The organism is Variovorax trehalosi (genome assembly GCF_051216415.1).
Taxonomy (GTDB): domain Bacteria; phylum Pseudomonadota; class Gammaproteobacteria; order Burkholderiales; family Burkholderiaceae_C; genus Variovorax.
The window spans coordinates 168,310-277,576 of record NZ_JBPJZG010000007.1; the positions used below are offsets into that span (position 1 = coordinate 168,310).

Annotated in this window: 114 protein-coding genes and 1 tRNA gene (2 of these 115 running past the window's edge); 62 read left to right on the forward strand and 53 right to left on the reverse strand. The window is 66.6% G+C overall.

Features of this window, described 5'->3' with window-relative positions:
- From ACSFA7_RS25490 to ACSFA7_RS25515, 6 genes are all read left to right on the forward strand, one after another.
- Positions 1-74, forward strand: the 3' end of a protein-coding gene (locus ACSFA7_RS25490) for a segregation and condensation protein A (protein ID WP_042580524.1). Its footprint begins 763 nt before the window's first position; only the last 74 of its 837 coding nucleotides appear in the window; the start codon falls outside the window, past its left edge; its stop codon occupies positions 72-74.
- Positions 75-96: 22 nt separating this feature from the next.
- Positions 97-1,668 (forward strand): L-aspartate oxidase, encoded by a 1,572-nt coding sequence (gene nadB / locus ACSFA7_RS25495; RefSeq protein WP_435501943.1) that lies wholly within the window; start codon positions 97-99, stop codon positions 1,666-1,668.
- Positions 1,669-1,741: 73 nt separating this feature from the next.
- Positions 1,742-2,632: a 3-methyl-2-oxobutanoate hydroxymethyltransferase gene (panB, locus tag ACSFA7_RS25500; protein ID WP_435501944.1), complete on the forward strand. Its 891-nt coding sequence runs from the start codon at positions 1,742-1,744 to the stop codon at positions 2,630-2,632.
- Positions 2,633-2,641: 9 nt separating this feature from the next.
- The gene (gene panC / locus ACSFA7_RS25505; RefSeq protein ID WP_435501945.1) at positions 2,642-3,490 is read left to right on the forward strand and encodes a pantoate--beta-alanine ligase; all 849 of its coding nucleotides are present in this window, start codon (positions 2,642-2,644) and stop codon (positions 3,488-3,490) included.
- Positions 3,487-4,125, forward strand: coding sequence for a 7-carboxy-7-deazaguanine synthase (queE, locus tag ACSFA7_RS25510; protein ID WP_093438129.1), 639 nt, complete (start codon positions 3,487-3,489; stop codon positions 4,123-4,125). The genes panC and queE overlap by 4 nt, the downstream gene beginning before the upstream one ends.
- A 13-nt stretch (positions 4,126-4,138) precedes the next feature.
- Positions 4,139-4,501: a 6-carboxytetrahydropterin synthase gene (locus ACSFA7_RS25515; protein WP_435501946.1), complete on the forward strand. Its 363-nt coding sequence runs from the start codon at positions 4,139-4,141 to the stop codon at positions 4,499-4,501.
- A 38-nt stretch (positions 4,502-4,539) separates the two neighbouring features.
- Here the strand turns inward: ACSFA7_RS25515 and nadA are convergent, their stop codons facing one another.
- The 6 genes from nadA to ACSFA7_RS25545 form a co-directional block, all read right to left on the reverse strand.
- On the reverse strand, positions 4,540-5,658 hold the full coding sequence (gene nadA / locus ACSFA7_RS25520) for a quinolinate synthase NadA (RefSeq protein ID WP_435501947.1): 1,119 nt from the start codon (positions 5,656-5,658) through the stop codon (positions 4,540-4,542).
- Positions 5,659-5,665: 7 nt separating this feature from the next.
- Positions 5,666-6,544: a carboxylating nicotinate-nucleotide diphosphorylase gene (gene nadC / locus ACSFA7_RS25525; RefSeq protein WP_435501948.1), complete on the reverse strand. Its 879-nt coding sequence runs from the start codon at positions 6,542-6,544 to the stop codon at positions 5,666-5,668.
- Between the two features lie 21 nt (positions 6,545-6,565).
- A complete protein-coding gene (locus tag ACSFA7_RS25530) occupies positions 6,566-7,600 on the reverse strand; it encodes an NAD(P)H-dependent glycerol-3-phosphate dehydrogenase (RefSeq protein ID WP_435501949.1) in 1,035 nt (344 codons plus the stop codon).
- A gap of 24 nt (positions 7,601-7,624) precedes the next feature.
- Entirely contained in the window at positions 7,625-8,089 is a 465-nt protein-coding gene (secB, locus tag ACSFA7_RS25535; RefSeq protein WP_206175156.1) for a protein-export chaperone SecB, read from the reverse strand.
- 118 nt (positions 8,090-8,207) lie between these two features.
- A complete protein-coding gene (grxC, locus tag ACSFA7_RS25540; protein ID WP_206175157.1) occupies positions 8,208-8,468 on the reverse strand; it encodes a glutaredoxin 3 in 261 nt (86 codons plus the stop codon).
- A gap of 21 nt (positions 8,469-8,489) precedes the next feature.
- Positions 8,490-8,873: a rhodanese-like domain-containing protein gene (locus ACSFA7_RS25545; RefSeq protein WP_218104659.1), complete on the reverse strand. Its 384-nt coding sequence runs from the start codon at positions 8,871-8,873 to the stop codon at positions 8,490-8,492.
- A gap of 105 nt (positions 8,874-8,978) precedes the next feature.
- Here ACSFA7_RS25545 and gpmA point away from each other — a divergent pair, with 105 nt between their 5' ends.
- The 3 genes from gpmA (at position 8,979) to ACSFA7_RS25560 (ending at position 12,103) form a co-directional block, all read left to right on the forward strand.
- Complete coding sequence (gene gpmA / locus ACSFA7_RS25550; protein ID WP_435501950.1) at positions 8,979-9,722, forward strand: 2,3-diphosphoglycerate-dependent phosphoglycerate mutase; 744 nt, start codon at positions 8,979-8,981, stop codon at positions 9,720-9,722.
- A gap of 106 nt (positions 9,723-9,828) precedes the next feature.
- Positions 9,829-11,271, forward strand: a complete 1,443-nt coding sequence (locus ACSFA7_RS25555; protein WP_435502121.1) for a S41 family peptidase — start codon at positions 9,829-9,831, stop codon at positions 11,269-11,271.
- Positions 11,272-11,338: 67 nt separating this feature from the next.
- Positions 11,339-12,103 carry a HesA/MoeB/ThiF family protein gene (locus tag ACSFA7_RS25560; RefSeq protein WP_435501951.1) on the forward strand — a complete coding sequence of 255 codons (765 nt, stop codon included), beginning with the start codon at positions 11,339-11,341 and terminating at the stop codon, positions 12,101-12,103.
- On the opposite strand, the gene ACSFA7_RS25565 is transcribed toward ACSFA7_RS25560, so the two are convergent.
- The gene (locus ACSFA7_RS25565; RefSeq protein ID WP_435501952.1) at positions 12,100-14,112 is read right to left on the reverse strand and encodes an AsmA family protein; all 2,013 of its coding nucleotides are present in this window, start codon (positions 14,110-14,112) and stop codon (positions 12,100-12,102) included. The two genes, ACSFA7_RS25560 and ACSFA7_RS25565, sit on opposite strands and share 4 nt — an antisense overlap.
- A 237-nt stretch (positions 14,113-14,349) precedes the next feature.
- Between ACSFA7_RS25565 and ACSFA7_RS25570 the strand changes: the two genes are divergently transcribed.
- Entirely contained in the window at positions 14,350-14,751 is a 402-nt protein-coding gene (locus tag ACSFA7_RS25570; protein WP_435501953.1) for a response regulator, read from the forward strand.
- 16 nt (positions 14,752-14,767) lie between these two features.
- Here the strand turns inward: ACSFA7_RS25570 and ACSFA7_RS25575 are convergent, their stop codons facing one another.
- On the reverse strand, positions 14,768-15,400 hold the full coding sequence (locus tag ACSFA7_RS25575) for a response regulator (protein WP_007837167.1): 633 nt from the start codon (positions 15,398-15,400) through the stop codon (positions 14,768-14,770).
- 131 nt (positions 15,401-15,531) lie between these two features.
- Here ACSFA7_RS25575 and ACSFA7_RS25580 point away from each other — a divergent pair, with 131 nt between their 5' ends.
- The 6 genes from ACSFA7_RS25580 (at position 15,532) to ACSFA7_RS25605 (ending at position 19,109) form a co-directional block, all read left to right on the forward strand.
- Complete coding sequence (locus ACSFA7_RS25580; protein WP_435501954.1) at positions 15,532-16,851, forward strand: CHASE3 domain-containing protein; 1,320 nt, start codon at positions 15,532-15,534, stop codon at positions 16,849-16,851.
- A gap of 192 nt (positions 16,852-17,043) precedes the next feature.
- Positions 17,044-17,208: a DUF1328 domain-containing protein gene (locus ACSFA7_RS25585; RefSeq protein ID WP_013543146.1), complete on the forward strand. Its 165-nt coding sequence runs from the start codon at positions 17,044-17,046 to the stop codon at positions 17,206-17,208.
- Between the two features lie 54 nt (positions 17,209-17,262).
- Positions 17,263-17,640 carry a hypothetical protein gene (locus ACSFA7_RS25590; protein WP_093438163.1) on the forward strand — a complete coding sequence of 126 codons (378 nt, stop codon included), beginning with the start codon at positions 17,263-17,265 and terminating at the stop codon, positions 17,638-17,640.
- A 38-nt stretch (positions 17,641-17,678) separates the two neighbouring features.
- Complete coding sequence (locus tag ACSFA7_RS25595; RefSeq protein WP_435501955.1) at positions 17,679-18,062, forward strand: phage holin family protein; 384 nt, start codon at positions 17,679-17,681, stop codon at positions 18,060-18,062.
- Positions 18,049-18,549 (forward strand): hypothetical protein, encoded by a 501-nt coding sequence (locus ACSFA7_RS25600; RefSeq protein ID WP_435501956.1) that lies wholly within the window; start codon positions 18,049-18,051, stop codon positions 18,547-18,549. Before ACSFA7_RS25595 ends, ACSFA7_RS25600 begins: the two co-directional genes overlap by 14 nt.
- Positions 18,546-19,109, forward strand: coding sequence for a ferritin-like domain-containing protein (locus tag ACSFA7_RS25605; RefSeq protein ID WP_435501957.1), 564 nt, complete (start codon positions 18,546-18,548; stop codon positions 19,107-19,109). The genes ACSFA7_RS25600 and ACSFA7_RS25605 overlap by 4 nt, the downstream gene beginning before the upstream one ends.
- An 85-nt stretch (positions 19,110-19,194) precedes the next feature.
- On the opposite strand, the gene ACSFA7_RS25610 is transcribed toward ACSFA7_RS25605, so the two are convergent.
- The 17 genes from ACSFA7_RS25610 to ACSFA7_RS25690 all read right to left on the reverse strand — a co-directional run bounded on the left by ACSFA7_RS25610 (position 19,195) and on the right by ACSFA7_RS25690 (position 33,213).
- Positions 19,195-19,713 (reverse strand): BON domain-containing protein, encoded by a 519-nt coding sequence (locus tag ACSFA7_RS25610; RefSeq protein WP_435501958.1) that lies wholly within the window; start codon positions 19,711-19,713, stop codon positions 19,195-19,197.
- A gap of 77 nt (positions 19,714-19,790) precedes the next feature.
- Positions 19,791-19,988 (reverse strand): CsbD family protein, encoded by a 198-nt coding sequence (locus ACSFA7_RS25615; RefSeq protein WP_093057487.1) that lies wholly within the window; start codon positions 19,986-19,988, stop codon positions 19,791-19,793.
- 121 nt (positions 19,989-20,109) lie between these two features.
- Positions 20,110-20,931 carry a DUF429 domain-containing protein gene (locus tag ACSFA7_RS25620; RefSeq protein WP_435501959.1) on the reverse strand — a complete coding sequence of 274 codons (822 nt, stop codon included), beginning with the start codon at positions 20,929-20,931 and terminating at the stop codon, positions 20,110-20,112.
- 13 nt (positions 20,932-20,944) lie between these two features.
- Positions 20,945-21,826: a DMT family transporter gene (locus ACSFA7_RS25625; protein WP_435501960.1), complete on the reverse strand. Its 882-nt coding sequence runs from the start codon at positions 21,824-21,826 to the stop codon at positions 20,945-20,947.
- Between the two features lie 9 nt (positions 21,827-21,835).
- Positions 21,836-22,258 (reverse strand): BLUF domain-containing protein, encoded by a 423-nt coding sequence (locus tag ACSFA7_RS25630; protein WP_013543155.1) that lies wholly within the window; start codon positions 22,256-22,258, stop codon positions 21,836-21,838.
- Between the two features lie 2 nt (positions 22,259-22,260).
- The gene (folE, locus tag ACSFA7_RS25635) at positions 22,261-22,992 is read right to left on the reverse strand and encodes a GTP cyclohydrolase I (protein ID WP_435501961.1); all 732 of its coding nucleotides are present in this window, start codon (positions 22,990-22,992) and stop codon (positions 22,261-22,263) included.
- 73 nt (positions 22,993-23,065) lie between these two features.
- The gene (locus tag ACSFA7_RS25640; RefSeq protein ID WP_435501962.1) at positions 23,066-23,833 is read right to left on the reverse strand and encodes an endonuclease/exonuclease/phosphatase family protein; all 768 of its coding nucleotides are present in this window, start codon (positions 23,831-23,833) and stop codon (positions 23,066-23,068) included.
- On the reverse strand, positions 23,830-24,303 hold the full coding sequence (nudB, locus tag ACSFA7_RS25645; RefSeq protein ID WP_435501963.1) for a dihydroneopterin triphosphate diphosphatase: 474 nt from the start codon (positions 24,301-24,303) through the stop codon (positions 23,830-23,832). Before nudB ends, ACSFA7_RS25640 begins: the two co-directional genes overlap by 4 nt.
- Positions 24,304-24,310: 7 nt before the next feature.
- A complete protein-coding gene (gene aspS, locus ACSFA7_RS25650) occupies positions 24,311-26,116 on the reverse strand; it encodes an aspartate--tRNA ligase (RefSeq protein ID WP_435501964.1) in 1,806 nt (601 codons plus the stop codon).
- A 37-nt stretch (positions 26,117-26,153) separates the two neighbouring features.
- Complete coding sequence (locus ACSFA7_RS25655; RefSeq protein WP_435501965.1) at positions 26,154-26,786, reverse strand: DUF502 domain-containing protein; 633 nt, start codon at positions 26,784-26,786, stop codon at positions 26,154-26,156.
- A gap of 7 nt (positions 26,787-26,793) precedes the next feature.
- Entirely contained in the window at positions 26,794-27,129 is a 336-nt protein-coding gene (locus ACSFA7_RS25660) for an FmdB family zinc ribbon protein (protein WP_435501966.1), read from the reverse strand.
- 84 nt (positions 27,130-27,213) lie between these two features.
- Positions 27,214-28,662, reverse strand: coding sequence for a high affinity choline transporter 1 (locus ACSFA7_RS25665; protein ID WP_435501967.1), 1,449 nt, complete (start codon positions 28,660-28,662; stop codon positions 27,214-27,216).
- A 12-nt stretch (positions 28,663-28,674) separates the two neighbouring features.
- Positions 28,675-30,240, reverse strand: a complete 1,566-nt coding sequence (ubiB, locus tag ACSFA7_RS25670; RefSeq protein ID WP_435501968.1) for a ubiquinone biosynthesis regulatory protein kinase UbiB — start codon at positions 30,238-30,240, stop codon at positions 28,675-28,677.
- A complete protein-coding gene (locus ACSFA7_RS25675) occupies positions 30,237-30,794 on the reverse strand; it encodes a ubiquinone biosynthesis accessory factor UbiJ (protein ID WP_435501969.1) in 558 nt (185 codons plus the stop codon). Before ACSFA7_RS25675 ends, ubiB begins: the two co-directional genes overlap by 4 nt.
- Positions 30,795-30,845: 51 nt before the next feature.
- On the reverse strand, positions 30,846-31,877 hold the full coding sequence (locus tag ACSFA7_RS25680; protein ID WP_435501970.1) for a Tim44 domain-containing protein: 1,032 nt from the start codon (positions 31,875-31,877) through the stop codon (positions 30,846-30,848).
- 33 nt (positions 31,878-31,910) lie between these two features.
- The gene (ubiE, locus tag ACSFA7_RS25685; protein ID WP_435501971.1) at positions 31,911-32,642 is read right to left on the reverse strand and encodes a bifunctional demethylmenaquinone methyltransferase/2-methoxy-6-polyprenyl-1,4-benzoquinol methylase UbiE; all 732 of its coding nucleotides are present in this window, start codon (positions 32,640-32,642) and stop codon (positions 31,911-31,913) included.
- A gap of 157 nt (positions 32,643-32,799) precedes the next feature.
- On the reverse strand, positions 32,800-33,213 hold the full coding sequence (locus tag ACSFA7_RS25690; RefSeq protein WP_435501972.1) for a gamma-butyrobetaine hydroxylase family protein: 414 nt from the start codon (positions 33,211-33,213) through the stop codon (positions 32,800-32,802).
- A gap of 99 nt (positions 33,214-33,312) precedes the next feature.
- Here ACSFA7_RS25690 and ACSFA7_RS25695 point away from each other — a divergent pair, with 99 nt between their 5' ends.
- The gene (locus ACSFA7_RS25695) at positions 33,313-34,095 is read left to right on the forward strand and encodes a hypothetical protein (RefSeq protein ID WP_435501973.1); all 783 of its coding nucleotides are present in this window, start codon (positions 33,313-33,315) and stop codon (positions 34,093-34,095) included.
- An 18-nt stretch (positions 34,096-34,113) separates the two neighbouring features.
- On the opposite strand, the gene ACSFA7_RS25700 is transcribed toward ACSFA7_RS25695, so the two are convergent.
- The 3 genes from ACSFA7_RS25700 to serA all read right to left on the reverse strand — a co-directional run bounded on the left by ACSFA7_RS25700 (position 34,114) and on the right by serA (position 39,841).
- Positions 34,114-34,554, reverse strand: a complete 441-nt coding sequence (locus ACSFA7_RS25700) for an HIT family protein (RefSeq protein WP_435501974.1) — start codon at positions 34,552-34,554, stop codon at positions 34,114-34,116.
- Entirely contained in the window at positions 34,551-38,429 is a 3,879-nt protein-coding gene (locus ACSFA7_RS25705) for a DUF3683 domain-containing protein (protein ID WP_435501975.1), read from the reverse strand. The genes ACSFA7_RS25700 and ACSFA7_RS25705 overlap by 4 nt, the downstream gene beginning before the upstream one ends.
- 179 nt (positions 38,430-38,608) lie before the next feature.
- Complete coding sequence (gene serA, locus ACSFA7_RS25710) at positions 38,609-39,841, reverse strand: phosphoglycerate dehydrogenase (protein WP_435501976.1); 1,233 nt, start codon at positions 39,839-39,841, stop codon at positions 38,609-38,611.
- Positions 39,842-40,067: 226 nt separating this feature from the next.
- Between serA and ugpB the strand changes: the two genes are divergently transcribed.
- From ugpB to ACSFA7_RS25740, 6 genes are all read left to right on the forward strand, one after another.
- The gene (gene ugpB / locus ACSFA7_RS25715) at positions 40,068-41,378 is read left to right on the forward strand and encodes a sn-glycerol-3-phosphate ABC transporter substrate-binding protein UgpB (RefSeq protein WP_435501977.1); all 1,311 of its coding nucleotides are present in this window, start codon (positions 40,068-40,070) and stop codon (positions 41,376-41,378) included.
- Positions 41,379-41,476: 98 nt separating this feature from the next.
- Complete coding sequence (gene ugpA, locus ACSFA7_RS25720) at positions 41,477-42,358, forward strand: sn-glycerol-3-phosphate ABC transporter permease UgpA (protein ID WP_435501978.1); 882 nt, start codon at positions 41,477-41,479, stop codon at positions 42,356-42,358.
- Positions 42,359-42,397: 39 nt separating this feature from the next.
- On the forward strand, positions 42,398-43,249 hold the full coding sequence (gene ugpE / locus ACSFA7_RS25725) for a sn-glycerol-3-phosphate ABC transporter permease UgpE (protein WP_435501979.1): 852 nt from the start codon (positions 42,398-42,400) through the stop codon (positions 43,247-43,249).
- 3 nt (positions 43,250-43,252) lie between these two features.
- Positions 43,253-44,260, forward strand: coding sequence for a sn-glycerol-3-phosphate ABC transporter ATP-binding protein UgpC (ugpC, locus tag ACSFA7_RS25730; RefSeq protein ID WP_435501980.1), 1,008 nt, complete (start codon positions 43,253-43,255; stop codon positions 44,258-44,260).
- 3 nt (positions 44,261-44,263) lie between these two features.
- Positions 44,264-45,010, forward strand: coding sequence for a glycerophosphodiester phosphodiesterase (ugpQ, locus tag ACSFA7_RS25735; protein ID WP_435501981.1), 747 nt, complete (start codon positions 44,264-44,266; stop codon positions 45,008-45,010).
- A 52-nt stretch (positions 45,011-45,062) separates the two neighbouring features.
- Positions 45,063-47,480 carry a DUF3772 domain-containing protein gene (locus ACSFA7_RS25740; protein ID WP_435501982.1) on the forward strand — a complete coding sequence of 806 codons (2,418 nt, stop codon included), beginning with the start codon at positions 45,063-45,065 and terminating at the stop codon, positions 47,478-47,480.
- 3 nt (positions 47,481-47,483) lie between these two features.
- Here ACSFA7_RS25740 and ACSFA7_RS25745 read toward each other — a convergent pair whose 3' ends face one another.
- Entirely contained in the window at positions 47,484-47,954 is a 471-nt protein-coding gene (locus ACSFA7_RS25745; RefSeq protein ID WP_144299149.1) for an Lrp/AsnC family transcriptional regulator, read from the reverse strand.
- 211 nt (positions 47,955-48,165) lie between these two features.
- Between ACSFA7_RS25745 and ACSFA7_RS25750 the strand changes: the two genes are divergently transcribed.
- Genes ACSFA7_RS25750 through ACSFA7_RS25765 form a run of 4 tightly spaced genes read left to right on the forward strand, consistent with a single transcriptional unit; the run spans position 48,166 to position 51,364 of the window.
- Positions 48,166-49,146, forward strand: coding sequence for an ABC transporter substrate-binding protein (locus tag ACSFA7_RS25750; protein ID WP_435501983.1), 981 nt, complete (start codon positions 48,166-48,168; stop codon positions 49,144-49,146).
- Between the two features lie 15 nt (positions 49,147-49,161).
- A complete protein-coding gene (locus ACSFA7_RS25755) occupies positions 49,162-50,058 on the forward strand; it encodes an ABC transporter permease (protein WP_435501984.1) in 897 nt (298 codons plus the stop codon).
- Positions 50,058-50,852, forward strand: coding sequence for an ABC transporter ATP-binding protein (locus ACSFA7_RS25760; protein WP_206175191.1), 795 nt, complete (start codon positions 50,058-50,060; stop codon positions 50,850-50,852). Before ACSFA7_RS25755 ends, ACSFA7_RS25760 begins: the two co-directional genes overlap by 1 nt.
- Complete coding sequence (locus ACSFA7_RS25765) at positions 50,852-51,364, forward strand: GNAT family N-acetyltransferase (RefSeq protein ID WP_435502122.1); 513 nt, start codon at positions 50,852-50,854, stop codon at positions 51,362-51,364. Before ACSFA7_RS25760 ends, ACSFA7_RS25765 begins: the two co-directional genes overlap by 1 nt.
- A gap of 25 nt (positions 51,365-51,389) precedes the next feature.
- Here the strand turns inward: ACSFA7_RS25765 and ACSFA7_RS25770 are convergent, their stop codons facing one another.
- The gene (locus tag ACSFA7_RS25770) at positions 51,390-51,668 is read right to left on the reverse strand and encodes a hypothetical protein (protein WP_435502123.1); all 279 of its coding nucleotides are present in this window, start codon (positions 51,666-51,668) and stop codon (positions 51,390-51,392) included.
- Between the two features lie 101 nt (positions 51,669-51,769).
- Here ACSFA7_RS25770 and hemA point away from each other — a divergent pair, with 101 nt between their 5' ends.
- The 6 genes from hemA (at position 51,770) to paeA (ending at position 57,310) form a co-directional block, all read left to right on the forward strand.
- A complete protein-coding gene (gene hemA / locus ACSFA7_RS25775; RefSeq protein WP_435501985.1) occupies positions 51,770-53,041 on the forward strand; it encodes a glutamyl-tRNA reductase in 1,272 nt (423 codons plus the stop codon).
- A 97-nt stretch (positions 53,042-53,138) separates the two neighbouring features.
- The gene (gene prfA / locus ACSFA7_RS25780) at positions 53,139-54,227 is read left to right on the forward strand and encodes a peptide chain release factor 1 (RefSeq protein ID WP_435501986.1); all 1,089 of its coding nucleotides are present in this window, start codon (positions 53,139-53,141) and stop codon (positions 54,225-54,227) included.
- Positions 54,227-55,075 (forward strand): peptide chain release factor N(5)-glutamine methyltransferase, encoded by an 849-nt coding sequence (gene prmC, locus ACSFA7_RS25785; protein WP_435501987.1) that lies wholly within the window; start codon positions 54,227-54,229, stop codon positions 55,073-55,075. Before prfA ends, prmC begins: the two co-directional genes overlap by 1 nt.
- A gap of 31 nt (positions 55,076-55,106) precedes the next feature.
- Entirely contained in the window at positions 55,107-55,433 is a 327-nt protein-coding gene (grxD, locus tag ACSFA7_RS25790; RefSeq protein WP_013543189.1) for a Grx4 family monothiol glutaredoxin, read from the forward strand.
- Positions 55,434-55,449: 16 nt separating this feature from the next.
- Positions 55,450-55,974, forward strand: a complete 525-nt coding sequence (locus ACSFA7_RS25795; protein WP_435501988.1) for a cupin domain-containing protein — start codon at positions 55,450-55,452, stop codon at positions 55,972-55,974.
- A 52-nt stretch (positions 55,975-56,026) separates the two neighbouring features.
- Positions 56,027-57,310, forward strand: coding sequence for a polyamine export protein PaeA (paeA, locus tag ACSFA7_RS25800; protein WP_435501989.1), 1,284 nt, complete (start codon positions 56,027-56,029; stop codon positions 57,308-57,310).
- A gap of 60 nt (positions 57,311-57,370) precedes the next feature.
- Here the strand turns inward: paeA and ACSFA7_RS25805 are convergent, their stop codons facing one another.
- Positions 57,371-58,051, reverse strand: coding sequence for a lytic transglycosylase domain-containing protein (locus ACSFA7_RS25805; protein ID WP_435502124.1), 681 nt, complete (start codon positions 58,049-58,051; stop codon positions 57,371-57,373).
- A gap of 53 nt (positions 58,052-58,104) precedes the next feature.
- Positions 58,105-59,850, reverse strand: a complete 1,746-nt coding sequence (locus tag ACSFA7_RS25810) for a proline--tRNA ligase (RefSeq protein ID WP_435501990.1) — start codon at positions 59,848-59,850, stop codon at positions 58,105-58,107.
- Positions 59,851-59,995: 145 nt separating this feature from the next.
- Here ACSFA7_RS25810 and ACSFA7_RS25815 point away from each other — a divergent pair, with 145 nt between their 5' ends.
- Positions 59,996-60,664: an RNA pyrophosphohydrolase gene (locus ACSFA7_RS25815; protein ID WP_435502125.1), complete on the forward strand. Its 669-nt coding sequence runs from the start codon at positions 59,996-59,998 to the stop codon at positions 60,662-60,664.
- Positions 60,612-61,205, forward strand: coding sequence for a CNP1-like family protein (locus tag ACSFA7_RS25820; RefSeq protein ID WP_435501991.1), 594 nt, complete (start codon positions 60,612-60,614; stop codon positions 61,203-61,205). The genes ACSFA7_RS25815 and ACSFA7_RS25820 overlap by 53 nt, the downstream gene beginning before the upstream one ends.
- 57 nt (positions 61,206-61,262) lie before the next feature.
- On the opposite strand, the gene proB is transcribed toward ACSFA7_RS25820, so the two are convergent.
- The 4 genes from proB to rplU all read right to left on the reverse strand — a co-directional run bounded on the left by proB (position 61,263) and on the right by rplU (position 64,211).
- A complete protein-coding gene (gene proB, locus ACSFA7_RS25825; protein WP_435501992.1) occupies positions 61,263-62,402 on the reverse strand; it encodes a glutamate 5-kinase in 1,140 nt (379 codons plus the stop codon).
- A 76-nt stretch (positions 62,403-62,478) separates the two neighbouring features.
- On the reverse strand, positions 62,479-63,555 hold the full coding sequence (cgtA, locus tag ACSFA7_RS25830; protein WP_435501993.1) for an Obg family GTPase CgtA: 1,077 nt from the start codon (positions 63,553-63,555) through the stop codon (positions 62,479-62,481).
- 71 nt (positions 63,556-63,626) lie between these two features.
- Positions 63,627-63,887 carry a 50S ribosomal protein L27 gene (gene rpmA / locus ACSFA7_RS25835; protein ID WP_013543198.1) on the reverse strand — a complete coding sequence of 87 codons (261 nt, stop codon included), beginning with the start codon at positions 63,885-63,887 and terminating at the stop codon, positions 63,627-63,629.
- Between the two features lie 12 nt (positions 63,888-63,899).
- The gene (gene rplU, locus ACSFA7_RS25840; protein ID WP_042578903.1) at positions 63,900-64,211 is read right to left on the reverse strand and encodes a 50S ribosomal protein L21; all 312 of its coding nucleotides are present in this window, start codon (positions 64,209-64,211) and stop codon (positions 63,900-63,902) included.
- A 183-nt stretch (positions 64,212-64,394) separates the two neighbouring features.
- On the opposite strand from rplU, the gene ACSFA7_RS25845 reads away from it, so the two are divergent.
- The 10 genes from ACSFA7_RS25845 to ACSFA7_RS25890 all read left to right on the forward strand — a co-directional run bounded on the left by ACSFA7_RS25845 (position 64,395) and on the right by ACSFA7_RS25890 (position 73,797).
- Positions 64,395-65,387, forward strand: coding sequence for a polyprenyl synthetase family protein (locus ACSFA7_RS25845; protein WP_435501994.1), 993 nt, complete (start codon positions 64,395-64,397; stop codon positions 65,385-65,387).
- A 52-nt stretch (positions 65,388-65,439) separates the two neighbouring features.
- Positions 65,440-65,516: transfer RNA gene (locus tag ACSFA7_RS25850), tRNA-Pro, on the forward strand.
- Positions 65,517-65,628: 112 nt separating this feature from the next.
- Positions 65,629-67,362 carry a type IV-A pilus assembly ATPase PilB gene (gene pilB, locus ACSFA7_RS25855; protein ID WP_435501995.1) on the forward strand — a complete coding sequence of 578 codons (1,734 nt, stop codon included), beginning with the start codon at positions 65,629-65,631 and terminating at the stop codon, positions 67,360-67,362.
- Between the two features lie 24 nt (positions 67,363-67,386).
- Positions 67,387-68,619 (forward strand): type II secretion system F family protein, encoded by a 1,233-nt coding sequence (locus ACSFA7_RS25860; RefSeq protein ID WP_435501996.1) that lies wholly within the window; start codon positions 67,387-67,389, stop codon positions 68,617-68,619.
- Positions 68,619-69,584: a prepilin peptidase gene (locus ACSFA7_RS25865; protein ID WP_435501997.1), complete on the forward strand. Its 966-nt coding sequence runs from the start codon at positions 68,619-68,621 to the stop codon at positions 69,582-69,584. Before ACSFA7_RS25860 ends, ACSFA7_RS25865 begins: the two co-directional genes overlap by 1 nt.
- 10 nt (positions 69,585-69,594) lie before the next feature.
- Complete coding sequence (coaE, locus tag ACSFA7_RS25870; protein WP_435501998.1) at positions 69,595-70,203, forward strand: dephospho-CoA kinase; 609 nt, start codon at positions 69,595-69,597, stop codon at positions 70,201-70,203.
- A 73-nt stretch (positions 70,204-70,276) separates the two neighbouring features.
- A complete protein-coding gene (locus tag ACSFA7_RS25875; protein WP_435501999.1) occupies positions 70,277-71,770 on the forward strand; it encodes an MBOAT family O-acyltransferase in 1,494 nt (497 codons plus the stop codon).
- Positions 71,771-71,782: 12 nt separating this feature from the next.
- Positions 71,783-72,796: an alginate O-acetyltransferase AlgX-related protein gene (locus ACSFA7_RS25880; protein WP_435502000.1), complete on the forward strand. Its 1,014-nt coding sequence runs from the start codon at positions 71,783-71,785 to the stop codon at positions 72,794-72,796.
- A 36-nt stretch (positions 72,797-72,832) separates the two neighbouring features.
- The gene (gene zapD / locus ACSFA7_RS25885; protein ID WP_435502001.1) at positions 72,833-73,588 is read left to right on the forward strand and encodes a cell division protein ZapD; all 756 of its coding nucleotides are present in this window, start codon (positions 72,833-72,835) and stop codon (positions 73,586-73,588) included.
- Complete coding sequence (locus tag ACSFA7_RS25890; protein ID WP_206175210.1) at positions 73,585-73,797, forward strand: DNA gyrase inhibitor YacG; 213 nt, start codon at positions 73,585-73,587, stop codon at positions 73,795-73,797. The genes zapD and ACSFA7_RS25890 overlap by 4 nt, the downstream gene beginning before the upstream one ends.
- Positions 73,798-73,809: 12 nt before the next feature.
- Here ACSFA7_RS25890 and ACSFA7_RS25895 read toward each other — a convergent pair whose 3' ends face one another.
- The 5 genes from ACSFA7_RS25895 to secA are packed head-to-tail and all read right to left on the reverse strand — an operon-like array spanning position 73,810 to position 81,184.
- Positions 73,810-75,756: an acyltransferase family protein gene (locus ACSFA7_RS25895; RefSeq protein WP_435502002.1), complete on the reverse strand. Its 1,947-nt coding sequence runs from the start codon at positions 75,754-75,756 to the stop codon at positions 73,810-73,812.
- 55 nt (positions 75,757-75,811) lie between these two features.
- Entirely contained in the window at positions 75,812-76,270 is a 459-nt protein-coding gene (locus tag ACSFA7_RS25900; protein ID WP_435502003.1) for a (deoxy)nucleoside triphosphate pyrophosphohydrolase, read from the reverse strand.
- Positions 76,267-77,142 carry an ATP-binding protein gene (locus tag ACSFA7_RS25905; RefSeq protein WP_435502004.1) on the reverse strand — a complete coding sequence of 292 codons (876 nt, stop codon included), beginning with the start codon at positions 77,140-77,142 and terminating at the stop codon, positions 76,267-76,269. Before ACSFA7_RS25905 ends, ACSFA7_RS25900 begins: the two co-directional genes overlap by 4 nt.
- The gene (argJ, locus tag ACSFA7_RS25910) at positions 77,139-78,368 is read right to left on the reverse strand and encodes a bifunctional glutamate N-acetyltransferase/amino-acid acetyltransferase ArgJ (RefSeq protein WP_435502005.1); all 1,230 of its coding nucleotides are present in this window, start codon (positions 78,366-78,368) and stop codon (positions 77,139-77,141) included. The genes ACSFA7_RS25905 and argJ overlap by 4 nt, the downstream gene beginning before the upstream one ends.
- A 29-nt stretch (positions 78,369-78,397) precedes the next feature.
- Entirely contained in the window at positions 78,398-81,184 is a 2,787-nt protein-coding gene (gene secA / locus ACSFA7_RS25915; RefSeq protein ID WP_435502006.1) for a preprotein translocase subunit SecA, read from the reverse strand.
- A 182-nt stretch (positions 81,185-81,366) separates the two neighbouring features.
- Here secA and ACSFA7_RS25920 point away from each other — a divergent pair, with 182 nt between their 5' ends.
- Together ACSFA7_RS25920 and ACSFA7_RS25925 are read left to right on the forward strand one after the other, a co-directional pair.
- Positions 81,367-81,675: a hypothetical protein gene (locus tag ACSFA7_RS25920; RefSeq protein ID WP_013543214.1), complete on the forward strand. Its 309-nt coding sequence runs from the start codon at positions 81,367-81,369 to the stop codon at positions 81,673-81,675.
- Positions 81,676-81,731: 56 nt separating this feature from the next.
- The gene (locus ACSFA7_RS25925; RefSeq protein ID WP_435502007.1) at positions 81,732-82,718 is read left to right on the forward strand and encodes an ornithine cyclodeaminase family protein; all 987 of its coding nucleotides are present in this window, start codon (positions 81,732-81,734) and stop codon (positions 82,716-82,718) included.
- A 7-nt stretch (positions 82,719-82,725) separates the two neighbouring features.
- Here ACSFA7_RS25925 and ACSFA7_RS25930 read toward each other — a convergent pair whose 3' ends face one another.
- Positions 82,726-83,874 (reverse strand): threonine synthase, encoded by a 1,149-nt coding sequence (locus ACSFA7_RS25930; RefSeq protein WP_435502008.1) that lies wholly within the window; start codon positions 83,872-83,874, stop codon positions 82,726-82,728.
- 104 nt (positions 83,875-83,978) lie between these two features.
- Between ACSFA7_RS25930 and ACSFA7_RS25935 the strand changes: the two genes are divergently transcribed.
- Positions 83,979-84,605, forward strand: a complete 627-nt coding sequence (locus ACSFA7_RS25935) for a helix-turn-helix transcriptional regulator (protein ID WP_435502009.1) — start codon at positions 83,979-83,981, stop codon at positions 84,603-84,605.
- A gap of 8 nt (positions 84,606-84,613) precedes the next feature.
- Here ACSFA7_RS25935 and ACSFA7_RS25940 read toward each other — a convergent pair whose 3' ends face one another.
- The gene (locus ACSFA7_RS25940) at positions 84,614-85,594 is read right to left on the reverse strand and encodes a Bug family tripartite tricarboxylate transporter substrate binding protein (protein WP_435502010.1); all 981 of its coding nucleotides are present in this window, start codon (positions 85,592-85,594) and stop codon (positions 84,614-84,616) included.
- Between the two features lie 17 nt (positions 85,595-85,611).
- Positions 85,612-86,853, reverse strand: a complete 1,242-nt coding sequence (locus ACSFA7_RS25945; protein WP_435502011.1) for a pyridoxal-phosphate dependent enzyme — start codon at positions 86,851-86,853, stop codon at positions 85,612-85,614.
- Positions 86,854-86,956: 103 nt separating this feature from the next.
- Between ACSFA7_RS25945 and ACSFA7_RS25950 the strand changes: the two genes are divergently transcribed.
- Positions 86,957-87,877 carry a LysR substrate-binding domain-containing protein gene (locus ACSFA7_RS25950; RefSeq protein ID WP_435502012.1) on the forward strand — a complete coding sequence of 307 codons (921 nt, stop codon included), beginning with the start codon at positions 86,957-86,959 and terminating at the stop codon, positions 87,875-87,877.
- A 10-nt stretch (positions 87,878-87,887) separates the two neighbouring features.
- Here the strand turns inward: ACSFA7_RS25950 and ACSFA7_RS25955 are convergent, their stop codons facing one another.
- The 3 genes from ACSFA7_RS25955 to ACSFA7_RS25965 all read right to left on the reverse strand — a co-directional run bounded on the left by ACSFA7_RS25955 (position 87,888) and on the right by ACSFA7_RS25965 (position 93,284).
- Positions 87,888-88,547, reverse strand: coding sequence for a hypothetical protein (locus ACSFA7_RS25955; protein ID WP_435502013.1), 660 nt, complete (start codon positions 88,545-88,547; stop codon positions 87,888-87,890).
- A gap of 124 nt (positions 88,548-88,671) precedes the next feature.
- Positions 88,672-89,694: a response regulator transcription factor gene (locus ACSFA7_RS25960; RefSeq protein ID WP_435502014.1), complete on the reverse strand. Its 1,023-nt coding sequence runs from the start codon at positions 89,692-89,694 to the stop codon at positions 88,672-88,674.
- Entirely contained in the window at positions 89,691-93,284 is a 3,594-nt protein-coding gene (locus tag ACSFA7_RS25965; protein WP_435502015.1) for a hybrid sensor histidine kinase/response regulator, read from the reverse strand. Before ACSFA7_RS25965 ends, ACSFA7_RS25960 begins: the two co-directional genes overlap by 4 nt.
- Positions 93,285-93,391: 107 nt before the next feature.
- Here ACSFA7_RS25965 and ACSFA7_RS25970 point away from each other — a divergent pair, with 107 nt between their 5' ends.
- The 7 genes from ACSFA7_RS25970 to ureG all read left to right on the forward strand — a co-directional run bounded on the left by ACSFA7_RS25970 (position 93,392) and on the right by ureG (position 98,423).
- Positions 93,392-93,694 carry an urease subunit gamma gene (locus ACSFA7_RS25970; protein ID WP_057591402.1) on the forward strand — a complete coding sequence of 101 codons (303 nt, stop codon included), beginning with the start codon at positions 93,392-93,394 and terminating at the stop codon, positions 93,692-93,694.
- A 22-nt stretch (positions 93,695-93,716) separates the two neighbouring features.
- Positions 93,717-94,316 carry a HupE/UreJ family protein gene (locus ACSFA7_RS25975; RefSeq protein ID WP_435502016.1) on the forward strand — a complete coding sequence of 200 codons (600 nt, stop codon included), beginning with the start codon at positions 93,717-93,719 and terminating at the stop codon, positions 94,314-94,316.
- Positions 94,317-94,321: 5 nt separating this feature from the next.
- Positions 94,322-94,627 (forward strand): urease subunit beta, encoded by a 306-nt coding sequence (locus ACSFA7_RS25980; protein WP_435502017.1) that lies wholly within the window; start codon positions 94,322-94,324, stop codon positions 94,625-94,627.
- Positions 94,628-94,630: 3 nt separating this feature from the next.
- Positions 94,631-96,349, forward strand: coding sequence for an urease subunit alpha (ureC, locus tag ACSFA7_RS25985; protein WP_435502018.1), 1,719 nt, complete (start codon positions 94,631-94,633; stop codon positions 96,347-96,349).
- A 90-nt stretch (positions 96,350-96,439) separates the two neighbouring features.
- A complete protein-coding gene (ureE, locus tag ACSFA7_RS25990; protein ID WP_435502019.1) occupies positions 96,440-97,063 on the forward strand; it encodes an urease accessory protein UreE in 624 nt (207 codons plus the stop codon).
- Between the two features lies 1 nt (position 97,064).
- Complete coding sequence (locus ACSFA7_RS25995) at positions 97,065-97,754, forward strand: urease accessory protein UreF (RefSeq protein ID WP_435502126.1); 690 nt, start codon at positions 97,065-97,067, stop codon at positions 97,752-97,754.
- An 18-nt stretch (positions 97,755-97,772) separates the two neighbouring features.
- Positions 97,773-98,423, forward strand: coding sequence for an urease accessory protein UreG (gene ureG / locus ACSFA7_RS26000; protein ID WP_013543232.1), 651 nt, complete (start codon positions 97,773-97,775; stop codon positions 98,421-98,423).
- A 9-nt stretch (positions 98,424-98,432) separates the two neighbouring features.
- On the opposite strand, the gene ACSFA7_RS26005 is transcribed toward ureG, so the two are convergent.
- The 4 genes from ACSFA7_RS26005 to ACSFA7_RS26020 form a co-directional block, all read right to left on the reverse strand.
- A complete protein-coding gene (locus ACSFA7_RS26005; RefSeq protein WP_435502020.1) occupies positions 98,433-98,960 on the reverse strand; it encodes a hypothetical protein in 528 nt (175 codons plus the stop codon).
- A 74-nt stretch (positions 98,961-99,034) separates the two neighbouring features.
- Positions 99,035-99,628, reverse strand: a complete 594-nt coding sequence (locus ACSFA7_RS26010) for a sensor histidine kinase (protein ID WP_435502021.1) — start codon at positions 99,626-99,628, stop codon at positions 99,035-99,037.
- Between the two features lie 15 nt (positions 99,629-99,643).
- Positions 99,644-99,940 (reverse strand): hypothetical protein, encoded by a 297-nt coding sequence (locus tag ACSFA7_RS26015; RefSeq protein WP_435502022.1) that lies wholly within the window; start codon positions 99,938-99,940, stop codon positions 99,644-99,646.
- Between the two features lie 80 nt (positions 99,941-100,020).
- A complete protein-coding gene (locus ACSFA7_RS26020; protein WP_435502023.1) occupies positions 100,021-101,172 on the reverse strand; it encodes a porin in 1,152 nt (383 codons plus the stop codon).
- 427 nt (positions 101,173-101,599) lie between these two features.
- Between ACSFA7_RS26020 and ACSFA7_RS26025 the strand changes: the two genes are divergently transcribed.
- The 3 genes from ACSFA7_RS26025 to ACSFA7_RS26035 all read left to right on the forward strand — a co-directional run bounded on the left by ACSFA7_RS26025 (position 101,600) and on the right by ACSFA7_RS26035 (position 105,425).
- Entirely contained in the window at positions 101,600-102,256 is a 657-nt protein-coding gene (locus tag ACSFA7_RS26025; protein ID WP_435502024.1) for a nuclease-related domain-containing protein, read from the forward strand.
- Positions 102,257-102,322: 66 nt separating this feature from the next.
- A complete protein-coding gene (bamA, locus tag ACSFA7_RS26030; protein WP_435502025.1) occupies positions 102,323-104,725 on the forward strand; it encodes an outer membrane protein assembly factor BamA in 2,403 nt (800 codons plus the stop codon).
- Between the two features lie 16 nt (positions 104,726-104,741).
- Positions 104,742-105,425 carry a response regulator gene (locus tag ACSFA7_RS26035; RefSeq protein ID WP_435502026.1) on the forward strand — a complete coding sequence of 228 codons (684 nt, stop codon included), beginning with the start codon at positions 104,742-104,744 and terminating at the stop codon, positions 105,423-105,425.
- Here ACSFA7_RS26035 and ACSFA7_RS26040 read toward each other — a convergent pair.
- Positions 105,386-105,697, reverse strand: coding sequence for a hypothetical protein (locus tag ACSFA7_RS26040; RefSeq protein ID WP_435502027.1), 312 nt, complete (start codon positions 105,695-105,697; stop codon positions 105,386-105,388). The two genes, ACSFA7_RS26035 and ACSFA7_RS26040, sit on opposite strands and share 40 nt — an antisense overlap.
- Positions 105,698-105,733: 36 nt before the next feature.
- Positions 105,734-105,871: a hypothetical protein gene (locus tag ACSFA7_RS26045; RefSeq protein ID WP_435502028.1), complete on the reverse strand. Its 138-nt coding sequence runs from the start codon at positions 105,869-105,871 to the stop codon at positions 105,734-105,736.
- A gap of 292 nt (positions 105,872-106,163) precedes the next feature.
- On the opposite strand from ACSFA7_RS26045, the gene ACSFA7_RS26050 reads away from it, so the two are divergent.
- The 3 genes in view from ACSFA7_RS26050 to yccS are tightly spaced (at most 43 nt apart) and all read left to right on the forward strand, a layout consistent with a single transcriptional unit that may run on beyond the window.
- Positions 106,164-107,756: an ATP-binding protein gene (locus ACSFA7_RS26050; protein WP_435502029.1), complete on the forward strand. Its 1,593-nt coding sequence runs from the start codon at positions 106,164-106,166 to the stop codon at positions 107,754-107,756.
- A complete protein-coding gene (locus ACSFA7_RS26055; protein WP_435502030.1) occupies positions 107,753-108,448 on the forward strand; it encodes a response regulator in 696 nt (231 codons plus the stop codon). The genes ACSFA7_RS26050 and ACSFA7_RS26055 overlap by 4 nt, the downstream gene beginning before the upstream one ends.
- 43 nt (positions 108,449-108,491) lie before the next feature.
- Positions 108,492-109,267, forward strand: the 5' portion of a protein-coding gene (yccS, locus tag ACSFA7_RS26060) for a YccS family putative transporter (RefSeq protein WP_435502031.1). Its footprint extends 1,435 nt past the window's final position; only the first 776 of its 2,211 coding nucleotides appear in the window; the start codon lies at positions 108,492-108,494; the stop codon falls past the right edge of the window.

Here is a 109,267-nt window from a genome sequence, read left to right on the forward strand (position 1 = left end):
AAACGCTGATCGACATCACGCAGGCCGAAGCCTTCGCGCCGATCTACGTTCGCCTGGCGTATTCGCCGGCCTGACCCCACCACCGAAGATTCCGCCGTGCTCGATTTCGACGTCCTCATCGTCGGCAGCGGCCTCGCCGGCCTCTCGGCCGCGCTGCACCTGGCGCCCACGCACCGCGTGGCGGTGCTCACCAAGCGCGCGCTGAACGACGGCTCCAGCGCCTGGGCGCAAGGCGGCATCGCGGCGGTGCTGGCCGCGGGCGACAGCTTCGACGCGCATGTGGAAGACACGCTCATCGCCGGCGCGGGCCTCTGCGACCCCGAGGCGACGCGCTTCGTCGTCGAGCACGCACCCAAGGCCATCGGCTGGCTGCGCGAACTGGGCGTGCCGTTCTCGGAAGAAGGCGGCGACCTGCACCTGACGCGCGAAGGTGGCCACAGCCAGCGCCGCATCGTGCACGTGACCGACGCCACCGGCGCGGCGGTGCAGCGGGTGCTGATCGAACGGGTGCGGCGCACGCCGAACATCACGCTGTTCGAGCACCACACGCTGATCGACCTGGTGACCGGCACCAAGCTCGGACTGAAAGACCCGGCCTGCGTGGGCCTCTACGCGCTGGACGACGCCACTGGCGAGGTGCTCGCCTTCCGCGCGCCGCACACGATCCTGGCGACGGGCGGCGCGGGCAAGGTCTACCTCTACACGACGAACCCCGACACGGCCACGGGCGACGGCATTGCCGCGGCATGGCGCGCGGGCTGCCGGGTGTCGAACATGGAGTTCATCCAGTTCCACCCGACCTGCCTGTACCACCCGCATGCCAAGTCGTTCCTGATCAGCGAAGCGGTGCGCGGCGAAGGCGGCCTGCTCAAGTTGCCGGACGGCACACGCTTCATGCCCAAACACGACGAGCGCGCCGAACTCGCGCCGCGCGACGTGGTGGCCCGCGCCATCGACTTCGAGATGAAGAAGCACGGGCTGGACTGCGTGTACCTGGATATCTCGCACCAGCCCGCTGCCTTCCTGAAAGAGCATTTCCCCAACATCCTCGCGCGCTGCGCCGAGCTGGGCATCGACATCACACGCGAGCCCATCCCCGTGGTGCCGGCCGCGCACTACACCTGCGGCGGCGTGCTCAGCGACCTCGCCGGCCGCACCGATGTGCCGGGCCTCTACGCCATCGGCGAGACCGCCTGCACGGGCCTGCACGGCGCCAACCGGCTGGCCAGCAATTCGCTGGTCGAGTGCATGGTGTTCGCACGCGCGGCGGCAGGCGCCATTGCCGGTGCGCCCGCGCACGACGGCGCCGACATCCCCGCATGGGACGAAAGCCGCGTCACCGATGCCGACGAGGCCGTCGTCATCTCCCACAACTGGGACGAGCTGCGCCGCTTCATGTGGGACTACGTGGGCATCGTGCGCACCAACAAGCGCCTGGAGCGCGCAAGCCACCGCATCGCACTGCTGCAGGCCGAGATCCAGGAGTTCTATGCGAACTTCCACGTCACGCGCGACCTCCTGGAGCTGCGCAACCTCGTACAGGTGGCCGAGCTGATCGTGCGATCGGCCCAGGCCCGCCACGAGAGCCGCGGGCTGCATTTCAGCCGCGACTATCCTTCGCTCGCAGAGCCGACCGCACCGACCGTCCTGGTGCCGCCGGCCGGCTGACCGCCTCACCCGTTTTCATCTTTCGCCATCCAAGGATGCCCGGCCACCGACGCCCGCAGGGAAAAACCCAACCATGTCGAACACCACTCCACCCACAGAGACACCGCCGGCATCGCCCTACGGCACGCTGCCCCCGGCCTCGACGCCCGCCTCGCGCAAACCCGTGAGCCTGCCGCGCCTGGCCGACATGCACGCGCGCGGCGAGAAGATCTCGATGCTCACCGCCTACGACGCCACCTTCGCGGCGATGGCCGATGCGGCGGGCGTCGATTGCCTGCTGGTCGGCGATTCGCTCGGCATGGTCTGCCAGGGCCTGAACAGCACCGTGGGCGTGAGCCTGGAGACCATGCGCTATCACACCGACAGCGTCTCGCGGGGCCTGCGCCGCGTGCAGGGCACCGCCTGGCTGATTGCCGACCTGCCCTTCGGCAGCTACCAGGAATCGCGCGAGCAGGCGCTGCGCAGCGCCACCGTGCTGATGCAGGCGGGCGCGCACATGGTCAAGCTCGAAGGCGGCGGCTGGACGACCGAGACGGTGCGCTTCCTCGTCGAACGCGGCATTCCGGTGTGTGCGCACCTGGGCCTCACACCGCAGACGGTGCATGCGCTCGGCGGCTACCGGGTGCAGGGCAAGGGCGATGCGGGCGCGCTGCTCAAGCAGCACGCGCATGCATTGCAGGACGCGGGTGCCACGATGCTGGTGCTGGAAATGGTGCCGGCCGCGCTTGCCGCCGAGCTCACCGCGGAGCTCAAGCACTGCGCCACCATCGGCATCGGCGCGGGCAGGGCCACCGCCGGCCAGGTGCTGGTGTTGCACGACATGCTGGGCATCAACCTCGGGAAGATGCCGAAGTTCGTGCGCAACTTCATGGCCGACGCGCCGGGCGTGCTGCCCGCGCTCAAGGCCTACGTGCAGGCCGTCAAGGACGGCAGCTTTCCCGACGATCAACTTCACGCCTGGTAAGGACCGACCATGTACATCGCACACACCATCGCCGAGCTGCGCGACCATCTCTCGGCCTTCAAGCGCCCCGCCTTCGTCCCGACGATGGGCAACCTGCATGACGGCCACATCGCGCTCATCACGCAGGCCAAGCCGCTCGGTGACGTGACGGTGGCGAGCATCTTCGTCAACCGCCTGCAGTTTTTGCCGCACGAAGACTTCGATACCTACCCGCGCACGTGGGAGAGCGACTGCGCCAAGCTGCGCGACGCCGGCTGCGACGTGCTGTTCGCGCCCGACGAGAAGGCGCTCTACCCCGAGCCGCAGACCTGCAAGGTGCATCCCGATCCGGCGCTGGCCGACATCCTCGAAGGGCACTTTCGCCCCGGCTTCTTCATCGGCGTGTGCACCGTGGTGATGAAGCTCTTCACCTGCGTGCAGCCGCGCGTGGCCGTGTTCGGCAAGAAGGACTATCAGCAGCTGATGATGATCCGCCACATGGTGCGGCAGTTCGCGCTGCCGATCGAGATCGTCGGCAGCGAAACCTTCCGCGCCGACGACGGCCTCGCGCTCTCGTCGCGCAACGGCTACCTGAGCGAGACCGAGCGCGCGGAGGCGGTGCAGCTGTCGAAGGCGCTGAAGGCGATGGCGGCAGCCGTGCAATCGGGCGAGCGTGATCTGGCTGCGATCGAAGCGCGGGCCATGCAGACGCTGACCGAGCGCGGCTGGCAACCCGACTACCTCGTGCTGCGGCGCCGCGCCGACCTGCAGGCGCCCTCCTTCGGCCTGCGCGGCGAACCGCTAGTGGCGCTGGCTGCGGCACGGCTGGGAAGCACGCGACTGATCGACAACCTCGAGATCGAGGCGCTGGCTGCATGACCTACAGCGTCAAGGAAATCTTCTACACGCTGCAAGGCGAAGGCGGCCAGGCGGGCATGCCGGCCGTGTTCTGCCGCTTTGCCGGATGCAACCTCTGGACGGGCCGCGAGGAAGACCGCGCCAGTGCCGTATGCCGCTTCTGCGACACCGACTTCGTGGGCACCGACGGCACGCTCGGCGGCAAGTTCAAGAGCGCCGACCAGCTCGCTGACACCATCGCCGCGCAGTGGCCCGCCAACGATGCCGAGCACCGGCTGGTGGTATTGACCGGCGGCGAGCCGCTGCTGCAGGTGGACGCGGCACTGGTCGATGCGCTGCATGCGCGGCGCTTCCGCATCGCGGTCGAGAGCAACGGCACGGTCGCGGCGCCCGAAGGCATCGACTGGCTCTGCATCAGCCCCAAGGCCGGCGCGCCGTGGGTGCAGCAGCGCGGGCAGGAACTCAAGCTGGTGTGGCCGCAGACCGCGTTCGACCTCGACACGATGGCGCGCACCGGCGAATTCACGCACCGTTTCCTGCAACCCATGGATGGCCCCGACCGCGTGGCCAACACCGAACTCTGCATCGCTGAGTGCATGCGCCAACCGGCGTGGCGCCTGAGCGTGCAGACCCACAAGATCACCGGCATCCGATAGCCGCTCGCCTTTTATGCGCTTCACCATCAGCCAACGCTTTTTCTTCGACGCCGCCCACACGCTCAAGCGCGATATCGAAGTGGAAGGCAGCCGCCGTATCCACGGCCATACGTACCACGCCGAAGTCTGGCTTGAGGGCCAGCGCGATCCCGTCACCGGCATGGTCATCGACCTGGGGTTGCTGAGGCGGCGGCTCGACGACGTGCGCGAGCTGCTGGACCATCACCTGCTCGATGACGTGGCGGGGCTGCATCCGCCGACGCTCGAAAACCTGTGCCTCTTCATTGCGGATGCGCTGCCGGAGTTCCGGGTGTCGCTCGCGCGAGTGCGCGTGTGGCGCGAGGCGCTGGGCGATTCCTGCACGCTGGAGTTCTAGCCTTTACTCCCTCTCCCCAGGGGAGAGGGGACAACGCCTCAGGCCGCGCCGATGCCCGCGACGAGGCTTCCAGGCGCCTGACCGTTCTTGAGACCGGCGGTGAACGCCAGCATCCGGTCGATCGGCAGTCGGGCGCGCAGACCCAGCGCCGGATCGACGTGGATTTCGCCCGCCCCGGTTTCCAGCGCATTCGCCAGTTCGGCCAGCCCATTCATCGCCATCCACGGGCAATGCGCGCAGCTCTTGCACGTGCCGCCGTTGCCAGCCGTCGGCGCCTCGATGAAAGTCTTGCCGGGGTTCAGCGTTCGCAGCTTGTGCAGCATGCCGGTGTCGGTGGCGACGATGAATTCCTTCGCGTCCATGCGCTGTGCCGCATTCAGGATCGCCGATGTCGAGCCGACCGCATCCGCCAGCGCGATCACATCGGCCGGCGACTCCGGATGCACCAGCACCTTCGCCGACGGGTGTTCCTTGATGAGCAGTTCGAGCTCCAGCGCCTTGAACTCGTCGTGCACGATGCAGGCGCCGTTCCAGCTGACCATGTCCGCACCGGTCTGGCGCTGGATGTAGTCGCCCAGGTGGCGGTCCGGCCCCCAGAGAATCTTGCGCCCCTGTGCGTGCAGCGCGCCCACCACATCGAGCGCGCAGCTCGATGTGACCAGCCAGTCGGCACGCGCCTTCACAGCCGCGCTGGTGTTGGCGTAGACGACCACGGTGCGGTCGGGGTGCTGGTCGCAGAAGGCACTGAATTCCTCGACCGGGCAACCCAGGTCGAGCGAACAGTTCGCGTCCAGGTCGGGCATCAGCACGCGCTTTTCGGGCGAGAGGATCTTGGAGGTCTCGCCCATGAAGCGCACGCCCGACACCACCAGCGTGGTGGCGGCGTGGTCGCGGCCGAAGCGCGCCATCTCGAGCGAATCGCTCACGATGCCGCCGGTTTCCTCGGCCAGGTCCTGCAGGTCGGGATGCACGTAGAAGTGCGACACCATCACCGCGTTACGCTCCCGCAGCAGGCGGCGGATGCGCTCCTTCAGCGCGACGCGCTGGTCCGGCGAGGGCTCGGCGGGCACGCGTGCCCAGGCGTGACGCGTGTCGCAGACGGCGCCGGCCTTCGCAGCGGGTTGCTCATAGTCGACATCGATGACCGGGGACGACATGGGCGGATCAGCCTTCCTGGAAACGCATCGAGTAGTCGATGGCTTTGACATCCTTGGTCAACGCGCCTACCGAGATGCGGTCGACACCGGTCTCGGCCAGGGCGCGGAGACCCTCGAGTGTGACGCCGCCCGAAATCTCCAGCACGGCCTTGCGGCCTTCGCCCGCCTCGTCGTTGATTCGGACGGCTTCGCGCAGCGTGGGCAGGTCCATGTTGTCGAGCAGCACCATGCGCACGCCAGCGCCGAGCGCCTCGCGCAACTGGTCCAGCGTTTCGACCTCGACCTCGACGAAAGCCGCCTGCGAGGCCACCGGCGCCACCGCGCGCAAGGCGGCAGCGACACCGCCGGCTGCGGCGATGTGGTTTTCCTTGATGAGCACCGCGTCGTAGAGACCAATGCGGTGGTTCAGGCCGCCGCCGGTGCGCACCGCGTACTTCTGCGCGAGGCGCAGCCCCGGCAGGGTCTTGCGGGTGTCCACGATGCGGGCGCGCGTGCCTTTCACAGCGTCGGCGTACAGCGCGGTCTTGGTAGCGACCGCGCTCAGCAATTGCAGGAAATTGAGCGAGGTGCGCTCGGCTGTCAGCAGCGCGCGGGCGGTGCCTTCGATTTCCAGCACCGTCTGGTCGGCCGCGCAGCGCTCGCCTTCGGCGCAGAGCCAGGTGATGCGCACCTGCGGATCGAGTTGCCGCAGCGTGGCTTCGACCCACGGCGCGCCGCACACCACGGCGGATTCGCGCGCCAGCACGCGGGCGCGGGCCTTGCGGTCCGGATCGACCAGCGAGGCGGTCAGGTCGCCGTCGGCGACGTCTTCCTGCAATGCCCGGGTGGCATCGGCGAGGGCCAGCGCGGCCACGGCCGACGCTGAAAAATCGAAGCGAAGGCTCATGGCGCTTTGTCTCTGCGTTTTTTAAGAAGATTGACGAGGGGATGCCGCCGCGCCAGACGGGACCGACTCCGGCACCGGGTCGCGACCGGTCAGGGCGGCAACGGCGTCCTTCGGGCTCACCCGGCCGTCGAGCAGCGCCACCACGCCTTCCGCGATCGGCATCTCGAGCCCCAGGCCACGGGCGCGCTGCACCACGGTGCGCGCGCAGTACACGCCTTCGGCAACGTGGCCGAGCGAATCGACAGCCTGCGCCAGCGTGCGGCCCTGGGCCAGCAGCAAGCCGACCTTGCGGTTGCGCGACAGGTCGCCGGTGGAAGTCAGCACGAGATCGCCGAGGCCCGAAAGGCCCATGAAGGTTTCGGCGCGGGCGCCGAGCGCGAGGCCGAAGCGGGTCATTTCGGCAAGGCCGCGGGTGATGAGCGCCGCGCGGGCGTTGAGCCCGAGCGCAAGGCCGTCGCACAGGCCCGTGGCGATGGCGAGCACGTTCTTGACCGCGCCGCCGACCTCGACGCCGACGATGTCCTCGTTGGCGTAGACGCGCAGGGCCGGTCCGTGGAAGGCATCGACGAGCGCATCGCGCACCGCCGCATGCGGGCTGGCAGCGACCAGCGCGGTCGGGCGGCCTTCGGCGACTTCCTGCGCGAAGCTCGGGCCGCTGAGCACGCCGGCCATCAAATCAGGAGCGACCTGTGCCCATATTTCGTGGGCGAGCAGGCCGAAGGATGTGGCATCGAGCGCGGGTTCCACGCCCTTGCAAAGCCATGCCACCGGCACGGTGCAGCCGCGCAGCGAGACGAGCTGTTCGCGCAGGGCCGCCATCGGCGTGGCGACGATGATGAGGTCGGCGCCAGCATGCGCCTGGCCGATATCGCCCGCGCGCACGGCGAGCGAGGCCGGCAGCGCCAGCCCCGGCAGGTAGCGGGTGTTTTCGCGGGCCTTCGAGATGGCATCGGCCTGGGCCGCGTCGCGTGCCCAGAGCGTGACCTCGTGGCGAGCGGCCGCGTTGACAGCAACGGCCGTGCCCCAGGCACCGGCGCCATGAACGCAGATCTTCATCGGCGTTGGCGGCGTTGTGCAGACTTACTGCGCGAGGGTCGATGCAGGCTGGCCGGCGGCCTGTGCCTGCTGCTGCTCGTACATCGCCTGGAAGTTGATTTCAGCCAGGTGCACGGGCGGGAAGCCGCCGCGCTGGATCACGTCGGCCACGTTGCCGCGCAGGTACGGGTAGACGATCTGCGGGCAGGCGATGCCGAGGATGGCACCCATCTGGTCTTCGGGCAGGTTGCGGATCTCGAAGATGCCGGCTTGCTTGGCTTCGACCAGGAACACGGTCTTGTCGCCGATCTTGGTCTGCACGGTGGCCGAGACGGTGATCTCGAAGATGCCGTCGGTCACGGGCTGGGCGTCCACGCCGAGCTGGATGTCGACGGTGGGTTGCTCCTGCTCCAGCAGGATCGCGGGCGAATTGGGTTGTTCGAGCGACAGGTCCTTGAGGTAGACGCGCTGGATCTGGAAGATGGGATCTTGGGCTTGCTGGTCGGCCATGGCTGAACTTTCGAGGATCAAAACAATGCCCGCCGGGGAGAGGTTCCCGCAGCGGGCTGCAGATGGATGAGCAGACGATTATCGCCCGCCCGCAAGACGGGTCCGGCTACGCCCTGTTTCAGGCGGCCTGGAGCAGCGGCACGAGGCCGCCGCGGCTGTCCAGGGCCATCAGGTCGTCGCAACCGCCCACGTGGGTGTCGCCGATGAAGATCTGCGGCACCGTGCGGCGCTGGGTGATCTCCATCATGGTGTTGCGGGCCTGCGGATCGGTGTCGATGCGGATCTCTTCGATCTGCTCGACGCCCTTGGACTTGAGGATTTGCTTCGCACGCGTGCAGTAGGGGCAAACGGCGGTGGTGTACATCTTGACTGCTTGCATACGCTGTATCTCGGGGAGGTTTCAGGCCTTTTCAACCGGCAGGTTAGCCTCTTTCCAGGCCTTGAGCCCGCCGGCGACCGCTTGGGCCTGCTCGTAGCCGAGTTTCTTGGCCATGGCCACGGCACGCTGGGCGCGGGCGCCGGTGGCGCACACCAGGAGGAGCGGCACGTTCTTGTTCTTGACCGTGCTGGCCAGCTTCTCGTCGAGCTGGTTCAGGGGCACGTTCTTCGCGCCGATCATGTGGCCGGTGGCGAACTCTTCGGGTTCGCGCACGTCGACCAGCACGGCGCGCTCGCGGTTGATGAGCTGCACGGCGCCCTGGGCCGTGAGCGTCCCGCCGCCAGAACCCCGGATCAGCGGCCAGGCCAGCATGCCGCCCGAGCTGAGTGCGATCAGGATCAGCATCCAGTTCGCGGTGACGAATTCGATCAATTTCACGGGGGTTCCTTGGATGGCAAACCCAGGATTTTAGAATGCTGGTTTTCCCAAGCGCTTCCAAAGGCCTCCCACATGCACAAACTGGTACTGATCCGCCATGGTGAATCGACCTGGAACCTCGAAAACCGCTTCACCGGTTGGACCGACGTCGACCTGACCGAGACCGGCGTGGAGCAGGCCAAGCAGGCCGGCCGGCTGCTCAAGGCCGAGGGCTACGACTTCGATGTCGCCTACACCAGCGTGCTCAAGCGCGCCACCCGCACGCTCTGGCACACGCTCGACGAACTCGACCGCACGTGGCTCCCCGTGGTGCACTCCTGGCGCCTGAACGAGCGCCATTACGGCGGACTGCAGGGCCTGAACAAGGCGGAAACCGCCAAGAAGTACGGCGATGAGCAGGTGCTGGTCTGGCGCCGCAGCTACAGCACCCCGCCGCCGGCGCTGGAAGCGGACGACCCGCGCAGCGAACGCAGCGACGTGCGCTACGCCAAGCTCTCGCCCGAGCAGATTCCGTTGACCGAGTGCCTCAAGGACACGGTCGCACGCGTGCTGCCGTTCTGGAACGAATCGATGGCGCCGGCCATCCGCACCGGGCGCCGCCTGGTCGTGGCGGCCCACGGCAATTCGATCCGGGCGCTGGTGAAGTACCTGGACGGCATCTCGGACGACGCCATCGTCGGGCTGAACATCCCGAACGGCATTCCGCTGGTCTATGAGCTCGACGACGATCTCAAGCCCCTGCGCCACTACTACCTGGGCGATGCCGCCGCTGCCGAGAAGGCCGCCGCCGCGGTGGCTTCGCAAGGCAAGGGCTGAGAAAAGAAAACCCCGCGTGCCGGTCCCCCGTGGAACCCCGGCAAACAAATTGCTTCCAAGCTGTGTATATTGGTTCGACAGCCGCCGACAAGGACAACCACTCATGATGGGCCAGAAACTGAAGATCACCGGCTGGGTCGCCGCCGGCGCCGTAGCTGGCGTCCTGACCACCGTCTCCCTGCAGACGGTCGCACGCGGATCGCTTGCGCCGCTCCCGCTCGAGGAATTGCAGCAGCTCGCTGCCGTGTTCGGCATGGTCAAGAGTGACTATGTCGAACCGGTCGACGAGAAGAAGCTCATTTCCGACGCCATTTCCGGCATGGTCGCCGGGCTCGACCCACATTCCCAGTACTTCGACAAGAAGTCCTTCAAGGAATTCAGGGAAGGCACGACCGGCCGCTTCGTCGGCGTCGGCATCGAGATTTCCCAGGAAGACGGGCTCATCAAGGTGGTCTCGCCCATCGAAGGCTCCCCAGCCTTCCGTGCCGGCTTGAAGCCGAACGACCTGATCACCAAGATCGACGACACGGCCGTGCGCGGCCTCTCGCTCAACGAAGCCGTCAAGCGCATGCGCGGCGAGGCCAATACCAAGGTGCTGCTCACCATCTTCCGCAAGGACGAGAGCCGCACCTTCCCGGTCACGATCACGCGCGAAGAGATCCGTACCCAGTCGGTGCGCGGCAAGATCATGGAGCCGGGCTACGGCTGGATCCGCCTGTCGCAGTTCCAGGAACGCACCGTCGACGACTTCGTGAAGAAGGTCGAGGACCTCTACAAGGAAGACCCGAACCTCAAGGGCCTGGTGCTCGACCTGCGCAACGACCCGGGTGGCCTGCTCGACGCGGCGGTGGCGGTGTCGTCGGCCTTCCTGCCCGAGAACGTGACGGTGGTGACCACCGACGGCCAGCTGGCCGAAAGCAAGTCGGTCTACAAGGCGGCGCCCGAGTTCTACCAGCGCCGCTCCGGCAGCGACCCGCTGCGCAACCTGCCGGCCGCGCTCAAGAACGTGCCGCTGGTGGTGCTGGTCAACGAAGGCTCGGCCTCCGCCAGCGAAATCGTGGCCGGTGCACTGCAGGACCACAAGCGCGCGATCGTCATGGGCAGCCAGACCTTCGGCAAGGGCTCGGTGCAGACCGTGCGCCCGCTCGGTCCGGACACCGGCCTCAAGATCACCACGGCGCGCTACTACACGCCGAGCGGCACCTCGATCCAGGCCAAGGGCATCGTGCCCAACGTGCTGGTCGATGAAAGCGCCGAAGGCAGCCCGTTCGCAGCCCTGCGCATGCGCGAGGCCGACCTCGAGAAGCACCTGGCCAGCGGCCAGGGACCGGAAACCAAGGACCCGGAACGCGAAAAGGCCCGCGACGAAGCGCGCAAGCGCCTCGAGGAAGAGGCCAAGAAGCCGCCGCAGGATCGCAAGGCGCCCGAGTTCGGCACCGACAAGGACTTCCCGCTCGTGCAGGCGCTCAACCGCCTCAAGGGCCAGCCTGTGCTCGTGAGCAAGACGCAGATCATTGTCGAGAACAAGGACGAGAAGAAGGAAAACTAAAAACCGGTGACCGGGCCGCACTCACGGTGCGGTTCGCGCCGGCGGCGGTTTCTTCATTCGCGCGCGCATGGACGATCATGACCTGCTGCGCTATTCGCGCCACATCCTCCTGGAAGAGTTCGGCATCGACGGCCAGGCGCGCGTCAGTGCCGGCCGCGCATTGGTCATCGGCGCGGGCGGGTTGGGTTCTCCTGTAGCGCTCTACCTGGCAGCAGCCGGTGTCGGCCATATCACGCTGGTGGACGACGACGAGGTCGACCTCACCAACCTCCAACGCCAGGTCGCCCACACCAACGCCCGCGTGGGCAGCCCCAAGGTCGAATCGGCCGCCCAGGCGATGCGCGACATCAACCCCGACATCGCCATCGAGACTTACGCCCTGCGCGCCGACGAAGCCCTGCTGTCACGCCTCGTCGCGTCAGCCGACGTCGTGATCGATTGCTGCGACAACTTCGCGACGCGCCACGCCGTGAACCGCGCCTGCGTGACGCACGGCAAGCCATTGGTGGCAGGCGCCGCCATCCGCTTCGACGGCCAGCTGAGCGTGTACGACACCCGCGACGCGGCCTCCCCCTGCTATGCCTGCCTGTTCCCGCCCGATGCGGCCTTCGAGGAAACGCGCTGCGCGGTGTTGGGTGTGTTCGGCCCCGTGGTCGGGACCATCGGCACGCTGCAGGCCAGCGAGGCCTTGAAGCTGCTCGCGGGCATCGGCCCCTCGCTGGCCGGCAAGCTGCTGATGTTCGACGGGCGCAGCACCAGCTTCGACACCCTGCGCGTCGCGCGCGACCCGCACTGCAGCGTCTGCGCGCAGCGCCCTTCTTCCAACGCTTAGGGCTGCTTCGCGCCCTTGGCCCGGGCTGCGCCCTGGGCCGCGGCACCTGCGGTGGGCTTGTTGGCCTCCGCCACCACGTCCTTGCAGTCGGCATCCTGCCCCGGCCCGGTCTCGATGGTCGCGGCCAGTGCAAGCAGCGGATTGATCGCGCCGAGCGCGAGTGCGGCCAGGCCGCGACCCGCCAACGGTGCCACCGCAACGCCGCCCGACGGAGATCCGAAGGTGCCGCCGACGACCAGCGGGGTGCGCAGCGAGAGGATGTTCTTGGACTTCGGCTCCGGATGAACCACGAAGTCCAGCGTCTCGTTCGCGAGGCTGGCCTGCCCGGTGGCGGTAAAGAGCGCATTGGTCGTGTCCACCACGAGCGTGCGCCCGGTCATCAGGCCCTTGTTGACGTCGAACGCCACGGCTGCGCAGCGCAGCTCGACATTGCGGTCGCCGCGCAGCAGGAACTTGATGATGTCCCCGCCCACCAGCGTCGCGAACACCGGGAGCAGGTTGCCGAACTGGCCGCGCCCCGCCATCACCGCCACATCGCCCGACGACCCGCCGAGCCACGTGGCCACCGAGTTGCCCGAGCCGGAGAGGTTGAGCCGCCCGTCGAGCCGGCCGACGCTGTTGCCCGTGGTTTCCAGCTTGGGGAACAGGCGCGCAAGCTGCATGCCGCGCAGGTCGAGCGAGGCGCGGATGTCCGCCGGATTCTTCGCCGCGTCGATGCGGATCGCGCCGGCCAGCTTGCCGCCGCCCACGCCCAGGTCGAGCGGATCGAGCGTCAGCACGCCGTCTTTCAGCTTCACCTGCACGCTGCCGCGGTCGAGCGGGATCTCGCGCACGTTCTGGATGCGGTCGGCGGTGTACTTGACGTCGGCGTTCATGGCGCGCAGGCGCTCGAAGTCCAGCGGCGCCGTCGGCAGCACCTTGGCCGCCACCGGTCGCTTCACCTGCGTGATGCTCGGCGGCGGCGCCACGCCTTCGACCGCGCCGGCCGATCGCGCCGTGGGCGGCAGGCCGATGAGCGGGCCGAGGTCGTCCATGTCCATCACCTTGGAGCGCAGGTCGCCGGCCAGGTGCGGCACCTGGGTGGCCTGGTCGAACCGCATGTCCCCGGCAATGTCGGACAGGCCCAGCTTGCCCTTGAGGCCTGCCACCTGCCAGAGCGTGCCGCGCTTGCTCAGGTCGCCGCTCAGCGCATAGGGCGAGGTTTGCGGCAGCGCGATGCCCAGCAGCGGGAACAGCGCGCCCAGCGTCTGGCCCTTGAGTTGGAACTTGGCGTCGATGCCGTCGAGCCCCGCGAGTTCGGCGACGGTGCCGGACGCCTTGAGCTTGGTCTGGCCCGCGGCCGCGTTGATCTCGAGCGGGAACGGCGGTGCGCCGGCCGCGTTGATCTGCAGCACGTTGCCCGTGCGCCCGTCGGCCGTCAGCGGCTGGCCCTTGTAGCGGCCCTTGATGCTGTAGCTTAGGGGCATCGCACCCAGGCTCGTGTCGTACTTCACGTCGGCGTGCAGGTCGACACCCAAGTGCTTGGCGAGGAAATCGATGGCCCCGCTGTCGATCTGCATGAGGCCGATGCTCGGCACGGTGCCTCCGTCGGAGGTGTCCTTGCCGAACGCCCAGGTGCGGCGCCCGTCCTGTTCCATCTGCAGCCCGAGGGTGGGCGAGAAAAGCGCCAGGCGCGGAATGACGATCTTGCTGGTGACCAGCGGCCAGATGCGGATGTCGAACTCGGCGCGATCCGCCTTCACGAGATAAGGGTCGCGCGCCCACGAGGGGTTGGCGAACTCGATGCCGTCGAACTTGACGGTGGCGGCGCGCCAGCCCAGGTCCACGTCGAGCCGCCGCGTGATCTCGAACTTGCGCCCGGTCTTCTCGCTCACGTAGCGATTGACCGGCTCGCGCAGCACGTCCCACGGAAAAAACATGAGGACGACCAGCAAGGCGACGGACAGCAGCACGAGCGACGCCAGCAATTTTTGCCACAGCGGGCGGGAGCCGAGGATGTTCGTAGCCATGTCTGCTTGGATAACCTTTTTCAAACCGCGCACAGGTCGGCAACCAACCGCACCGACCGTGCGGTATTGCCTACGGCCGCAGCGCAGCAAGCGATGTCGTCGGAACACGCCTACAACGCCCGGCCCATGAACCCTGCATGATGCGCTTCGGCGAAGCCTCAAGCTCCCTTTGCAGGCATGCCCAGTAGCGGAACGCTAGGGATGCACCCGCCAACGTGAGAGGAAGCGCGGCTCGGCATGGACTCCAGATTGCAGACATACATCGTCGAAGACAACCTCACGATCCGTAAAAACCTCATTGGCACTCTGGAAGAACTCACTTGCACCACGGTCGTCGGGTTCGCCGAGACCGAAGACCACGCACGCGCATGGCTGCTCCACGCCGACAACAAGTGGGACCTTGCCATCGTCGATCTTTTTCTCAAGCAGGGAAGCGGCCTCGGTGTCCTGCAGGCCTGCCGGTCACGCGGTCCGACCCAGAAGGTGGTGGTGCTCAGCAACTATGCGACGCCCGACATCCGGCGGCGCTGCGCCGAATTCGGTGTGGACGCGGTGTTCGACAAGTCGAACGAGATCGACGCGCTGGTCGACTTCTGCCTCCAGCAGGCGAAGGCATTGCGCGCTTCGCCCGGAAATTAGCCCCAAGCCTGGCAGCTCAGTCGATGAGCTTGTTCTTCAGCGCGTAGTACGTGAGGTCGCTGTTGGAGGAGAGGTTCATCTTCTCCATCAGGCGCGTGCGATAGGTGCTCACCGTCTTCACCGACAGCGACAGTGTCTTGGCGATGTCGCCCGCGGTCTCGCCCTTGGCCAGCTTCAGGAACACCTGGAACTCGCGTTCGGAGAGCTGTTCGTGCGGCGCGGCGTCGTCCTTGCGGTCGAGCTGGCGCGCGAGCAGTTCGGCAACAGCTGGCGTGATGTAGCGGCGGCCCAGCGAGATGGTGCGGATCGCGTTCACGATCTCGATCGGATCGCATTCCTTGTTCAGGTAGCCGCTCGCGCCCTGGCGGATCAGGTTCATCGCGTAGTGCTCTTCGGGGTAACCGCTCAGGATCAGGATGCCGACATCCGGCGCCTTGGCGCGGATCATGGCGAGCGCGTCGATGCCGCTCTGCCCGGGCATGGAAAGGTCCATCACCAGCACGTCGAGCTCGGTGGTACGCACGAGCTCGATGGCTTCGCGCCCGCTGGCCGCCTCGCCCGCCACGCGCAGGTCCACGTGCTCGGAGAAGAACTGCCGGAGCCCCGATCGCACGATGGCGTGGTCGTCCACAATTCCGATTTTGATCATCTGTTACTTTCGTCGTTGTGTTGCGCGCATCTAGGCCGCAACATGCCGGTCCCTGAATTGTTGTCAATTATTGACGAACTTGCGTTCAACGCAGCTTTGAAAGTTTCATGCACTGGCTAGCCCCTCCAAGAATGGCCTTGAGCCTGTTGCTCGCGGCGCTGGCTGCGCTGGCCCTCATCGGCATCAACGAGGCCGGATTTCGCCAGTCCACCCGCTCTCTGGCGGACATCGACGAAGCGCAGAAGGGGCGCGGCGTGGTCAACCAGATCCTGCAGAACATGCTCGACGCCGAGACCGGCCAGCGAGGTTATCTGCTGACGGGCGAGGCCAGCTACCGGCAGCCGTACGACAGGGCGATCAAGGAGGTCGACGGCAATCTGGCGACCCTGCGCCAGCTTTACACCGACCGGCCGGCCGAACTCGCCCAGATCGCCGAGCTTTCGAAGCACGTGCTGCGCAAGGTCGCCGAGATGGACATGAGCGTGCGGCTGCGCCAGGACGGCAAGGAAGACGCCTGGAAGTTCGTCATCACGACCGACGTCGGGCGGGAGGAAATGGACGCCATCCGGGCCACGGCCCTGCAGCTGGTCAACGTGAGCAACAAGACCCTGCACGACGGCCAGGTACAGGTGCTCAGGTCACTGCAGCTCGCGCGCATCGGCACGGCCATCGTGGCGCTGGCCGCGCTGATCGCCTTCTTTCTCTACCTGCGGCAGACGCATGCCTTGCGCTCCATCGGTGAGCGCCAGCAGGAAGCACTGCAGCGCGAACGCAATGCACTCGAAGACGAGGTGCGCGAGCGCACCGCCTCGCTGGCCGAGCTGGCCACCCACCTGCAGGACGTGCGGGAAACCGAGCGCGGCTACCTCGCGCGCGAGCTGCACGACGAGCTGGGCTCGCTGCTCACCGCTGCCAAGCTCGACGTGGCACGCCTGAAGTCGCGGCTGGCGGAGTCGCCCGACGCCATCCAGCGGCTGCAGCATCTGACCGAGCTGCTCAACAGCGGCATCGCGCTCAAGCGCCGCATCATCGAAGACCTGCGGCCCTCGTCGCTGTCGAACCTCGGGCTGGTCGCGTCGCTGGAGATCCTGGGGCGCGAGTTTGCCGAGCGCTCGGGGCTCCAGGTCGAGATGGCGCTGGAGCCGGTGACGCTGGACGAATCGCGCCAGCTCACGATCTACCGGATGGTGCAGGAGGGCCTGACCAACATCAGCAAGTACGCCGAAGCCGGCGAAGCGACCATCGTGATGAAGAACTACGAGACCCACGTGATCGTGGAGGTCTCGGACAACGGCAAGGGCTTCGACACGCAGCGCATGCGCCCGTCCACGCACGGCTTGGCGGGCATGCGCCACCGGGTGGAGGCGGCGCGCGGCAAGCTCACGATTTCGTCGACGACCGGCCAGGGCACGCGCCTGAGCGCAATGCTGCCCGTCGTTAAACCAGCCTGAGCGCCATTCGCGGCATTGCGTCACACCCCGGCGCGGGTGGACTCGGTCGTCTCCTACGCTCCTCGCCCCCGGTCGCTGACAGGGGGCCGAGGGGGCCCCACTTAAGGTTGCTCCTGTGCCATCCGATGCTTCTCGCAAAGCCCGGATGCGCCATTCTCAAAAACGACGAGGGAAGCCTCGAAGGAGTTCCACATGCTGCATTACGCCGTGGTGTTTCTGGTTATCGCGCTGATCGCCGCCTTGTTCGGCTTCGGTGGCATCGCTGCCAGCGCAGTCGGGATCGCCAAGATTCTTTTCGTGATCTTCGCGGTGCTCGCCATCGCCAGCTTCCTGGCCGGCTTGCTACGACGCAAGTAGCGTAGTTACGATCAACAGGCTCCCGCATTTCATCTTCCCGAAAAGGACTTTCACATGAACACGACGACCAAGACTCCCTCGCAACTCGCCGACGACGCGCGCCAGACCGCCAACGACGCTGTCGAATCGACCCGCGCCTATGCACAGAACGCGGTGAATGCGGCGGGCGAAAAGGTCCGCGAGCTGCGCCGCGATGCCGAGCCAGCCGTCGAGCAGCTCGCAGCCCGCGTGCAGCAAGCCGTCCAACGCGGCCTGGACGCCGCATCGACCACGAGCGCACGCGCGCAGCGCCGCCTCGAGGCCGCCGCCGACGTCACCGGCCGCTACATCTCCGACCAGCCCGTTCGCTCGGTGCTGCTGGCTGCCGCAGCCGGCGCCGCCATCACGGCCCTCATCGTGCTGGCCAGCCGCCGCAGCCGGGACGACTACTGATCGCTTGAGCTTTTCCCGTTCCCACGATCCCCGGCACCATGCTTCATCCGATTTTCTCCACGGTGCTCGGGCATCCGGATCTCGTCGCTGAACACCTCGCCAACTACGCCGCCCTCGTCCGCCAGGAATCTGCGCAAGCCGGGCGTGGCCTCGTCGCCCGCATCGTCGCGGGGGTGCTGGCAGCCGCCAGCGTCATGCTGGCCCTCGGGCTGATCGGCGTGGCCGTGCTGCTCGGCGTGCTCCATGGCAGCTTTCACTGGGTGCTGGTGGCCGTGCCGGCCGTCGCCGTGGTGATCGCGGCCCTCTGCGGCTGGTATGCGACGCGACCCAGCCCGAGCTACGGTTTCGACGACCTTCGCTCGCAACTGGAGGCCGACCTCCAGGCCCTGCGCACAGCCGGAGCCGACCATGGCCAGTACTGAAACCGGACGTCCCCCGTTGACCCCGCAGCAGCGCCTGGCCATTTCGCGGCGTGCGCTGGTGCGGCAACTCCATGGCGGCGAGGACGCGCGCGACGAGCGCTATCCAGCGTCCGAACCCGACGACGACCTCGAATACGCGCACCACGACGCCTCGACCAGTCCAGCATCTGAACCGCACGCCCGCGGCAAGGGCAACGTATGGGGCTCCGTGGCCCGCAGCGTCGTGCAACGCTGGTGGCGCCGCCATCCCGCCCACGCGGCAGGCCAGCTCGCCCGTCCCCTGCTCGAACACTACGCGCGCAAGGAGCCGGCCAAGCTCATGGCTGCAGCCGCGGCCACCGGCGCCTTGCTGGTGCTCGTGAAGCCGTGGCGGCTGCTGTCGGTCACAGCAGTGCTGGCAGCGGTGCTCAAGACATCCGACGTGGCTGACGTCGTCAACACGTTGATGCAGAAGACCTCAAGCCCCCCACGAAAGGACCCTCCATGAAAGCCGATGCTTCCTCCTCCCGCAAGGCAGCGGAACCGCACAAGCACTTGGTGCTGGACCAAGGCGCGATCGACGCCGCAGGCCAGAGCCTCGACGAAGGCGCCGTGACGCCCAGCTACGGGCCATGGCGCGACGACGTCGTCAAGCTCTTGAACGATGCGCTCGCCACCGAACTGGTGTGCGTGCTGCGCTACAAGCGCCACTACTTCACCGCCAACGGCGTCGCATCGCCCAAGATCGCCGAAGAATTCCTGGTGCACGCGAACGAAGAGTCGGCGCATGCCGACCGCATTGCCGAGCGCATCGTGCAGCTGGGCGGCGAGCCCGACTTCGCGCCCGGCCACCTGCTCGAGCGCAGCCACGCGGGCTACGACGAATCGACCGACCTGCAGGCCATGGTGCGCGCCAACCTCGTGGCCGAGCGCATCGCGGTGGAGTCGTATCGACAGATGATCGTGCTAATCGGCGACAAGGACCCCACCACCCGCCGCATGCTCGAGGACATTCTTTCCGACGAGGAAGAACATGCCGACGAGTTGAAGGACTGGCTCGGCCACTGACCGGCCGACAAACCCGGGGCTTGAACGGCCAACCATGAAAAAGCCCGGACGAACCGGGCTTTTTCATTGAGGGGAAGCCGAACGATCAGCTCTTGACTTCCAGCTCGTTGCTCACCGAGGTCACGCCCTGCACGCCCTTGGCGATTTCCTCGGCGCGGGCCTTGGCAGCCGCCGTGGGTGCCGGTCCCTTCAGGCTCACCGCACCACCCTTGGTGTCGACGTTGATCTTGATTGCGCTCAGGTCCGGATCCTTGGCGAGGCCCGCGGAGACCGACGCGGTGATGGCCGCATCGTCCACCGTCGCGCTCACGGCGGCACCGGCGTCCTTGACGGCTTCCTTCGCGTTGGCCATGCCTTCCTTCACCTCGGAAGTGGTGCCGGAGGCATCGACCTTCGCCTTGGCGTCCTTCACGGCTTCACCAGTCTTGGCGGCGGCGGTGTCGGCCGCCTGCTCGGTCTTGGCCACCGCGCTGTCGAGCTTTTCGCCGGCGGTGCGGTTGTCCGACTTGTCGCAGGCCGCCAGCGTCAACGCGGCGCCCGCCACGAGCACGGCGAGCCACGCGCGCGAGGACGGCATGGCCATGGGTTGTTGGGGTTTGTTCATTGGAATCCTCCAGTCAATCGCTCACATGGAAATGGAACGAGAAATGGGCTGCACCCTGGTGGCGCAACCTGGGTCGGTCACAGCTTGTCGGCGCCCGACTTGATGGCGTCCTTGGCCTTTTCCTTCACGTCGCCGTAGGTCTTCTGCACCTTGCCGGCGGCCTGGTCGGCGATGCCTTCGCCTTCGAGCTTCTCGTTGCCGACAACCTTGCCGGTCACTTCCTTGAGCTTGCCCTTGGCTTCTTCGACGCGGCCTGCCACTTGGTCCTTGTTCATGTCGATTCCTTCCTGTGTGGATGAGATGCGTGGGCCGGCATGACCCACTCACTTCAATCTAGTCCCCACCCCGCGGGCCGAGACGTCGCCGGAGGCCCGAAGCGGTGTAGGACAAGAAGGCTCAAGCCGTGACGATCCATCCTTCAAGCGGATCGAACTGCACGGGCAATCCGTAGCCGGGACCGGGGCTCGCGGCCCGTTCCAGGCCCCAGGCGACCTGCACGAGGCACAGCACAGCGTCGATGCGGTCGCCGCGGGCGTCGGCCAGCAATTCGGCGCGCTGATCGGCGCCAAGCTGAAGCCGCAGGCCAAGCCGGGTCGTGCCCGCCTCGAGCGCGGCGAGCAGATCGGTGCGGGCCGCGAGGCGCTCGGGCGTCTGCTTCATCAGGTCGTCGCTCTTGTAGCTGCGGCGGCCGATCAGCTCGCGGGCCAGCAGGCCCGGGTAGGCCTCCAGCGCAATGCGCTCGTTGTGGATGCCCGCGTGCAGGCCCGGCAGGCTGGCACCCGCCGCCAGCAGGAGCGGCACGCCCGCATGCAGCATGAAGGCGACCGGCGGATTGACCCACTTCATCGAGGGGCTCGACCCCGCCGGCCCATCAGCCGCCCGGTGCGCAAACTTGCCGCCGACGGGCCGGGCGGCGCAGAAGGCGGCGAAGGTGTCGCGGATTTCGGTGCGGCTCAGGCTCGCGTAGTGCGCCATCAGCGGCGCCCATTCGAGCGGCCATTTCAACTGCTCGACCAGTTCGCGCGGCAGGCTGAACGGAAAGTCGAAACCGCCGACCCATGCGGGCGTCTCGCGCAGCCATTGGCCCCAGGCCTGGAGCGTCGCGAAGCGTTGAAGACTGATCAGCCTGACGCGGCCAGTGCCGGCCATCTCTCCGATGGCCACCACGATCGGCTTGCGTGGGGTCGGCGCGCTCGAGAAATCGCAGCCGAAGAGCATGGCTCGCCTTCCTTCAGCCCAGCGCGAGCGCCACGACGCCGGCCGCGATGAAGAGCGCGCCCAGCAGCCGCAACAACCGATCGCCTTCGCGCAGCAGATGCCCGCCGATCAGCGCGGCGAACAGCATCGACACCTCGCGCGCCGGCGCGACGTGCGAGATCGGCGCCTGCTGCACCGCATAGAGCACGAGCACATAGGACACCGGGCTGATCGCCGCCACCAGCAGCGCGTACTTCCACTGCTCGCGCCACATGCGCGCGGTCGTCACGCGGTCGTGCAGCGCGGCGGGGAGCAGCAGCGCGAGGCGCACGAAGTTGCTCATGTAGTCGAGCAGGATCGGCGACATCGCGAGGAACTTGACCGCGTAGCTGTCGGTCACCGTGTAGGCCGCGATGAATGCGCCCGTCAGCACGCCGTAGCGGATGCCCTTCTGCACCCGCTCGCGCTGGGCCGGGTCGTGCTTCCTGTGAAAGAGGCGCGGCCCGCCGGCCACGAGAAACACGCCGAGCACCACGCCGAAGATGCCGGCCACGCCGACGAGGCTGATCTTCTCGCCGAGGAACAGGATCGCGACCAGCGACGACAGCAGCGGCCCCGAGCCGCGCGCCAGCGGGTAGACCACGGTGAGGTCGGACTTGCGGTAGCCGCGCAGCAAGATGACGTAGTAGAAGACGTGCAGCACGCCGCTCAGCGTGATGAAGCCCCATTCTTTCGCGCCCCATGTCGGCACGACGCTCCAGCCCAGCGTGATGCCCACCGGCGCCCACACCACGGCCATGAACACGCCGCTCTGGAACGCGAAGCGCGCGTCGCCGTTCGCCTTCTTGGCGGCGATGTTCCAGCTGGCATGAATGATCCCGGCCAGCAGGATCAGCGCGAAAGCGGAGAGCGGCACCCCTGAAGACTAGTGGCGGCCGACGATGGCGGCTGTAGCCATCAGTTCTTCGAGCAGCGCCAGCGAGACCTTGCCCGAGACCTTGTAGGGGTCGAGCTCGGGCTTCTCGGAATACTTGAGCAGCGTCGAGGCATTGAGCTTCGAGAGGTTGACCTGCCCCATCGTCCAGCCGCCGAAACGGCGCTCGGAGATTTCCTCGTAGTGCAGCAGCACCACGTCTTTATGGCGCGCATCGCGCTGGATGTGGCCGTAGAGATCGCTGATGGCGTCGCGCCCACCCTCGATGGCCTGCAGGAAGGTACCGGCGCCGTAGCAGAGGATGCCGGTGATGCCGCACGCGGGGTTGTGCGTGCGCGACTTCGCAAGGATCGCCTCGATCGCCGCAGGGCTGGTGTCGACGGCGCGGCTCGCGTAAAGAAGACGGACCAGCATGTTCAGCTCTTTCGTGGCAACAGGGAAAGGAATTCGCGGCGCAGGCTCGGGTCCTTGAGGAACACGCCGCGCATCACGGAGTTGATCATCTTGCTGTCCATCTCCTTCACGCCGCGCCAGGCCATGCAGAAGTGCTCGGCTTCCATGACGAGCGCGAGGCCGTCGGGTTGCGTCTTTTCCTGGATCAGGTCGGCCAGCTGCACCACGGCCTCTTCCTGGATCTGCGGACGTCCCATGACCCACTCGGCCAGGCGCGCGTACTTCGAGAGGCCGATCACGTTGGTGTGCTCGTTGGGCATCACGCCGATCCAGAGCTTGCCGATGATCGGGCAGAAGTGGTGCGAGCAGGCGCTGCGCACGGTGATCGGGCCGACGATCATCAGCTCGTTCAGGTGCTCGGCGTTGGGGAATTCGGTGAGCGCGGGCGGCGGCACATAGCGGCCGCGGAACACCTCGTTGAGGTACATCTTGGCCACGCGGCGCGCGGTGTTGTCGGTGTTGTGGTCGTTCGCCACGTCGATGACGAGGCTCTCGAGCACGGCCTTCATCTTGACCTCGACCTCGTCGAGCAGCGACTCCAGCTCGCCCGGCTGGATGAACTCGGCGATGTTGTCGTTGGCGTTGAAGCGCTTGCGCGCTGCATTCAGGCGCTCGCGGATCTTGACGGAGACGGGCGTGCCCTCGTCATCGTCTTTTCGATCGGGGAGCGGTTCGACGTCGGTTTTCCTCAGCATGGCGGGGATCGTACCAGTGAATGACTCCAGGGCATTCGGGCTGCAATGCCCGCCCCTTCTCGGAGAGATGCTATCAATTAGGTAGCGAAAAGTCGGCTACCAGCGGGAGGTGATCGGACATGCGGGCCCAGATCGGGCCGCGCGGAACGGTGCACGAAAGCGGCTCGAGCTTGCGGCCATAAACGAAATCGAGCTGCGCCACCGGCAGCCGCGAGGGATAGGTGAGCGTGCGCGGGCCGCGCAGGTCGCTCGCGTCGCGCAGGCCCATCGCGTTCATGGCGTAGCGCATGCGCGCGCCCCAGTCGTTGAAATCGCCGGCCACGACCACGGCCTCGTGGGCCGGCACCTCGCGGTCGATGAATTCGCGCAGGCGGGCGATCTGCCGCACGCGGCTGCCCTTGATGAGGCCCAGGTGCACCACGATGGCGTGCACCGGCTGACCTTCGACTTCGATCACGACATGCAGCAGCCCGCGCTGTTCGAAGCGATGGTCGGAGATGTCCTGGTGGCCAGTGCGGATCACCGGCCAGCGCGTGAGCAGCGCATTGCCGTGCTCGCCATGGCGCGTGACCGCGTTGGTTTCGTAGACGGCGGTGTAGCCCTCGGGCGCAAGGAAGTCGGCCTGCGGCAATTCGGGCCAGCGCGCGAAGCGGGCCGCGGCCTGCCGGTTCATCTTGCGCACTTCCTGCAGGCAGATGATGTCGGCGTCGAGCTGTTCGATGGCGTGGCCGAGGTTGTGGATCTCCAGGCGCCGGGCAGGCCCGATGCCCTGCACACCCTTGTGGATGTTGTAGGTCGCGACCCGGAGGTTATGCGCTGCGGATGCTGCCGGCTGGTTCATCGCGCAAATTCTGGCAGCAACAGAATGGCTTCGGCGTTCGACGGGGAAAAGCACGCATCGGCCGCTTCGTGGTACGGCAGCCATTGCCAGTCGGTGTGTTCGCGCGGATCGAGCCGGGGCGTCAGACGCTCGGGCACGCAGAGGCCAAACAGGTGCTCGGTGTTGTGCGTGATGCCGGGCTCGTAGCGCGCGCGCCAGCCCGGGTAGATCTCGTAGATGTTGCGCAGCTGCCAGTCGACCAGCTGCGAGGCCAGCGCGGTGCCTTCGCCGCATTCGATGCCGGTTTCCTCGGCCACCTCGCGCGCCGCGGTGAGCGCGAGCGGCTCGTCGACCGCATCCTTGCTGCCGGTGACCGACTGCCAGAACTCGTTGGCATCGGCGCGCCGGATCAGCAGCACATCGAGCGCCGGCGTGTGGATCACGACCAGCACCGACTCCGGGATCTTCCAGGGCCAGGGGCTGGTCGTCATGGCCGTATCAGGCGGCTTGAGGGGTATTGCGCAGCTTGATGTGCAGTTCGCGCAGCTGCTTCTCGTCGACCGGGCTCGGGGCCTGCGTCAGCAGGTCCTGCGCGCGCTGGGTCTTGGGGAAGGCGATCACGTCGCGGATCGACTCGGCGCCGGTCATCAGCATGACCAGGCGGTCCAGGCCGATGGCGATGCCGCCGTGCGGCGGGGCGCCGTACTGCAGCGCATCGAGCAGGAAGCCGAACTTGAGCTGCGCGTCCTCGGCGCTGATCTTCAGCGCACGGAACACCTTGCTCTGCACTTCCTCGCGGTGGATACGCACCGAGCCGCCGCCCATCTCGATGCCGTTGAGCACCATGTCGTAGGCCTTGGCGATGCACTTCTCGGGGGCGGTGTCCATGAGGTCTTCATGGCCGTCCTTCGGTGCGGTGAACGGGTGGTGCACGGCGCTCCAGCGCTGGCCTTCCTCGTCGAACTCGAACATCGGGAAGTCGACCACCCAGAGCGGCGCCCAACGGTCGTCGAACAGGCCGCTCTTCTTGCCGAAGGCGCTGTGGCCGATCTTCACGCGCAGCGCGCCGATGGCATCGTTGACGACCTTTTCCTTGTCGGCGCCGAAGAACAGGATGTCGCCGTTGCGCGCGCCCGTGCGGGCGATGATCTCGGCCAGCGAGGCATCGTCGAGGTTCTTCACGATCGGGCTCTGCAGGCCTTCGCGGCCGGCTTGCGCGTCGTTCACCTTGATGTAGGCCAGGCCCTTGGCGCCGTAGATCTTGACGAATTCTTGATAAGCGTCGATTTCACCGCGCGAGAGGCCACCCTCGCCGCCGCCGCCAGGCACGCGCAATGCGACCACGCGGCCGTCCTTTTGCGTCGCGGCGTTCGAGAACACCTTGAACTCGACCCGCTTCATCAGCTCGGTGAGTTCGGTGAACTCGAGCTTCACGCGCAGGTCCGGCTTGTCCGAGCCGTACTTGAACATCGCGTCGCCGTACGTCATGGTCGGGAACACCGGCAGGTCGATGCCCGCGGCGTTGCGGAACACGTTGCGGATCATCCCTTCGAACATCTCGCGGATTTCTTCTTCGGCGAGGAACGAGGTCTCGATGTCGATCTGCGTGAATTCGGGCTGGCGGTCGGCGCGCAGGTCTTCGTCGCGGAAGCACTTCACGATCTGGTAGTAGCGGTCGTAGCCGGCCACCATCAGCAGCTGCTTGAAGAGCTGCGGCGACTGCGGCAGCGCGAAGAAACTGCCGTCGTGCACGCGGCTGGGCACGAGGTAGTCGCGCGCGCCTTCGGGCGTGGACTTGCCCAGCATCGGCGTCTCGATGTCGATGAAGCCGTTGGCATCGAGGAACTTGCGCGTTTCCATCGTCACCTTGTAGCGCAGCATCATGTTGCGCTGCATGGCCGGGCGACGCAGGTCGAGCACGCGGTGCGTGAGACGCGTGGTTTCCGAGAGGTTGTCGTCGTCCAGCAGGAACGGCGGCGTGACCGACGGGTTGAGCACCTTGAGCTCGTGGCACAGCACTTCGATCTTGCCGCTCTTGAGCTGCTCGTTCACGGTGCCTTCGGGGCGCGCGCGCACGAGGCCGGTGATCTGCACGCAGAACTCGTTGCGCAGGCCTTCGGCCACGGCGAAGGTGGAGGCGCGATCGGGGTCGCACACCACCTGCACGTAGCCTTCGCGGTCGCGCACGTCGATGAAGATCACGCCGCCGTGGTCGCGGCGACGGTTGACCCAACCGCACAGGGTGACGGTCTGGCCCAACAGGGCTTCGGTCACAAGACCGCAATAGTGAGTACGCATGGCCATAGGGATGACTTCCGGCGCCGTCGTGGCGCGTTCGTTTTTATGAGTTGGATGGCTTGATCGCCACCGTGGAGGGGCCGCCTGGAACGACCACGCCCATCGAGACGATGTACTTGAGCGCTTCGTCCACGCTCATCTTCAGTTCGATGCAGTCGCTGCGCTTGAGCATCACGAAATAGCCGCCCGTGGGGTTGGGCGTGGTCGGCACGTAGACGCTGAGGAATTCCTCGTTGCCCAGGTGCTCGGCCACCTCGTTGCCCGGCGCGCCGGTCACGAAGGCAATGGTCCACACGTTCTCGCGCGGCCACTGGACCAGCACCGCCGTGCGGAACGCGTTGCCGTTCTCGGAGAACAGCGTGTCCGAGACCTGCTTGACGCTCGAATAGATCGAGCGCACGACCGGAATGCGCCGCACCACGGCATCGCCCCAGCCGAGCAGGCGCTTGCCGACGAAGTTGCTCGCAATGGCACCGACCACCAGCAGGATGGCCAGCGTGAGCAGCACGCCGAGGCCGCGGATATTGTTCTCGAACAGCCATTTCTGCCAGACGACAGGCAGCACCCAGAGCGTCTGGTCCAGCGTGTCGATGATCCACTTCAGCACCGCCAGGGTGATGAACAGCGGAACGATCACCAGCAAGCCGGAGAACAACCATTTGCGCAGGGCGAGCATGGGGGTCTCAGTCGCCGCTCTTGGCGGCAGGCGCGGGGGCGGGAGCCGCTGCCGCCGGTGCAGGCGCAGGGCTCGGCGCGGCGGCGCTGGAGGAAGACTCGGGGGACTTGGCGCCTTCGCTCGCCACGGGGGCGGTGGCGGGCTCGGCCTTCTTGCCGCCGCCTTCGCGGAAATCGGTCACGTACCAACCCGAGCCCTTGAGCTGGAAACCGGCGGCCGTCACCTGCTTTTCGAAGGCACTGGCGCCGCACGCCGGGCACACCGTGAGGGGCGCGTCGGACATCTTCTGCAAAGCGTCCTTGGCAAAGCCGCAGGCGCTGCACTTGTAGGCGTAGATGGGCATGGGGAAATAGGGGTCCAAAAAGCGGCGCAGCTGCCGCTCGCAAAGCCCTCGATTATAAGGGCCCACCCCGCTGCCGGGGTGCTCTCAGGCCGCTTCGGTGGCCAGCGGCCGATGCGGCGTGTGAGTGTTCGCTACCCACTGCGGCAGCAGCGAGCCGGCCACCATGCCGGTGAACGAGGCCAGAACGCCCGCCAACTGGGCCGGGAAAACGGCGCCCCAAGGCATCGCCAGGAACAACAGCCAAGTGCCGATGCCCAGAAGGATCGACGCAACCGCCCCCTGCGTGGTGGCGCGACGCCAGTACAGCCCGCACACCAGCGGCACGAAGGCCCCCACCAGCGGCACCTGGTAGGCGCCCGAGACCAGTTCGTAGATCGGCGTGCCCTGCATGCGGATGGCATAGGCCAGCACGGCGGCGCTGAACAGCAGCACCGTGATGCGCATGGTCCTCAAGTTCTCGCGATCGGTGCCCGAGGGGCGGAACTGGCGCCAGATGTTCTCGGTGAAGGTGACACTGGGTGCCAGCAGCGTGGCCGAGGCGGTCGACTTGATGGCCGACAGCAGGGCGCCGAAGAACAGCACCTGCATCACGAACGGCATCTTCTGCAGCACCAGGGTGGGCAGCACCTTCTGCGGATCTTCCTTCAGCAGCACGGCCACCTCCTCCGGCATGATCAGCAGCGCGCTGGCCACCAGGAACATCGGCACGAAGGCGAACAGGATGTACGCCACGCCGCCGATCACCGGGCCGCGCTGGGCGGCCTTGACGCTGTTGGCCGACATCACGCGCTGGAACACGTCCTGCTGCGGAATGGAGCCCAGCATCATCGTGATGGCCGCGGCGAAGAAGAACACCATGTCGTGCCAGTTGGGCTCGGGCCAGAACTTGAAGAGGTCCTTGCTGACCGCGAAGGCCACCACCTTGTCGGCGCCGCCGGCCATGTTGCCGGCGAACACCGCGATGACCGCGAGGCCGGCGACCAGGATGATCATCTGGATGAAGTCGGTCACCGCCACCGACCACATGCCGCCGAAGAGCGTGTAGGCCAGGATCGAGACCACCCCGATCACCATGCCCAGCGGAATGCTGATGGCATTGCCCGAGAGCACGTTGAACACCAGCCCCAGCGCCGTGACCTGCGCCGAGACCCAGCCCAGGTAGCTCAGCATGATGATCAGCGTGCAGGCCACTTCCACCGTGCGGCCGTAGCGCTCGCGGTAGTAGTCGCTGATGGTCAGCAGCGTCATGCGGTAGAGCTTGCCCGCGAAGAACAGGCCCACCAGGATCAGGCAGGTGCCCGCGCCGAACGGGTCCTCGACCACGCCGTTCAGGCCGCCCTCGATGAACTTGGCCGGGATGCCGAGCACCGTTTCGGACCCGAACCAGGTCGCGAAGGTGGTCGTCACGATCATGAAGAGCGGCAGGTGCCGCCCCGCGATGGCGAAGTCGGTGGTGTTCTTCACCCGCTTGGCGGCATAGAGCCCGATGGCGATGGTGACCAGCAGATAGATGACAACCAACGTCAGCAGCACGGGGAATCTCCTCTAGAACAACTTCACACGCACCAGCAATTGCATGGCGAGCAACCCCAATACAAAACCTATGCCACCGTAGATGATGGTCTGGAGCAGCTTGTTGGTGCGTTTTTGCGCAGCCAGCAGCTCCAGCAGTTCGCGGCGGTGATCGGGCGGCCGATTTTCCAGGAAATCGTGAAGCAATCGAGGTAATTGCGGCAGCAATTTTGCATAGCGTGGCGCCTCGGCCTTGAGCTGCTGGAACAGCTTCTTCGGACCGATCTGGTCGACCATCCATTTCTCGAGGAACGGCTTGGCGGTGTGCCAGAGGTCGAGCTCGGGGTCGAGCTGGCGGCCGAGGCCCTCGATGTTGAGCAGCGTCTTCTGCAGCAGCACCAGCTGCGGCTGGATCTCGACATGGAAGCGCCGCGAGGTCTGGAACAGGCGCATGAGTACCATGCCGAGCGAGATTTCCTTCAGCGGCCGGTCGAAGTACGGCTCGCAGACGGTGCGGATCGCCGCCTCCAGCTCGTCGATGCGCGTGCCCTCCGGCACCCAGCCGCTTTCCAGGTGCAGCTCGGCCACGCGCTTGTAGTCGCGTCGGAAGAAGGCGACGAAGTTCTGCGCGAGATATTCCTTGTCCGACTCGGTGAGCGTGCCGATGATCCCGAAATCGAGTGAGATGTAGCGCCCGAAGGTCTCCGGCGCCAGGCTCACCTGGATGTTGCCCGGGTGCATGTCCGCGTGGAAGAAGCCGTCGCGGAACACCTGGGTGAAGAAGATCGTGACGCCGTCGCGCGCGAGCTTGGGAATGTCGACGCCGGCCGCGCGCAGGCGGTCGAGCTGGGCAATGGGCACGCCGTTCATGCGTTCCATCACGATCACCTCGGGGTGGCAGAAGTCCCAGAACATCTCGGGGATCAGCACCAGGTCGAGCGAAGCCATGTTGCGGCGCAGCTGGGCCGCATTGGCGGCCTCGCGCACCAGGTCGAGCTCGTCGTGCAGGTACTTGTCGAACTCGCCGACCACCTCGCGCGGCTTCAGGCGCTTGCCGTCGGGCGATAGCTTCTCGACCCAGCCGGCCATCATGGCCATGAGCGCCAGGTCTTTCTCGATCACGCCGCGCATGTTGGGGCGCAGCACCTTCACCGCGACATCGCGGATTTCGCCCTGGTTGGTGCGGATGGTCGCGAAGTGCACCTGTGCGATCGATGCACTGGCGATCGGCGTCTCGTCGAACTGCACGAACACATCGCCCACCGGCCGGCGGAATGCGCGCTCGATGGTCGCCACAGCCACGGCCGAAGGGAACGGCGGCACGCGGTCCTGCAGGAAGGCGAGTTCGTCGGCGATGTCGGGCGGCAGCAGGTCGCGCCGGGTCGACAGCACCTGGCCGAACTTCACGAAGATGGGGCCCAGCCGCTCGAGCGCCTCGCGCAGCCGCTGGCCGCGCGGCGCATCGAGGTTGCGGCCGATGGAAACGACGCGGGCCACCACGCGCAGCCAGGGCTTCTGGAAGCTCGTGAGCACGAGCTCGTCCAGGCCGTAGCGCAGTGCGACCCAGACGATGAACAGGCCGCGGTAGAAGCGCCTCATTCGGCCTGGCCCGCCGAACCGCCGGCCTTGGCCGTGCGGTCGCCGACGAACTGGCGCAACGCCGTCACCACGCGCCGCACGCCGTTGCCCAGGGTGTGCGCGGGCACATCGCCGATCACGCGCGCGAGGTCGTCCTCGACGTCCCAGCGCACGTGGTCGACCAGCCAGTTGACCTCGGCGGCCAGCTGCACGTCGCCGACGATCTGCACCGAGGGCTTGTCGCCGCGCAGCGTGGCGCGGGCGATCTCGAAGGGGGAATCGTCGGTGACGGTGAGCGTGAGTTCAGGGGTCGAGCCGGGCGGAGCCAGGTCGAGCAGGCCGGCCGGCGTGGCCACCAGTTCCATGGTCACGAAGCGCCACTGGAAGCGCACCACCCTGCCCTGCTGGCGCAGCAGCCGCTGCTGGGCCTCGGGCTCCTGCTGCAGCACGTGGTTGAGGAACAGGACCGCGCGGTGCTGGATCTCGTGGACCGCCCAGTCCGGCGGCTGCAGGCGCTCGCCGATGCGGTTGAAGAGGTCGCCGAGAAAAGAAAAAGGGGACGATGGTGTGGCCATGTCCCCATTATCGTTTCTGTCCGCGGCCCGGCGGCCACGAACGTCTGTCGTTTACTGCAGCGCTTGCACGCCGGCAACCAGCCAGCCGCCAGCGCCGCTGGTCGGCTTGGTCATGTTCCACACTTCGCGGAACGGGCCCGGGCCTGCCGAGGCGTCCTCGCGGATCATGCCGGAGAACTCCACGCTCGCCATGTAGGCGTCGGGCAGCTCTTCGATGCCGAGCAGCTTGGCGTCGAGCATCACGACTTCGGTCTTGTTCGACGAACCGCCGGTGTGGCTCGCACGGTCGGCCAGCTGCGTGCGGATTTCCTCGACCATCTCGTCGGTCATCATCGAGCGCAGCATCGACACGTCGGCGCGGTCCCATGCGTCCTGCAGCGTCACGAAGTTGCGCTTGGCGGCGCCAAGGAAACCGTCGACATCGAAGCCCGTGGGGATGCCCCAGGACTGCGAACCGCCCAGCGCGGAGCCGATCATGCTGCCGCCGGCTGCGGCGCCTGCTGCAGACAGGCTGCTGCCATGGCGATCACCGTCGGCCGGCGTGGCGTCGAAGGCCGCGGCCGAACGCTCCCATGGCCGTGCCGAGGCATCGTTGCCCACGTTGTTCGGGCTGTACTGCGCCGGCGCACTGGCGTTGGAGGGGCTCGCGCCCGCACCCTGGAACGCGAAGCCGCCCTGGCCTTGACTATTGGCACCATTCGAAGCAGCCGAACGCGCCTTGAAGATGCGCCACACGGCGAGCGCCGCAAAGATCAGCAGGCCGATCAGCAGGATGTTGGCGAAACCAGCGCCCAGGCCGAGCGAACTTGCGAGCCATGCGAGACCGAGGCCGGCGGCAAGACCGCCGAGCATCGCGCCCCACGGACGCTTCGGTGCGGCGGCTGCAGGCGCGGGCGTTGCAGGCTTGGCGGCCGAGTTGGTCGCGTTCTGCTGCGCAGGTGCGGCAGGCGGCGTGGACTGGCGCTGCGTCACGTTGGACGACTGGCGACCCAAGGACTTGCCGCCACCCACACGGGCGGCGTCGGCCTGCACGCTCACGAGCACCAACGCGGCTGCCAGGAACAAAGAACTCAAACTTTTCATGTCGTCTCCTCTAGAGCGAAAAATTCGCTTCAATCAACACTTGATTCCAACATGCAGGGCAGCGATGCCACCCGTCATGTTGTGATAGTCCACATGTCCGAAACCGCCCTCTTTCATGAGGGTCTTGAGCTCCTCTTGCGAGGGATGCATGCGGATGGATTCAGCCAGGTAGCGATAGCTCGCGTCGTCGCCGGCCACGAGCTTGCCAAGGCGCGGCAGCACGTTGAAGGAGTACCAGTCGTAGGCCTTGGTGAGCGGCTTGGCGATCTTGGAGAACTCGAGCACGAGGAGCTTGCCGCGCGGCTTGAGCACGCGGTTCATTTCCTGGAGCGCGGCGTCCTTGTGCGTCATGTTGCGCAGGCCGAAGGCCACCGTCACGACGTCGAAATGGTCGTCGGGAAATGGCAGCTTCTCGGCATCGCAGACCAGCGTGGGTAGCGCGACACCGGCATCGAGCAGGCGGTCGCGGCCGGTGCTCAGCATGGCTTCGTTGATGTCGGTGTGGACCACCTGGCCGGTGGCGCCGACCTTCTTGGAGAAGGCGAGCGCGAGGTCGCCGGTGCCGCCCGCGATGTCGAGCACGCGCGAGCCCTCGCCCACGTTCGCCACCATCACGGTGTAGGCCTTCCAGGCGCGGTGCAGGCCCACTGACATCAGGTCGTTCATGACGTCGTAGCGGGAGGCCACCGAATCAAAGACGCCGCGGACACGTTGCGCCTTCTCGCTTTCGTCGACTTTCTCGAAGCCGAAGTGGGTTGTACTCATGCAACCGATGTTAGGCCGGAAGCCCACACATCAAGGCGACGACCCCGCGCCTACGGCGGGCATTTGTTGCTTTTTCTTCAAATGAAGAGACGCTGCAACGCGCGTCCTTGCTGCCTGCAGAGCTATCTTTTCAATAGCGCCAAGGAAATTTGAAGCGTCAGTGGCTGCTGCACGCAGACCCGCCTTTGTCGATCATCGGCGCATCGCGATCGACACTCGCTTCAGCGAGCCGGCGTTCGTATTGCGCCCACAGGTCGGCCTGGTTCGCGCCAAGTTCATAGAGCAGGTCCCACGAATAGATGCCAGTGTCGTGGCCGTCGCTGAAGGCCGGCTGCACGGCGTAGTTGCCGACGGGCTCGAGACCGACGAGTTCGACATCGCGCTTGCCCGTCTGCAGCACTTCCTGGCCCGGGCCGTGGCCCTGCACTTCGGCCGAGGGCGAGTAGATGCGCATGAGCTCGAAGGGAATGCGGAAGGTCGCGCCGTCCGAGAAGCCCACTTCGAGCACGCGCGACTGGCCGTGCACGGTGATCGATTGCGGCGTCGGTGCGCCCGGTTTCAAGCCTGCCATAGGGATCCGTTCGGAAAATTCTCGGGAGGCGCGCAGTATGCCGCGCTGCCGTGCCCGCACGCGCGCCGTCCGGCGAATACCAGCGCTTAGCATCGCAGGATGCAGACACGCCAACGCCATCGATCATCGCGCCCGAACTGGGCAGCCCTTGCCCTCTGCACCGCACTGGCGGCCGGCTCCGTCATGCCCGCGCATGCCTTCCTGGGCTTGCTCGGCAAGGCGGCAGGCAAGGCCGCAACCGCGGGCAAGGCGGCGGGTACGGCTGGCAAGGGTGCCGCGGTAGGTGCAGGCGCCGTCGCAGCGGAGAGCGCGACCGGCGTGGCAGGTGTGGCCGGCAAAGGCGCAGCAGCACTGGGCGACGATACGGCACATGCCGCACAGTTCGGGACGCGGGCCGCAGCGCCCGAATTCAGCGCAGTGAACGCCGCGCTGCCACCCGAGGTCGCGGCCTATCTCGCAAAGCCCGCGAAGGACCTGACGCCCAGGGACACCTCGCGGATGATGGACAGCTATCGCCAGATGGTCGAACGCGCGGGCAAGAGCGGCGACTTCACCGCGGTCGAGCGACTGCCCACCTCGGCGGGTACAGGCCGCACGTTGCCGGTGAACGAGACGGCCAAGCCGGCCACATCCGCGCCCAAGACCGAAGCGGCAACCTCATCGGCAAGCGTGCCGTCCGCCTTGCCCATCCACGCACTGCGCGTGCTGGCCCATGCATCGCATGCGGGCAACCGCGAGGCTCAGGCCGAACTGGATCGCGTATGCCGCGATGGCAGCGTCGCATCGAAGCGCTTCTCGAAGGAGATGCGCGCCACGCCGGAATTCAAGGAGGCCTGCGCGAACCGCAAGCTGGCAGCGACCCGCACGGCCTCCGCGCGCTGAGCGCGGTCGTCGTCGAGCTCAGCCCTGCAGCAACGCCAGCCGGCGGACCATCTCGGCCTCCACCTTCGGCAACAGCGCCTGCAGATCCGCCACGCGATCGACCGGCGTCGCGCGTTGCGCCGCCGACCAGAACGGCGAAGGAAAGTGACTGTCCCAGTCGAAGCGCGCGATCACGTGCCAATGCAGGTGCGGCACCATGTTGCCGAGCGCGGCGAGGTTGATCTTCGTGGGCTTCAGCTGCTCACGCAGGCATTGTTCGACCGCCGTCACCGCTTCCATGCACAGCACGCGGTCTGCTGCATCGAGATCGGAAAACTCCGGCGCATGCTCGCGCCAGATCACGCGGTAGAAAGCCGGAAAGCCCGCCTCTTCCGCATGGATCACGCGCAGCTTCGCGCCCTCGAACACGACGCGGCCGCCGGGGCCCTCGCAGAAGGGGCACCCGTGCTGCGCCGTCATACCAGCACCCGTTCGATCCCGCCCTGGTTGGCGGCGGCCACGTACTTCGGCATCCAATCGTCGCCCAGGATCTTGTTGGCCATCTCGACCACGATGTAGTCGGCTTCGAGCAGGCCGTTGTTCAGGTCGTTGCCGTAGCGCGAGAGGCCCTGCAGGCAGCTCGGGCAGCTGGTGAGGATCTTCACGTTGTCCTTGGCGCCGACTTGGCCGGCGTCGCGCAATGCGGCCTCGCCCTTCTTGAGCTCTTCTTCCTTGCGGAAGCGGATCTGCGTGGAGATGTCCGGCCGCGACACGCCCAGCGTGCCCGACTCGCCGCAGCAGCGGTCGTTCTTGAGCACGTTGTCGCCCACCAGCGCCTTCACCGTCTTCATCGGGTCCTGCAGCTTCATCGGCGAGTGGCAGGGGTCGTGATAGAGGTAGCCACCACCACCCGCACCGGCGAGCGTGATGCCCTTCTCGAGCAGGTACTCGTGGATGTCGATGATCCGGCAGCCCGGGAAGATCTTGTCGAACTGGTAGCCCTGCAACTGGTCGTAGCAGGTGCCGCAGCTCACCACCACCGTCTTGATGTCGAGGTAGTTGAGCGTGTTGGCCACGCGGTGGAAGAGCACGCGGTTGTCCGTGATCATCTTCTCGGCCTTGTCGAACTGGCCGCTGCCGCGCTGCGGATAGCCGCAGCACAGATACCCCGGCGGCAGCACCGTCTGCACGCCCGCGTGCCAGAGCATCGCCTGCGTGGCGAGGCCGACCTGCGAGAACAGCCGCTCCGACCCGCACCCCGGGAAGTAGAAGACCGCTTCGGTCTCCGACGTGGTCGCCTTCGGGTCGCGGATGATCGGCACGTAGTCCGCATCCTCGATGTCCAGCAGCGCGCGCGCCGTCTTCTTCGGCAGGTTGCCCGGCATCTTCTTGTTGATGAAGTGGATCACCTGCTCCTTGAGCGGCGCCACACCCAGCGTGGCCGGCGGCGCGGCGGTCTGCTTCTTCGCCAGGCCGCGCAGCAGGTCGTTGGCCAGGCGCTGCGCCTTGAAGCCGATGCCCACCATGCCCGCGCGCACCGCCTTGATGGTCTGCGGGTTGGTCGCGTTCAGGAAGAACATCGCCGCCGCGTTGCCGGGCCGGAAGCTCTTCTGCCCCATCTTGCGCAGCAGGTTGCGCATGTTCATCGACACGTCGCCGAAGTCGATCTTCACCGGGCAGGGCGTCAGGCACTTGTGGCACACGGTGCAGTGGTCGGCCACGTCCTCGAACTCTTCCCAGTGCTTGATGCTGATGCCGCGCCGGGTCTGCTCCTCGTAGAGGAAGGCCTCCACCAGCAGCGAGGTCGCAAGGATCTTGTTGCGCGGGCTGTAGAGCAGGTTGGCGCGCGGCACGTGCGTGGCGCACACCGGCTTGCACTTGCCGCAGCGCAGGCAGTCCTTCACGCTGTCGGCGATGGCGCCGATGTCGCTCTGCTGCATGATCAGCGACTCGTGGCCCATGAGGCCGAAGCTCGGCGTGTAGGCGTTGGTGAGGTCGGCGTGCAACGTGACCGCTTCGCCCGCGGGCGCGCGCAACAGCTTGCCCTTGTTGAAGCGGCCTTCGGGATCGACCCGGGCCTTGTATTCGGTGAACGGGCGCAGCTCTTCGTCGCTCAGGAATTCGAGCTTGGTGATGCCGATGCCGTGCTCGCCCGAGATCACGCCGTCCAAGCTGCGCGCCAGCGCCATGATGCGCACCACCGCGGCATGCGCGGTCTGCAGCATGTCGTAGTTGTCGCTGTTCACGGGGATGTTGGTGTGCACGTTGCCGTCGCCCGCGTGCATGTGCAGCGCGACCCATACGCGGCCCTTGAGCACGCGCTTGTGGATGGCCGTGCATTCGGCCAGGATCGGCGCGAATTCGGCGCCCGAGAAAATCTCCTGCAGCGGCTGGCGCAGTTGCGTCTTCCAGCTCGCACGCAGGCTGTGGTCCTGCAGTTGCGGGAAGAGAGCATCGACGTTCTGCAGCCAGCCAGCCCAGAGCGCGCGCACCTCGTGCACCAGCGCCACGGCCTGTGCCACGCGGTCTTCGAGCAACTCGGCCGCCGGAATCTCGTGCGCGTCGTCGGTCTTGCCCAGCGGCAGGTTGCCGCGCGCGAGGAAGGTTTCGAGCTCGTCGGTGAGCGCGAGCTTGTTCTGCAGCGACAGCTCGATGTTGATGCGCTCGATGCCGTCGCTGTACTCGGCCATGCGCGGCAGCGGGATCACCACGTCTTCGTTGATCTTGAAGGCGTTGGTGTGCTTGCTGATGGCGGCCGTGCGCTTGCGGTCCAGCCAGAACTTCTTGCGCGCCTCGGGGCTGATGGCGATGAAACCTTCGCCGCTGCGTGAGTTGGCGATGCGCACCACTTCCGAGGTGACGCGCGCCACCGCATCGGCGTCGTCGCCCGCGATGTCGCCGAACAGCACCATCTTCGGCAAGCCGCCGTGCTTCTTCGATTTTGTGGCGTAGCCGACAGCCTTCAGATACCGGTCGTCCAGGTGCTCCAGGCCGGCCAGCAGCACGCCCGAGCGCTTCTGCTCGGCGAACATGAAGTCCTTGATCTCGACGATGCTGGGCACCGCGTCCTTCGCGTTGCCGAAGAATTCGAGGCACACGGTGCGCGTGTGCGCAGGCATCTTGTGCACCACCCAGCGGCAGCTGGTGATGAGGCCGTCGCAGCCCTCCTTCTGGATGCCCGGCAGGCCCGAGAGGAACTTGTCGGTCACGTCCTTGCCGAGGCCTTCCTTGCGGAAGGTCTTGCCGGGAATATCGAGGCGCTCGGTGCGCAGCTTCGTCTTGCCATCGGCCGCGAAGTACTGCAGTTCGAACAGGGCGCTCTCGGCGTCGTGGATCTTGCCCAGGTTGTGGCCGATGCGCGTGACTTCGAGCCATTCGGCCTGCGGCGTGACCATGCGCCACGAGGCGAGGTTGTCGAGCGCCGTGCCCCAGAGCACGGCCTTCTTGCCGCCTGCATTCATCGCGACGTTGCCGCCCACGCACGAGGCTTCGGCGGACGTGGGATCGACCGCGAACACGAAGCCCGCTCGCTCGGCTGCATCGGCCACGCGCTGCGTGACGACGCCGGCTTCGGTCCAGATGGTCGGCACGGGGTCGGCAAGCCCGGGCAGCGGCATGTGCTCGACCTCGGTCATCGCCTCGAGCTTCTCGGTGTTGATGACGACGCTGTTCCAGGTCAGCGGAATCGCGCCGCCGGTGTAGCCGGTGCCGCCCCCGCGCGGAATGATGGTCAGGCCCAGCTCGATGCAGCCCTTGACCAGGAGCGCCATCTCGGCCTCGGTGTCGGGGCACAGCACGACGAAGGGGTACTCCACGCGCCAGTCGGTCGCATCGGTCACGTGCGACACGCGCGAGAGGCCGTCGAACTTGATGTTGTCCTTGGCGGTGAGCCGGCCCAGCACCCGCGTGGCCTTGCGGCGCAGCGCCGCAACGTCGCGGAACTTGGTGTCGAAGGCCGCAACCGCATCTCCAACCAAGGCAGTGAGCTCGCCGACCAGTTGGTCGCGCGGCATGTCGCTGTCGGGGGTGCGGCGCTTCTGCACTTCGGCCAGCCGATGGCGCAGCGCCTCGACCAGTTGGCCGCGGCGGCGCGGGTTGTCGAGCAGGTCGTCGACGAGGTAGGGGTTGCGCTGCACCACCCAGATGTCGCCCAGCACCTCGTAGAGCATGCGCGCCGATCGGCCGGTGCGGCGCTCGGCGCGCAGGGTCTGCAGCAGTTCCCAGCCACGTTCGCCCAGCAGGCGAATCACGATCTCGCGATCGGAGAAGCTGGTGTAGTTGTACGGGATCTCGCGCAGTCGGACAGGCTCTGCGGCCTGTGCCAACAGCGTGTTCAACGCGGTCGGAGCATTCATCGGGTGGGGCCCTTGGCCAGGCGCTGCGCGCCCATGTAGCCGGGGGGTGGATTTTAGGGCAGGGCTTGGGGTCTTGCCTCGTGACCTTGCCCTTGCCCTTGTGCTAGGAGCGCCAGCCCCGCCAATCCGCCTGGCCCCCGAAGGCCACGGCACCTGTCCCCGAGTACCGGCTCAGAGGCTCAGAACAGCACGCGGCTGCGGATCGTCCCGTTCACCTTCGCCAGCTTCTCGAGGGCCAGGTCCGAAGAGGCTGCATCGATGTCCGTCACCACGTACCCGACCTTCTCGTTCGTCTGCAGGAACTGGGAAGAGATGTTGATGTTGTTGTCCGAGAAGATCTTGTTGATCTCCGACAGCACGCCCGGCACGTTCCGGTGGATATGCAGCAGCCGGTGCTTGCCCGGGTGCGCGGGCAGCGCCACCTCGGGGAAGTTGACCGACGAGGTCGAAGTGCCGTTGTCGCTGTACTTCACCAGCTTCTCGGCCACCTCGAGCCCGATGTTGGCCTGCGCCTCCATCGTCGAGCCGCCGATGTGCGGCGTCAGGATCACGTTGTCCAGGCCCCGCAGCGGCGACTGGAACTCGTCCTTGTTGCTGCGCGGCTCCACCGGGAACACGTCGATCGCGGCGCCCAGCAGCTTCTTTTCCTTCAGCGCGCCAGCGAGCGCATCGATCTCGACCACGGTGCCGCGCGAGGCGTTGATGAGGATCGAGCCCGGCTTCATGGCCGCGATCTCGGCCGCGCCGATCATCCATTGCGTGGCCTGCGTCTCGGGCACATGCAGCGTGACGATGTCGCTCTGCCCCAGCAGCTGGTGCAGGTCGCGCACCTGGCGCGCATTGCCCAGCGGCAGCTTGGTGACCACGTCGAAGAACGCCACATGCATGCCCAGCGCCTCGGCCAGCACGGAGAGCTGCGCGCCGATCGAGCCGTAGCCCACGATGCCCAGCGTCTTGCCGCGGATTTCATAAGCGTTGTCGGCCGATTTCAGCCAGCCGCCGCGGTGCGCCACCGCGCTCTTCTCGGGCACGCCGCGCAGCAGCAGGATCGCCTCGGCCAGCACCAGCTCTGCCACCGAGCGGGTGTTCGAGTAGGGGGCGTTGAACACGGCCACGCCATGTTCGCGGGCGGCCTCCAGGTCGACCTGGTTGGTGCCGATGCAGAAGCAACCGGCCGCCACCAGCTTGTGGGCTGCGGCGAACACCTCGGCCGTCAGCTGCGTGCGCGAGCGGATGCCCAGGAAGTGAACGTCGGCGATCTTTGCCTTGAGTTCGGCGTCGGGCAAGGCACCCGGCAGCGACTCGATGTTGGTGTAGCCGGCGGCGCGCAGCACCTCCACGGCCGAAGGGTGGATGCCCTCGAGCAAGAGGAACTTGATCCTGCTTTTGTCGAGGGAGGTTTTGCTGCTCATGGCGGTCTCGCAAAGGGCCCTGGCCGTGGCGACAAGCTGGGCCAAAAAAGGGAGGGCGATGCTAGCATGGTGCGGCGCAGCATGCAGGCCCGCAACCCGCGCCGGGCTTGGTGCCAAAGGGGTTTCCCCGATTGGAAGATGACAGCTGTCCGTGCGCCAATGTGACGCGGCTGTGTCATTCACATGCCCTAGCATCCGCGCTTTCATTTTCCCTTCAGGAGTCTTCATGCGATTCAAGACGCTCGCGCTGGCATCGGCGCTGGCCGCCACGCTGTTCAACGTGGCCCAGGCCCAGACCGAAATCCAGTGGTGGCATTCCATGACTGCCGTCAACAACGAGTGGGTCAACGACCTGGCCAAGCAGTTCAACGAGAGCCAGAAGGAATACAAGATCGTGCCGACCTTCAAGGGCACGTACGACGAATCCATGACGGCCTCCATCGCGGCCTTCCGCTCGGGCAACGCACCGCACATCCTGCAGGTGTTCGAAGTGGGCACCGCCACCATGATGGCCAGCAAGGGCGCCGTCATCCCGGTCGGCCAGGTCATGAAGGACGCGGGCGAGAAGTTCGACCCGGCCGCCTACATCCCCGCCGTGGCCGGTTACTACACCGCCCCCAACGGCCAGATGCTGAGCTTCCCGTTCAACAGCTCGACCACCATCTTCTATTTCAACAAGGATGCCTTCAAGGCGGCGGGCCTCCCCACCGACAAGGCACCGTCGACCTGGCCCGAAGTGGTCGCGGCAGCGGCCAAGCTCAAGGCGAGCGGCCACAAATGCCCGTTCACCACCGCCTGGCAGAACTGGACGCAGGTCGAGAGCTTCTCGGCCTGGCACAACGTGGAGTTCGCAAGCAAGGCCAACGGCCTGCAGGGCCTGGACGCCCGCCTGAAGGTGAACTCGCCGCTGCACCAGCGCCACATCGAGAACCTCGCCAGCATGGCCAAGCAGGGCCTCTTCATCTACAAGGGACGCGGCAACGTGCCCGAAGCCTCGTTCGTCTCGGGCGAGTGCGCCATGATCAACACGTCGTCGGGCTTCTACGGCAACGTGGCCAAGAACGCCAAGTTCGCCTACGGCCTGGCACCCCTGCCCTACTACCCGGACGTGCCGGGCGCACCGCAGAACACGGTGATCGGCGGCGCGAGCCTGTGGGTCATGTCGGGCAAGAAGCCGGCCGAATACAAGGGCGTGGCCAAGTTCTTCAGCTTCATCTCGACGCCTGAAGTGCAGTCCGCCAGCCACAAGCGCACCGGCTATCTGCCGGTGACCACCGCCTCGTACAAGCTCACCGAAGACTCGGGCTTCTACAAGCAGAACCCCGGCACCGACGTGGCCGTGACGCAGATGATCCGCAAGGTCACCGACAAGAGCCGCGGCATTCGCCTGGGCAACTACGTACAGATCCGCGCCATCGAGGACGAAGAGCTCGAACAGGTCTGGAACGGCAAGAAGACCGCCAAGGAAGCCCTGGACGCCATCGTGACGCGCGGCAACGAGCAGCTGGAGCGCTTCCAGAAGGCGAACAAAAGCTAACGATTGATGGCCGGGCCCTCGTGTCCGGCTAATATCGCCCGCCCCCGTTCGCTCTTGCACAAGGGCGGGCCGGGCGGGATTTTTTATTCAGAGGGATCATGGAAAAACGCGTTTTCTTTCGCTCGGGCTGGCTGCCCTGGCTGCTGCTCACGCCGCAGATGGCGGTGATCCTCGTGTTTTTCTTCTGGCCGGCGGGGCAGGCCCTCCTTCAGTCGCTGCAGCAGCAGGACGCGTTCGGCACCTCGGTCGAATTCGTCGGGCTGCAGAACTTCAGGGAGCTGTTCCACGACCCGGCGTATGCCGAGTCGTTCAAGACCACCGCCGTCTTCTCGCTGCTGGTGGCCAGCATCGGCATCAGCCTGTCGCTGATGCTCGCGGTGTTCGCCGACCGCATCGTGCGCGGCGGCATGTTCTACAAGACGATGCTGATCCTGCCCTACGCCGTGGCGCCCGCAGTGGCGGCCGTGCTGTGGGTCTTCATGTTCTCGCCCTCGCTGGGCGTGGTGGCCTATGCGCTGGGCAAGATCGGCATCAACTGGAACCACCTGCTCGACTCCGGCCACGCCATGACGCTGATCGTGATGGCCTCGGTGTGGAAGCAGATCTCCTACAACTTCCTGTTTTTCCTGGCCGGGCTGCAGTCCATTCCGAAGTCGCTGATCGAGGCCGCGGCCATCGATGGCGCGCGCCCGTGGCGCCGCTTCTGGACCGTGCAGTTCCCGCTGCTCTCGCCCACCACCTTCTTCCTCCTGGTGATCAACGTGGTCTACGCCTTCTTCGACACCTTCGCGATCGTCGATGCGGCCACGCAGGGCGGACCGGGCAAGGACACGACCATCCTGGTCTACAAGGTCTACCACGACGGCTTCAAGGGCCTGGACCTGGGCGGCTCGGCCGCGCAGTCGGTGGTGCTGATGGTGATCGTGGTGGCGCTGACCGTCATCCAGTTCCGCTACGTCGAGAAGAAGGTGCAGTACTGATGAAGCAACAAGAAAAAATCGAATTCGGCGGAGCACGGCATGGTTGAGAAGCGCGGCACCCACGGCATCCTGGCCCACGTCATCATGATCCTGGGCGTGTTCATCGTCGCCTTCCCGCTCTACCTGGCGTTCGTGGCCTCCACGCACACCGCACAGGAGATCGTGCAGGCGCCGATGCCGCTCCTGCCCGGCTCGAACATCGTGGACAGCTACAAGGGCGCGCTCTTCGGGCGCGAGAACAGCGCAGGCTCCAACGCCCCGGTGGCGCACATGATGTGGGTGAGCTTCGTGACGGCGATGGTCATTGCCATCGGCAAGATCACCATCTCGCTGCTGTCGGCCTTTGCCATCGTCTACTTCCGCTTCCCGTTCAAGAAGATCTGCTTCTGGGCCATCTTCGTGACGCTGATGCTGCCGGTGGAGGTGCGCATCCTGCCCACCTACAAGGTGCTGTCGGACCTGAATATGCTGAACACGTACGCAGGCCTGACGGTGCCGCTGATCGCGTCGGCCACCGCGACCTTCCTGTTCCGCCAGTTCTTCCTCACGGTGCCCGACGAGCTCACCGAGGCCTCGCGCATGGACGGCGCGAGCCCCATGCGCTTTTTCTTCGACGTGCTGCTGCCGTTGTCGAAGACCTCGATCGCTGCACTGTTCGTGATCCAGTTCATCTACGGCTGGAACCAGTACCTCTGGCCGCTGCTCGCGACCACGAGCGAAGACATGTACCCGGTGGTGGTCGGCATCAAGCGAATGATTGCCGGCGGCGACGGGCAGAACGAATGGAACGTCGTGATGGCCACCGCCATCCTCGCGATGCTGCCGCCCGCGCTGGTGGTGGTCTTGATGCAAAAGTGGTTCGTCAAGGGCCTTGTGGATACCGAGAAATAAAAAATGGCAGCTCTTTCCCTACGCAACGTCATCAAGCGCTACGGCCACGGGCCGAAGGCCAACCAGGTCATCCACGGCGTGAGCGCCGAGATCGCCGACCATGAGTTCATCGTGATCGTCGGACCCTCGGGCTGCGGCAAGTCCACGCTGCTGCGCATGGTCGCGGGCCTGGAGGAAATCTCGGCCGGCGAGATCGCCATCGGCGGCAAGGTCGTGAACCAGCTCGAGCCCTCCGAGCGCGACATCGCGATGGTGTTCCAGAACTACGCGCTCTACCCGCACATGAGCGTGTTCGCGAACATGGCCTACGGCCTGAAGATTGCCAAGGTGCCGGTGCCCGAGATCAAGGTGCGCGTGGACAAGGCCGCCAAGATCCTCGAACTGGGCCACCTACTCGAGCGCAAACCGCGCGAGCTCTCCGGCGGCCAGCGCCAGCGCGTGGCCATGGGCCGCGCGATCGTGCGGCAGCCGCAGGTGTTCCTGTTCGACGAGCCTCTCTCGAACCTCGACGCCAAGCTGCGCGCGCAGACCCGCCTGGAAATCCAGAAGCTGCATCGCGAGCTGGGCATCACCTCGCTCTTCGTCACGCACGACCAGGTCGAGGCGATGACGCTGGCGCAGCGCATCATCGTGATGAACGGCGGCGTGATGGACCAGTTCGCCACGCCGGAAGAGGTGTACAACCGCCCCGCCACCACCTTCGTGGCGAGCTTCATCGGCTCGCCGCCGATGAACCTGCTCAAGCACGCTCCGGGCGTGCGCGCGGGCCAGATTCTGGGCATCCGCCCCGAGCACATGAAGCTCGACGAAAGCGGCTGGACGGTGCAAGTCGAGCAGGTCGAACTGCTGGGCGCCGAGCGGCTGGTGTACGGCCGCATCGGCGAGGAGCAGGTCATCATGCGCACCGACGAAAGCGATCACCCGCCGGTCGCGGGCGACACGGTGAAGATCGCGGCGCGCGAAGACAAGCTCCATTGGTTCGACGCCGGATCGGGCAAGCGCGCGGACTGAACGATGGCCGAACGCAGCCCCTGGCCCTACCCCCGCTGGGTCGCGCACCGCGGCGCCGGCAAGCTCGCACCTGAAAACACGCTCGCGGCCTTCCGCTTCGGCGCGGCGCACGGCTACCGCATGTTCGAGTGCGATGCCAAGCTCAGCGCCGACGGCGTGCCGTTCCTCATGCACGACGCCACGCTGGAGCGCACCACCAACGGCCACGGCACCGGCGGCCAGCAGGCGTGGAGCGCGCTGTCGCAGCTCGACGCGGGCAGTTGGCATTCGCGCGCCTTCGCGGGCGAACCGCTGCCCACGCTGGAAAACCTGGCGCGCTTCTGCTTGGCCAACCGCTACCTGCTCAACATCGAGATCAAGCCGACGCCCGGCACCGAGCGCGAGACCGGCGAGGTGGTGGCGCGCGAAGCGGCGCGCCTCTGGCAGGGCGCGGCGGTTCCTCCGCTTCTCACCTCGTTCCAGGTCGAATCGCTCAAGGGCGCGGCCGCCGCGCAACCCGAGTTGCCGCGCGGCCTGCTGCTCGACACGCTGTGGAGCGGCTGGCTCGACACCGCGCGCGACCTGGGCTGCCAAGCCATCGTCTGCAATCACGCGCTGTGGGACGCCGCCACCGTCGCACAGGTGCACGGCGCGGGCATGCGCTCGCTGAGCTACACCGTCAACGACGACTGGGCCGCGCAGCGGCTCATCGACCTGGGCACCGACGGCATCATCACGGATCGGGTCGACCTGTTCAGCCCCGCGAGCTGAGCCTCGCTGCGCTTACCTGCCCTTACGAAATGGCCGCTTCTATGATGCAGCCATGAGTTGGATCCCCCGCCTAGCGACCTTTTTCCTTGCCGCCCTGCTGATGTGCGGTGGCGCCATGGCGCAGCCAGACCTCGGCGGCAGCGCCACCTCGCTGCCCGCACCAGCCCCCACGGTGGCCGAGTTGCGCGATCAGTTCACCAAGATCACCGCCACGGCGGACACCGACGACGACGCGCGCAAGCTGCTCACGCAGATCAACGCGATCGGCACGCAGGCCGACAAGTTCGTCGCCGCCCGCACCGGTGAGCTCGCCGACCTGAACGCCCGGCTCGGCGAACTGGGCAACCCGCCGGCCGCGGGCGCCACCGAAGACCCCGACATCACGCGCCAGCGCGCTCGCCTGACGAAGGAACGCAATGCGCTCGATGCCGACATCCGCCTCGCGCGCCTGCTGTCCGTCGACGTGCGCCAGCGCGGCACCGACCTCGTCACCCAGCGCCGCGCGCTGTTCGAGGCGCAACTCACCGAGCGCGCGGCCTCGCCGCTGAGTGGCGAATTCTGGAACGACCTGCGCGAGGCTTGGCCCGACGACCTGGAGCGCCTGAAGACGATGACGGCTGCCCTGAACGACGGCCTGCAGACCGCGCTCCAGCCCGAAACCCGCACCCGGGTGATCGCCGCCCTGATTGCCGCGCTGTTGCTTGCGGTGATCGGCAACTGGGCGGCCGAACACCTGCTCACCCGCCTCGCCGCGCGTTGGCTGCCGGCCGGGCGCCTGCGGCGTTCGGTGCTGGTGATCGGCATCGTGGGCAGCCATGTGCTGCTGGTCGCGATCGCGGCGCACGGCTTCGTGGAGGTGCTCAAGGCGTACGCCACCTGGGAGCCGCAGGCCCGCAAGGCGCTGCAGTCGTCGGCGCAGGCCCTGGTGTTCATGGCCTTCGTGATCGGGCTCGGGCGCGGCTTGCTCGCCACCCGCCGCCCCTCGTGGCGGCTGCCGCCGATTCCCGATGCGATGGCGACCCGCCTGGCCGCACTGCCTTGGTTGGTCGCGCTGGTCGCGGCGCTGGCCTGGACGCCCGCCGAGATCAACGCGCTGATCGACGCCAGCTTCGCGGCCGTGGTGGTCACGCATGTGCTCACGGCGCTGGTGCTCACCACGCTGGTGGGTGCGGTGCTCTACCTGGTGAAGCCGCTGCGCGCGGACGCATCCGATGCCGGCCTGCCAGAGCGGCCGATGTGGGTCGGCCTGCTGGTGGCGCTGATCGGCGTGCTGATGATCGCGATCTGGGTGCTGGTGGCCGTGGGCTATGTGGCGCTCGCGAGCTTCCTGGCCTCGCAGCTCACCTGGAGCGGCATCGTGGCCGCGGCGTTCTACGTGCTGTTCAAGTTCGCCGACGACGTGTTCATGGCGCTGGTGTCGTCGCGCAGTACCTTCGGCCAGCGGCTGCAGAAGAGCTTCAACCTGGCGCCGCAGACGCTGGACCAGGCGGCCACCGTGCTCTCGGGGCTGAGCCGGGTCGGGCTGTTCTTCTACATGCTGATCGCGCTCGCCGCGCCGCTGGGCACCGGGCCTAGCGAGGTGTTCCAGCGCAGCGGCAAGTTCGGCACCGGCGTGAAGGTGGGCGAGTTCCAGCTGGTGCCGGGCGCCATCTTGAGCGCCATCGCGGTGGCGGTGGTCGGCTTCATCGTGATGCGGGTGTTCAAGCGCTGGCTCGAACGCAGCTATTTGCCCAACACGCAGCTCGAGCCGGGCATGCAGAGCTCGATCACCACGCTGCTGGGCTATGTGGGCGGGATCCTGGTGATCGCGTTCGCGCTCTCGGCGCTGGGCATCGGCATCGAACGCATCGCGTGGGTGGCGAGCGCGCTGTCGGTGGGCATCGGCTTCGGGCTGCAGGCGATCGTGCAGAACTTCATCTCGGGGCTGATCCTCCTGGCGGAGCAGCCGGTGAAGGTGGGCGACTGGGTGGTACTGGGCACGGCCGAGGGCGACGTGCGGCGCATCAACGTGCGCGCCACCGAGATCCAGCTGGGCGACCGCTCCACGCTGATCGTGCCGAACTCGGAATTCATTACCAAGACGGTCCGCAACATGACGCTGGCGAATGCCGAGGGCCGTGTGCTCATTCGCCTGCCGATGCCGCTGACCACCGATGCCCAGCGCGTGCGCGAGCTGATCCTGGAAGCCTGCCGCGCGCACGAAGGGGTGCTGGAAACGCCGGCGCCGTCGCTCACGCTGGAAGGCATCGAGAACGGGCTCCTGATCTTCCAGGCCATCGCCTATGTGGCGAGCCCACGGCTGGCGGGCGGCGTGCGCAGCGACCTGCTGTTCGTGATCCTCGACGAACTCAAGAAGGCCGGGCTGCCGATGGCCACACCGACCACCTTCATGATGGCGCCCAACGAGCCCGCCGCGGCCGCGCCGGCGCCCGCGACGCAGAACTCGCCGATCCCGGGCATGCCGACCTGAGGCTCACTCCAGCGGCAGGGCCGTGGTGCACTTGATCTCGTTGAGGCACACGCTGGACCGCACGGCCGACACGCCCGGCATGTGCATCAGCGTGTGCATCAGGAACTGCGAGAGCGACTCCAGGTCGCGCGCGACTACCTTCAGCACGTAGTCGAAGTCGCCGGTCACCGAATAGCACTCCAGGATCTGCTTCAGGTCGGCGATCAGGTCCTGGAACTTGGGCAGTTCGTCGACGTGGCCGCGCGCCATGGTCACGTGGATGAAGGCGATCACGCCAAGCCCGACGTGGCGCGCATTCAGGTGCGCGGCGTAGCCATTGATGAGGCCCAGCTCCTCCAGGCGCCGGTGGCGCCGCATGCACTGCGCGGGCGACAGGTTGGCCACCTCCGACAGCTCCAGGTTGGTTGCGCGGCCATGCACCTGCAGGTGGTCAAGAATCCGCCGGTCGATCCGGTCGAGTTCGATCTCGTGCAATTTCATCTCTTACATCCTCCACGGGATGCAATTATGTTTCTTAAAGCGGGGTAAGCCCGATCCGTCCATGCACCTTAATTGTGCAAAGTACGATCTAGACTTCGAGGCTGCCGGGATTGCACGCGCAATTCCTGGCCCGCTGAATTCCCCGCCCCGGCGCACGCTGGCGGCCTCATCCCAGACGCACCCATCCCCATCCGGAGACCCTCACGTGAAAAACGCCCTGCTTCGCACCCCTTTCAGCGCCGTCGCCCTGGCCCTCGGCATGCTGGCCGCCGCGCCCTCGTTCGCGGCCGACACCAAGTCGGTGGCGGTGACCGCCATCGTCGAGCACCCGGCGCTGGATGCGGTGCGCGACGGCGTGAAGGCGGAGCTCAAGGCAGCGGGCTACGAAGAAGGCAAGAACCTCAAGTTCACCTACCAGAGCGCGCAGGGCAACGTGGGCACCGCCGCCCAGATCGCCCGCAAGTACGTGGGCGATGCGCCCGACGTGATCGTCGCCATCGCCACGCCGTCGGCGCAGGCCGTGGTGGCCTCCACCAAGACCATTCCGGTCGTCTACTCGGCCATCACCGACCCGGTGGCCGCCAAGCTGGTGAAGAACTGGGATGCCACCGGCACCAACGTGACCGGCGTGTCGGACCTCTCGCCGCTCGAGAAGCACATCGGCCTCATCAAGCAGGTGGTGCCCAACGCCAAGCGCATCGGCGTGATCTACAGCCCCGGTGAAGCCAACTCGGTGGCGATCGTCGCCTCGCTCAAGAAGGCCGCGGCTGACGCCGGCATGACCGTGGTGGAAGCCGCTGCCGCGCGCACCGTGGACGTACCGACCGCCGCGCAAAGCCTGGTGGGGAAGGCCGACGTGATTTACACGCCGACCGACAACAACGTGGTCTCGGCCTTCGAAGGCATCGTGAAGGTCGCCCAGCAAGCCAAGCTGCCGGTGGTGGCCGCCGACACGGCCACCGTCGAGCGCGGCGCCGTGGCGGCCCTGGGCCTGAACTACAGCGACATCGGCCGCCAGACCGGCAAGATCGTCGTTCGCATCCTCAAGGGCGAGAAGCCCGGCACCATCGCCTCGCAGACCAGCACCAACTTCGAGCTGGTGGTGAACCCCACCGCCGCCAAGGCCCAGGGTGTGACGCTGTCCGAATCGCTCCTGAAGAGCGCCAAGGTCATGGCCACGAAGTAAGAAGCCAGCTTCTTTATGTCGCTCATCGCTTCGCTGGGCGCCATCGAGATCGGTCTGATATTCGGACTGGTCGCGTTGGGCGTCTTCATGTCGTTTCGCATCATCAATTTTCCCGACCTCACGGTGGACGGCAGCTTTCCGCTGGGCGCCGCCGTGGCCGCGACGCTGATCGTCCTGGATTGGAACCCGGTGGCCGCCACCGCGGTCGCCTGCGTCGCCGGCGCCGCTGCGGGCTGGGTCACGGCCTGGCTCAACGTCAAGCTCAAGATCATGCAGTTGCTCGCGAGCATCCTGGTGATGATCGCGCTGTACTCCGTCAACCTGCGCGTGATGGGCAAGCCCAACGTGGCGCTGATCACCGAGCCGACCGTGTTCACCATGGTCGACTTCGGCGGCATGCCCGAGCAGTGGGCCAAGCCGCTGTTGCTGCTGCTCATCGTCATCATCGCGAAGATCGTGGTCGACATGTTCTTCGCCTCCGAAGCCGGCCTGGCGATGCGCGCCACCGGCGGCAACGCCCGAATGGCGCGGGCGCAGGGCATCTCGACCGACTTCCACACGATGGCGGGCCTGGCGCTGTCGAACGCGCTTGTGGCGCTGGCCGGCGCGCTGTTCGCGCAGAGCCAGGGCACGGCCGACATCTCGATGGGCGTGGGCACGATCGTGATCGGCTTGGCCGCGGTGATCATCGGCGAGACGCTGCTGCCCGCGCGCAGCATGGTGATCACCACGCTGGCCTGCGTGCTGGGGGCGCTGCTCTACCGCTTCTTCATCGCGATGGCACTGAACACCGACTTCATGGGCCTGCAGGCGCAGGACCTGAACCTGGTGACCGCCGTGCTGGTGGCGTTCGCGCTGCTGGTGCCCGCCTACAAGCGCAAGCTGGGCGGTCTCTTCAAGGGGAAGAACTGATGCTGCGCGCCCAACAACTGGAGATGACTTTCAACCCGGGCACGCCGATCGAGAACCGCGTGCTGCGCGGGCTCAGCCTGGAAATTCCGACCGGCCAGTTCGTCACCGTGATCGGCTCGAACGGCGCGGGCAAGTCGACCTTTCTCAATGCAGTGAGCGGCGACCTGATCGTCGACAAGGGCAGCATCGAGATCGACGGCAAGGACGTGACCCGCATGAACGCCTGGCAGCGCTCGGGCATGGTGGCCCGCGTGTTCCAGGACCCGATGGCCGGCACCTGCGAGGCGCTGACCATCGAGGAGAACATGGCGCTGGCGTGGAAGCGCGGCGAGCGGCGAGGCTTCGGCTTCTCGCTCAATCGGAGCCTGCGCGAGCTGTTCCGCGAGAAGCTGTCGATCCTGAAGCTGGGGCTCGAAAACCGGCTGGCCGACCGCATCGGCCTGCTTTCGGGCGGCCAGCGGCAGGCAGTGAGCCTCTTGATGGCCTCGCTCAAGCCCTCGCGCATCCTGCTGCTGGACGAGCACACGGCGGCACTCGACCCGAAGACGGCGGCTTTCGTGCTGGAGCTGACCGCCAGGATCGTCGAGGGAAGCCAGCTGACCGCAATGATGGTCACGCACAGCATGCGGCAGGCGCTGGACTACGGTTCGCGCACCGTCATGCTGCACGAGGGGCAGGTGATCCTCGACGTGGCCGGGCCAGAACGCTCGGGCCTCGACGTGCCCGACCTGCTGCGGATGTTCGAGCAGACGCGCGGCGAGAAGCTCGATGACGACAAGCTGCTGCTGGCTTGATGGTGGAAAGCGCCGTCTTCGTACGGGCGATGCGCGCCGACGATCTGGAGGCGGTGCTCGCCATCCAGCTCGCCTGCTACGGCGCGGGCTTCGTGGAGGACGGCGCGCTGATCGCGCGGCGATTGGCTGCGGCGCCGGAGACCGGCTGGGTGGCTGGTCACGAGGGCACCGTCCGGGGGTACCTGGCGGCCTATCCCTCGATCGCCGGCAAGCTCACGGCGCTGCATGGCGAATTCGAGGTCGCACCGGAAGCCGATGCGCTGTACCTGCATGACCTGGCGGTGCACCCGGCCGCTTCAGGTCTGGGACTCGGGCCGCGGCTCGTGCGGCATGCGTGGGAGCACGCGGCGCAGGCCGGCTGGCGGCAATCGACGCTGGTGTCGGTGCAGGCGTCGGTGGGTTTCTGGGAGCGGCAGGGCTATGTGGCGACGCAGCCGGACGGCTCGGCGCAGCAGGCGCGGCTAGCGACTTACCCCGGCGACGCGGTCTACATGGTTCGCCGCGTCGGCTGAACCTGTTATTTTTACCTGTTGTTTTTCAGCGGCGCCAACCGCGCATGGCGAGCCACTGCACGGTGCCGCAGACCGCCACCAGCGCGGCATAGGTCGTCATCACGCCATCGCGGCCGAACACCACCAAGCCTGCGACGAGGACCAGCACGCCGGCGCCAAAGGTGATTGCCCACTGCACCCACCAGCGCCGCGCGCCGGTGCTGCGCCCACCGAGAAAACGTGCCACGGCGGCCAGCACCAGGGCGACGAAGGCCGCGGGTGCGACGAAGTTGAGCAGGTGGTTCAGGAGGGCCGGCAGGTCCATCGGGCGGGCCGCGAACATGCGGCAAGGGTTATGGCTGTCATAGGGAAAGCCATTTATCCCTCGGCGAGCCTGGTTCGGTTGCTGATTTTATAATCACGCCCATGTCTGTCTGGGCTCTTGGCTTGAACCACACGACCGCGCCGCTCGATCTGCGCGGTCGTTTTGCGTTTGCGCTCGACCAGATTGCCCCGACGCTGCAGAGCCTGCGCAGTTCCTTCCCGAGCAGCCGCCACCCCCAGGTGGAAGCCGCGATCATCTCGACCTGCAACCGCACCGAGATCTACTGCGCCTCCGAACACATCGCCCTCGACCACACCTTCGGTTGGCTCGCCGAGAGCGGCGGCGTGGCCCCCACCCTGCTGCGCTCCCACGCCTACACCCTGCATGACGACGAGGCTGCGCGCCACGTCTTCCGCGTGGCCAGCGGGCTCGACTCGATGGTGCTCGGCGAGGCCCAGATCCTCGGCCAGATGAAAGACGCGGTGCGCGCGGCCGAAAACGTCGGCGCCCTGGGCACCACGCTCAACCAGCTGTTCCAGCGCTCGTTCGCCGTCGCCAAGGAAGTGCGCACAGCCACAGAAATCGGCGCACATTCGATCAGCATGGCCGCCGCGGCCGTGCGGCTGGCCGGGCAACTCTTCGAAGACCTGCGCAAGACGCGCGTGCTGTTCGTCGGCGCGGGCGAAATGATCGACCTCGCGGTCACGCACTTCGCGGCCAAGGAGCCGAAGTCCATCGCCATTGCCAACCGCACGCTCGAACGCGGCGAAAAGCTCGCCACGCGCTTCGGCGGCGAGGCGATGCGGCTGGCCGACCTGCCGGCGCGGCTGGCCGAATTCGACATCGTGGTGAGCTGCACCGCGAGCACGCTGCCGATCATCGGCCTGGGTGCCGTCGAGCGCGCGCTCAAGGCGCGCAAGCACCGCCCGATCTTCATGGTCGACCTGGCCGTGCCGCGCGACATCGAGCCCGAAGTGAAGGCGCTCGAAGACGTTTACCTCTACACCGTGGACGACCTCGCGCACGTGGTGCAACAGGGCCAGGCCAACCGCCAGGCGGCGGTGGCGCAGGCCGAGGTGATCATCGATGCCGGCGTGCAGAGCTTCATGCACTGGCTGGGCCAGCGCAGCACGGTGCCGCTGATCCAGCAGCTCAACGCACAGGCCGACGAATGGCGCGCCGCCGAGATGTCACGGGCGCGCAAGCTGCTGGCCAAGGGCGAATCGGTCGATGCGGTGCTCGAGGCGATGTCGCGCGGACTCACGCAGAAGATGATGCACGGCGCGATGGCCGAGCTGCATGCGGGCGATGCCGCATCGCGCGAACAGACGGCGCAGATGATCTCGCGCCTGTTCCTGCGCAAAGAGCGTTAGCGACGCTCGTCAGCGGCCCGGCCCTGCGTGCCGCGGTCTCCCTGCGCCCTGCCGCTCCACGCGGCATTCGTCCCCCATTTTTCGAGCCCCTTCTTCCGTGAAATCCTTTCTGCGCCATCAACTCGAACGCTACGTCCAGCGCCTGGGCGAGCTCGACTTCCTGCTCTCGCGCGAAGACATCATGAGCGACATGGCGCAGTACCGCACCATCTCGCGCGAACACGCCGAGATCACGCAGATCGCCGGGCGCTATGAGCGCTACAAGCAGCGCGAGGCCGACATCGCCGGTGCGAAGGAAATGCTCGACGACCCGGACATGGCCGAGATGGCGCGCGACGAAATCGCCGGCGCCGAAGCCGAACTGGTGCAGCTCGAAGAGGAACTGCAGCGCCTGCTGCTGCCCAAGGATCCCGACGACGCGCGCAACGCCTTCATGGAAATCCGTGCCGGCACGGGCGGCGACGAATCGGCGCTTTTTGCGGGCGACCTGCTGCGCATGTACACGCGCTACTGCGAGCGTGCGGGCCTGCGCTGCGAGATCGTGAGCGAAAGCGCGAGCGAACTCGGCGGCTACAAGGAAGTGGTGATCCGCATCGTCGGCGACGAAGTCTTCGGCAAGCTGCGCTTCGAATCGGGCGGCCACCGCGTGCAGCGCGTGCCGGCCACAGAGACACAGGGCCGCATCCACACCAGCGCCTGCACGGTCGCCGTGCTGGCCGAGCCCGACGAAACCGTGGCGGTACAGATCAACCCCGCGGACCTGCGCATCGACACCTACCGCGCGAGTGGCGCCGGCGGCCAGCACATCAACAAGACCGACTCGGCCGTGCGCATCACGCACATCCCGACCGGCATCGTGGCCGAGTGCCAGGACGACCGCAGCCAGCACCGCAACAAGGCCAAGGCGCTGCAGGTGCTGTCGGCGCGCATCCAGGAGAAGGACCGCAGCGAGCGTGCCGCCAAGGACGCAGCGATGCGCAAGGGCCTGATCGGCAGCGGCGACCGCTCGGACCGCATCCGCACCTACAACTTTCCGCAAGGGCGGCTCACCGACCACCGGATCAACCTCACGCTCTACAAGCTGCTGGCGATCATGGAAGGCGACCTCGGCGACGTGTTGGACGCCCTGCGCGCCGCGCGCGAAGCCGAGCAACTGGCCGAGCTGGAATCGAGCCTGCCCGCGTGATGACCGAAGCCACCGCACCGTCCACCGTGGCGCAGGCGCTCACTGCGGCCGTGGCCCTGGGCGTCGATCGGCTCGATGCCCAGCTGCTGCTGTTGCACGCACTGGGCCGCGCGCCGCACGACCGTGCCTGGCTGCTGGCGCACGACACGGATGCCATGTCCGACGCCGCCTGGGCGGCGCTTGCGGCACAGCTGTCGCGCCGCCTGGCGGGCGAGCCAGTGGCCTATCTGCTTGGCATGAAGGAATTCCACGGCCTCGACTTGCAGGTCGACGCGCGGGTGCTGGTGCCTCGCCCGGACACCGAGACGCTGGTCGACTGGGCGCTGCAGTGCCTCGAAGGTCAAAGCGCCCCGCGCGTGCTCGACCTCGGCACGGGCAGCGGCGCGATCGCGCTGGCGCTGCAGCATGCGCGCCCCGATGCGCAGGTCGATGCCGTCGATGCCAGTGCCGACGCGCTGGCCGTCGCAGAGGCCAACGCCCGGCGCCTCGGCCTGCCGGTGCGCTTTGCCCAGGCCCATTGGCTCGACGGCGCCGCCGACGGCTACACGGTCATCGCCAGCAATCCGCCGTACATCGCCGCCAATGACCTGCATCTGCCCGCGCTGCAGCACGAGCCGTCCTCCGCGCTGGTCGCGGGCGCGGACGGGCTCGACGACATCCGCCAGATCGTCCAGCACGCCCCCGATCACCTCGTCGACGGCGGCTGGCTGCTGCTCGAACACGGCCATGACCAGGCCGCAGTCGTGCGCCAGCTGCTCGAAACCCGCGGTTTCGCCGAAGTCCAAAGCCGGGACGACCTGGCAGGCATCCAGCGCTGCTCGGGCGGAATCTGGCGCGCGGTGAAATAATCCCCTCAGCCCCCACTTTTCAGGAGTCCCCATGTCCGACGCCCAGCAACGCATCGACGACCTCGTCAAAACCAACGAACTCGTGCTCTTCATGAAGGGCAATGCCAGCTTCCCGATGTGCGGTTTCTCGGGCCGCGCAATCCAGATCCTCAAGGCCGTGGGCGTCGATACCAAGACGCTCAAGACCGTCAACGTGCTCGAAGACGACGGCATCCGCCAGGGCATCAAGGAATACAGCAACTGGCCCACGATCCCCCAGCTCTACGTGAAGGGCGAATTCGTCGGCGGCTCGGACATCATGATGGAGATGTACGAATCGGGCGAGCTGCAGCAGGTGCTGAACGGCAACCCTGCCTGATTCCCCGGGGCTTGCCATGAGCCACGATCACGCGGACCACGGCCACCCGCACGACCATCCAGGCGATGGCGACGAGGCCGCCCCGGCCTGGAAGCACGACGGTGTGCGCGTGATCGGAGCCAACCAGCTCGACGTCAACACGGCGCAGACGCCCGGCATGAACCGGGCCGCCGCCATCAACTTCGCCCGCGTGGGCGCGCAGAAGCTCTGGGCCGGCACGGTGACGATCCATGCCGATGCCAAGACCGGCGCCCATCACCACGGGCACCTCGAATCGGTGATTTACGTCGTGCGCGGCCGGGCCCGCATGCGATGGGGCGAAAAGCTCGAATTCACCGCCGAGGCCGGACCGGGCGACTTCATCTACGTGCCGCCCTATGTGCCGCACCAGGAAATCAATGCGAGCGCGACCGAGACACTCGAATGCGTGCTGTGCCGCAGCGATGGCGAGGCGGTGGCGGTGAACCTCGATATCGAGCCTGTCGAGAAACCCGAATCGGTCCTGTGGGTCGACCCGACCCATCCGCACGGCGGCGTCTGAGGGTTTTTCGCGGGCCGAGTCATGGCACCATGGCACTCTTCGCCGTGCCACCATGAACCTCACCCAAAGCCTGCTCATCATCGTCTTGCTGATCGCGATGAGCGCGTTCTTCTCCCTTGCCGAAATCACCCTGGCCGCCTCGCGGCGCCTTCGCCTGCGCCAGATGGCGGACGAGGGCGATCCGCGGGCCGAGCGCGTGCTGCGCGTGCAGGAGCAGCCCGGCCATTACTTCACCGTGGTGCAGATCGGCCTCAACGCAGTGGCGATCCTCGGCGGTGTCGTGGGTGAGGGCTCGCTCAGCCCGTATTTCGCGCGTTTCTTCGAGAGTTGGCTGAGCGTGGAAGCGTCCGCGAACGTGGCGTTCCTCTGCTCGTTCGTGATCGTCATCGCGGTGTTCCTGGTGTTCGCCGACCTGTTCCCCAAGCGCCTGGGCATGAGCGACCCGGAGCGCATCGCGGTGCGCATGGTCGGGCCGATGCTGCTGCTGATCACCACCTTCAAGCCACTGGTCTGGTTCTTCACCCGCTGCACCGACCTGCTGTTCAAGGTGCTCGGCATGCCGATGGCGCGTGACGACAAGATCACTTCGGCCGACATCCTCGCGATGACCGAAGCGGGTGCTCGCGCGGGCGTCCTCGCGGTGCGCGAGCAGCAGGTGATCGCCAACGTGTTCGAGCTGGAGACGCGCCTGGTGAGCAGCGTGATGACGGCGCGCGACAGCATCGCCTGGTTCCTGCACGACGATCCCGAGTCGGTGCTGCGCGCCCGCATCGTGGCCGAGCCTTTTTCAGCCTATCCGGTGTGCGACGGCGACATCGACCATGTGCTCGGTTATGTCGATGCCAAGGACATGTTCCAGCGCGTGCTCAGCGGCCAGCCGCTGGCCTTCGACCAGGGCCTCACGCTGCACAAGGCACTGGTGATTCCCGACCGTCTCTCGCTGACCGAAGTGCTCGAGCAGTTCCAACAGGCGCATGAAGACTTCGCGATCATCGTCAACGAGTACAGCCTGGTGGTGGGCGTGATCACGCTCAACGACGTGATGAGCACGGTGATGGGCGACCTCGTCTCGATGCCCGACGAGGAGCAGATCGTGAAGCGCGACGAGAACTCGTGGCTGATCGATGGCATCACGCCGATCCAGGACGTGCAGCGCGCGCTGCAGATCGACGAGCTGCCGCATGCGGACGAATACGAGACGCTCGCGGGCTTCCTGATGGTGATGCTGCGCCGTGTACCGAAGCGGACGGACAGTGTGACCTGGGCCGGCTACACCTTCGAGGTGATGGACGTGGACAGCTACCGCATCGACCAGGTCATGGTCACAAAGACCTAGCTCGAAGTTCTGGCTCGCACCGCTGGGCAGGCCGCTTTCGCATATTCGCGAAAGTGAGATTCAAGCTGCCGAACGGTCCTTTTCGCGCTCGCGATCTCTTTCGCGTTCCCGTGCCTTGTCGTCGTAGGCCCAGAGCCGCTGGTTCGCGAAGACCGCATTCGGGTACGGCGACTTGCCGCGGCTGCCGTTGTAGCGGCCGAGCGTCATGTACAGGTCGCCGTTCTCACGGTCGAGGTAGTGGCGCAGGATCACGCAGCCGAAGCGCAGATTGGTCTGCATGTGGAAGAGCTTGGCCGAATCGCTGTCGCCGATCACGCGGGTCCAGAACGGCATGACCTGCATGTAGCCACGGGCGCCAGCGCTCGACACGGCGAACTTGCGGAAGTTGCTCTCGACCTGCACCAGCCCGAGCACCAGGCTCACGTCGAGCCCCGAGCGCTTGGCCTCGTACCAGATGGTCTGCAGGAATTCCTTGCGCGAAGGCCAGTCGGCGATCTTCTTCTTGAGCCGCTCGCTCATTTCGCCGAGCCAGCGCAGGTAGGCCAGGCGCGCCTCGGTGGTCGTGAACTCCGGCACCGGCGGCGCCTTGTTGTGGATGGCCGAACTCAACGCGGTGCGCACCGAGTCGATCAGGGGCTCTTCGATCTGGGCACCGGCAAATGCGGCCTGCGGCAACGCCGTCAGCGACAGGACGCCCGAAGCCGCGGCAACGCCGAGGCATTTGCGCCGCGAGATGGCCATGCCATCCGCCGCGGCGGCTGCCCTTGGGTCGTCGTTGCAACGGCCGGTGAAGCTCATGCGGCGAGCTTGCCGGCGATGAAGTCGGCGATACCGGCCGACGGCACCTTCGTCGCAGCCGTGTCGCGGCGATGCTGGTATTCGAGCTGGCCTTCCTTCAGGCCGCGGTCGGAGATGACCACGCGGTGCGGCACGCCGATCAGTTCCCAGTCGGCGAACATCGCGCCGGGGCGCTCGCCGCGGTCGTCGAGCAGCACGTCGACGCCCTTGGCGAGCAGCGTCTCATAGAGCGCCTCGGCGGCCACCTTGACCTCGGGGCTGCGGTCCATGCCGATCGGGCAGACCACCACGGTGAACGGCGCCAGCGCGTCGGGCCAGATGATCCCGCGCTCGTCGTGGTTCTGCTCGATGGCGGCGGCCGGCAGGCGGGTGATGCCGATGCCATAGCAGCCCATCTCGAGGAACTGGGGCTTGCCACCTTCGTCCAGGTACGTGGCGTTCATGTCCTTGCTGTACTTGGTGCCCAGCACGAAGACGTGCCCGACCTCGATGCCGCGTTCGATGGCCAGCACGCCCTTGCCGTCGGGCGAGGCGTCTCCCGCCACCACGTTGCGCAGGTCGGCCACGATTTCCGGTTCGGGCAGGTCGCGGCCCCAGTTGACGCCGGTCATGTGGAAGTCGACTTCGTTGGCACCGGTAATCCAGTCGGCCAGCACGGCAGCCTCGCGGTCTGCCACCAGCTTGACGGGCTTCTTGAGGTTCAGCGGGCCGAGATAGCCGGGCTTGCAGCCGAAGTGCTCGTCGATCTCGGCGAGGGTCGCGAAGCGGAAGCCCTGGTCCAGGCCTGGCACCTTGCTGACCTTGATCTCGTTCATGTCGTGGTCGCCGCGCAGGAGCAGCAGCCAGACCTGCGAGCCCTTCGGGTTGCCGGCCTCGTCGAGGAGGTCGGTGGCCAGCACCAGCGACTTGATGGTGGTTGCAAGCGGCACGCCGAGCAGCTCGGCCACGTCGGCGCAGGTGCTCTTGCCGGGGGTCGGCGTCTTCTCGAGCGCCTTGGCGGCCGCGGGGCGCGGGCCGGCCGGGGCGAGCGCCTCTGCCTTTTCCATGTTGGCGGCGTAATTGCTGTCGGGACAGTAGACGATGGCGTCCTCGCCCGTGGCGGCGATCACCTGGAATTCTTCGCTCAGGTCGCCGCCGATGGCGCCGCTGTCGGCCGCCACGGCGCGGTAACGCAGGCCGAAGCGGTCGAAGATGTTGCGGTAGGCCTGCGCCATGACCTGGTAGCTGGCCTTGGCCGCGTCGAGGTCGCGGTCGAAGCTGTAGGCGTCCTTCATGATGAATTCGCGCCCGCGCATCAGGCCGAAGCGCGGACGGCGCTCGTCGCGGAACTTGGTCTGGATCTGGTAGAAATTCTTCGGCAGCTGCTTGTAGCTACGGATTTCCTGGCGCGCGATGTCGGTCACCACCTCTTCGCTGGTCGGCTGGATCACGAAGTCGCGGTCATGCCGGTCCTTGATGCGCAAGAGTTCGGGGCCCATCTTCTCGAAGCGGCCGGTCTCCTGCCAGAACTCGGCCGGCTGGACCACCGGCATCGTCAGCTCGACGGCGCCGGCGCGGTTCATTTCTTCCCGCACGATCGCCTCGACCTTGCGGATCACGCGCAGCCCCATCGGCATGTAGGTGTAGATGCCCGTGCCGAGCTTCTTGATCATGCCGGCCCGCATCATCAGCCGATGGCTCGCGACCTCGGCATCGGCGGGCGCTTCCTTGAGGGTGGAGACAAAAAATCGGGAAGCTTTCATCGGGATCGGTGTGCTGAATTCGCTGGATTCGACGTTCGGAAGTGGGGGACTGCTCCCCCGGAGAGACCCTGAGAGCCTGCATCGCAGCTTGCCGAGGGCAACCCGGCATGCATAATCGACTCAGTTCAAAAATTGGGGTTTGATTATGCTCGACCGGGACGGCTTCAGGCCCAACGTCGGCATCATCCTGCTCAACCAGAGAAACCAGGTTTTCTGGGGCAAACGCATACGCACGCATTCCTGGCAGTTTCCGCAAGGCGGCATAGACCGCGGCGAAAGTCCCGAGCAAGCCATGTTCCGGGAACTGCACGAGGAAGTGGGGCTCCATCCGGAGCATGTGCGCATCGTGGCCCGTACCCGCGACTGGTTGCGCTACGAGGTGCCGGATCGGTTCATCCGCCGTGACGCACGGGGCCACTACAAGGGCCAGAAACAAATCTGGTATTTGCTGCAACTCACCGGCCACGACTGGGATCTCAACCTGCGTGCAACCGACCATCCCGAATTCGACGCCTGGCGCTGGCATGACTACTGGGTGCCGCTCGACGTTGTCGTCGAGTTCAAGCGCGGCGTCTACGAGATGGCGCTCACCGAGCTTGCTCGCTACCTGCCACGGCAGGATTTCCGCAACCGCTTCCTGCGCAGCAACGTGCGCGCCCGAGAATTCGAGCGCCATCCGCTGGACGCCGGAGCGCCCGCGGGCCTCGACCTGCCGCCCGGCGGCAGTTTCGATCCGCATCCCGACATTCCCTCTGCGAGCGATGAACCTCCTCCTCCCAACAGCAACGCGCCTTTCTTTCCGACGCAACGTTGAGCGCGTCCTTCTTCTCGCCTGCTTCGGCATCCTCGCCGGCTGCGCCTCGGGCAAGTACGACACCGACAACCCCGACTGGGCGCAGGCGGGTTCGGCGCCCGCACCCAAGCGGTCCGAGACGGACAAGGAGTGGGAGGAAACCAAAGCGCCCCCACCCCCGGCATTCAGCGAAAGCCGTCTGCTGCCGATCGAGATGCCTCCGTACATGACCCTGAAGTTCGGCATCGATCCGGGAACGATCACGATCACGCCCGACGGCATCGTGCGCTACGTGGTGGTGGCCAGCAATCGCAGCGGCGGCGCCGTCAACGCCTTCTACGAAGGCGTGCGTTGCTCGACCGCCGAGATGAAGAGCTATGCGCGCTACAACAACGGCACATGGCAGGAAGTGACGAAGCAGGAATGGAAGCGCATCAACGACCTGAACTCGCGCTACACGGTGGCGCTGTCCAGCCAGGGCATCTGCCGCGGCAACGCGCCGCGCAGCTCGGTCGGGGAAATGGTGCAGAACATCCGCAATCCGGTTCGCGAAGTGCAGTAAGCAAAGCGACGCCGAGATGAAAGAACGGGGCCCTGGGCCCCGTTTTTCTTTTGCCAATCAGCTGGGCATCAGCACCATGTTGTCGCGGTGAACCATCTCCGGCTCCGCGACATAGCCCAACAAGCGCTCGAACTCGCCGGACGGCTTGCGGCACAAGAGGCGCGCTTCCACGCTCGAATAGTTGGCCAGGCCTCGGGCCAGCTCGACACCCTCCGCGTCGCGCACCGCGATCACGTCGCCGCGCGAGAACTCGCCCGACACGCCCGTCATGCCGATCGGCAGCAGGCTCTTGCCCTCGGCACGCACCTTGGCCGCGGCACCCGCGTCGACGACGACGGCGCCGCGCAGTTGCAGATGGTCGGCCATCCAGCGCTTGCGCGCCTGGTGCTTGGCCGTCTGCGCCACCAGCAGCGTGCCGATGGACTCGCCGCGCGTCAGGCGCAGCAGGGCGTCGGCCTCGCGGCCCCAGGCGATCACGGTCGATGCGCCCGAGCCGGCCGCGCGCTTGGCGGCCAGGATCTTGGTGATCATCCCGCCGCGGCCGATGCTGGAGCCCGCGCCGCCCGCCATGGCCTCGAGCGCCGGATCGCCGGCCGCTGCTTCGTGCACGAATTTCGCGTCCGGGTCCTTGCGCGGGTCGGCCGTATAGAGGCCCTTCTGGTCCGTGAGGATGATCAGCGCATCGGCTTCGACGAGGTTGGCCACGAGCGCACCGAGCGTATCGTTGTCGCCGAACTTGATCTCGTCGTTGACGACGGTGTCGTTCTCGTTGATGACCGGCACCACGCCCAGGCGCAGCAGCGTGACGAGGGTCGAGCGCGCATTGAGGTAGCGCTCGCGGTCGGCGAGGTCGGCGTGGGTCAGCAAGACCTGGGCGCTGCCGATCTCGTTTTCGCGCAGCTTGGTCTCGTACATCTGGGCCAGGCCCATCTGACCGACGGCCGCGGCAGCCTGGAGTTCGTGAATCTCGTGGGGCCGGGTGCGCCAGCCGAGGCGCTTCATGCCTTCAGCGATGGCGCCGCTGGACACCATCACGACCTCGCGGCCGTCGCGAACCAGCTGCGCGAGCTGTCGGCACCACTCGCCGATGGCGGCCTCGTCGAGACCACGCCCCTCATTGGTCACGAGGCTGGAGCCCACCTTGACGACGATACGGCGGGCATCCCGCAAGGCAGTGGATCCGGAATTCGAGGTCATGGAGGAGTGTCGCGGTCGTGAGTGCTGCTGATTTTGTGATCTACCGATGAGCATCGATTCCGATGCCCCGCCGCACTCAGGCCGGATCGGGCGGCAGCGGGACAAAGCGCGGATCGACCTCGACCGGCTCCTGTTCCGCCACCTGCTGGGCCTTGACCTGCTGGTAGACGGCCTGCACCAGATGCTCGCAGCCCTCGCGCGTGAGCGCCGATATCTCGAACACCGGGCCCTTGAAACGCAGTCGCTTGACGAAGTCCTTGACCAGCGCCGCGCGTTCGTCGCCGGGCACCATGTCGAGCTTGTTCAGCACCAGCCAACGCGGCTTGTCGTACAGCGCTGCGTCGTATTTCTTCAGCTCGCCCACGATGGCCTTGGCCTGGGCGACCGGGTCGACGGCATCGTCGAACGGTGCCATGTCGATCACATGCAGCAGCAGCCGCGTGCGTTGCAGATGGCGCAGGAAGAGATGACCGAGTCCAGCGCCTTCGGACGCGCCTTCGATCAGGCCAGGCAGGTCGGCCACCACGAAGCTCTGCTCCGGACCGACGCGCACGACGCCGAGATTCGGATGGAGGGTGGTGAAGGGATAGTCCGCAATACGGGGCCGTGCGTTCGAGATGGCGCTGATCAGCGTCGACTTGCCCGCATTCGGCATGCCGAGCAGGCCGACGTCAGCCAGCACCTTCAACTCGAGCTTGAGGCTCTTCTTTTCACCGGGCCAGCCGGGCGTCTTCTGGCGCGGTGCACGGTTGATGGCGCTCTTGAAACGCATGTTGCCGAAGCCGCCATCACCGCCCTTGGCGATGGTGATGACTTCGCCTTCGGTCAGGAGCTCGTACAGCACTTCGCCCGTTTCGGCGTCGGTGATGATCGTGCCGACCGGCACCCTGAGCGTGATGTCGTCGCCCGCGGCGCCGAACATGTCGGAGCCCATGCCGTGCTCGCCGCGCTTGGCTTCGTGCCGACGCGAATAGCGGAAATCGACCAGGGTGTTGAGGTTCGAGTCGGCCACCGCGAAAACGTGGCCGCCGCGGCCGCCATCGCCGCCATTGGGGCCGCCGAATTCCTTGTACTTCTCATGACGGAACGACACGCAGCCGTTGCCGCCATCGCCGGCGGCGATGTCGATGAAGGCTTCGTCGACGAACTTCATGGGATGTCCAGTTTACAAATGAAGAAGCCCCGGCAAAGCGGGGCCTCGGGCTGATCGAAGTGACGCGAGGCTTACGCCGCGGGGGTCACGTTGACCATGTGCTTGTTGAGCGCACCCTTGTGACCGAACGACACATGGCCGTCGACCAGTGCAAATAGCGTGTGGTCCTTGCCCACGCCGACGTTCACGCCGGGGTGGAACTGGGTGCCGCGCTGGCGCACGATGATCGAGCCTGCGCTGATCAGTTCACCGCCGAACGCCTTCACGCCGAGCATCTTGGGCTTGGAATCGCGCCCGTTTCGCGTTGAGCCGCCGCCTTTTTTCTGTGCCATGGAATGTGCTCCTTAGCCGGCGATCGCGCCGATTTGCAGTTCGGTGAACTGCTGGCGATGGCCTTGACGTTTCTGATAGTGCTTGCGACGGCGCATCTTAAAGATGCCGACCTTGTCGTGCTTGCCGTGCGACAGTACTGTGACTGTCACCGTTGCGCCGGACACCAGGGGCGTGCCAACCTTGATTTCAGCGCCGTTTCCGACAGCCAGAACCTGGTCGATCACGATTTCCTGGCCTACGTCCGCAGCAATCTGTTCTACTTTAATTTTTTCGCCGGAAGCAACGCGATACTGCTTGCCGCCGGTTTTTATGACCGCGTACATGTAAGACCTCTTAGAAATGAGTCTCTGCAGCGAATTCCGCAGAGCCCAAGATTATAGCGCGGTTTGTGCTTGCTAACACCCATTGCCTCCGCCGAGCCCCGGCAAGCAGGCCGCCCTCCCTATAATTTGCGCCTTCCGGCCCCTGGGCCGCCTTCATCTTCAGCAGCGCCCCGCGCCCCCGCTTTGCCAGTCCCCGCCGCCGACACCTCCCCCACCGCCACCGTGCTGGACCTGATTGCCGGCGACATGGTCGAAGTCGACCGCGTGATCGCGCGCCGCCTCGATACGGGCGTGCCGCTGGTCAGCCAAGTCTCCCAATACATCATCTCCGCTGGCGGCAAGCGCCTGCGGCCCGCACTGCTGCTGCTGATGTCCGGCGCACTGGGCTATACAGGCGAGCAACGCTTCAACCTGGCCGCCGTGGTGGAATTCATCCACACCGCCACACTGCTGCACGACGACGTGGTTGACGAATCGACCCTGCGACGTGGACGGGCAACCGCCAACGAATCCTTCGGCAACCCGGCCAGCGTGCTGGTCGGCGACTTTCTGTACTCGCGCGCATTTCAGATGATGTTGGATGCAAACAACATTCGCGTGATGGAAATCCTGGCCGAAGCAACCAACGTGATCGCCGAGGGCGAGGTGCTTCAGTTGATGAACATGCACGACGCATCGCTGGACGAAACGGCGTACCTGCGCGTGATCCGCTCGAAGACCGCCAAGCTTTTCGAAGCCAGCACCCGGCTTGCCGCCGTGCTGGCCGGCGTCGCGCCGGAAGTCGAGGAGGCCTGCGCCACTTATGGACAGGCACTGGGCACCGCCTTCCAGGTGATCGACGATGTTCTTGATTACGCAGGTGATGCCCAGGAAACCGGAAAAAACGTCGGCGACGACCTCCGCGAAGGCAAGACAACGCTTCCCCTCATCTTTGCCATGCAGCGAGGCACCCCCGCGCAAAGCGGGCTGGTGCGCGCCGCCATCGAGGCCGGTGACACAGCTCAATTGGGCAAGGTGGTAGAGATCGTTCGCGAAACCGGTGCGCTGGATGCATCCCGCGCCGCCGCCGCGGCCGAAGCCAAACGCGCAATAGATGCATTGCGCGACTTTCCGTCCAATTCGCATGCTTCCGGTTTGCTACAATTGGCGGCTCAGTTGCTTGAGCGACGTGCCTGAAACACCTCTCCAGAGTTGGCATCTAGGACGACTTCTTTTTCTTGCAACCAATCGGGGTGTAGCTTAGCCTGGTAGAGCGCTACGTTCGGGACGTAGAGGCCGGAGGTTCGAATCCTCTCACCCCGACCAGCCTTTGGCTGGCACAAATAATGGCCATCCCTGTTGCTGTGTAGCGATTTACAGCACAGGGGCGATGAGCGATGATCGTGAAGCACTTTCTCACATCTTTTGCATTCGCTGAATGGCCGCTGCCGAACTTCCAGTTAAAGAACTCTCGCAGATTGCCCTCCCGGGCTTGGCGCGCGCTCTCGTTTCGGCCGGCAAACTGCCTGCAAGAATCGCCGAGGACATCTACCAGAAGTCCCTGAGCGGTCGCACCAGCTTCATCGCGGAGCTGACCGGCACCGGCGCCGTTTCGGCAGCGGATCTCGCCCACACCCTTTCCACCGCGTTCGGCGCCCCGTTGCTCGATCTCGATGCGATTGATCAACAGCGCCTGCCCAAGGACCTGCTCGATCCCAAGCTGTGCCTCGCGTACCGCATCGTCGTCCTCAGCAAGCGCAACAACCGCCTTATCGTCGCGACGGCCGATCCGTCGGACCAGCAGGCGGCGGAAAAGATCAAGTTCGCCTCCCAGATGGGGGTCGACTGGGTCATCGCGGAATACGACAAGCTCTCGCGAATGATCGAAGCCGCCGCGGCGACTGCAGCGGAGACCATCAACAGCATCGTCGGCGCCGAGTTCGAATTCGACGATGTCGGCGCCGATACCTCGGGCGATGCCAGCGAACAAGCTGTTGCCGAGGTGGAAGATGCGCCGGTCGTGCGCTTTCTGCACAAGATGCTGCTCGACGCAGTCAGCATGCGAGCCTCGGACATTCATTTCGAGCCTTACGAGCATCACTACCGCGTGCGTTTTCGGGTCGACGGCGAACTGCGCGAAATCGCGAGCCCGCCCACGGTCATCAAGGACAAGCTGGCGTCCCGCATCAAGGTCATTTCCCGGCTCGACATCTCCGAAAAACGCGTGCCGCAGGACGGCCGCATGAAGCTCAAGATCGGGCCGGACCGCGTGATCGACTTTCGCGTGAGCACGTTGCCCACGCTGTTCGGCGAGAAGATCGTGGTTCGTATTCTTGATCCCAGCAGTGCCCGCCTGGGCATCGATGCGCTGGGCTACGACGCTGTCGAAAAGGAACGGCTCCTCCATGCGATCGGCCGCCCTTACGGCATGGTGCTCGTCACCGGCCCGACGGGCTCGGGCAAGACGGTGTCGCTCTACACCTGCCTGAACCTGCTGAACCAGCCGGGCGTCAACATCGCGACGGCGGAAGACCCGTCCGAAATCAACCTGCCCGGCGTCAACCAGGTCAACGTCAACGAACGGGCCGGACTGACCTTCGCCACGGCGCTGCGCGCCTTCCTGCGCCAGGATCCCGACATCATCATGGTTGGCGAAATTCGCGACCTCGAAACGGCCGATATCTCGATCAAGGCCGCGCAGACCGGTCACCTGGTGCTCTCGACGCTGCACACCAACGACGCGCCCACCACGCTTACGCGCATGCGCAACATGGGCATCGCGCCGTTCAACATCGCGTCGAGCGTGATCTTGATCACCGCGCAACGGCTCGCGCGCCGCTTGTGCACCGTATGCCGCGTCCCAGTCGACATCCCACGGGAAGCGCTGCTCGAGGCGGGCTTCAAGGAGTCGGACCTAGACGGCACGTGGAAGCCTTACCGGCCCGTCGGCTGCTCCGCATGCAGCGGGGGCTACAAGGGCCGGGTCGGCATCTACCAGGTGATGCCGATCACCGAGGCCATCCAGGAAATCATCCTGCGCGATGGCAGCGCGCTCGACATCGCGCAGCAATCCGAAGCCGAGGGCGTGCGTTCGCTGCGCCAGTCGGGCCTCGGAAAAGTCATGCAGGGGCTCACTTCGCTCGAAGAAGTGGTGGCCTGCACCAACGAATAACGAACACCGAATACCGGAGATCGAATGGCAACAGTGGCATCCCCCCGCTCCTCCCAGATCACGCACAAGGAATTTGTCTTCGAGTGGGAAGGCAAGGACCGCAACGGCAAGCTGGTGCGCGGCGAACTCCGGGCCGCCGGCGAGAACCAGGTGCAGGCTGCGCTGCGCCGCCAGGGCGTGCTCGCCTCCAAGATCAAGAAGCGTCGCTTGCGCTCGGGCAAAGCCATCAAGCCCAAGGACATCGCGATCTTCACGCGCCAGTTGGCGACGATGATGAAGGCCGGCGTGCCGTTGATGCAGTCCTTCGACATCGTCGGTCGCGGCAATGCGAATGCGAGCGTTGCAAAGCTGCTCAACGACATCCGCAGCGATGTGGAAACCGGCACGTCGTTATCGGGCGCCTTTCGCAAGTTTCCGAAGTACTTCGACAACCTTTACTGCAACCTGGTGGAAGCCGGCGAAGCGGCCGGTATTCTCGAAGAGTTGCTCGATCGTCTTGCCACCTACATGGAAAAGACCGAGGCGATCAAGTCGAAGATCAAGTCAGCGTTGATGTATCCGATCTCGGTGATCGTCGTCGCTTTCGTGGTGATCGCGATCATCATGATCTTCGTCATTCCGGCCTTCAAGCAGGTGTTCACCTCGTTCGGCGCCGACCTGCCCGCGCCGACGTTGATTGTTATCGGCATGAGCGAGTTCTTCGTTTCTTACTGGTGGCTGATCTTCGGCGGACTTGGCGGCGGACTTTACTTTTTCATGCAGGCATGGAAACGCAATGAGCGCTTTCAAAAGGTCATGGACCGCGTGCTTCTGCGCATCCCCATTTTCGGCGTGCTGATCGAGAAGTCCTGCGTGGCCCGCTGGACCCGGACGCTGGCCACCATGTTCGCAGCAGGCGTACCGTTGGTCGAAGCGCTCGATTCGGTGGGCGGTGCCTCGGGCAACACCGTATACGGCGACGCCACGGCCAAGATTCAGCAAGAGGTCTCGACCGGCACCAGCCTGACTACGGCCATGACCAACGTCAATCTCTTCCCCTCGATGGTGATCCAGATGACCGCCATCGGCGAAGAATCCGGCTCCATCGATCACATGCTGGGCAAAGCTGCCGACTTCTACGAGTCCGAGGTGGACGACATGGTCGCTGGCCTCTCCAGCCTGATGGAGCCCATCATCATCGTGTTTCTCGGCACGATCATCGGCGGCATCGTGGTCGCCATGTACCTGCCCATCTTCAAGCTCGGCCAAGTCGTCTGATGTCGGTTTCGCAAGGGTTCGACGCCGTCCTGGCCGGCGTGCTGGGGCTATTGATCGGCAGCTTCCTCAATGTCGTGATCTACCGGACGCCGATCATGATGTACCGCGCCTGGCTCTCCGATGCCGTCGCCAACCTGATGACGTCGAGGGACGCGCCTTCGCTCTGGTCGCTGGTCTTCGGCCCGAAGACCTCGCCGCCCGCAGGGCTCGAAGCCGCGGCGGACAAGGCCGCAACGGCGATCGAGAACCTCCCGCCCTTCGATCTCACCCGCCCCGCCTCGCGCTGCGGCGCCTGCGGCCACAAGATCCGCTGGTACCAAAACGTCCCCGTCCTGAGCTACCTGTTCCTGCGCGGCCGCTGCGCTTCGTGCAAGACCTCGATCAGCCCGCGCTATCCCTTGGTCGAGCTGGTCACCGGCGCCCTCTTCGCCCTGTGCGGCTGGCGTTTCGGCCTTACACCCACCGGCGCCTTGTGGGCAGCGTTCGCTGCGCTGCTGATCTGCCAGTTCCTGATCGATTTCGACACCCAGTTCCTGCCCGATTCGCTGAACTACACCCTCCTCTGGCTCGGCCTTGTCGGCGCGGCCATGGGCTGGACCGGCGTGCCCCTGAGCTCGGCCGTGTGGGGCGCCGTGTTCGGCTACCTGAGCCTCTGGCTTGTGTACCATGCCTACCGCCTGGTCACGGGCAAGGAAGGCATGGGCTATGGAGACTTCAAACTGCTCGCGGCACTGGGCGTCTGGCTCGGCGCCGACTACCTCATCGCCATCATCCTCGTCTCTTCACTGGTGGGCGCCGTGATCGGTATCACCCTGCGCGTCGTCGGCAAGCTGGCGCACAAGGACATCCCCATCGCGTTCGGTCCCTTCCTGGCCGGCGCGGGCCTCGTCTGCCTCGTGATCGGTCCTGAACTCGTGCGGCAATGGGTTCCCTTCGCGTTCCCGCTCGGCGCGCTGATCCATTGAGAATCCGGGCATGGTTCGGCGCATCGGCCTGACGGGCGGCATTGGCAGCGGCAAGAGCACCGTTGCCGGGCTGCTGGTTGCCCAGGGCGCCGTGCTGGTCGACACCGATGCGATCGCACGCAGCATCGCGCAGGCCGGTGGTATCGCTATGCCTGCGCTCGAGGCCGCCTTCGGCCGCAGCGTCATCGCTCCGGACGGGGGCCTCGACAGAGCCGCCATGCGCCAGATCGTGTTCGCCGATGCGGGCGCCAAGCTCCGGCTCGAATCCATCCTGCATCCGCTGATCGGCACGGAAACCCAACGCCAGGCTGCGGCCGCGGGCGAAGACGCCGTCGTGGTCTTCGACGTGCCGCTTCTCGTCGAATCCGGACGCTGGCGCGCCATCGTTGACCGGGTGCTGGTGGTCGATGCCACCGAGGCCACGCAGCTCCAGCGCGTCGTCGCGCGCTCGGGCTGGACGCCCGATGCCGTCAACGCGGTGATCGCCCAGCAGGCGCCGCGCAAGACGCGCCGGGCGGCCGCCGATGCGGTGATTTACAACGAGTCATTGACGCTCGCGGAACTCGAAATCGAAGTGCAGGGTCTCTGGAAGCTGTGGGCTGCGGCCACCACGCGATAATCCGAGACCTGCCGCTGCCGCGGCCGCATAACGATTACGACAAAAAGGCGCTCGCCGCAGTGCCCTCCCCGAGATGCTTTTCAACTCGTATCCCTTCATTTTTGTCTTTTTCCCGTTGGTCCTGATCGGGTTCTTCCTGATCGGCAAGCGCAACGCCCGCGCCGCCGCCGGCTTCCTCGCACTGGCTTCGCTCTTTTTCTACGGCTGGTGGAGCGTGCAGGCTCTGCCGCTGCTGCTGGGCTCCATCTGCGTCAACTACTGGTTCGGACTGCAACTGTCGCCCGCGCCGGGCCGCAACGACCGCAAGCGCAAGACGCTGCTGATCAGTGCACTGGTGGTCAACCTGGGCGTGCTGGCCGTCTTCAAGTACGCCAACTTTTTCCTGGAGAACGTCGACGCCGGCCTGGTCGCGGCGGGCCTCACGCCGATCGAGCTGGTGCACATCGTGCTGCCGATCGGCATCTCCTTCTATACCTTCACGCAGATCGCCTTCCTGGTCGACTGCTGGCAGGGCAAGGTGCACGAGCGCAGCTTCGTCCACTACCTGCTGTTCGTGACCTACTTCCCGCACCTGATCGCGGGCCCCGTGCTGCATCACGCGCAGATGATGCCGCAGTTCGCGAACAGCGCCACCTACCGGCTCGACCCGAACAAGGTAGCGATCGGCATCGCGATCTTTGTCTTCGGCCTTGCCAAGAAACTCCTGATCGCCGACCCGCTGGGCCAGTACGCCGACATGATGTTCAACGGCGTGCACAAAGGCATCGAGCCCACGCTCTACACCGCCTGGTTCGGTGCGCTGGCCTACACGCTGCAGATCTATTTCGACTTCTCGGGCTACTCGGACATGGCCGTCGGCCTGTCGCTGTGCCTGGGCGTGCAGCTGCCGCTCAACTTCCGCTCGCCCTACAAGTCGACCAACATCATCGAGTTCTGGCGCCGCTGGCACATCTCGCTGTCGACGTTCCTGCGCGACTACCTCTACGTGCCGCTGGGCGGCAACCGCAAGGGCCCGGCCCGGCGCTACCTGAACCTGTTCCTCACGATGCTGCTGGGCGGCCTGTGGCACGGCGCCGCGTGGACCTTCGTGATCTGGGGCGCCCTGCACGGCATCTTCCTGATGATCAACCACCTCTGGAATGCCAAGGTGCGGCGCAATGCCACGCCCGGCCGCATCGCCCGGGTGCTCGGCTGGTTCCTCACCTTCCTCTGTGTGGTGGTGGCCTGGATCGTCTTCCGCGCCGATGGCATGCACACGGCCATGGCGATCTACAAGGGCATGCTCGGCCTGCACGGCGCACCGCCGTCGGCGTTCAGCGAGCTGGGCCCGGTTCCGTTCCGCAAGCCCGAGTTCTTCCAGACCCTGCTGGTCGGCATCGTCATCTGCCTGGCGCTGCCGCCCACCATCACGCTGGAGCGCTGGATTCCGCATCCGAAGGCCCTCGCAGGCCGACCGGTCATGGCGTGGCTCTCCACCGCCCTCTTGGCCATCGGCACCTTCGCGCTGTTCGCGTGGTGCGTCTCGAAGCTGGGCAACTACAGCCCGTTCCTCTACTTCCAATTCTGATTCGACATGACGATGCCCGCGAAAGTCTGGCTGCGGTTCTTCTTCATCGGCTACATCGTGCTGATGGGGCTGTGGATCGTTTCGCTGACCAGCCCCATTCCCTACGGAGACCTCACGCGGATCGGGCGCCTGTCCGAGCGCGAGTTCGGCTGGACCGCGCCCCCGCCCAAGGTCGACCCCGCATTGCTCAAGGGAACGCCGGTCGATCAGGCCGACATCATGGTCATCGGCGACAGCTTCTCCATGACCTTCCGCTGGCAGTCCAAGCTCGTCGCGGCCGGCTACCGCGTCTCGACCAGTTACTGGGGCCAGTACGAGAACGCGCTGTGCGGCGACTTCGACCAATGGATCCAGCGCTCGGGCTTCAAGGGCAAGCTGATCATCATCGAGAGCGTCGAGCGCCTGCTGGGCGACCGCACCAAGGACAGCATGAAGTGCCAGAAGATGCGCATGCCCTACGACGCCATGCCGCATCCCCTCGTCAAGCCGGACGAGACCGTGCCCGACCCCGCGCCCAACTGGAACGTCCAGTTCATGACCGGCGTGACCACCTACTACAACACCTGGAAAGCGAAAAAGTCTGCAACCGACACCTACTTCGACTGGAACACCTGGGTGCGCCCAGTGCCCAACGGCTGCAAGTACTTCTCGCACCACGCGTGCGACAAGATGCCGTTCTTTGCCGAAGACGAGGACAACGGCCCGCTGACCCTCGCGCACCTGGAGTGGATGAAGAACTTCACCCAGGCGCACACCGCCATCCCGATCATGTGGATGGTGATCCCCAACAAGACCACGGTGTACCTGAAGCCCGACTACTCGAAGGATTTCGAGGCGGGCTTCCGCGAATCGAAGCTGACGGGCCCCGACCTCTACGCTTTTACACGCGAGAAACACACCCAGGTTCGCGATTTCTATTTCTCGAACGACACTCACATGTCGATGCACGGACAGCTCCTGCTCGGCGACCGCATGCTGGCGGCTGTGCGCGAAGTGCTGCCGACGCCCCCTTCCAAATCACCCTGAAGTTATGATCCCGCGACAGGAAACCGATAAACACGCGTGATCCTTTACGAGTACCCCTTCAACGAGCGCATCCGCACCTACCTGAGGCTGGAACACCTGTTCCGTCGCCTCGGAGAACTGGTGCCCTCGGAATCGCCGCTCTCCCACCACTACGCCCTGATCACGATCTTCGAGATCATGGACGTGGCGGCGCGCGCCGACCTCAAGGCCGATGTGCTGCGAGATCTCGACAAGCACAAGAACGTCTTCAACAGCTACCGGGGCAATCCAGCCATTGCCGAAACGGTGCTCGACCAGGTGGTCGGCCAGCTCGAGGGCAACTTCGCCGCACTCAACGGCGTTGCCGGCAAGGCCGGCCAGGCGCTGACGGAAAACGAGTGGCTCATGAGCATCCGCAGCCGTGCCGGCATTCCGGGCGGCACCTGCGAGTTCGACCTGCCCGCCTATTTCGCCTGGCAGCACCGCACGCCGGCGAGCCGCCGCGCGGACCTGGAGCGTTGGTCGAACACGCTCTCGCCGCTGGCCTCTTCCATCTACCTCTTGCTCAAGCTGCTGCGCGACGCGGATGTGCCCTACAAGGTCATCGCCACGAACGGGCAGTTCCAGCAGAACCTGCCGCAGGGACGCAGCTTCCAGCTGCTGCGGCTGCGCATCGATCCCCGGCTGGAATTGGTTCCCGAAATCAGCGGCAATCGCCTGATGGTTTCGGTCCGGCTCATGCGGCACGAGGCAGACGACCGTTTGCACCAGAGCACGGAAGACGCGCCTTTTGAATTGACACTCTGCGCATGACGGGGAAGGTGAACGACAAAGGCGAGCGGATCGTCCGTTGCCCCAGTTGTGGCGGCGACAGTGTCTACGCGCCTTCCAACCCCTATCGGCCCTTCTGCAGCGCACGCTGCAAGGGCGTCGATCTGGGCGCCTGGGCCAGCGAAGAATTCCGGATGCCGGCCGAGGCGCCGCCCGACGACGATCCGTTCGGCGATCCCAAGCTTCAGTAGAGTGCTGCCGCTTTAGCGGCCGCCGTCCCCGAGAAACACCTTGTCCAGATAGCCCGCGTGCTCCCGCGCGTAGAAGGGCCGCAGGTGTTCGCGGTCCTTGTAGACCGGTGTGCCATCGGGCATGGACCGCACGCATTCGCCCGATTGGCAAAGTTGCGCCAGCACGTCGATGGCCTCCGCGCCGCTCGATGCGGCAATGCGCTTGAGCCGCTCGTTGAGTTGCTCCTGCTCGGGCGGCAACGGGCCCGTGGTGGTGCTGGTCAGCGCCGTCATCCGGCCCATGCGGCTGCCTTCGATCAGCCGGCGCGGCTCGAACTCCACGCTGCGCGCGTTGTCCAGCAGCAGATACACCTTCTTCTTGCTCTGGACCAGCGTCGTCAACAGCTTTTCAAGCGCGTCGAGCGAACGCCCGAGGCCCGGTCCACCGTTGTTGATCGGATAGGTCGCTGCCCCTTCCCGGAAATAGAAGGCCAGTGGGAAATTCCCGGTGAAGTAGCAGTTCCAGCAGGCACCGACGACGACCGTGTCGATCCGCGGATCGAGCGCCAGCTCCAGCATGCCGGTGCGCGCCTTGTCGCAACCCTCATTGCCATCGGACAGCACCCCTGGCACCGGCGGGCAGGCGCCATAGGTCGCGAAGTATGTCGTGGCCATCTGCCCGGGCGCGCTGCGCGCGAGCTCCAATGCGCGCGGCGCGTACTGCTGCACATGGCTGTCGCCGATCAACAGCACCTTGCGTGCGCCGTTGCCGGTGCGCTCGACCTTGTGCGCTCCCAGCTTCTCTTGCTTGAAGCCGTCGTAGTAGTTGTCGTCCACGGTGGCATCGGTCACCTTGCGCAGCAGGTCGCTGCCGTTGCGCGGCGGCATGCCGCCCAGCGCCAGCACGCCGACCAGCGCCACCGCCACGCCCGAACCGGCCAACGCACGCAACATGCCGACGCTCGTGCGCGCCCGGGTGAACTGCTCGAGAAACCGGTAGGTGGCCCACGCCAGCAAGACGCTCGCAACCACCGCACCCGCGCGTACCCATGCCGACGGGTTGCCCTCTTCCACGATCCGCGCATACACCAGCAGCGGCCAGTGCCACAGGTAGAGCGGATAGCTGATGAGGCCAATCCACACCATTACCCGGTTCGACAGCAGGTACTTGTTCAGCACCCCGCCCGGCCCGGCCGCAATGCAGCTCACCGCCCCCAGCGTCGGCAGCAGCGCCCACCAGCCCGGGAAGGCCTTGTCGCTGCGCGTCATCACGAGCCCCAGCACGATCAGCCCCACGCCGAGCACCGACTGGAGATGGCTGCGCCACGCGCTCGGCGCGACGGGCCTGAGCCGCATGCACGCCAGGATGCCGCCCACCATCAGCTCCCAGAAACGCGAGGCCGGCGAGTAGAACGCCGCCTCGCGGAACGGATGCACCGTCGTCACGTTGACAAGGAACGACACCACCGCCACCACCCACAGCAGCCGCACGATCGGCCAGCGCCGCCGCCACGCCACGCCCAGCAGCAGCGGCCAGAAAATGTAGAACTGCTCCTCGATACCCAGCGACCACAGGTGCAGCAGCGGCTTGGTCTCGGCCGCGGTATCGAAGTACCCCGACTCGCCCCAAAAGATGAAGTTGGCCACGAAGGCCGCACCGCCCGCCGCCTGCTTGCCGAGCTCGGCAAACTCTCGCGGCAGCAGCGCATACCAGCCGAAGGCCAGCGTCGCCGCCAGCACCAGCATCAGCGCCGGAAAAATCCGCCGGATGCGGCGCGCATAGAAGTCGCGGTAGCTGAAGTCGCTCGCCGCGTGGCTCTGCATGATGATCGTCGTGATCAGGAAGCCCGAGATCACGAAGAAGATGTCGACGCCGATGAAGCCGCCCGGCAGCGCGTCGGGAAACGCGTGGAAGGCCAGCACCGACGCGACGGCGACGGCGCGCAGGCCGTCGATGTCGGGGCGGTACTTGGGATGCATCTTCGGATTCAGGCCTCGGGCGATGCCCGGCCGATGTGCCGGCCGGACGCCCGCATCAGGCCAGCGTCGAGACGGCCAGCGCCGCCGACGCGGGCAGGCCGCGCTCCTGCACCAGCCATTCGAGCACCGGCAGCGCGCCCGGCAGCACCGGTGCCACGTCGAGCGGCAGTTGCTGCCACGCCATCGCCTGGCCTTCGCGCATCTCGAACTCGCCGCTCCAGGCGGTCACCTTGCACCAGTGCAGGCGCACCAGCGCATGCGGGTAGTCGTGCTCGGTGACCTTCCAGACCGAGGCGCCCTCGATGGTGATGCCGAGTTCTTCCTGCAGCTCGCGGCGCAGGGCCTCTTCGACGGTTTCACCAAGTTCGATCTTGCCGCCCGGAAACTCCCAGTAGCCTGCGTAGGCCTTGCCTTCGGGCCGGGTCGAGAGCAGCAGCGCGTCGTCGGCCAGGCGGATCAACACGCCGACCGCGACCTCGGTGTGCTTGCGCGCGCCGTTCTCTTGTGCACTCACGCGTTGCTCCGCCCCGCGTAGTCGCGGGCGAACTGGTAGGCCACGCGGCCGCTGCGCGAACCGCGCTCCAGCGCCCAGACCAGCGCCTCGGGCCGCGCCGCCGCGATGGCGGCCGCATCGACGCCGAACGACGAGAGCCACTGCCCCACGATCGTCAGGTATTCGTTCTGGCTGAAGGGATAGAAGCTCACCCAGAGGCCGAAGCGCTCGGACAGCGAAATCTTTTCCTCGATCACCTCGCCCGGATGCACCTCGCCATCCTCGGTGTGGGTGTACGTGAGGTTTTCCTTCATGTACTCGGGCAGCAGGTGGCGCCGGTTGCTGGTCGCGTAGATCAGCACATTGGGCGTCGATGCCGCAATCGACCCGTCCAGGATCGACTTGAGCGCCTTGTACCCCGGCTCGCCCTCGTCGAAGCTCAGGTCGTCGCTGAAGACGATGAACTTCTCGGGACGCTGCGAGACCACCTCGACGATGTCGGGCAGGTCGACCAGCTCGGCCTTGTCGACCTCGATGAGACGCAGCCCCTGCGGCGCATAGGCCTGCAGGCAGGCGCGGATCAGCGACGACTTGCCCGTGCCGCGCGCGCCCGTCAGCAGCACGTTGTTGGCCGGCTTGCCTTCGACGAACTGGCGCGTGTTGCGCTCGATCTTTTCCTTCTGGACGTCGATTTCCTTGAGCGAATCGAGCGCCATCGTGGCCACGTGCTTGACCGGTTCCAGCACGCCATGGCCGGAGTTGCGGCGACGGTAGCGCCAGGCGATGGAGGCGTTCCAGTCCGCCGGCGCCGACAGCGGCTGCGGCAGGATCGATTCGATGCGGGTAATGAGCTGTTCGGCGCGCTCGATCAGCTTCTGGAACTGCTCGTTCATGACCGGTAGTCGGCGTTGATGGTCACGTATTCGTGGCTGAAATCGCAGGTCCAGACGGTCTCACTCGCCGTGCCGCGCCCAAGGCCGACGCGCACCGTGATCTCGCTCTGCTTCATCACGCGCTGGCCGTCTTCCTCGCGGTACGACGGGTTGCGCCCACCCTTGACCGCCACGTGCACGTCGTCCAGGAACAGGTCGATGCCGGTCTGGTCGAGGTCGGCAATGCCTGCATAGCCGACCGCCGCCAGGATACGGCCCAGGTTCGGGTCGCTGGCGTAGAACGCGGTCTTGACCAGCGGCGAATGCGCGATCGCGTACGCGACCTGCTTGCACTCGGCGGCATCGCGCCCGCCTTCGACCTGGATGGTGATGAACTTGGTCGCGCCTTCGCCGTCGCGCACGATGGCCTGCGCCAGGAGGCGCGCCACATCCTGCATGGCCGCTACGAGCGCCTGGCCGTCGGCAGATTCGAGCGAGGTGATGGTCGCGTGCGCCGCCTTCTGCGTGGCAATGACGACGAACGAGTCGTTGGTCGAGGTGTCGCCGTCGATGGTCACGCGGTTGAACGAGGCGTCGGCCAGGAGTTTGGCCAGCGGCTGGATCAGCGACGGATCGATCTTCGCGTCGGTCGCCATGAAGCCGAGCATCGTCGCCATGTTCGGGCGGATCATGCCGGCGCCCTTGCTGATACCGGTGATGGTGACGGTGGCGCCGCCGATCTGGACCTTCTGGCTGAACGCCTTGGGGATCGTGTCGGTGGTCATGATGCCTTCGGCGGCACGTGCCCAATGGTTTTCCGAAGCGTCGGCGAGCGCTGCGGGCAGGCCCGCTTCGATGCGGTCCACCGGCAGCGGCTCCATGATCACGCCGGTGGAGAACGGCAGGATCTGCTCGGGTGCGATCTCCAGCTTGCGTGCGAGCGCGATGCAGGTGGAGCGCGTGCGCATCAGGCCGTCTTCGCCTGTGCCGGCGTTGGCGTTGCCGGTGTTGATCACCATCGCGCGGATGCCGTAGTTGGCGGCCAGGTGATCGCGGCAGACCTGCACCGGCGCTGCGCAGAAACGGTTCTGGGTGAACACCCCACCGACCGCCGAGCCTTCGTCGATCAGCACGACGGTCAGGTCCTTGCGGTTGGCCTTTCGCACGCCCGCTTCGGCCACGCCGATGCGGACGCCGGGCACCGCGAACAAGGCGGCGGGATCAGGGGCGGACAGGTTCACGGGCATGGGGTTCTCTCAATGAAGGGTTCGGGACGTCAGCTCAGCTTGCCGTGGCACTGCTTGTATTTCTTGCCGCTGCCGCAGGGGCACGGGTCGTTGCGGCCGACGCGGGCAAAGGCGGCAGCCTCGGCGCTCAGGGCACCGGTACCGACGGCCGCAAGGCGGCGCTGGCTTTCCTCGTCCACACGCACCTCGACCTCGCCGGTCTCGGTCGGCGCGGAGTAAGTGATGTTGGCCACGTTCTCGCCACGGCTTTCCATCGCTTCGGCGGCTTCCTCGAGCTGCTCGCCCGATTGCACGCGCACCGTCATGAGCTGGCGGGTAACTTCGTTCTTCACCGAGTCGAGCAACTGGCCGAAGAGCTCGAAAGCCTCGCGCTTGTATTCCTGCTTGGGCTGCTTTTGCGCATAGCCGCGCAGATGGATGCCCTGGCGCAGGTAGTCGAGCGAGGCCAGGTGTTCGCGCCAGTGGGTGTCGATGCTCTGCAGCAGCACCATGCGTTCGAACTGGGTGAAGTTCTCCTGGCCAATCAGCGCCAGCTTGGCGTCGAAGGTCTCGTTGGCGGCCTTGACCACCTTCTCGAGCACGTCCTCGTCGGAGATCGCATCCGAAGCCTCGACCTCCTTCTTGAGCGGCATGTCCAGGCCCCACTCGGTGAAGAGCGTCTTCTCCAGGCCTTCCAGGTCCCACTGCTCCTCGACCGATTCGGCCGGCACGTACTGGCGCACCAGGTCCATGAAGCAGCCTTCGCGCAGCGCAGCGATCTGCGCCGTGAGGTCGGCCGCGTCGAGGATGTCGTTGCGCTGCTGGTAGATCACCTTGCGCTGGTCGTTCGAGACGTCGTCGTATTCGAGCAGCTGCTTGCGGATGTCGAAGTTGCGCGCCTCGACCTTGCGCTGCGCGCTCTCGATGCTGCGCGTGACGATGCCCGCTTCGATGGCCTCGCCGTCGGGCATCTTCAGGCGGTCCATGATCGCCTTCACGCGGTCGCCCGCGAAGATGCGCATCAGCGGATCGTCCAGGCTCAGGTAGAAGCGCGAGGAGCCCGGGTCGCCCTGACGGCCCGAACGGCCGCGCAGCTGGTTGTCGATGCGGCGCGATTCGTGACGTTCGGTGGCAATGATGCGCAGGCCGCCGAGCGACTTGACGAATTCGTGGTCCTTGGTCCACTCCTCGCGCACATGCGCGATGTCGGCCTGCTTGGTCGCTTCGTCGCGGCCTTCGTCGTTCTCGATGGCCTCGATCATCTTCTCGATGTTGCCGCCCAGCACGATGTCGGTACCGCGGCCGGCCATGTTGGTCGCGATGGTGATCATCTTCGTGCGGCCGGCCTGCGCCACGATGTCGGCTTCGCGCGCATGCTGCTTGGCGTTCAGCACCTGGTGCGGCAGGCCCGCCTGCGTGAGCAGGCCGTCGATGATTTCGGAGTTCTCGATGGACGAGGTGCCCACCAGCACCGGCTGGCCGCGCTCGTAGCACTCGCGGATGTCCTGGATCGCTGCCTCGTACTTCTCGCGCGTCGTCTTGTAGACGCGATCGAGCTGGTCTTCGCGCTTGCTGATGCGGTTGGGCGGAATGATGACCGTCTCGAGACCGTAGATTTCCTGGAACTCGTAGGCCTCGGTGTCGGCCGTGCCGGTCATGCCGGCCAGCTTGCCGTACAGGCGGAAGTAGTTCTGGAAGGTGATCGAGGCCATCGTCTGGTTCTCGGCCTGGATCTCGACGCCTTCCTTGGCCTCCACGGCCTGGTGCAGGCCGTCGCTCCAGCGGCGGCCCGTCATGAGGCGGCCGGTGAACTCGTCGACGATGGTCACTTCGCCCTGCTGGACCACGTAGTGCTGGTCGCGGTGGTACAGGTGGCGTGCGCGCAGCGCCGCCGTCAGGTGGTGCATCAGCGTGATGTTGGCCGGGTCGTAGAGCGACGCGCCTTCAGGCAGCAGCTTGAACTCACCCAGGATACGCTCGGCGTTCTCGTGGCCGTCTTCGGTCAGGAACACCTGGTGCGTCTTCTCGTCGACCGTGAAGTCGCCGGGCACCGTGACGCCTTCGCCCGTGCGGGGGTCGGCTTCGCCTTCCTGCTTTTTCAGCAGCGGCACCACCTTGTTGATGGCGAGATAGAGGTCGGTGTGGTCTTCGGCCTGGCCGCTGATGATCAGCGGGGTGCGGGCTTCGTCGATCAGGATCGAGTCCACCTCGTCGACGATCGCGAAGTTCAGCAGGCGCTGGACCCGGTCGCCCGGCTCGTACACCATGTTGTCACGCAGGTAGTCGAAGCCGTATTCGTTGTTGGTGCCGTACGTGATGTCGCTGCCGTAGGCTTCCTGCTTTTCCTCGCGCGGCATCTGCGGCAGGTTGATGCCCACCGTGAGACCCAGGAAGTTGTAGAGCCGGCCCATCCACTTGGCGTCGCGGCTGGCCAGGTAGTCGTTCACCGTGACCACGTGCACGCCCTTGCCCGACAGCGCATTCAGGTACACCGGCAGCGTGGCGGTCAGCGTCTTGCCTTCGCCGGTGCGCATTTCGGAGATCTTGCCGTTGTGCAGCGCCATGCCGCCGAGCAGTTGGACGTCGAAGTGGCGCATCTTCATGATGCGCTTGGAGCCTTCGCGCACCGTGGCGAAGGCCTCCGGCAGCAGGGCGTCGAGGGTTTCGCCCTTGGCCACCCGGTCCTTGAACTCCTGCGTCTTGGCGCGCAGTGCGTCGTCACTGAGCTTCTCGAACTCGGGTTCGAGCGCATTGATGCGTTCCACCGTCTTGCGATACTGCTTGAGGAGCCGGTCGTTGCGGCTGCCGAAGATCTGGGTCAGGAAGTTGGTTGCCATTGGGTGGAGATGGGCGGGCGCCTGACACGACAGGCACTGCGACCGGATTCCCTAAGATATGGTGAAAGCAGTTGGGCGCGCTCGTTTCGAAATCAAGTTCGGCCCCGAGCAGCCTTTTTTCCGGCACGAACGCCGGCAAACCGGGCATTTTAGCTGTCTTGTTTCTGTCCTCAGGATTACTCATGTATCGCCGCCTCGCCCCCGCCATCAGCCTGCACCAGGCTGCAGAAGGCTCGCCCACGCTGGGCGGCCTGATGGCGCGCGCGCGCGACAGCGCCGAACGCCTGAAAGCCGTGGAAGGACTGATTCCGCCGGCCATGCGCGGCGCCGTGCAGGCGGGGCCTGCCGAGGGCGACGTGTGGTGCCTGCTGGTGAAAGGCAGCGCCGCAGCCGCCAAGCTGCGCCAGCTCGCGCCGATGCTCGTGACGCGGCTCAAGAACAGGGGCTGGGACGTCGCGACGATCCGCATCAAGGTGCACACGGGGCGCTGATCGACTGGCCGGCGCTTTGAATTGATTTTTTGTCTGGAAGTAGATAATATTTCCAGATGACACCCTCCACGTCGCCCGCCGACGCACTTCTCCTGCTGCTCGACAAGCACCAGGTCAACGCCCTCCTCTCCCCCGATGACGTGCTTCATGCCGTGCGCGAGGCCTTCGTCCTCCACAGCGACCGTGAAGGCCGCGTCTTCCCGGTCGTGCGCGAGCCGCTCTCCACGGGCGGCGTGTTCGGCATCAAGTCGGGCGACGTGCAGGCGCAGGGCCTGCTCGGCTTCAAGGCGGCCGGCTTCTGGCCTGCCAACCGGCAGCGCGGCGGCGAGCCGCACCAAGCGACGATCCTCCTGATCGACCCCGCCACGGGCCGGCCGCTGTGCGTGATCGACGGCAATGCGATCACGACCGTGCGCACCGGCGCGGCAGGCGGGCTCGGCCTGCAGCAACTGGCGCGGCCCGACAGCACGCGGCTGTGCATCTTCGGCTCCGGCGTGCAGGCGCGCATCCAGCTCGACTTCGCCTTGCGCCTGCTGCCCTCGCTGCACGAAGTGCGCTACGTGGGGACTGGCGGACAGCGCAATGCCGCGTTCGAAGACAACTTCGCGGCCCGCTGCAACATCGCGCCCGCCACCGACCGCAACGCCGCGGTCGCAGAGAGCGACATCGTGATCACCGCGACGCCAGGCGGCGGTGCGCTGTTCGATCTCGAAGCTGTGCAACCCGGCACGCACCTGAACTGCGTCGGCGCCGACACGCGAGGCAAGCGCGAACTGCCTGAAGGCCTGCTGCCGCGCGTGCGCCTCTTCGTCGACGACCGCACGCAGGCGCAGCAGATCGGCGAAACCCAATGGGTCCCCGATACGGCAAGCACCGAACTGGGTGACCTGCTGAGCGGCAAGACTTCATTCGAGCGCGCCGCGGGCGACATCACCGTGTTCGACATGACCGGCCTCGCGCTCCAGGACCTGACCGTCGCGCGCCTGCTTCATGAACGCGCAGCCGCCACGGGCACAGGCACGCGCCTGGCTTGGCCCTGGTAGCTCAGCCTCAGCCGGCAGCGCCGCCGAACAGTTCGGTCATGAACTGCGTCGACTTCAATCCGGTGCCGGTCAGCAGCACGACCGTGGTTTCGCTGGCCCGGATGTCGCCCCGCTGCGCCAGCACATCGATGGCCGCCGCAGCCGTCGCGGACGTCGGCTCGGCATAGAGGCCCGTCGAAGCGAGCCGGCGCACGGCCGCTGCGATCTGCTCTTCGGTCAGCGCCACCGTCTTGCCGTTCGTCTCGCGCAACGCCTGAAGAATTTCCTGCAACCGAACGGGCCGCTTGATGGCCGTACCTTCGGCGATCGTCGGCTTCACGATGCGGTCGACCAGCGTGTCGACACCCGCGACAAAGCTCGCATCCACCGGCGAGCAGTTCAGCGGCTGCGCCACGAAGATCCGCGGCAGCTTCGCGATCTGCCCCGCGGCCAGCAGCTCCTTGAAGCCGATCCAGCACCCGAGCACATTGCTGCCCGCGCCGGCAGGAATCACCACGTTGTCGGGTGCGGCAAAGCCCAGGTCTTCCCAGAGTTCATAGGCCAGCGTCTTCGTGCCCTGCAAAAAGAACGGATGCCAGTTGTGGCTCGCATAGAAGATCGATTCCGACTGGCGCACCGCTTCGTATTCGGACTCCTCGCGCGGCCCCGGCACGAGCTGCACCTCGGCCCCGAACGCGCGGATCTGCGCCACCTTCGGCGCCGGCGTGTGGCTGGGAGCAAGCACCTTGACCTTGATGCCCGCCGCAGCGCCTGCAGCCGCGATGGCCGCGCCGCCATTGCCCGAGCTGTCTTCCAGCACCGCGTCGACGCCCAGTTGGCGCAGAAACGAAATCATCACGGACGCGCCGCGGTCCTTGAAGCTGCAGGTCGGGTTGAACCACTCGAGCTTGAAGTGCGGCTCGAACCCGCCCCAGCGCTTCTGTACCAGTGGTGTACAGCCTTCGCCCATGCTCGCGGGCTGGTCGATTGCCAGCGGCAGCGCCGCCCGGTAGCGCCACGCCGAGCGCTCACGCGAATCGATGTCGTCGCGGGCGATGCCGGACAGCGGCGTCACCATCATCGGATTGCCGTCGTCGGAGCGCCAACGGCGTTCCGAGAGGTCGTGATAGCGGCCGGTGCGGGGATCGATATAGCGTGCGGGTTCCTGGCGTGTCATGCGCGGCTCTCCTGGAGGATCTTTCTGGGTTTGGATAATATATCTAAATATGGACTTTCCGTATAGTTTGGATTCTTCGTCCAGACCTGGATACATTCCCCGGCATGAAGAAGAAGTCCAACAAGCAGCTCCTGGAGATGCTGCGCAACATGGCCGAAGGCCTTGGTGAAACCTTTGCGCCCTTCTGCGAAGTCGTGGTGCACGACCTGAGCAATCCGAAGAACGCGATCTACGCGATCGAGAACAACCTGAGCGGGCGGCAGGTGGGGCAATCGGTCACCGAGCTCGGCCTTGCCCGTATCCGAGATCCGGAATACCCGGCGGTGATCGCGAACTACGCCAACACCTTTTCCGACGGCCGCAAGGTCAAGAGCACCTCCATCGGCGTGAAGGACGAAAGCGGCGAGTACGTGGCCGCGCTGTGCCTGAACGTCGACCTCACGCTGTTCCAGAGCTTCCAGGGCGCGATCTCGCAGTTCACGCGCATCGACGAGCGGGAGGTCCACGAGAGCCTCGACACCGGCGCAGGCCATTCGGAGCGCATTCACGCGCGCATCGACGAATTCGCCGCGTCACGTGCCACCAGTTCGCGGTCGCTCAAGCCTGCGGATCGCAAGCAGCTCGTGCAGGAACTGAAGAAAGCCGGCTTCCTGGAGATCCGCCGCGGGGCCGAGATTGCCGCGGCGCACATGGGCGTCTCGCGCGCCACCGTGTACAGCGACGCGAAATAGCGCGCGGCTTATTGCGGCTGCAGGCCGACCTCGCGCGCCACCTTCTGCCAGCGCTCGGCTTCCAAGCGGAGGAACGCGCGCAGCTCGTCCGGCGTCGAGCCCTTCATCTGCACGCCGAGCACCGACATCCGCTCCTTCACCGACGGATGCTCGAGCGCCGCAATGGCTTCCCGGCGCAGCTTCTCGATCACCTCGAGCGGCGTGGTGGCCGGCGCGACCAAGGCCCACCACTGGTCGATCTCCATGCCCTTGAGGCTGTTCTCCGCCAGCGCAGGCACGTTCTGCAGGCCGGCGATGTTCACGCGCTGCGTGCTCGTGACGAGCAACGGACGGATCCTGTTGCCGCCCGCAAGGCTGGAGCCGCTGGCCAGCGTCGCGAAGTGGCCGGCCACCGTGCCGGCCGCCACGTCGGTCAGCGCCGGCGCGGAGCCCTTGTACGGGACCATGTTGAAACGGATCTTGGTGCGGCTCGCGAGCATCTCAGCCGCGAGATGGCTCACGGTGCCCGCGCCGCTGTGCGCGATGGCGGGCGGTGCCTGCTTGGCGGCGGCCGACTTGATGAAGGTCTTGAAGTCCTTGCTGTCCTCGTCCATGCCCGCGAAGAACACCAGCGGCGAGGTGCCGATCATGGTCACGGGTGTGAAGTCGCGCAGCAGGTCGTAGGGCAACTTGGCCGTCACCGCCGGCGCGATCGCATGCGGCAACTCGACGATGGCGATGGTGTAGCCGTCGGGCGCCGCCTTGGCGGCCGCATCGGTGCCGATCATGCCGGCCGCGCCGGGCCGGTTGTCGACGATCACCGGGCTGCCGATGGTCTGGCCCATGCGCTGCGCCATGGCGCGTGCGATGGCATCGGTGCTGCCGCCCGCGGCCCAGGGCACGACGAGCTTGATGGGCCGTTCGGGGTAGCCCGCCCACGCGGGTTGCACGGCGGCGAGCAGGGTTGTGCAGCCGGCGGCCAGAAAGGCCCGGCGATGAATCGTCGGCATGAGGGTTCCTTCGGAGGTCAGACGGCCGGGTCGGGCCAGCTCGGATCGCTCGACGCGTTGGCCGTGAGCATCAGCACCACATGCGCGTCGGCGGCGATGGCGCCGCTCTCGCGCAGTTGCCGCAGCGCGGCCAGGCCGCCGGCCGCACACAGTTCGGCGCTCACGCCGGCCGCCGTGAGCAGCCGCCGCGCCGCGCGCGCTTCGTCGTCGTTCACCACCACCGCACCGCCGCCCGTGGCCGTGGCGGCCTGCCACTGCAGGTAGGTCACGGTGGCGCCCGCTGTCGAGAACTGCGCGGTGTGGCCGGGGTAGCTGCCGTTGATTGCGCCACCCGCGAACACGCGCGCGAGGCGCGGGAACGGCTCCACCAGCCACAGCCGCGGCAGGCGCGGAATGCGCCCCGCGGCCAGCAGGTCGCGAAAGCCCGCGTAGATGCCCCAGGCGAGATCGCCGCGCGCGGTGGGAATCACGATGTGGTCCGGCAGGCCGGCGTCGGCCACGCATTCGGTGGCGATGGTCTTGTAGCCCTCGATGGCCAGCGGCGCGCTGCCGAGCGCGGGCAGGCGGTAGTTGGTCAGCGCGAAGTAGCCAGGGTACTGCGAGCGCTCGCGCACGAACGCCCAGCGGCCGGCGTTGTCGGCGAACACATAGCGCCGCGCGCCCAGCGCATCGAGTTGGCGCGTGTAGGTGGCCGGCATGCCTTCATAGGTCGCCACCTCGCAGCGCAGGCCCGCAGCCCACGCGTAGTGCGCCGCCGACACCGCCGCATTGCCCGACGACGCGAGCACCAGCGTGTGGGCGCCGAAGTCCAGCGCCTGCGCCACGCCCACCGCCGTCATGCGGTCCTTGTGGGAGCCGGTGGGGTTGCTCGATTCGTCCTTGAGGCCGAGCCGCGCGACGTCGAAATGCCGGGCCAACTCCGGCATCTCCTGCATCGGCGTCTGGCCTTCGCCCAGGGTGAAACCCGGCGCGTAGGGCATGGGAATCGCATCGGGGCCATCCGCCGCGAGGTCAGGCAGGTAGCTGGCGCGCAAGGCGACATGAAAGCCAGCCTTCTTGCAGGCGGGGCAGCCGTCGTGCGCCAGCGTGACCGGGTAGAGCGCATCGCAGCGCAGGCACTGCAACCCCCTCAGGCGCGGATTGCGCACCGGCTTGAGCGCCCGGGCCAGGGCGGAAGGCGTGGCGTTCGCCGAATGATGGGCCGAGGGGTCCGCGGGCAAGGCGGCGAACTTGAAGTCCAGAACTGGCGAGGGCGTCACGGGGAGGGCGGGTTGGAAGTTGTGCCCAAATCTTATGCATTCGGAAATAAAATTACGCACCTCCAGATACTCAATCGATAAATAAACTTATCGGTGGCCATCGATGCGATTCGCCGAAATCGAGACGTTCCGGGCCCTGATGCGCGGCAGCTCCACCCGCAAGGCAGCCGCCCTGCTGCATGTGACGCAGCCCGCCATCAGCCAGTCTCTCAAGCGGCTCGAAGCGCAGGCGGGCATGCTGCTCTTCCAGCGCACGGGCGGGCGGCTGGTGCCCACGCCCGAGGCGCGCGCGCTGTGGATCGAGGTGGAGCGCGTGTTCATCGGCATGGACGCCATCGAGCATCGCGTGCGCAGCCTGCGGGACTTCGGCCTCACGCAACTGGAACTCAGTTGCTTTCCCGCCTACGGCCTGGGCTTCATGCCCCGCGCCCTCGCCCGTCTGAAGGCGCACCGCGGCGCGAGCCCCTGGCCGCAGGTGTCGCTGCAGGTGCTCAGCTCCAAGGACGTGCGCGACCGGGTGGCGATGGGCATCTCCGACTTCGGGCTCATGGCCGACGAGCTCTCGCTCGAAGGCATCGACCACTCGACCTTCTCGCGCTTTCCCGGCGTGGTGGTGATGCCCGAGGGCCATGCGCTCGCCCGCTTCAAGACCATCAAGCCGGAGCAACTGGCGGAAGCGCCCTTTCTCGCACTCAACCCCGAAGACCCTTCGCACCAGCGGCTCGAGGCGGCGCTCGCACCGTACGGCGTGGCGCTGCGCGTGCTGGTGCAGACGCCCTATGCGGCCAGCGTGTGCGAGATGGCGCTGCGCGGCCTGGGCGTGGGGCTGGTCAATCCGATCACCGCGCTCGACTACGCGGAGCGCGGGCTGGTGGTGCGCCGGCTGTCGATCGACGTGCACTTCACCTGCATCCTGGCCCTGCCGGCCGGCAAGGTGCTCTCGGCGACGGCGCGCGACTTTCTCTCGCTCATGCGCCTGCAGCTGGCGGAGGACGAGAAGCGCATTCAGCGCTATCTGCGCTAAGTACCTCGGCTCACTTCCAGCTGAACTCGTGGTTCAGGCCGACCACAAAGCCGGTCACGCCGCGCCCGCCCACCGGCCGGGTGCGCGAGGCGCTGATGTCCACGCTGATCAGCGGCGTGAGGCTGAAGCGGCCGCCCACGCGCGAGGTCCAGGCACCCGAGGCGCGATTGCGCTCGGCGATCAGCGACACGACATCGGTCAAGGCCCACTCGGCAGCCAGGCCACCGCGTGGCGTACGCACTCCGGTGCCGAGCGCCCAGTCGGCGCCGAGGTTCGCATGGACCTGCAGGCTGCCGGTCGGCCGCCAGGTCAGCGGCACCACGAACTGCCCGCCCATGCGGCCGCCGCGCCGCAGATCAGACACGGTGCCCATCGACACGGCCGCGCTGAGCGGCGCGTCTCCGGCTTGCCCCAGGAAGGTCCATTTGAGCTGCGGACCGGCGGTGATCGAGTGAACGCGCTGCACCGAAAGCCGTTCGACGTTCAGCCCCAGCTCGACAGGTCCCACCCTGCATGAGGGCCCGATGTGAAAACCCGTGACCGGCTCCACGCCGGTGCGACCCCACCAGGTCTCGTACTGGCACTGGCCGGGATCGAGCGTGCCCGCGTCGTCGACGTCGAAATGGCCCGCGGCCTGCGCGCCCAGGCTCGCCAGCGCGCAGGAAGCCATCAGCAGCCAGCCGTGGCTCGATCGTCGGATTGTTGTTCTCTGCCTGTTCTTCATCGCGCATCCCAAGGCCCTCGGACCATTCTAGGGAGGCGGAAAGTCGGCCCGGTGACGCGCCGCAACGAGCTCAGATCTCGAACTGGGGCTGCAGCTCGCGGATGCGCTTGATCGCCACGCCGGCCGCTGCCGTTCGCGTCTCCACGCCCAGCTTCACATACACCCGCTCCAGGTGCTTCTTGGCCGTGGCCGGACTGCTGCCGAGGATCTCGCCGATGTCCTTGTTGGTCTTGCCCTTGACCACCCAGTACAGCACCTCGGCCTCGCGCGCGGTGAGCTTCAGGCTCAGGCTCATCGCCTCGATCACGCCGGTGTCGGACACCTCGCGCATAATGATCATCCACTCGTCGCCGTCCTCGTCCTGGCCGGTCTGCTGGTGCAGGCGCAATGTAAGGCTGCTCGCACCCTGGACGATGGAAAGCGCCGGCGGCTCGATGCCGCGCTGGCGCGCATCGGGCGTGTGGCGCAGCAGCCATTCGAGCACCGCGGGCGGCGTCTCGGGCGCGCGCGTTTCGCAATACCGATGCAGCAGATCGCGCGCGAGCGCCGTCTGCCAGATCAGCCGCCCTTCGGGCAGCCGCACAGTGATGCTCGCATAGCCGAAGGCATCGAGCGCATTGCGCGCCTGGCCGGCCTGCCGCGCATCCTGCCGCGCGCGGCGCGCGCCCTGCAGATGCACGTTCATGCGCGCCAGCACCTCCTTCGGCTTGATGGGCTTGGTGACGTAGTCGACGCCGCCCGCTTCGAGCGCGGCCACGAGGTGCTCGGTTTCGGTCAGGCCCGTCATGAACACGATGGGAATGTGCGCGGTGGCGGCATCGGCCTTGAGCCGGCGCGCCACCTCGAAGCCATCGATGCCCGGCATCATCGCGTCCAGCAGCACGATGTCGGGCCGCGCCTGCGCGGCGCGCTGCAGCGCCTGTTCGCCGTTGGTGGCGATGAGCACGGTGTAGCCCGATTCGTCGAGCGCGTCGTGCAGCACCGCGAGGTTGTCGGGGACGTCGTCCACGATCAGCACCAGGTCGCTGTTCGCGCCCTGATCGCGCAGCGCGCGCGCGAGAGGCGATGTTTCAGGGGGCGAGGTCGTTGTCATGGCGCACTCACTGCTTCGGCCAGCGCCCGGCTCATGGCTTCGAACTGGAACTGGCGCGCCAGCACGCGCTGCGCCTCGGTCCAGGCCATGCACTCGGGCTGTTCGGTGTCGATGTCGTCGAGCTGATTCATGATGCCGCGGAAGTAGCCCAGGCTCACCGCTTCGTCGAGCGCACGGAGGCGCTCCCGCGAGGGCGGCTGCATCGTCTTCGGTGCGACCGGCGCGGGCAACGCGGCGGCGGTGTCGGTCCACTTGAGGCCGAGGCGGCGCTCGAGCCAGTCGAGCAACTCGGTGTGACGCACGGGCTTCACGAAGAAGTCCTCGGGTGCGATGGCCACGTCGTTGTCCAGGCCCTTGTCGAAGGCGTTGGCCGAGACGATGGCGACGGACGCATCGGCGAGGCCGAGCTTGCGCGCGCGTCGGATGGTTTCCCAGCCGTCGATGCCGGGCATCGCGAGGTCGACGAACATCGCATCGGGCCGGTAGCCGGCGGCGATCAGGTCGAGCGCATCGTGGCCGCTGGCCGCCGTGCGCAACTCGAAGCCGAGCGGCGCGAGCACGTGGTCGAGCAGGTCGCGGTCGGCCTCTTCGTTGTCGACCACCAGGAGGCGCCGGCGTGCGCCTTCATAGCCGCGGCGCGCGCGCGTCACCGGCACCGGCCGGCTCGCGCCCGCCGCCGCGTCGTGCACGCGCGGCAGGAAAAGCCGCACGCAGAACAGCGAGCCCACGCCCGGCGTGCTCTGCACCTTCATCTCGCCACCCATCAGGTCGGTCAGCATCTTGGCGATGGTGAGGCCCAGCCCGGCGCCCGGGGCCGACGAGGCGACTGCGTTGCCGCGCGTGAAGGGCTCGAAGATGCGCTCGATGTCCGCGGCCGTCATGCCCGGGCCCGTGTCCTCGATCTCGATGGCCGCGAACTCGCGCGCGTACGCGAGCCGCAATGTGACCTGCCCCGCCGCGGTGAACTTGATCGCATTGCCCAGCAGGTTGATGAGGATCTGTCCCACGCGCTTCTCGTCGGCGCGCACCACCTCGGGCAAGGCGCCTGCGGCCTCGAAGCGGAACTGCAGCCCCTTCTCGGCCGCCTGCAGCTCGAACATGTCGGCGAGCTCGCGCATGGTGTCGGCAAAGCGCATCGGCCGCGCATGCAGCGTGAGCTTGCCGGCCTCGATGTGCGCGATGGCCAGCGTGCCCTCGATGAGCGAGAGCAAATGCTCGCCGCCGCGCTTGATGACCGCCACGGCCTGCTGGCGATGCGGCGGCACCGAGTGGTCTTCGCCCATCAATTGCGCGTAGCCCAGGATGCTGTTGAGCGGCGTGCGCAGCTCGTGGCTGATGGCGCTGATGTAGCGGCTCTTGGCCTGGTTGGCCTGGTCGGCGGCGCGCTGGGCCTGCTCGGCCACGGCGCGTGCTTCTTCCGCCGTCTGTTTGGCGGCCTGCAGGGCGCGGTCGGTTTCGCGGTGCAGCTCGATCTCTCGCACCAGCAGGTGGGTCTGGCGGTTGGATTCTTCCTGCGCGACCTTGCGGCTCTGGTGCGCGAGCACCAGCCACCACGCCACGATGCCCGCGATGACCAGCAGCGCCATGTAGGCCTTGAGAAACCCCGAGCGCAGCGCCGACTGCTGCACGCCTGCCCATGCCTCGGACACACCGGCCTGCGCTGCAAGTTCGACCGCGCTTTCGGCGAGCGCCCGCAGTTCCTGCTGGTAGAGCACGCCGAACACCACGGCCAGCAGCGGCACGATGATCAGCATCAGCAGCAGGAAGTGCCCCAGGCCCGTGTCCAGGTAGCGCCAGCTGCGGCGCGGCAGCAGCCAGCGCAGCACGGCCGACCATTGCGAGGACAGGCTCGCATGCGGCTTGCACAGGTCGCCGCAGCGCGCATCGAGCGTGCAGCACAGCGAGCAGATCGCGCCCTGGTACGCGGGGCAATGCGCCATGTCCGGCCCTTCGTACTCGCGCTCGCAGATCACGCAGTGCTGCACCTTCAGGCGCTGGTAGCTGCCGCTTTCGTCCGATTCGACCTTCGCCCAGCGCACCGTGCGCCCGCCCGCCGCGGGTGCGAAGGGCACGGCGCCCGTCGCATCGGACGCCCGCGCCAGGTAGTACTTGCCGCCGGTCGCCCACGCCAGCAGCGGCGAGGCGATGAGCGCGGTGCCCAGCGCGATCAGCGCCGAGAACGCCTGCGCCAGCGGCCCGAACACGCCCAGGTGCGCGGTGATCGACAGCACCGAGGCCAGCGCCATCGCGCCCACGCCCACGGGGTTGATATCCCACAGGTGCGCACGCTTGAACTCGATGCCCGGCGGCGAGAGCCCCAGCGGCTTGTTGATGACCAGGTCGGCCACCACCGACATCATCCAGGCGATGGCGATGTTGGCAAAGAGCCCGAGCACATCGCCCAGCGCCTCGAACACGTTCATCTCCATCAGCATGAACGCGATGAGCGCGTTGAACACCACCCACACCACCCGCCCCGGATGGCTGTGCGCCACGCGCGAGAAGAAATTGCTCCAGGCGAGCGAGCCAGCATAGGCGTTGGTGACGTTGATCTTGAGCTGCGAGATCACCACGAACAGCGCCGTCGCGGCCACCGCCCAGCCGTAGTTCGGAAAGACGTACTCGTAGGCCGCGAGGTACATCTGGTTCGGATCGACCGCGCGCTCCACCGGCACCATGTGCGTGATGGCCAGGTAGGCCAGCAGCGCCCCGCCCAGCATCTTGAACACGCCCAGCACCACCCAGCCCGGGCCGCCCGCCAGCACGCCGGACCACCAGCGCCCGCGCGTGGTCGCGGTGCGCGCGGGCATGAAGCGCAGGTAGTCGGCCTGCTCCCCCATCTGGGTGATCAGCGCGATCCCGACCGTCAAGGCAGCGCCAAACAGGTGCAGGTCGAAACCCTTGGTGCCAGCCTTAACCCCGTTGTAGTGCACGATGCCAGTGAACGCACCAGGATCGCGCACGAGCACGAACACAAAGGGCACCACCAGCATCAGCAGCCAGAGCGGCTGCGTCCAAAGCTGCAGCCGGCTGATGGCCGACACCCCGTGCGTGACCAGCGGAATAACCACCAGCGCGCACACCAGGTAGCCCCAGACCGGCGGGATTCCCAGCGCCAGCTCCAGCGCATAGGCCATCACGGCCGCCTCGAGCGCGAAGAAGATGAAGGTGAAGCTCGCGTAGATCAGCGAGGTGAGCGTTGAGCCGATGTAGCCGAAGCCGGCGCCGCGCGTGAGCAGGTCCATGTCGATGCCGTAGCGCGCCGCATACACGCTGATCGGCAACCCCGCCAGGAAGATGATGAGCCCGGTGACCAGGATCGCCCAGAAGGCATTGGCGAAGCCGTACTGCACCAGCAGCGTGGCGCCCACCGCCTCGAGGATGAGGAACGATGCGGCCCCGAAGGCCGTGTTGGCCACCCGCCATTCGGACCACTTGCGAAAGCGCTGCGGCGTGTAGCGCAGCGCATAGTCTTCGAGCGTTTCGCTTGCGACCCAGCTGTTGTAGTCGCGCCGGACCTTGACGATGCGCTGGGGGGCGTCGTCGGGGGTCGTTGGCGTGTCGGCAGCGTTCACACCGTTTCGGTGCATCTTTCGTGCCATCCGTACGACTTTTGGCGAACAGGGCATGACTGTTGCAAAGAGGAAGGCTTGCCCATAATGGCCGACTCTTTCCCCAGCCACCCGATGCCGCTCCCATGGAACTGACCCCGCGCGAAAAAGACAAGCTGCTGATCTTCACCGCGGCGCTGCTGGCCGAACGCCGCAAGGCCCGCGGCCTGAAGCTCAACTACCCCGAAGCCATCGCCCTGATCTCCGCCGCCGTGATGGAAGGCGCCCGCGACGGCAAGAGCGTCGCCGAACTCATGAGCGAGGGCCGCTCGGTGCTGACCCGCGCCGATGTGATGGACGGCATCGCCGAGATGATCCCGGACATCCAGGTCGAAGCCACCTTTCCGGACGGCACCAAGCTGGTCACCGTCCACCAGCCCATCGTCTGACCCGCCACAAAGAAGAACCGACATGCGCCACACCACTTCCAAGACCCTTGCCCTGCTCGCCCTCCTGCTGCCGCTCGCGGCCAGCGCCCACACCGGCGTGGACGGCGGCCTGCACCACGGCTTTACCACCGGTTTCCTGCATCCGCTGACCGGCGCCGACCACCTCGCCGCCATGGTCGCGGTTGGCCTCTGGAGCGCGCTGGCCGCGCGCCGCGCCTGGCCCGACCTGCTGTGGGCGCCGCTGGCCTTCGCCGGCATGCTGCTCGTGGGCGCGCTGATGGGCCTGGCCGGCGTGCAGCTGCCGGCCGTCGAACCGATGATCGCGGCCTCGCTGCTGGTGCTGGGGCTGCTGGTGGTCACGCGCATTCACCTGCCGGCGGCTGTTGCGATGGCAGTGGTCGGCCTGTTCGCCGTCTTCCACGGCGTGGCCCACGGCTACGAACTCGCAAGCGAACAAGGCGCCGCGCTCACGCTGGCCGGCATGGTCAGCGCGACCGTGCTGCTGCACCTCGCCGGTATCGCGTTCGGCTGGGCCTTGCGCCACGCCAACGCCTGGCTGCCTCGCGTGGCCGGCGCCGCAGTTGTAGTGCTCGGCGCAACGCTCCTGGCACAAGCCGTCTGATCGCCATGACCCCCGGCGAATTCCTCACCGACGACGGCGACCACACGCTCAACCCCGGCCGCCGCACCCTCACCCTGGTGGTGCAGAACACCGCCGACCGGCCGATCCAGGTCGGCTCGCACTATCACTTCGCCGAGACCAACGGCGCGCTGGGCTTCGACCGCGAAGCCGCGCGCGGCATGCGACTGAACATCGCCTCGGGCGCCGCCGTGCGCTTCGAGCCCGGTCAGCAGCGCACGGTCGAACTGGTTGATTTTTCGGGCGACCGCATCGTCTACGGCTTTCGCGGCCTGGTTCAAGGAAAGCTCTAAAACATGGCCACCATCGGGCGACGCGCCTATGCAGAAATCTTCGGCCCCACCGTGGGCGACCGGGTTCGCCTGGCTGACACCGAACTGCTGATCGAAGTCGAGGCCGACTACACGCTGCGCGCCGGCGGCTACGGCGAAGAGGTGAAGTTCGGCGGCGGCAAGACCATCCGCGACGGCATGGCCCAATCGCAGCGCACCCGCGCGCAAGGCGCGGTCGACACCGTGCTCACCAATGCGCTGATCCTCGACCACTGGGGCATCGTGAAAGCCGACATCGGCCTCAAGGACGGCCGCATCGCCGCCATCGGCAAGGCCGGCAACCCCGACGTGCAACCGGGCGTGGACATCGTCATCGGCCCCGGCACCGAAATCATCAGCTGCGAAGGCAACATCGTCACCGCGGGCGGCATCGACAGCCACATCCATTTCATCTGCCCGCAGCAGATCGAGGAGGCGCTGTCTTCCGGCGTGACCACCATGCTCGGCGGCGGCACCGGCCCCGCCACCGGCACCTTCGCGACCACGGCCACGCCCGGCCCCTGGCACATCGAGCGCATGCTGCAGGCCGCCGATGCGTTCCCGATGAACCTGGGCTTCCTCGGCAAGGGCAATGCGAGCCTGCCGGCTGCGCTGCACGAGCAGATCGAGGCCGGCGTCATCGGCCTCAAGCTGCATGAAGACTGGGGCACCACGCCCGCCGCGATCAGCAACTGCCTCGACGTGGCCGACGCCACCGACACGCAGGTGGCGATCCACAGCGACACGCTCAACGAATCGGGCTTTGTCGAGAACACCATCGCGGCCGTCGGCGGCCGCGCGATCTGCGCCTTCCACACCGAAGGCGCGGGCGGCGGCCATGCACCCGACATCCTGCGCGTGGTGGGCGAGGCCAACTTCCTGCCCTCTTCCACCAACCCCACAATGCCCTACACCGTGAACACGCTCGACGAACACGTCGACATGCTCATGGTGTGCCACCACCTGGATGCCGGCATCGCCGAAGACCTGGCCTTTGCCGAGTCGCGCATCCGCAAGGAAACCATCGCCGCCGAAGACGTGCTGCACGACCTGGGCGCGATCAGCATGTTCAGCTCCGACAGCCAGGCCATGGGTCGCGTCGGCGAAGTGATCATCCGCACCTGGCAGACCGCGCACAAGATGAAGGTGCAGCGCGGCACGCTGTCCGAGGACAGCGAACGCAACGACAACTTCCGCGCGAAGCGCTACGTCGCCAAGTACACGATCAACCCGGCAATCGCACACGGCATCGCGCACGAGGTCGGCTCGCTCGAGGTCGGCAAGTGGGCCGACATCGTGATCTGGAAGCCCGCCTTCTTCGGCGTGAAGCCCTTCACCATCCTCAAGGGCGGCACGATTGCGATGGCGGCGATGGGCGATCCGAGCGCGTCGATTCCGACACCGCAACCGGTGCACTTCCGGCCGATGTTCGGCGCGTATGGCGGCTCGCTCGCGAAGAGTTCGCTGACCTTCGTCTCGCAGGCCGGACTGGCTTCGGGCATCAAGGAGCGCTACGGTCTGGCCAAGCACCTGAGCGCGGTGAAGAACATCCGCAACGTGCGCAAGAAAGACCTGATCCACAACGGCTATGCGCCGAAGATGGAAATCGATGCGCAGACCTACGCGGTGCGCGCCGATGGGCACCTGCTGACCTGCGAGCCGGCGAAGCTGCTGCCGATGGCGCAACGGTATTTCCTGTTCTGAAGCCAGGGCATGCGCCTGCTTGACAGGCTGCGTATCCTCGAAGGTATTCATCCAGCCAGCGGGCGCCTCCGGGCGCTCCTTTTTCGCAACATGCTCACCGTCAACAAACTCATGCCGCAGGGCCGGGGCCTCGCGCCCGTGCTGCTCAAGCGCGCCGCCACCATCGAACTCGACTGGGACGTCCGCCAGAAAAGCCGCTTCGACGCCACCGATTCGCAAGGCCGGCAGATCGGCATCTTCCTGCCGCGCGGCACCGCGGTGCGCGGCGGCGACGTGCTGGTGGCCGAAGACGGCTCGCTGATCCGCGTCATCGCGGCGCCGCAGCCCGTGCTGCGCATCACGCACTGCACGGCCCACGGCACACCGTTCGACCTGACGCGCGCGGCCTACCACCTCGGCAACCGGCATGTGCCGATCGAGCTCAAGCCCGATCACCTCAAGATCGAACCCGACCATGTGCTGGCCGACATGCTGCGCTCGATGCACCTGATCGTCGTCGCGGTAGAAGAAGCCTTCGAGCCCGAGGGCGGCGCCTATGGTTCGCACGAACATGGCCACAGCGGTCATGACCATCACGGCCATGACCACGACCACGGTCATTCGCACGGCGCCAGCAAAGGCCCGAAGCCGCTCGTGCTCGCGCCGGAACTGCTCGATGACCATGCCGACCATCCGCACGGTCACGACCACGGTCACCACGGCCACTCCCACTGACATGCCCGGCCCGGCCGACGCCCCCAGCGCCCACAGTCTCCTGCAGCTCATCTGGCTGGCCTCCCCGGCCTTGCCCGTGGGCGGCTTCTCCTACTCCGAAGGTGTCGAGGCGGCGGTGGAGTGGGCCGGCGTCGATTCCGAAGCCAAGGCCACCGAGTGGCTCGCCGACCAGTTGCACCTGAGCTTCGCGCGCGGCGACCTCGCGCTGGTCGCACAAGCCATCCCCGCCTGGCGCGCGAACGACGCGCCGCGCATCCGCCAGCTCAACGCATGGGTCATGAGCACCCGCGAATCCGCCGAGTTCTTCCTGCAGACCGAGCAGATGGGCCGCTCCTTCGTCGAGTGGCTCAAGCTGCATCACGCAGACACGGCCGAGGTCTTCAAGGATCTGCCCGCGAGCTATCCCGTGGCCTTTGCCTTTGCGCTCAGCCGCACGGGCGCCACGGTGCACGACGGGTGCCTGGCCTTCGCCTTCGGCTGGGCCGAGAACATGGTGGCGGCCGCCGTCAAGGCCGTGCCGCTGGGCCAGAGCGCTGGCCAGCGCATCCTCGCGCGCCTGGCCAACGAAATCCCCGCGGCCGTCGACCGTGCGATGAAGCTGGGCGACGACGAACGCCAGGCCTTCGCGCCCCTTCTGGCCGTGCTGTCGGCCCGCCATGAAACACAATATTCCCGCCTCTTTCGAAGCTGACCGAACCGGACAACGCCCATGACCTCCGCCCTTCACCACATCCCCCACCGCACCAAGAGACTGCCCCCGCTGCGCGTGGGCATCGGCGGCCCCGTCGGCTCCGGCAAGACCACGCTGCTCGAAATGCTCTGCAAGGCGATGCGCGACAAGTACGACCTCGTCGCGATCACCAACGACATCTACACCAAGGAAGACCAGCGCCTCCTCACCGTGGCCGGCGCACTGCCCGCCGAACGCATCATGGGCGTGGAAACCGGCGGCTGCCCGCACACCGCGATCCGCGAGGACGCGTCGATCAACCTCGAGGCCATCGACCGCATGCTCGAGGACTTTCCGGATGCCGACGTGGTGTTCGTCGAATCGGGCGGCGACAACCTCGCAGCCACCTTCAGCCCCGAGCTGTCGGACCTCACGATCTACGTGATCGACGTGGCGGCCGGCGAGAAGATCCCGCGCAAGGGCGGCCCCGGCATCACCAAGAGCGACCTGTTCGTGATCAACAAGATCGACCTTGCGCCCTACGTCGGCGCGAGCCTGGAAGTGATGGAGCAGGACACGCAGCGCATGCGCCGCCAGCGGCCTTACGTGATGACGAACCTCAAGACCCACACGGGCGTGGCCGAGGTGGTGGCCTTCATCGAGCAGCGCGGCATGCTCACCGAAGGCTGACAGGCTCGCTCAGAGTTCGCTGCCGTCCCGCAGCTGCCGCGCCTTGTAGACCAGGCGCACGCTCGCGCGGCGCGGGTCGCTCACCTGCTGCACATAGACATCGGTATCGCCGCTCGTCCAGGCGGCATAGGCGCTGCCCGGATCGTGCGACGCGAGTTCGTTGCCGAACACGCCGCGTCCCCATTGCACGATCTGGCCGAATGCGGAGGCGCCGTTGTCGGCCACCGCCTGCGCAGTGGCCACGTATTCGACGCGCCGCAATTCCGAAGCCGCAAAGAAAAAGGTCGGCTCGAACGTCAACCCCGCCATTTCGACGGGTGCCGCGCGCCAGCTTCCGAGCAGGCCACCGGTCAGCCGCTGCGGACGCTGCACGCGTTCGGCCGCAGGCAATGCAGCCTGCAACTCATCGACCGTCATGCCGAGCCGCACGCCCGGCGGCAAGGCTTGCGCATGCAGCGCACCGGCAACGAGAAAAATCGCGCTCGCGGCGAGCACACGAACAAAGGACGAGAGGACTGGAATTCGCACGTTCGGCATCGGAAGGAAAAGCGGCGGCACCGTGGGACCGCGAGTATGACGCGGAGTTCCATGGCGCCGCCAGCCCGCTGTCTTCAGCGTGCCGCGGCGTACCCGTGCAACGGCAGCCGCAGCGTCAGGCCCAGTGCGCCATCGGCATGCGGCGCCGAGTAGATGCGGCCGCCGTGATTGCTGGCGATGCGCTCGCACACCCGTGCGCTGGCCTGCGAAGCGGCATCGAGTGCATCGAAGAACCGCGCGAGCGGTGGCCGCACATCGTCTGCATCGAGATCGCGCCAATGAACGACGGCATGCCCGCGTTCCACGCGCGCGGAAACCTGCAGCGTCGCACCGGCGGCCATCACGCTCGCCGCGTGCGCCGCGACCTTGGCCAGCAGTTCGCACAGCTCCGCCTGAATGGCGAAGATGTGCACGGCTTCGGACGGAAGCTGGATGTCGAAGCGAATGCCTGCAACGTCCGGCGTTCTGTCGAGCAGTGGCCGCAGGTCCTGCACGCTGCTCGCCAGCATCTTCTGCCGCGCATCGTTTCTCGCCAGCGCCGCCGCATCGCGAGCCCTTGCGCCGGCCCGCATGTTCGCAATCATCAGCGAGCCCATCATCGCGACCACGGCGACCAGGCCGAAGAGAATGCCCACCGCGATGGCGAGCCCGAGGTTGCCTGAGTACATGGGTGCAACCTCTCTTCAACGCGCCGCGGGCGCACGGAATTCCAGCGCACCCGAGGCCCCGCGCTCGCAAGTGCCCGACAGCGCATCCGCACGCGGCCCCGGCAGCGCAGGCCGGGCACCTTCGGGCTGGCCTTCGCACAGATCCCATGCCGCCATCGGCGGCCCGCGATGCTCGAAGGACATCGGAAAGGGCGGCGGCCCGCCGCGAAACATCGGTGGCGGCCCGGGCAGCACGGGCGGCGGCAGCACGATGCAACCCGACAGGCCGGCTGCCGCCAGTACGCTCGCGAGGTGATGGATTCGTCGCGTCATTTTTTGAATCAGCTCATGGCGTTGGCCGCCCGTCCGCATGCGACAGGGCGAACGCCCCGTCGCACCGGCCGGGTGCGTCGTCAGAACGCGTGGCGGATGCCGAAGTCGTAGCCCGTCGACGAACGCGGCAGGCCCGTGTAGCCCACGCCGCTGCCGCCGAAGCCCGTCGTGCTCGCGGCAGTGAGGCTGCCGGTGTAGGCCGCGTCGTTGCGGTTGTTCACGCGCGCGATGGTGGCGTACAGCGCGGTGCGCTTGGAGAGGTTGTGCACATAGCCGATCGCGAACTTGTTGACGCGCGGGTCTTCGCCGGTGATGCCGACGGCGCCTTCGTCGTAGCGCACCGTGGAGTACGACGCACGGATCAGGCCCGCACCCACCGGCATGCTCGCACCGATGAGGTAGCCGTTGTAGCTGTCGCGGCTGTTGCCGGCAGCAAGGTCGAACTTGTTCTTCACGTTCGAGAGCTCGCCGAACAGCTTGACAGGGCCGAAGTCGTACGACGCGCCGAGGTTGATGGTCTGCACCTTGCGCGTGAGCGAGGTGGTGTCGACCGCGACGTTCTGGCCCACCGCCAATGCGATGTCGAGCGGCCCGTTCGCGTAGCCGAAACGGCCACCGACGTAGCGGCCCGCGCTGCTGCTGGTCGTGGTGTCGGCGGTGGTGGTCTTGGTGTTCTCGTTCAGGCTGTACTGCACCTGGCCATAGAAGCCGCCGAGGTTCGGCGGCAGGAAGTAGCCGACCATGTTGCTCGCACGCGCATAGTTCGCATTGCCCAGGCCGCTGCTGCCGCCCACCGTGTTGATGACGCTGGTGCCCGAGCCGTTGGTGCCGAACGGATCGAACACCGTGTCGTTCCAGAAGGTGGCCGTGTAGTCGCGACCCAGCCGCAGTTCACCGAAGCCACCGGAGAGGCTGACGGTGGAGCGGCGGTTGAAGTTGGCGATGCCGGTCGCGCCGTCGTCGTTGCTGATCGGCGCTTCGAGCCAGAAGCTGGCGGCCAGGCCGCCGCCCAGGTCTTCCGTGCCGCGAAAGCCGATGCGGCTGGAGTTGTAGCCGGAGTTGGCAAGACTCCATTGGCTCTGCTTGCTGCTCGCACCTGTGACCGGGTCGCGCGACGTGGCGCTCTGGTAGCTCACGCCGGCATCGATGACGCCGAACAGGGTGACGGACGATTGGGCAGAGGCCAGGCCGGTGACGGCCAGCGCGGCGAGTGCCGTGAGGGATTTCTTCATTCAGGTTTCTCCGGGTTTTCAGCTGCTCTACATCGAGCGGCTGAACGGATGGTCTCGTTCAAATTTGGAGGAATCTGGTGGACGCCGCGTGCTTTGCACACGGTGTTGTTTTGAGCGCACTCGCCGCTACGCGAGCGGCCGACGGCATCAAAGCCACGACATGCGCGCGGTCTGCGCTGCGGCGCTGCGTGCCCCTCTGTGCCGCCGAGGAGCGCAGCGTTTCGCGGATCAGGGCTCGCAGCTGTTTGAGCCGAAGGCGAGTTCTGCGAGACCCCGCGAAACGCGAGCACCGCAGGGAAGCCGCGAAGCGGCCGGCACAGCGGGGCACGCAGCGTCGCAGCGCAGACCGCGCGCCACCCTTTCAAAGCGCACGTACTAAAAATCTCCCAAAAGCAAAGCAATGCTTCGCCATCCCGAAGGAGTCCACATGACCATTGTTTTGCAAAGCACCGTCGCCGCATCGCTGGGCATTCAGCAGTTGGCGAATGCATTCACCCCTGCCTTTTCGCACCTGCGCATTCTTCGCAACCTCATCATCCCGATGCCTTCGGGATGCGCGGTTCCCACGGCGCGCATCGACGCCGTCATCGTGTGCGAGACCGGCGTGTACCTCTTCGAGATCAAGGCGTGGCGCAACGCCTTCGTCTACCGCAAGAAATCCGAGGAGGCTCCGCCGCGCTGGTTTCTCCGACTCAACGGATGCAAGCGCGCACGCGAAGTGAAAGACCCCGCATGGCAAGGCGGCCGCAAGACGACGCAGCTGCGCAGCCTGCTGCCCGATGACCTGCGCCTGCAGTACTTCGTGCTCCTGCCCTGCGAAGGCGTCGAGCTCGAAGGCGTCATGCCCGCCGCCGTCATCACGCAGCAAGACCTGCCCTACATCGCGCGGCTCGTGCGCAACAACGGACGCACCGCGCGCACCTATCCGCTGCTCGATGCCCACGCCGTCGAACGCACCGTGCAGCGGCTGCTCGACATCCAGGGCGACCTGTCCATGGAAACGCATCTGCAGAACTGCCGGGAAAGAAGTGAACAGCAGATCTCCATGCAATGGCCCGCCATGAACACGATGGGCCTGCAGTAACGCGCTTTACCAAACGGGCTGGATAGCGTCCCACATTTCTCCGACATTGGCAGAGACCATGCGGCGATGCATCTCCCCAAGTCCCTTGCGGCCATCGCTGCACTGTTCATCTCGATGGCCGCTGTTCCCGCATGGGCCGCCACGCCGTTCACCGTTCGCGACATCCGGCTCGAAGGCCTGCAACGCGTCGAACCCGGCACCGTCTTCTCGACGCTTGGCATCAAGGCCGGCGACAACTACAGCGACGAGCGCGGCAGCGCGGCCATCCGCGCGCTGTTCGAGCTGGGCTTGTTCAAGGACGTGCGCATCGATGTCGACGGCAATGTGCTCGTCGTCATCGTGGAAGAACGTCCCACCGTCGCCGATGTCGACTTCGTCGGTACCAAGGAATTCGAGAAGAGCGCACTCCAGAAGGCCTTGCGCGAGATCGGCCTCGCCGAAGGCCGCCCCTACGACAAGGCACTGGCCGACCGCGCCGAGCAGGAGCTCAAGCGCCAGTACGTCAGCCGCAGCCTCTACAACGCCGAGGTCGTGACCACCGTCACGCCGCTGGAGCGCAACCGCGTCAACCTCACGTTCACCGTCGTCGAAGGCGAGTCCGCGCGCATCAAGAGCGTACGCGTCGTCGGCAACAAGGCCTTCAGCGAAAGCACGCTCCTTGACCTGTTCGACCAGGACAGCGGCGGCTGGCTCGCCTGGTACACCAAGTCGAACCAGTATTCGCGCAGCAAGCTCGCCGCCGACCAGGAAACGCTGCGCTCCTACTACCTCACCCGCGGCTTCCTGGAGTTCCGCATCGACTCCACGCAGGTCGCCATCTCGCCGGACCGGCAATCGCTCGATCTCACAATCAACATCACCGAGGGCGAAAAGTTCGCAGTGGCCGGCGTGCGGCTCGAAGGCAACTACTTCGGCCGCGAAGACGAGTTCAAGACGCTCGTGACGGTGCGCCCCGGCGCGCCCTACAACGGCGAGGACGTGGCCGCCACCACCAAGGCCTTCACCGATTACTTCGGGACCTTCGGCTACGCCTTCGCGCGCGTGAAGGCCGAGCCCGACATCGATCGCACCCACAACCGCGTCACGATGGTGCTGAAGGCCGAACCCGCGCGACGCGTGTACGTGCGGCGCCTGAACATCGGCGGCAACGCGCGCACGCGCGACGAGGTGATCCGCCGCGAGTTCCGCCAGTTCGAAGGCGCCTGGTACGACGGCAACAAGATCAAGCTCTCGCGCGACCGCGTCGACCGCCTGGGCTACTTCACCGAAGTGAACGTCGAGACCACCGAGGTGCCCGGCAGCAACGACCAGATCGACCTCACGGTCAACGTGGCCGAGAAGCCCACCGGCTCGCTGCAGCTGGGCGCGGGCTACTCGTCGACAGACAAGATCTCGCTCACCTTTGGCATCACGCAGGAGAACGTGTTCGGCTCGGGCAACTACCTCGGGCTGCAGGTCAACACCAGTTCGTACAACCGCTCGATCTCGCTCACCGCCACCGATCCGTATTTCACGAAGGACGGCATCTCGCGCACGATCAACGTCTTCCACACCACCACACGGCCCTACTACGAGGCCGATGGCAACTACAAGCTCGCGAGCGACGGCGGCTCGGTGCGTTTCGGGCTGCCGGTGGGCGAGCTGGACACGGTGTTCCTGGGCATCGGCGTGGAGCGCTATTCGTTCACGCCCGGCACCAACGGCGCGTACACGCTGGTCGACGGCTCCTACGTCTACACCGGCACGCCGCAGGCCTACCTGGACTACTTCAAGTGCACGGGCACCGCGCCGAGCGTGGTGTGCACCGGCAGCAATGTGGTGGGCATTCCCGCGACGGTGGGCTGGTCGCGCGACGACCGCGACAGCGCGCTGGTGCCGACCACCGGCCGGCTGCAGCGCGCGAACCTCGAGGTGGGCGTAGGCAGCGCGCTGCGCTACCTGAAGACCGACTACCAGTACCAGCAATACTTCGCGCTCTCCAAGCAATACACGCTGGCCATCAACGGCCAGCTCGGCTATGCGAAGGCGCTGGGCGGCAGCACCTTCCCGATCTTCAAGAACTTCTATGCGGGCGGGCTCGGCTCGATCCGCGGCTTCGAGCAGAACTCGCTCGGGCCGGTCGATGCGGTCACGGGCGGTTCGCTGGGCGGCACGCGCAAGGCGATCTTCAACATGGAGTTCAGCACGCCGTTTCCCGGCGCGGGCAACGACCGGTCGCTCAGGCTCTACACCTTTCTCGATGCGGGCAACGTGTTCGCCGACCGCACGGCAAGCATGACCGATGCGCAGTGGAAGGCGCAGAACCGCATCCGCGCATCGGCGGGCCTGGGCATCAGCTGGATCTCGCCGCTGGGGCCGCTGCGGCTCGCGTACGCGGTGCCGCTGGCGTACCAGAAGGTGGACACCGCCAACGGCATCGCGGCGGACCGCACGCAGCGTTTCCAGTTCCAGATCGGAACCTCCTTTTGAGAAAAGGGACAACGCCATGAGCCGCATCCTGATGGTCGAAGACGGCCGCGACAACGCCTCGGCGCTGCTGGACCACCTCTACAACGCCGGCCACGAGGTCGAGCACATCGGGGACGGCGCGGCAGCACTCGACCGCATCCTGAGTTCGCCGCCCGCACTCACGCTGCTCGACGTGGTGCTGCCGCAGATCGACGGCCTGCAGGTGCTGCAGAAGGTGCGCTCGCACAGCGACCATCCGATCATCATGCTGACGGCACGCACACGCGAGGTCGACCGCCTGCGCGGGCTCGACCTGGGCGCCGACGACTATGTCTGCAAACCGTTCTCGCCGCGCGAAGTGGTGGCGCGCGTGCACACGGTGCTGCGCCGCCATGCGCAGCGCGACGGTGCTTCTGCGGCGCCGTCGAAGTCGGTGTCGTTCCGGGACGCGCATGGCGGCGCGCACCTGGAGGGGCACGCGCTCGACCTCACGCGCCGCGAGCTCCTGCTGCTGCGCACACTGTCGCGCGATCCGGGGCGGGTGTTCACGCGCTCGAAGCTGCTGGAGGCGGCGTTTCCGGAAGCGCTGGACGTGAACGAACGCGCGGTCGACGGGCACATCAAGAACCTGCGCAAGAAGCTCACGGCCGTGTCGCCTTCGCACGGCTGGATCCGCTCGATCTACGGCGTGGGCTTCAGCTTCGCGGAGCGGCCCGCCTGAACGCGGCACGCGGTATCGCGCTGCACGGCATCGAGCGGCGTGGCGGGGCCGGTGCGCATGATGGGCGCCAGGGTCGAAAGGCTCGAGGCACTCGCGTTGCGCCGCCCGGCCTCGTGGCGATCGACGCATCCACTCTCGCGTACAGCGACGAGAACCCCCAGCGCGAGGCTACTGAAGGCCAGCAGGCCCACGAGGCGCTGTATCAGCGGCAACCCACCGGTCGATGGCGTCGCCACGGGATGCATCCAGGCGGTTTCGCTGTGAGACGGCATCGAATGCTCAGTCTTTGGTGGATTGCACGTTGCCGTTCATGCGTTTTCCTCCCCGGCATCGATGCCCGGCTTCGCAGGGCGGGTGGCGCGCGCCTCCGCCCAGACGACCAGCAGCGTCCATACATGGGTGACCAACCAGAAGATCGCCGTGAGCCACAGCAGGAGCAAGTCCATGCCCGGGTCGGACCAGAGATCGGCCCACGACCAGGCGGGGCGTGCCGGTGTGCAGTGCGCCGGACTGGCCCAGGCCAATGCAGCGGCCGTGAGGGCGTGAAGGAGTCTTCTGGGAAGGCGAGGCGTGGCCGGGTTCATGGGCACGCATCGTGCGTTTCGAATCGGGAGAAATGTGGGAGCAGGTTCTCCCAGATTCCTCCACATTTGCCCGCCATGATCCGCCGCTTGCCTATGACGCCCGCCTGCCCGAAACGCATGTCGCAGAATGCGGCCATGCCTTCCTGAGAAGCCCATGCCGCGTCTGACCCTCTCCCGCAAGATCTTCCTGGCGCTGGCCGCCTTGCTGGTCGTGTTGCTGCTCAGCTTCGTGGGCTTCTCCATCATCGCGCTGCAGCGGGGCCTGGGGGCCTACGTCGCCGAGATCGAGATCCGGCGCATGGACTGGCTCTCGCAGCTCCTCTTGAAGCACTACGTCGCCAACGGCGACTGGAAGAAGCTGCGCGACAACGACGAGGCCTGGCACCGCCTGCGCATGGGCCAGTTGGCGATCGTGCTCGACGGCGCGGCCAGCCCCGACGACCGGCGGCTTCCGCCCTGGTACGAACGCCGCACGCAGGGCACCACCCGGCTCGAAGGCGACCCCGACAACGGAGCGCCCCCGCCGCTGCCACCGGCCTCCTCTTCTGCGGCCTCGCCGCAGCTGGACCTGCTGCCCCGGCGCTTCTCGATGCCGCCGCCGCCCTGGTTCTTTCCCGACCCGCGCTCGGCGGCCGATTCGATCTACCAGCGCCTGGCCGTGCTCGACGCGCAGGGCAAGCCGGTGGTCGGCGCCACCATCGATTTCGAAAATGCCGCGCGCCTGCCGATCCGGCGCGGGCGCTCGGTCGTCGGCTACCTGGCGCTCGCGCCCGCGCAGGGCTTCGAGAGCGAAGCGGACCGGGCTTTCCTCGCGCGCCAGTCCGGCGTGATCGCGCTCACCGGCATGTGCGGCCTGGCCTTTGCGCTGGTGCTGTCGTGGCTGCTCGCGCGCCGCTGGTTCAAGCCCATCGATGCACTGACGCAAGCCGCGCAGGACGTGGCGCGCGGACGGCTCTCCACGCGCGTGACGGTCCATGGCTCCGACGAACTCGCGCTGCTGGGCAAGACCTTCAACGACATGGCGCAGCGCCTGGACAAGGTCGAGGCCTCGCGGCGCGCCTGGCTGGCCGACGCGGCGCACGAGCTGCGCACGCCGCTTGCGGCGATGCGCGCGGAAATCGAGGCGCTGCAGGACGGCGTACGCACCTTCGACGAACGCACCGCGCTGCGCATGCACCGGCAGGTGATCCGCCTCGGCCAGCTGGTCGACGACCTGCGCAGCAGCATGCGCGAGCCGCAGAACGACCTGCTCACCACCGCGGTGTTTCCGCTCACGCTGCTGAAGGAAGCGCTCGACCACACGCGCGACCGCTTCGCTCAGCGCGGCATCGCGGTCGACCGGGAGGCGATCGACCGCATCGCCGCATCGGCCCAGCCGGTGATCGACGGCGATGCGCACCGGCTGCACCAGGTCTTCATGAACCTGCTGGAGAACACGCTGGCCTACACCGACGCCGGCGGCCAGTTGCGCATCGATGTGACCGTTGAAGGCGCATGGACCGGCAACTGCCTCACGCTGCTGTTCGACGACAGCGCGCCGGGCGTGTCCGACGAAGAAATTCCACGGCTCTTCGACCGCCTGTTCCGCGGCGAAACCTCGCGCAGCCGCGCGCTCGGCGGCTCGGGCCTCGGCCTCTCGATCTGCCGCGCGACCATCGAGGCGCACGGCGGCAGCATCGAAGCGGCCGCCTCGCCGCTCGGCGGGCTGCGCATGACCATCACCCTTCCGCTGGCAGCAACCGCATGACACGCATCGTCATCGTCGAGGACGAGATCGACATCGCCTCGGTGGTACAGGACTACCTGCGCCACGCCGGCTACGAGACCGAGCACTTCACCGACGGGCAGAGCGCGCTCGAAAGCATCGTCGCCTCGCCGCCCGACCTGACGCTGCTGGACATCATGCTGCCCCGGCTGGACGGCATCGAGGTGCTGCGCCGCGCGCGCGAGCACACGGCGCATCCGATCATCATGCTCACTGCGCGCATCGAGGAGGTCGACCGCCTGCTCGGCCTGGAGCTCGGCGCGGACGATTACGTGTGCAAGCCCTTCTCGCCGCGCGAGCTGGTGGCGCGGGTGCGTGCCGTGCTGCGACGCACGGCGCCCGGGAATGTGCCCGGGCAGCCCCCGCGCGACGACGCGCCGGGCCTCGTGCTCGACGACGTGCACTGGCGCGCTTCGCTCGAAGGCACGCCGCTGAACCTCACGCGCCGCGAGTTCGGGCTGCTGCAGGTGCTGTCGCGACACCCGGGGCGCATCTTCTCGCGCGCACGGCTGCTGGAGCTCGCCTACGACGACACGGTGGACGTGACCGAGCGCGCGATCGACAGCCACGTGAAGAACCTGCGCCGCAAGCTGGGCGCGGTATCGCCTTCGCACGACTGGATCCGGTCGGTGTATGGCGTGGGCTTCGCGTGGGAGGCGCCGCCGCAGGCCTGACAGGCCCTCCGCGCCGTGGCATGCATCGTGCAAGATCGCGGCCATGCTCCCCCTGTCTCCCGATGCGCTGCGCCAGCGCCTGCGTTCCTTTGCCTCTCGCGCGCAGCCGCTGCGCATTCTTCTCACGCTCGGCAGCCTGATGGCGGTGTGCGGCTACACCGGCCACCCCGATGCGGTGATCCCGCTGTTCCTGGGCGCCATCGCAAGCGCACTCGCCGAGACCGACGACAGCTGGCGCGGGCGTTTTCGCGCGCAGCTCGTGACGCTCGCATGCTTCGCGGTGGTGTCGTTCTCGGTCGAGGCGCTGTTCGGCCGGCCGGTGCTCTTCATCGCGGGGCTGGCGTTCGCAGCCTTCTGGCTCACGATGCTGGGCGCGGTGGAAGCGCGCTACAAGGCCATCGCCTATGCCACGCTGATCCTCGCGATGTACGCGACGCTCGGCATCGAGAACCAGGCCACGCATGGGCATGACGGCGGGCGCGAGCCCTTGCTGCTGCTCGCCGGTGCCGCGTGGTATGGCGTCTTCTCGGTGCTGTGGTGTGCGGCCTTTCCAGCGCAGCCGGTGCAGGCGCGGCTGGTCACGCTCTTCACCGTGCTTGGCAACTTCGTGCGCTTCAAGGCATCGCTCTTCGAGCCGCTGCGCGGCATCGACATCGAACAGAAGCGCCTGTCGCTCGCGCAACTCAATGCCGAGGTGGTGACCGAGCTGAATGCCGCGAAGGAAAGCATCTTCCGCCGCATCGGTGCGCGGGCACCGACCGGGCGCATCTCGCGCTACCGCGGGCTCTACCTGATCGCGCAGGACGTGCATGAACGCGC

What these genes read in the sequence shown, in the direction of transcription:
- ureE (WP_435502019.1), top strand. Translation starts at nt 96,440, where the DNA reads ATGCTCACCGTCAACAAACTCATGCCGCAGGGCCGGGGCCTCGCGCCC.
- pilB (WP_435501995.1), top strand. Translation starts at nt 65,629, where the DNA reads ATGGCCGCTGCCGAACTTCCAGTTAAAGAACTCTCGCAGATTGCCCTC.
- ACSFA7_RS25895 (WP_435502002.1), bottom strand. Translation starts at nt 75,756, where the DNA reads ATGCATCCCAAGTACCGCCCCGACATCGACGGCCTGCGCGCCGTCGCC.
- bamA (WP_435502025.1), top strand. Translation starts at nt 102,323, where the DNA reads ATGCATCTCCCCAAGTCCCTTGCGGCCATCGCTGCACTGTTCATCTCG.
- ACSFA7_RS25875 (WP_435501999.1), top strand. Translation starts at nt 70,277, where the DNA reads ATGCTTTTCAACTCGTATCCCTTCATTTTTGTCTTTTTCCCGTTGGTC.
- proB (WP_435501992.1), bottom strand. Translation starts at nt 62,402, where the DNA reads ATGACCTCGAATTCCGGATCCACTGCCTTGCGGGATGCCCGCCGTATC.
- ACSFA7_RS25805 (WP_435502124.1), bottom strand. Translation starts at nt 58,051, where the DNA reads ATGGCCATCTCGCGGCGCAAATGCCTCGGCGTTGCCGCGGCTTCGGGC.
- ACSFA7_RS25545 (WP_218104659.1), bottom strand. Translation starts at nt 8,873, where the DNA reads ATGCTGATCCTGATCGCACTCAGCTCGGGCGGCATGCTGGCCTGGCCG.
- ubiB (WP_435501968.1), bottom strand. Translation starts at nt 30,240, where the DNA reads ATGAGGCGCTTCTACCGCGGCCTGTTCATCGTCTGGGTCGCACTGCGC.
- ACSFA7_RS25760 (WP_206175191.1), top strand. Translation starts at nt 50,058, where the DNA reads ATGCTGCGCGCCCAACAACTGGAGATGACTTTCAACCCGGGCACGCCG.
- aspS (WP_435501964.1), bottom strand. Translation starts at nt 26,116, where the DNA reads ATGGCCATGCGTACTCACTATTGCGGTCTTGTGACCGAAGCCCTGTTG.
- ACSFA7_RS26010 (WP_435502021.1), bottom strand. Translation starts at nt 99,628, where the DNA reads ATGTACTCAGGCAACCTCGGGCTCGCCATCGCGGTGGGCATTCTCTTC.
- ACSFA7_RS25975 (WP_435502016.1), top strand. Translation starts at nt 93,717, where the DNA reads ATGCGCCACACCACTTCCAAGACCCTTGCCCTGCTCGCCCTCCTGCTG.
- ACSFA7_RS26025 (WP_435502024.1), top strand. Translation starts at nt 101,600, where the DNA reads ATGACCATTGTTTTGCAAAGCACCGTCGCCGCATCGCTGGGCATTCAG.
- ACSFA7_RS26035 (WP_435502026.1), top strand. Translation starts at nt 104,742, where the DNA reads ATGAGCCGCATCCTGATGGTCGAAGACGGCCGCGACAACGCCTCGGCG.
- ugpE (WP_435501979.1), top strand. Translation starts at nt 42,398, where the DNA reads ATGGTTGAGAAGCGCGGCACCCACGGCATCCTGGCCCACGTCATCATG.
- ACSFA7_RS26015 (WP_435502022.1), bottom strand. Translation starts at nt 99,940, where the DNA reads ATGACGCGACGAATCCATCACCTCGCGAGCGTACTGGCGGCAGCCGGC.
- ACSFA7_RS25905 (WP_435502004.1), bottom strand. Translation starts at nt 77,142, where the DNA reads ATGAACGAGCAGTTCCAGAAGCTGATCGAGCGCGCCGAACAGCTCATT.
- ACSFA7_RS25600 (WP_435501956.1), top strand. Translation starts at nt 18,049, where the DNA reads ATGGCCAGTACTGAAACCGGACGTCCCCCGTTGACCCCGCAGCAGCGC.
- ACSFA7_RS25595 (WP_435501955.1), top strand. Translation starts at nt 17,679, where the DNA reads ATGCTTCATCCGATTTTCTCCACGGTGCTCGGGCATCCGGATCTCGTC.
- ACSFA7_RS25690 (WP_435501972.1), bottom strand. Translation starts at nt 33,213, where the DNA reads ATGGCAGGCTTGAAACCGGGCGCACCGACGCCGCAATCGATCACCGTG.
- ACSFA7_RS25890 (WP_206175210.1), top strand. Translation starts at nt 73,585, where the DNA reads ATGACGGGGAAGGTGAACGACAAAGGCGAGCGGATCGTCCGTTGCCCC.
- ACSFA7_RS25610 (WP_435501958.1), bottom strand. Translation starts at nt 19,713, where the DNA reads ATGAACAAACCCCAACAACCCATGGCCATGCCGTCCTCGCGCGCGTGG.
- ACSFA7_RS25565 (WP_435501952.1), bottom strand. Translation starts at nt 14,112, where the DNA reads ATGGCTACGAACATCCTCGGCTCCCGCCCGCTGTGGCAAAAATTGCTG.
- ureG (WP_013543232.1), top strand. Translation starts at nt 97,773, where the DNA reads ATGACCTCCGCCCTTCACCACATCCCCCACCGCACCAAGAGACTGCCC.
- ACSFA7_RS26040 (WP_435502027.1), bottom strand. Translation starts at nt 105,697, where the DNA reads ATGCCGTCTCACAGCGAAACCGCCTGGATGCATCCCGTGGCGACGCCA.
- ACSFA7_RS25680 (WP_435501970.1), bottom strand. Translation starts at nt 31,877, where the DNA reads ATGAAAAGTTTGAGTTCTTTGTTCCTGGCAGCCGCGTTGGTGCTCGTG.
- ACSFA7_RS25740 (WP_435501982.1), top strand. Translation starts at nt 45,063, where the DNA reads ATGAGTTGGATCCCCCGCCTAGCGACCTTTTTCCTTGCCGCCCTGCTG.
- serA (WP_435501976.1), bottom strand. Translation starts at nt 39,841, where the DNA reads ATGAGCAGCAAAACCTCCCTCGACAAAAGCAGGATCAAGTTCCTCTTG.
- secB (WP_206175156.1), bottom strand. Translation starts at nt 8,089, where the DNA reads ATGGCCGACCAGCAAGCCCAAGATCCCATCTTCCAGATCCAGCGCGTC.
- ACSFA7_RS25925 (WP_435502007.1), top strand. Translation starts at nt 81,732, where the DNA reads ATGACACCCTCCACGTCGCCCGCCGACGCACTTCTCCTGCTGCTCGAC.
- ACSFA7_RS25705 (WP_435501975.1), bottom strand. Translation starts at nt 38,429, where the DNA reads ATGAATGCTCCGACCGCGTTGAACACGCTGTTGGCACAGGCCGCAGAG.
- ACSFA7_RS25820 (WP_435501991.1), top strand. Translation starts at nt 60,612, where the DNA reads ATGAACCTCCTCCTCCCAACAGCAACGCGCCTTTCTTTCCGACGCAAC.
- queE (WP_093438129.1), top strand. Translation starts at nt 3,487, where the DNA reads ATGACCTACAGCGTCAAGGAAATCTTCTACACGCTGCAAGGCGAAGGC.
- ACSFA7_RS25980 (WP_435502017.1), top strand. Translation starts at nt 94,322, where the DNA reads ATGACCCCCGGCGAATTCCTCACCGACGACGGCGACCACACGCTCAAC.
- ACSFA7_RS25695 (WP_435501973.1), top strand. Translation starts at nt 33,313, where the DNA reads ATGCAGACACGCCAACGCCATCGATCATCGCGCCCGAACTGGGCAGCC.
- ACSFA7_RS25940 (WP_435502010.1), bottom strand. Translation starts at nt 85,594, where the DNA reads ATGCCGACGATTCATCGCCGGGCCTTTCTGGCCGCCGGCTGCACAACC.
- ubiE (WP_435501971.1), bottom strand. Translation starts at nt 32,642, where the DNA reads ATGAGTACAACCCACTTCGGCTTCGAGAAAGTCGACGAAAGCGAGAAG.
- ACSFA7_RS25755 (WP_435501984.1), top strand. Translation starts at nt 49,162, where the DNA reads ATGTCGCTCATCGCTTCGCTGGGCGCCATCGAGATCGGTCTGATATTC.
- ACSFA7_RS25655 (WP_435501965.1), bottom strand. Translation starts at nt 26,786, where the DNA reads ATGCTCGCCCTGCGCAAATGGTTGTTCTCCGGCTTGCTGGTGATCGTT.
- grxD (WP_013543189.1), top strand. Translation starts at nt 55,107, where the DNA reads ATGTCCGACGCCCAGCAACGCATCGACGACCTCGTCAAAACCAACGAA.
- ACSFA7_RS25590 (WP_093438163.1), top strand. Translation starts at nt 17,263, where the DNA reads ATGAACACGACGACCAAGACTCCCTCGCAACTCGCCGACGACGCGCGC.
- gpmA (WP_435501950.1), top strand. Translation starts at nt 8,979, where the DNA reads ATGCACAAACTGGTACTGATCCGCCATGGTGAATCGACCTGGAACCTC.
- ACSFA7_RS25995 (WP_435502126.1), top strand. Translation starts at nt 97,065, where the DNA reads ATGCCCGGCCCGGCCGACGCCCCCAGCGCCCACAGTCTCCTGCAGCTC.
- rplU (WP_042578903.1), bottom strand. Translation starts at nt 64,211, where the DNA reads ATGTACGCGGTCATAAAAACCGGCGGCAAGCAGTATCGCGTTGCTTCC.
- ACSFA7_RS25860 (WP_435501996.1), top strand. Translation starts at nt 67,387, where the DNA reads ATGGCAACAGTGGCATCCCCCCGCTCCTCCCAGATCACGCACAAGGAA.
- ACSFA7_RS25950 (WP_435502012.1), top strand. Translation starts at nt 86,957, where the DNA reads ATGCGATTCGCCGAAATCGAGACGTTCCGGGCCCTGATGCGCGGCAGC.
- ACSFA7_RS25515 (WP_435501946.1), top strand. Translation starts at nt 4,139, where the DNA reads ATGCGCTTCACCATCAGCCAACGCTTTTTCTTCGACGCCGCCCACACG.
- ugpA (WP_435501978.1), top strand. Translation starts at nt 41,477, where the DNA reads ATGGAAAAACGCGTTTTCTTTCGCTCGGGCTGGCTGCCCTGGCTGCTG.
- ACSFA7_RS25795 (WP_435501988.1), top strand. Translation starts at nt 55,450, where the DNA reads ATGAGCCACGATCACGCGGACCACGGCCACCCGCACGACCATCCAGGC.
- coaE (WP_435501998.1), top strand. Translation starts at nt 69,595, where the DNA reads ATGGTTCGGCGCATCGGCCTGACGGGCGGCATTGGCAGCGGCAAGAGC.
- ACSFA7_RS25770 (WP_435502123.1), bottom strand. Translation starts at nt 51,668, where the DNA reads ATGGACCTGCCGGCCCTCCTGAACCACCTGCTCAACTTCGTCGCACCC.
- ugpB (WP_435501977.1), top strand. Translation starts at nt 40,068, where the DNA reads ATGCGATTCAAGACGCTCGCGCTGGCATCGGCGCTGGCCGCCACGCTG.
- ACSFA7_RS26055 (WP_435502030.1), top strand. Translation starts at nt 107,753, where the DNA reads ATGACACGCATCGTCATCGTCGAGGACGAGATCGACATCGCCTCGGTG.
- hemA (WP_435501985.1), top strand. Translation starts at nt 51,770, where the DNA reads ATGTCTGTCTGGGCTCTTGGCTTGAACCACACGACCGCGCCGCTCGAT.
- ACSFA7_RS25970 (WP_057591402.1), top strand. Translation starts at nt 93,392, where the DNA reads ATGGAACTGACCCCGCGCGAAAAAGACAAGCTGCTGATCTTCACCGCG.
- secA (WP_435502006.1), bottom strand. Translation starts at nt 81,184, where the DNA reads ATGGCAACCAACTTCCTGACCCAGATCTTCGGCAGCCGCAACGACCGG.
- ACSFA7_RS25580 (WP_435501954.1), top strand. Translation starts at nt 15,532, where the DNA reads ATGGCCTTGAGCCTGTTGCTCGCGGCGCTGGCTGCGCTGGCCCTCATC.
- panB (WP_435501944.1), top strand. Translation starts at nt 1,742, where the DNA reads ATGTCGAACACCACTCCACCCACAGAGACACCGCCGGCATCGCCCTAC.
- ACSFA7_RS25555 (WP_435502121.1), top strand. Translation starts at nt 9,829, where the DNA reads ATGGGCCAGAAACTGAAGATCACCGGCTGGGTCGCCGCCGGCGCCGTA.
- ACSFA7_RS25660 (WP_435501966.1), bottom strand. Translation starts at nt 27,129, where the DNA reads ATGCCCATCTACGCCTACAAGTGCAGCGCCTGCGGCTTTGCCAAGGAC.
- nadA (WP_435501947.1), bottom strand. Translation starts at nt 5,658, where the DNA reads ATGTCGTCCCCGGTCATCGATGTCGACTATGAGCAACCCGCTGCGAAG.
- ACSFA7_RS25605 (WP_435501957.1), top strand. Translation starts at nt 18,546, where the DNA reads ATGAAAGCCGATGCTTCCTCCTCCCGCAAGGCAGCGGAACCGCACAAG.
- ugpQ (WP_435501981.1), top strand. Translation starts at nt 44,264, where the DNA reads ATGGCCGAACGCAGCCCCTGGCCCTACCCCCGCTGGGTCGCGCACCGC.
- panC (WP_435501945.1), top strand. Translation starts at nt 2,642, where the DNA reads ATGTACATCGCACACACCATCGCCGAGCTGCGCGACCATCTCTCGGCC.
- ACSFA7_RS25675 (WP_435501969.1), bottom strand. Translation starts at nt 30,794, where the DNA reads ATGGCCACACCATCGTCCCCTTTTTCTTTTCTCGGCGACCTCTTCAAC.
- ACSFA7_RS25640 (WP_435501962.1), bottom strand. Translation starts at nt 23,833, where the DNA reads ATGAACCAGCCGGCAGCATCCGCAGCGCATAACCTCCGGGTCGCGACC.
- ACSFA7_RS25765 (WP_435502122.1), top strand. Translation starts at nt 50,852, where the DNA reads ATGGTGGAAAGCGCCGTCTTCGTACGGGCGATGCGCGCCGACGATCTG.
- ACSFA7_RS25570 (WP_435501953.1), top strand. Translation starts at nt 14,350, where the DNA reads ATGGACTCCAGATTGCAGACATACATCGTCGAAGACAACCTCACGATC.
- ACSFA7_RS25920 (WP_013543214.1), top strand. Translation starts at nt 81,367, where the DNA reads ATGTATCGCCGCCTCGCCCCCGCCATCAGCCTGCACCAGGCTGCAGAA.
- grxC (WP_206175157.1), bottom strand. Translation starts at nt 8,468, where the DNA reads ATGCAAGCAGTCAAGATGTACACCACCGCCGTTTGCCCCTACTGCACG.
- prmC (WP_435501987.1), top strand. Translation starts at nt 54,227, where the DNA reads ATGACCGAAGCCACCGCACCGTCCACCGTGGCGCAGGCGCTCACTGCG.
- nudB (WP_435501963.1), bottom strand. Translation starts at nt 24,303, where the DNA reads ATGACGACCAGCCCCTGGCCCTGGAAGATCCCGGAGTCGGTGCTGGTC.
- ACSFA7_RS25620 (WP_435501959.1), bottom strand. Translation starts at nt 20,931, where the DNA reads ATGCTCTTCGGCTGCGATTTCTCGAGCGCGCCGACCCCACGCAAGCCG.
- ureC (WP_435502018.1), top strand. Translation starts at nt 94,631, where the DNA reads ATGGCCACCATCGGGCGACGCGCCTATGCAGAAATCTTCGGCCCCACC.
- ACSFA7_RS25560 (WP_435501951.1), top strand. Translation starts at nt 11,339, where the DNA reads ATGGACGATCATGACCTGCTGCGCTATTCGCGCCACATCCTCCTGGAA.
- ACSFA7_RS25955 (WP_435502013.1), bottom strand. Translation starts at nt 88,547, where the DNA reads ATGGCTTCCTGCGCGCTGGCGAGCCTGGGCGCGCAGGCCGCGGGCCAT.
- ACSFA7_RS25810 (WP_435501990.1), bottom strand. Translation starts at nt 59,850, where the DNA reads ATGAAAGCTTCCCGATTTTTTGTCTCCACCCTCAAGGAAGCGCCCGCC.
- ACSFA7_RS25630 (WP_013543155.1), bottom strand. Translation starts at nt 22,258, where the DNA reads ATGCTGGTCCGTCTTCTTTACGCGAGCCGCGCCGTCGACACCAGCCCT.
- ACSFA7_RS25530 (WP_435501949.1), bottom strand. Translation starts at nt 7,600, where the DNA reads ATGAAGATCTGCGTTCATGGCGCCGGTGCCTGGGGCACGGCCGTTGCT.
- ACSFA7_RS25930 (WP_435502008.1), bottom strand. Translation starts at nt 83,874, where the DNA reads ATGACACGCCAGGAACCCGCACGCTATATCGATCCCCGCACCGGCCGC.
- argJ (WP_435502005.1), bottom strand. Translation starts at nt 78,368, where the DNA reads ATGCCCGTGAACCTGTCCGCCCCTGATCCCGCCGCCTTGTTCGCGGTG.
- ACSFA7_RS25960 (WP_435502014.1), bottom strand. Translation starts at nt 89,694, where the DNA reads ATGACAACGACCTCGCCCCCTGAAACATCGCCTCTCGCGCGCGCGCTG.
- ACSFA7_RS26020 (WP_435502023.1), bottom strand. Translation starts at nt 101,172, where the DNA reads ATGAAGAAATCCCTCACGGCACTCGCCGCGCTGGCCGTCACCGGCCTG.
- ACSFA7_RS25935 (WP_435502009.1), top strand. Translation starts at nt 83,979, where the DNA reads ATGAAGAAGAAGTCCAACAAGCAGCTCCTGGAGATGCTGCGCAACATG.
- nadC (WP_435501948.1), bottom strand. Translation starts at nt 6,544, where the DNA reads ATGAGCCTTCGCTTCGATTTTTCAGCGTCGGCCGTGGCCGCGCTGGCC.
- ACSFA7_RS25585 (WP_013543146.1), top strand. Translation starts at nt 17,044, where the DNA reads ATGCTGCATTACGCCGTGGTGTTTCTGGTTATCGCGCTGATCGCCGCC.
- ACSFA7_RS25615 (WP_093057487.1), bottom strand. Translation starts at nt 19,988, where the DNA reads ATGAACAAGGACCAAGTGGCAGGCCGCGTCGAAGAAGCCAAGGGCAAG.
- ACSFA7_RS26050 (WP_435502029.1), top strand. Translation starts at nt 106,164, where the DNA reads ATGCCGCGTCTGACCCTCTCCCGCAAGATCTTCCTGGCGCTGGCCGCC.
- paeA (WP_435501989.1), top strand. Translation starts at nt 56,027, where the DNA reads ATGAACCTCACCCAAAGCCTGCTCATCATCGTCTTGCTGATCGCGATG.
- ACSFA7_RS25575 (WP_007837167.1), bottom strand. Translation starts at nt 15,400, where the DNA reads ATGATCAAAATCGGAATTGTGGACGACCACGCCATCGTGCGATCGGGG.
- ugpC (WP_435501980.1), top strand. Translation starts at nt 43,253, where the DNA reads ATGGCAGCTCTTTCCCTACGCAACGTCATCAAGCGCTACGGCCACGGG.
- rpmA (WP_013543198.1), bottom strand. Translation starts at nt 63,887, where the DNA reads ATGGCACAGAAAAAAGGCGGCGGCTCAACGCGAAACGGGCGCGATTCC.
- ACSFA7_RS25965 (WP_435502015.1), bottom strand. Translation starts at nt 93,284, where the DNA reads ATGCACCGAAACGGTGTGAACGCTGCCGACACGCCAACGACCCCCGAC.
- ACSFA7_RS26045 (WP_435502028.1), bottom strand. Translation starts at nt 105,871, where the DNA reads ATGGACTTGCTCCTGCTGTGGCTCACGGCGATCTTCTGGTTGGTCACC.
- folE (WP_435501961.1), bottom strand. Translation starts at nt 22,992, where the DNA reads ATGCTGAGGAAAACCGACGTCGAACCGCTCCCCGATCGAAAAGACGAT.
- ACSFA7_RS25700 (WP_435501974.1), bottom strand. Translation starts at nt 34,554, where the DNA reads ATGACGGCGCAGCACGGGTGCCCCTTCTGCGAGGGCCCCGGCGGCCGC.
- ACSFA7_RS25880 (WP_435502000.1), top strand. Translation starts at nt 71,783, where the DNA reads ATGCCCGCGAAAGTCTGGCTGCGGTTCTTCTTCATCGGCTACATCGTG.
- ACSFA7_RS26005 (WP_435502020.1), bottom strand. Translation starts at nt 98,960, where the DNA reads ATGCCGAACGTGCGAATTCCAGTCCTCTCGTCCTTTGTTCGTGTGCTC.
- cgtA (WP_435501993.1), bottom strand. Translation starts at nt 63,555, where the DNA reads ATGAAGTTCGTCGACGAAGCCTTCATCGACATCGCCGCCGGCGATGGC.
- ACSFA7_RS25815 (WP_435502125.1), top strand. Translation starts at nt 59,996, where the DNA reads ATGCTCGACCGGGACGGCTTCAGGCCCAACGTCGGCATCATCCTGCTC.
- ACSFA7_RS25865 (WP_435501997.1), top strand. Translation starts at nt 68,619, where the DNA reads ATGTCGGTTTCGCAAGGGTTCGACGCCGTCCTGGCCGGCGTGCTGGGG.